General features: G+C 63.7%; 102 protein-coding genes and 2 tRNA genes (2 of these 104 only partly in view). 51 read left to right on the top strand and 53 right to left on the bottom strand.

All coding sequences use genetic code 11. From position 1 onward, the window contains the following. The 3 genes from BX591_RS36350 to BX591_RS05075 all read right to left on the bottom strand — a co-directional run. Positions 1-126 carry the 5' portion of a hypothetical protein gene (locus tag BX591_RS36350; RefSeq protein ID WP_167444500.1) on the bottom strand. 117 nt of this gene lie to the left of the window's left edge, so 126 of the gene's 243 nt are visible here — the first part of the coding sequence; the start codon lies at positions 124-126; its stop codon lies off the left edge, out of view. A 365-nt stretch (positions 127-491) separates the two neighbouring features. Then, positions 492-1,379 carry a DEAD/DEAH box helicase gene (locus BX591_RS05080; protein ID WP_244146845.1) on the bottom strand — a complete coding sequence of 296 codons (888 nt, stop codon included), beginning with the start codon at positions 1,377-1,379 and terminating at the stop codon, positions 492-494. Beyond that, complete coding sequence (locus BX591_RS05075) at positions 1,376-2,326, bottom strand: HamA C-terminal domain-containing protein (RefSeq protein ID WP_111929620.1); 951 nt, start codon at positions 2,324-2,326, stop codon at positions 1,376-1,378. Before BX591_RS05075 ends, BX591_RS05080 begins: the two co-directional genes overlap by 4 nt. Before the next feature lie 506 nt (positions 2,327-2,832). Between BX591_RS05075 and BX591_RS05065 the strand changes: the two genes are divergently transcribed. After that, positions 2,833-2,906, top strand: a tRNA-Gly gene (locus BX591_RS05065). A gap of 439 nt (positions 2,907-3,345) precedes the next feature. Continuing rightward, positions 3,346-4,128 carry a tRNA (guanosine(46)-N7)-methyltransferase TrmB gene (gene trmB, locus BX591_RS05060; protein ID WP_111929618.1) on the top strand — a complete coding sequence of 261 codons (783 nt, stop codon included), beginning with the start codon at positions 3,346-3,348 and terminating at the stop codon, positions 4,126-4,128. A gap of 107 nt (positions 4,129-4,235) precedes the next feature. Here trmB and BX591_RS05055 read toward each other — a convergent pair whose 3' ends face one another. From BX591_RS05055 to BX591_RS05045, 3 genes are all read right to left on the bottom strand, one after another. Beyond that, the gene (locus tag BX591_RS05055; protein WP_111929617.1) at positions 4,236-5,072 is read right to left on the bottom strand and encodes an undecaprenyl-diphosphate phosphatase; all 837 of its coding nucleotides are present in this window, start codon (positions 5,070-5,072) and stop codon (positions 4,236-4,238) included. Between the two features lie 79 nt (positions 5,073-5,151). Next, the gene (locus BX591_RS05050; protein WP_111929616.1) at positions 5,152-5,745 is read right to left on the bottom strand and encodes a DUF1439 domain-containing protein; all 594 of its coding nucleotides are present in this window, start codon (positions 5,743-5,745) and stop codon (positions 5,152-5,154) included. Beyond that, positions 5,742-6,107, bottom strand: a complete 366-nt coding sequence (locus BX591_RS05045) for a YkgJ family cysteine cluster protein (RefSeq protein WP_244146855.1) — start codon at positions 6,105-6,107, stop codon at positions 5,742-5,744. The genes BX591_RS05050 and BX591_RS05045 overlap by 4 nt, the downstream gene beginning before the upstream one ends. Positions 6,108-6,450: 343 nt before the next feature. Here BX591_RS05045 and hemN point away from each other — a divergent pair, with 343 nt between their 5' ends. Together hemN and BX591_RS05035 are read left to right on the top strand one after the other, a co-directional pair. Continuing rightward, a complete protein-coding gene (gene hemN / locus BX591_RS05040; protein WP_111929615.1) occupies positions 6,451-7,836 on the top strand; it encodes an oxygen-independent coproporphyrinogen III oxidase in 1,386 nt (461 codons plus the stop codon). 106 nt (positions 7,837-7,942) lie between these two features. Then, positions 7,943-8,027, top strand: a tRNA-Leu gene (locus BX591_RS05035). Positions 8,028-8,108: 81 nt separating this feature from the next. Here the strand turns inward: BX591_RS05035 and BX591_RS05030 are convergent. Both BX591_RS05030 and BX591_RS05025 read right to left on the bottom strand, forming a co-directional pair. After that, positions 8,109-8,522 (bottom strand): ACT domain-containing protein, encoded by a 414-nt coding sequence (locus BX591_RS05030; RefSeq protein ID WP_111929614.1) that lies wholly within the window; start codon positions 8,520-8,522, stop codon positions 8,109-8,111. Positions 8,523-8,533: 11 nt separating this feature from the next. After that, on the bottom strand, positions 8,534-9,919 hold the full coding sequence (locus tag BX591_RS05025) for an amino acid permease (protein WP_111929903.1): 1,386 nt from the start codon (positions 9,917-9,919) through the stop codon (positions 8,534-8,536). 214 nt (positions 9,920-10,133) lie between these two features. Between BX591_RS05025 and BX591_RS05020 the strand changes: the two genes are divergently transcribed. Next, positions 10,134-11,114 (top strand): alpha/beta fold hydrolase, encoded by a 981-nt coding sequence (locus BX591_RS05020; RefSeq protein WP_111929613.1) that lies wholly within the window; start codon positions 10,134-10,136, stop codon positions 11,112-11,114. A gap of 113 nt (positions 11,115-11,227) precedes the next feature. Here the strand turns inward: BX591_RS05020 and poxB are convergent, their stop codons facing one another. The 10 genes from poxB to BX591_RS04970 all read right to left on the bottom strand — a co-directional run bounded on the left by poxB (position 11,228) and on the right by BX591_RS04970 (position 24,165). After that, the gene (gene poxB / locus BX591_RS05015; protein WP_111929612.1) at positions 11,228-12,952 is read right to left on the bottom strand and encodes a ubiquinone-dependent pyruvate dehydrogenase; all 1,725 of its coding nucleotides are present in this window, start codon (positions 12,950-12,952) and stop codon (positions 11,228-11,230) included. Between the two features lie 169 nt (positions 12,953-13,121). Beyond that, positions 13,122-13,955, bottom strand: a complete 834-nt coding sequence (locus tag BX591_RS05010) for a M55 family metallopeptidase (protein ID WP_111929611.1) — start codon at positions 13,953-13,955, stop codon at positions 13,122-13,124. Continuing rightward, positions 13,955-15,052 carry a DmpA family aminopeptidase gene (locus BX591_RS05005; protein ID WP_111929610.1) on the bottom strand — a complete coding sequence of 366 codons (1,098 nt, stop codon included), beginning with the start codon at positions 15,050-15,052 and terminating at the stop codon, positions 13,955-13,957. The genes BX591_RS05010 and BX591_RS05005 overlap by 1 nt, the downstream gene beginning before the upstream one ends. Continuing rightward, positions 15,049-15,954, bottom strand: coding sequence for a glutathione ABC transporter permease GsiD (gene gsiD, locus BX591_RS05000; protein WP_167444499.1), 906 nt, complete (start codon positions 15,952-15,954; stop codon positions 15,049-15,051). Before gsiD ends, BX591_RS05005 begins: the two co-directional genes overlap by 4 nt. 7 nt (positions 15,955-15,961) lie before the next feature. Then, entirely contained in the window at positions 15,962-16,882 is a 921-nt protein-coding gene (gene gsiC / locus BX591_RS04995; protein WP_111929609.1) for a glutathione ABC transporter permease GsiC, read from the bottom strand. Positions 16,883-16,995: 113 nt separating this feature from the next. Continuing rightward, complete coding sequence (gene gsiB, locus BX591_RS04990) at positions 16,996-18,558, bottom strand: glutathione ABC transporter substrate-binding protein GsiB (RefSeq protein ID WP_111929608.1); 1,563 nt, start codon at positions 18,556-18,558, stop codon at positions 16,996-16,998. A gap of 98 nt (positions 18,559-18,656) precedes the next feature. Beyond that, positions 18,657-20,579: a dipeptide ABC transporter ATP-binding protein gene (locus BX591_RS04985; RefSeq protein WP_111929607.1), complete on the bottom strand. Its 1,923-nt coding sequence runs from the start codon at positions 20,577-20,579 to the stop codon at positions 18,657-18,659. A gap of 95 nt (positions 20,580-20,674) precedes the next feature. Next, complete coding sequence (locus tag BX591_RS04980) at positions 20,675-21,682, bottom strand: isoaspartyl peptidase/L-asparaginase family protein (RefSeq protein ID WP_111929606.1); 1,008 nt, start codon at positions 21,680-21,682, stop codon at positions 20,675-20,677. After that, the gene (locus BX591_RS04975; protein WP_111929605.1) at positions 21,679-22,725 is read right to left on the bottom strand and encodes a MurR/RpiR family transcriptional regulator; all 1,047 of its coding nucleotides are present in this window, start codon (positions 22,723-22,725) and stop codon (positions 21,679-21,681) included. The genes BX591_RS04980 and BX591_RS04975 overlap by 4 nt, the downstream gene beginning before the upstream one ends. 180 nt (positions 22,726-22,905) lie before the next feature. Further along, a complete protein-coding gene (locus BX591_RS04970) occupies positions 22,906-24,165 on the bottom strand; it encodes an MFS transporter (protein ID WP_111929604.1) in 1,260 nt (419 codons plus the stop codon). 95 nt (positions 24,166-24,260) lie between these two features. Here BX591_RS04970 and BX591_RS04965 point away from each other — a divergent pair, with 95 nt between their 5' ends. Together BX591_RS04965 and BX591_RS04960 are read left to right on the top strand one after the other, a co-directional pair. Next, positions 24,261-24,971, top strand: coding sequence for a pseudouridine synthase (locus BX591_RS04965; protein ID WP_111929603.1), 711 nt, complete (start codon positions 24,261-24,263; stop codon positions 24,969-24,971). 168 nt (positions 24,972-25,139) lie between these two features. Then, entirely contained in the window at positions 25,140-25,328 is a 189-nt protein-coding gene (locus tag BX591_RS04960; RefSeq protein ID WP_111929602.1) for a hypothetical protein, read from the top strand. Positions 25,329-25,391: 63 nt separating this feature from the next. On the opposite strand, the gene BX591_RS04955 is transcribed toward BX591_RS04960, so the two are convergent. Next, positions 25,392-26,450, bottom strand: coding sequence for an NAD-dependent epimerase/dehydratase family protein (locus BX591_RS04955; protein ID WP_111929901.1), 1,059 nt, complete (start codon positions 26,448-26,450; stop codon positions 25,392-25,394). A 79-nt stretch (positions 26,451-26,529) separates the two neighbouring features. Here BX591_RS04955 and BX591_RS04950 point away from each other — a divergent pair, with 79 nt between their 5' ends. The 3 genes from BX591_RS04950 to BX591_RS04940 all read left to right on the top strand — a co-directional run bounded on the left by BX591_RS04950 (position 26,530) and on the right by BX591_RS04940 (position 29,640). Then, positions 26,530-27,561, top strand: coding sequence for a CDP-6-deoxy-delta-3,4-glucoseen reductase (locus BX591_RS04950; RefSeq protein WP_111929601.1), 1,032 nt, complete (start codon positions 26,530-26,532; stop codon positions 27,559-27,561). 403 nt (positions 27,562-27,964) lie between these two features. Next, positions 27,965-29,149: an acetylornithine transaminase gene (locus BX591_RS04945; RefSeq protein WP_111929600.1), complete on the top strand. Its 1,185-nt coding sequence runs from the start codon at positions 27,965-27,967 to the stop codon at positions 29,147-29,149. Between the two features lie 17 nt (positions 29,150-29,166). Further along, positions 29,167-29,640 (top strand): GNAT family acetyltransferase, encoded by a 474-nt coding sequence (locus BX591_RS04940; RefSeq protein WP_111929599.1) that lies wholly within the window; start codon positions 29,167-29,169, stop codon positions 29,638-29,640. Between the two features lie 82 nt (positions 29,641-29,722). On the opposite strand, the gene BX591_RS04935 is transcribed toward BX591_RS04940, so the two are convergent. The 7 genes from BX591_RS04935 to BX591_RS04905 all read right to left on the bottom strand — a co-directional run bounded on the left by BX591_RS04935 (position 29,723) and on the right by BX591_RS04905 (position 36,760). Beyond that, on the bottom strand, positions 29,723-30,427 hold the full coding sequence (locus BX591_RS04935) for an ABC transporter ATP-binding protein (RefSeq protein ID WP_105508128.1): 705 nt from the start codon (positions 30,425-30,427) through the stop codon (positions 29,723-29,725). Positions 30,428-30,444: 17 nt separating this feature from the next. Beyond that, positions 30,445-31,218 (bottom strand): ABC transporter ATP-binding protein, encoded by a 774-nt coding sequence (locus BX591_RS04930; RefSeq protein WP_105508078.1) that lies wholly within the window; start codon positions 31,216-31,218, stop codon positions 30,445-30,447. 17 nt (positions 31,219-31,235) lie between these two features. Then, positions 31,236-32,405 carry an ABC transporter permease subunit gene (locus tag BX591_RS04925; RefSeq protein WP_111929598.1) on the bottom strand — a complete coding sequence of 390 codons (1,170 nt, stop codon included), beginning with the start codon at positions 32,403-32,405 and terminating at the stop codon, positions 31,236-31,238. An 18-nt stretch (positions 32,406-32,423) separates the two neighbouring features. After that, complete coding sequence (locus BX591_RS04920; RefSeq protein ID WP_111929597.1) at positions 32,424-33,374, bottom strand: branched-chain amino acid ABC transporter permease; 951 nt, start codon at positions 33,372-33,374, stop codon at positions 32,424-32,426. Between the two features lie 229 nt (positions 33,375-33,603). Next, complete coding sequence (locus BX591_RS04915; protein WP_111929596.1) at positions 33,604-34,803, bottom strand: branched-chain amino acid ABC transporter substrate-binding protein; 1,200 nt, start codon at positions 34,801-34,803, stop codon at positions 33,604-33,606. 539 nt (positions 34,804-35,342) lie between these two features. After that, positions 35,343-36,302, bottom strand: coding sequence for a 4-hydroxy-3-methylbut-2-enyl diphosphate reductase (ispH, locus tag BX591_RS04910; protein WP_111929595.1), 960 nt, complete (start codon positions 36,300-36,302; stop codon positions 35,343-35,345). Between the two features lie 2 nt (positions 36,303-36,304). Next, positions 36,305-36,760: an FKBP-type peptidyl-prolyl cis-trans isomerase gene (locus tag BX591_RS04905; protein WP_111929594.1), complete on the bottom strand. Its 456-nt coding sequence runs from the start codon at positions 36,758-36,760 to the stop codon at positions 36,305-36,307. Between the two features lie 200 nt (positions 36,761-36,960). Between BX591_RS04905 and radC the strand changes: the two genes are divergently transcribed. From radC to nadB, 4 genes are all read left to right on the top strand, one after another. Beyond that, positions 36,961-37,725, top strand: coding sequence for a RadC family protein (gene radC, locus BX591_RS04900; protein ID WP_111929593.1), 765 nt, complete (start codon positions 36,961-36,963; stop codon positions 37,723-37,725). A 261-nt stretch (positions 37,726-37,986) separates the two neighbouring features. Next, positions 37,987-38,220, top strand: coding sequence for a 50S ribosomal protein L28 (gene rpmB / locus BX591_RS04895; protein ID WP_035548063.1), 234 nt, complete (start codon positions 37,987-37,989; stop codon positions 38,218-38,220). A gap of 10 nt (positions 38,221-38,230) precedes the next feature. Continuing rightward, entirely contained in the window at positions 38,231-38,398 is a 168-nt protein-coding gene (rpmG, locus tag BX591_RS04890) for a 50S ribosomal protein L33 (RefSeq protein ID WP_006050116.1), read from the top strand. Positions 38,399-38,656: 258 nt separating this feature from the next. Next, on the top strand, positions 38,657-40,255 hold the full coding sequence (gene nadB / locus BX591_RS04885; protein ID WP_111929592.1) for an L-aspartate oxidase: 1,599 nt from the start codon (positions 38,657-38,659) through the stop codon (positions 40,253-40,255). 98 nt (positions 40,256-40,353) lie between these two features. Here the strand turns inward: nadB and nadC are convergent, their stop codons facing one another. The 6 genes from nadC to purN form a co-directional block, all read right to left on the bottom strand. Next, positions 40,354-41,265, bottom strand: a complete 912-nt coding sequence (gene nadC, locus BX591_RS04880; protein ID WP_111929591.1) for a carboxylating nicotinate-nucleotide diphosphorylase — start codon at positions 41,263-41,265, stop codon at positions 40,354-40,356. After that, positions 41,265-42,404, bottom strand: a complete 1,140-nt coding sequence (nadA, locus tag BX591_RS04875; RefSeq protein ID WP_111929590.1) for a quinolinate synthase NadA — start codon at positions 42,402-42,404, stop codon at positions 41,265-41,267. The genes nadC and nadA overlap by 1 nt, the downstream gene beginning before the upstream one ends. 130 nt (positions 42,405-42,534) lie before the next feature. Then, positions 42,535-43,731, bottom strand: a complete 1,197-nt coding sequence (locus BX591_RS04870; RefSeq protein ID WP_111929589.1) for a DesA family fatty acid desaturase — start codon at positions 43,729-43,731, stop codon at positions 42,535-42,537. Positions 43,732-43,932: 201 nt separating this feature from the next. After that, entirely contained in the window at positions 43,933-45,288 is a 1,356-nt protein-coding gene (locus BX591_RS04865; RefSeq protein WP_111929900.1) for a mechanosensitive ion channel family protein, read from the bottom strand. 79 nt (positions 45,289-45,367) lie between these two features. Continuing rightward, on the bottom strand, positions 45,368-46,627 hold the full coding sequence (locus BX591_RS04860) for an RsmB/NOP family class I SAM-dependent RNA methyltransferase (RefSeq protein ID WP_111929588.1): 1,260 nt from the start codon (positions 46,625-46,627) through the stop codon (positions 45,368-45,370). After that, a complete protein-coding gene (gene purN, locus BX591_RS04855; RefSeq protein ID WP_111929587.1) occupies positions 46,624-47,277 on the bottom strand; it encodes a phosphoribosylglycinamide formyltransferase in 654 nt (217 codons plus the stop codon). Before purN ends, BX591_RS04860 begins: the two co-directional genes overlap by 4 nt. Positions 47,278-47,394: 117 nt before the next feature. On the opposite strand from purN, the gene BX591_RS04850 reads away from it, so the two are divergent. The 6 genes from BX591_RS04850 (at position 47,395) to dut (ending at position 54,825) form a co-directional block, all read left to right on the top strand. After that, positions 47,395-48,390: a bifunctional riboflavin kinase/FAD synthetase gene (locus BX591_RS04850; RefSeq protein ID WP_111929899.1), complete on the top strand. Its 996-nt coding sequence runs from the start codon at positions 47,395-47,397 to the stop codon at positions 48,388-48,390. A 168-nt stretch (positions 48,391-48,558) separates the two neighbouring features. Further along, the gene (gene ileS, locus BX591_RS04845) at positions 48,559-51,396 is read left to right on the top strand and encodes an isoleucine--tRNA ligase (RefSeq protein ID WP_111929586.1); all 2,838 of its coding nucleotides are present in this window, start codon (positions 48,559-48,561) and stop codon (positions 51,394-51,396) included. After that, entirely contained in the window at positions 51,396-51,905 is a 510-nt protein-coding gene (gene lspA, locus BX591_RS04840; protein ID WP_105512084.1) for a signal peptidase II, read from the top strand. Before ileS ends, lspA begins: the two co-directional genes overlap by 1 nt. A gap of 125 nt (positions 51,906-52,030) precedes the next feature. Continuing rightward, a complete protein-coding gene (coaBC, locus tag BX591_RS04835) occupies positions 52,031-53,245 on the top strand; it encodes a bifunctional phosphopantothenoylcysteine decarboxylase/phosphopantothenate--cysteine ligase CoaBC (RefSeq protein WP_111929585.1) in 1,215 nt (404 codons plus the stop codon). A gap of 84 nt (positions 53,246-53,329) precedes the next feature. Next, positions 53,330-54,334, top strand: coding sequence for an LLM class flavin-dependent oxidoreductase (locus tag BX591_RS04830; RefSeq protein ID WP_111929584.1), 1,005 nt, complete (start codon positions 53,330-53,332; stop codon positions 54,332-54,334). A gap of 44 nt (positions 54,335-54,378) precedes the next feature. Continuing rightward, positions 54,379-54,825, top strand: coding sequence for a dUTP diphosphatase (gene dut, locus BX591_RS04825; protein ID WP_035548097.1), 447 nt, complete (start codon positions 54,379-54,381; stop codon positions 54,823-54,825). A gap of 145 nt (positions 54,826-54,970) precedes the next feature. Here the strand turns inward: dut and clpA are convergent, their stop codons facing one another. Together clpA and clpS are read right to left on the bottom strand one after the other, a co-directional pair. Further along, positions 54,971-57,268 carry an ATP-dependent Clp protease ATP-binding subunit ClpA gene (gene clpA, locus BX591_RS04820; protein ID WP_035548100.1) on the bottom strand — a complete coding sequence of 766 codons (2,298 nt, stop codon included), beginning with the start codon at positions 57,266-57,268 and terminating at the stop codon, positions 54,971-54,973. After that, positions 57,265-57,579 (bottom strand): ATP-dependent Clp protease adapter ClpS, encoded by a 315-nt coding sequence (gene clpS / locus BX591_RS04815; RefSeq protein ID WP_012434130.1) that lies wholly within the window; start codon positions 57,577-57,579, stop codon positions 57,265-57,267. Before clpS ends, clpA begins: the two co-directional genes overlap by 4 nt. 547 nt (positions 57,580-58,126) lie before the next feature. On the opposite strand from clpS, the gene BX591_RS04810 reads away from it, so the two are divergent. Continuing rightward, on the top strand, positions 58,127-58,333 hold the full coding sequence (locus tag BX591_RS04810; RefSeq protein ID WP_007180614.1) for a cold-shock protein: 207 nt from the start codon (positions 58,127-58,129) through the stop codon (positions 58,331-58,333). Positions 58,334-58,570: 237 nt separating this feature from the next. Here BX591_RS04810 and icd read toward each other — a convergent pair whose 3' ends face one another. Then, a complete protein-coding gene (gene icd / locus BX591_RS04805; RefSeq protein ID WP_111929583.1) occupies positions 58,571-59,827 on the bottom strand; it encodes an NADP-dependent isocitrate dehydrogenase in 1,257 nt (418 codons plus the stop codon). A gap of 370 nt (positions 59,828-60,197) precedes the next feature. Between icd and BX591_RS04800 the strand changes: the two genes are divergently transcribed. The 11 genes from BX591_RS04800 (at position 60,198) to BX591_RS04745 (ending at position 73,511) form a co-directional block, all read left to right on the top strand. Then, the gene (locus tag BX591_RS04800) at positions 60,198-60,767 is read left to right on the top strand and encodes a pseudouridine synthase (protein ID WP_111929582.1); all 570 of its coding nucleotides are present in this window, start codon (positions 60,198-60,200) and stop codon (positions 60,765-60,767) included. Between the two features lie 459 nt (positions 60,768-61,226). After that, complete coding sequence (locus tag BX591_RS04795; protein ID WP_081935744.1) at positions 61,227-61,421, top strand: hypothetical protein; 195 nt, start codon at positions 61,227-61,229, stop codon at positions 61,419-61,421. A gap of 143 nt (positions 61,422-61,564) precedes the next feature. Continuing rightward, positions 61,565-62,071, top strand: coding sequence for a DUF192 domain-containing protein (locus tag BX591_RS04790; RefSeq protein WP_111929581.1), 507 nt, complete (start codon positions 61,565-61,567; stop codon positions 62,069-62,071). Positions 62,072-62,394: 323 nt separating this feature from the next. Next, on the top strand, positions 62,395-64,500 hold the full coding sequence (gene fusA, locus BX591_RS04785) for an elongation factor G (protein ID WP_111929580.1): 2,106 nt from the start codon (positions 62,395-62,397) through the stop codon (positions 64,498-64,500). A 231-nt stretch (positions 64,501-64,731) separates the two neighbouring features. After that, positions 64,732-65,247, top strand: a complete 516-nt coding sequence (locus BX591_RS04780) for a cupin domain-containing protein (RefSeq protein ID WP_111929579.1) — start codon at positions 64,732-64,734, stop codon at positions 65,245-65,247. A gap of 263 nt (positions 65,248-65,510) precedes the next feature. Then, positions 65,511-67,175 carry an ABC transporter substrate-binding protein gene (locus tag BX591_RS04775; protein ID WP_111929578.1) on the top strand — a complete coding sequence of 555 codons (1,665 nt, stop codon included), beginning with the start codon at positions 65,511-65,513 and terminating at the stop codon, positions 67,173-67,175. A 30-nt stretch (positions 67,176-67,205) separates the two neighbouring features. Continuing rightward, a complete protein-coding gene (locus tag BX591_RS04770; protein WP_111929577.1) occupies positions 67,206-68,243 on the top strand; it encodes an ABC transporter permease in 1,038 nt (345 codons plus the stop codon). Beyond that, entirely contained in the window at positions 68,240-69,115 is an 876-nt protein-coding gene (locus BX591_RS04765) for an ABC transporter permease (RefSeq protein ID WP_111929576.1), read from the top strand. The genes BX591_RS04770 and BX591_RS04765 overlap by 4 nt, the downstream gene beginning before the upstream one ends. Beyond that, positions 69,112-71,340 carry an ABC transporter ATP-binding protein gene (locus BX591_RS04760; RefSeq protein ID WP_111929575.1) on the top strand — a complete coding sequence of 743 codons (2,229 nt, stop codon included), beginning with the start codon at positions 69,112-69,114 and terminating at the stop codon, positions 71,338-71,340. The genes BX591_RS04765 and BX591_RS04760 overlap by 4 nt, the downstream gene beginning before the upstream one ends. A gap of 436 nt (positions 71,341-71,776) precedes the next feature. Continuing rightward, entirely contained in the window at positions 71,777-72,712 is a 936-nt protein-coding gene (locus BX591_RS36345; RefSeq protein WP_167444497.1) for a hypothetical protein, read from the top strand. Positions 72,713-73,031: 319 nt separating this feature from the next. Further along, positions 73,032-73,511, top strand: coding sequence for a Rap1a/Tai family immunity protein (locus tag BX591_RS04745; protein ID WP_111929573.1), 480 nt, complete (start codon positions 73,032-73,034; stop codon positions 73,509-73,511). 12 nt (positions 73,512-73,523) lie between these two features. Here BX591_RS04745 and BX591_RS04740 read toward each other — a convergent pair whose 3' ends face one another. After that, positions 73,524-74,369 (bottom strand): aldo/keto reductase, encoded by an 846-nt coding sequence (locus BX591_RS04740; RefSeq protein ID WP_111929572.1) that lies wholly within the window; start codon positions 74,367-74,369, stop codon positions 73,524-73,526. Positions 74,370-74,519: 150 nt separating this feature from the next. On the opposite strand from BX591_RS04740, the gene BX591_RS04735 reads away from it, so the two are divergent. Next, a complete protein-coding gene (locus BX591_RS04735) occupies positions 74,520-75,266 on the top strand; it encodes a GntR family transcriptional regulator (protein WP_111929571.1) in 747 nt (248 codons plus the stop codon). A 30-nt stretch (positions 75,267-75,296) separates the two neighbouring features. Here the strand turns inward: BX591_RS04735 and BX591_RS04730 are convergent, their stop codons facing one another. After that, on the bottom strand, positions 75,297-76,685 hold the full coding sequence (locus BX591_RS04730; protein ID WP_111929570.1) for a CoA transferase: 1,389 nt from the start codon (positions 76,683-76,685) through the stop codon (positions 75,297-75,299). Positions 76,686-76,825: 140 nt separating this feature from the next. Here BX591_RS04730 and BX591_RS04725 point away from each other — a divergent pair, with 140 nt between their 5' ends. Then, on the top strand, positions 76,826-78,049 hold the full coding sequence (locus BX591_RS04725; RefSeq protein ID WP_176343019.1) for a citrate/2-methylcitrate synthase: 1,224 nt from the start codon (positions 76,826-76,828) through the stop codon (positions 78,047-78,049). A 34-nt stretch (positions 78,050-78,083) separates the two neighbouring features. Here the strand turns inward: BX591_RS04725 and BX591_RS04720 are convergent, their stop codons facing one another. Continuing rightward, positions 78,084-78,389, bottom strand: coding sequence for a DUF2917 domain-containing protein (locus BX591_RS04720; RefSeq protein ID WP_111929568.1), 306 nt, complete (start codon positions 78,387-78,389; stop codon positions 78,084-78,086). A gap of 165 nt (positions 78,390-78,554) precedes the next feature. Here BX591_RS04720 and BX591_RS04715 point away from each other — a divergent pair, with 165 nt between their 5' ends. The 3 genes from BX591_RS04715 (at position 78,555) to BX591_RS04705 (ending at position 83,041) form a co-directional block, all read left to right on the top strand. After that, positions 78,555-79,973: an aminotransferase-like domain-containing protein gene (locus tag BX591_RS04715; protein WP_111929567.1), complete on the top strand. Its 1,419-nt coding sequence runs from the start codon at positions 78,555-78,557 to the stop codon at positions 79,971-79,973. 95 nt (positions 79,974-80,068) lie between these two features. Next, positions 80,069-81,529, top strand: a complete 1,461-nt coding sequence (gene mdtD / locus BX591_RS04710; RefSeq protein WP_111929566.1) for a multidrug transporter subunit MdtD — start codon at positions 80,069-80,071, stop codon at positions 81,527-81,529. Positions 81,530-81,766: 237 nt separating this feature from the next. Continuing rightward, the gene (locus BX591_RS04705) at positions 81,767-83,041 is read left to right on the top strand and encodes an EAL domain-containing protein (protein ID WP_111929565.1); all 1,275 of its coding nucleotides are present in this window, start codon (positions 81,767-81,769) and stop codon (positions 83,039-83,041) included. On the opposite strand, the gene BX591_RS04700 is transcribed toward BX591_RS04705, so the two are convergent. Then, a complete protein-coding gene (locus BX591_RS04700) occupies positions 82,997-84,190 on the bottom strand; it encodes a sigma-70 family RNA polymerase sigma factor (RefSeq protein ID WP_111929564.1) in 1,194 nt (397 codons plus the stop codon). The genes BX591_RS04705 and BX591_RS04700 overlap by 45 nt on opposite strands. 270 nt (positions 84,191-84,460) lie before the next feature. Between BX591_RS04700 and clpP the strand changes: the two genes are divergently transcribed. Next, complete coding sequence (gene clpP / locus BX591_RS04695) at positions 84,461-85,108, top strand: ATP-dependent Clp endopeptidase proteolytic subunit ClpP (protein ID WP_111929563.1); 648 nt, start codon at positions 84,461-84,463, stop codon at positions 85,106-85,108. A gap of 254 nt (positions 85,109-85,362) precedes the next feature. Next, the gene (locus tag BX591_RS04690; protein ID WP_111929562.1) at positions 85,363-86,862 is read left to right on the top strand and encodes an NYN domain-containing protein; all 1,500 of its coding nucleotides are present in this window, start codon (positions 85,363-85,365) and stop codon (positions 86,860-86,862) included. Between the two features lie 254 nt (positions 86,863-87,116). Here BX591_RS04690 and BX591_RS04685 read toward each other — a convergent pair whose 3' ends face one another. Further along, on the bottom strand, positions 87,117-88,874 hold the full coding sequence (locus tag BX591_RS04685) for a PQQ-binding-like beta-propeller repeat protein (protein WP_111929561.1): 1,758 nt from the start codon (positions 88,872-88,874) through the stop codon (positions 87,117-87,119). Between the two features lie 301 nt (positions 88,875-89,175). Next, positions 89,176-89,745, bottom strand: coding sequence for a glycine zipper family protein (locus BX591_RS04680; protein ID WP_111929560.1), 570 nt, complete (start codon positions 89,743-89,745; stop codon positions 89,176-89,178). A 390-nt stretch (positions 89,746-90,135) separates the two neighbouring features. Between BX591_RS04680 and BX591_RS04675 the strand changes: the two genes are divergently transcribed. Next, positions 90,136-90,420 (top strand): hypothetical protein, encoded by a 285-nt coding sequence (locus BX591_RS04675; protein ID WP_146749725.1) that lies wholly within the window; start codon positions 90,136-90,138, stop codon positions 90,418-90,420. Positions 90,421-90,721: 301 nt separating this feature from the next. Here the strand turns inward: BX591_RS04675 and BX591_RS04670 are convergent, their stop codons facing one another. The 3 genes from BX591_RS04670 to xseA all read right to left on the bottom strand — a co-directional run bounded on the left by BX591_RS04670 (position 90,722) and on the right by xseA (position 95,951). Next, entirely contained in the window at positions 90,722-93,181 is a 2,460-nt protein-coding gene (locus BX591_RS04670) for a tetratricopeptide repeat protein (RefSeq protein WP_111929558.1), read from the bottom strand. Positions 93,182-93,773: 592 nt separating this feature from the next. Then, the gene (gene sodB / locus BX591_RS04665; protein WP_111929557.1) at positions 93,774-94,352 is read right to left on the bottom strand and encodes a superoxide dismutase [Fe]; all 579 of its coding nucleotides are present in this window, start codon (positions 94,350-94,352) and stop codon (positions 93,774-93,776) included. 219 nt (positions 94,353-94,571) lie between these two features. Beyond that, positions 94,572-95,951, bottom strand: coding sequence for an exodeoxyribonuclease VII large subunit (gene xseA / locus BX591_RS04660; protein ID WP_111929556.1), 1,380 nt, complete (start codon positions 95,949-95,951; stop codon positions 94,572-94,574). Positions 95,952-96,576: 625 nt separating this feature from the next. Between xseA and lpxK the strand changes: the two genes are divergently transcribed. From lpxK to BX591_RS04635, 5 genes are all read left to right on the top strand, one after another. Continuing rightward, positions 96,577-97,593 carry a tetraacyldisaccharide 4'-kinase gene (lpxK, locus tag BX591_RS04655; RefSeq protein ID WP_111929555.1) on the top strand — a complete coding sequence of 339 codons (1,017 nt, stop codon included), beginning with the start codon at positions 96,577-96,579 and terminating at the stop codon, positions 97,591-97,593. Next, positions 97,574-97,777, top strand: coding sequence for a Trm112 family protein (locus tag BX591_RS04650; RefSeq protein ID WP_007180583.1), 204 nt, complete (start codon positions 97,574-97,576; stop codon positions 97,775-97,777). The genes lpxK and BX591_RS04650 overlap by 20 nt, the downstream gene beginning before the upstream one ends. A 24-nt stretch (positions 97,778-97,801) precedes the next feature. Next, on the top strand, positions 97,802-98,602 hold the full coding sequence (gene kdsB, locus BX591_RS04645) for a 3-deoxy-manno-octulosonate cytidylyltransferase (RefSeq protein ID WP_111929554.1): 801 nt from the start codon (positions 97,802-97,804) through the stop codon (positions 98,600-98,602). Positions 98,603-98,815: 213 nt separating this feature from the next. Then, positions 98,816-99,481, top strand: a complete 666-nt coding sequence (gene adk / locus BX591_RS04640; RefSeq protein ID WP_105512055.1) for an adenylate kinase — start codon at positions 98,816-98,818, stop codon at positions 99,479-99,481. Positions 99,482-99,745: 264 nt separating this feature from the next. Next, complete coding sequence (locus BX591_RS04635; protein WP_111929553.1) at positions 99,746-100,504, top strand: 3-hydroxyacyl-CoA dehydrogenase; 759 nt, start codon at positions 99,746-99,748, stop codon at positions 100,502-100,504. A gap of 126 nt (positions 100,505-100,630) precedes the next feature. On the opposite strand, the gene BX591_RS04630 is transcribed toward BX591_RS04635, so the two are convergent. Both BX591_RS04630 and murJ read right to left on the bottom strand, forming a co-directional pair. Then, entirely contained in the window at positions 100,631-101,473 is an 843-nt protein-coding gene (locus BX591_RS04630) for a SirB1 family protein (RefSeq protein WP_035549461.1), read from the bottom strand. Positions 101,474-101,478: 5 nt separating this feature from the next. After that, positions 101,479-103,029, bottom strand: a complete 1,551-nt coding sequence (gene murJ / locus BX591_RS04625) for a murein biosynthesis integral membrane protein MurJ (RefSeq protein WP_111929552.1) — start codon at positions 103,027-103,029, stop codon at positions 101,479-101,481. Between the two features lie 442 nt (positions 103,030-103,471). On the opposite strand from murJ, the gene rpsT reads away from it, so the two are divergent. After that, on the top strand, positions 103,472-103,750 hold the full coding sequence (gene rpsT / locus BX591_RS04620) for a 30S ribosomal protein S20 (protein WP_105512052.1): 279 nt from the start codon (positions 103,472-103,474) through the stop codon (positions 103,748-103,750). A 259-nt stretch (positions 103,751-104,009) separates the two neighbouring features. Here the strand turns inward: rpsT and BX591_RS04615 are convergent, their stop codons facing one another. After that, positions 104,010-104,354 (bottom strand): DUF3579 domain-containing protein, encoded by a 345-nt coding sequence (locus BX591_RS04615; protein ID WP_111929551.1) that lies wholly within the window; start codon positions 104,352-104,354, stop codon positions 104,010-104,012. Positions 104,355-104,780: 426 nt separating this feature from the next. On the opposite strand from BX591_RS04615, the gene argF reads away from it, so the two are divergent. Further along, positions 104,781-105,710 (top strand): ornithine carbamoyltransferase, encoded by a 930-nt coding sequence (gene argF / locus BX591_RS04610; protein ID WP_111929550.1) that lies wholly within the window; start codon positions 104,781-104,783, stop codon positions 105,708-105,710. A gap of 250 nt (positions 105,711-105,960) precedes the next feature. After that, positions 105,961-107,187, top strand: a complete 1,227-nt coding sequence (locus tag BX591_RS04605; protein ID WP_111929549.1) for an argininosuccinate synthase — start codon at positions 105,961-105,963, stop codon at positions 107,185-107,187. A 152-nt stretch (positions 107,188-107,339) separates the two neighbouring features. On the opposite strand, the gene murB is transcribed toward BX591_RS04605, so the two are convergent. After that, positions 107,340-108,380, bottom strand: coding sequence for a UDP-N-acetylmuramate dehydrogenase (gene murB / locus BX591_RS04600; protein ID WP_111929897.1), 1,041 nt, complete (start codon positions 108,378-108,380; stop codon positions 107,340-107,342). A 207-nt stretch (positions 108,381-108,587) separates the two neighbouring features. On the opposite strand from murB, the gene BX591_RS04595 reads away from it, so the two are divergent. Beyond that, positions 108,588-109,073 (top strand): YajQ family cyclic di-GMP-binding protein, encoded by a 486-nt coding sequence (locus BX591_RS04595; protein ID WP_111929548.1) that lies wholly within the window; start codon positions 108,588-108,590, stop codon positions 109,071-109,073. Between the two features lie 205 nt (positions 109,074-109,278). On the opposite strand, the gene plsY is transcribed toward BX591_RS04595, so the two are convergent. Beyond that, positions 109,279-109,920 carry a glycerol-3-phosphate 1-O-acyltransferase PlsY gene (gene plsY, locus BX591_RS04590; protein ID WP_111929547.1) on the bottom strand — a complete coding sequence of 214 codons (642 nt, stop codon included), beginning with the start codon at positions 109,918-109,920 and terminating at the stop codon, positions 109,279-109,281. A 180-nt stretch (positions 109,921-110,100) separates the two neighbouring features. Continuing rightward, complete coding sequence (gene ybaK, locus BX591_RS04585; protein ID WP_111929546.1) at positions 110,101-110,592, bottom strand: Cys-tRNA(Pro) deacylase; 492 nt, start codon at positions 110,590-110,592, stop codon at positions 110,101-110,103. Between the two features lie 155 nt (positions 110,593-110,747). Between ybaK and BX591_RS04580 the strand changes: the two genes are divergently transcribed. Next, positions 110,748-112,310, top strand: a complete 1,563-nt coding sequence (locus BX591_RS04580) for a class I adenylate-forming enzyme family protein (RefSeq protein WP_111929545.1) — start codon at positions 110,748-110,750, stop codon at positions 112,308-112,310. Positions 112,311-112,348: 38 nt separating this feature from the next. On the opposite strand, the gene xerD is transcribed toward BX591_RS04580, so the two are convergent. From xerD to queG, 3 genes are read right to left on the bottom strand one after another with little or no spacing between them, the layout of a single operon-like run. After that, positions 112,349-113,284: a site-specific tyrosine recombinase XerD gene (xerD, locus tag BX591_RS04575; protein ID WP_111929544.1), complete on the bottom strand. Its 936-nt coding sequence runs from the start codon at positions 113,282-113,284 to the stop codon at positions 112,349-112,351. Next, on the bottom strand, positions 113,281-113,751 hold the full coding sequence (locus BX591_RS04570) for a methylated-DNA--[protein]-cysteine S-methyltransferase (protein WP_111929543.1): 471 nt from the start codon (positions 113,749-113,751) through the stop codon (positions 113,281-113,283). Before BX591_RS04570 ends, xerD begins: the two co-directional genes overlap by 4 nt. A gap of 38 nt (positions 113,752-113,789) precedes the next feature. Continuing rightward, positions 113,790-115,055: a tRNA epoxyqueuosine(34) reductase QueG gene (queG, locus tag BX591_RS04565; RefSeq protein WP_111929542.1), complete on the bottom strand. Its 1,266-nt coding sequence runs from the start codon at positions 115,053-115,055 to the stop codon at positions 113,790-113,792. A gap of 17 nt (positions 115,056-115,072) precedes the next feature. Here queG and tsaE point away from each other — a divergent pair, with 17 nt between their 5' ends. Further along, on the top strand, positions 115,073-115,343 hold the start of the coding sequence (gene tsaE, locus BX591_RS04560; RefSeq protein WP_111929541.1) for a tRNA (adenosine(37)-N6)-threonylcarbamoyltransferase complex ATPase subunit type 1 TsaE. 314 nt of this gene lie beyond the right edge of the window; 271 of the gene's 585 nt are visible here — the first part of the coding sequence; it begins with the start codon at positions 115,073-115,075; its stop codon lies off the right edge, out of view.

Raw genomic sequence — 115,343 nt, 5'->3', positions numbered from 1 at the left:
CTGCTGTTTCAGCAATCCGACGACATCATCGAGTTCTGCCAGTACACCAGCATCGAGTTGGCTGTGATAGGTTTCGCGCAGCTTTTGCAGCGTCGCGATTGCTACTGTTAAAGCATCTTTCTGCATTTGCAGCTCCTTGAACGCGGCACGTCGCCGAAGTCCCTCAACAAGGCGATGCCAAACGTCCCCACTTAGCAAATGATCGAAAGGAGCCAACCCGATGCGCAAGCCCAACCCAGTCCCTTCGGCTGAGAGGAAGTCCCTCGGTACGCCCAACGACGTAACCGACCGGCTTCCTCGACGCGGCCGTACCCGACCCGCGCACCGATACCTCTCTAACCCTGGACGCTAGAGCTGTCCGTTCCTTGAAACGGACTAATGCACAACTGATCCTTTGCCGTGGTAGGAAAATGCCATTGCTCACCTAGGCGATACGCCTAGCCTGCGAGAAGCAGTAGACCATGAAAAATCAACGGACGCAAGGCAAATATTCACTTAGAGTGAATATTTCTACAGATTTCGCTATCTGCCCTCTTCGTCAGAACGAAAAAAAAGCTCCCGAAGGAGCCTTTCGTTCGCAGGTCGATTGACAACACGTCACCGAGCACGTTAGCGAGAAGATGCAATCGTTCCTGTGTGAATACGAGAATCACTCGCGCACCGCCAGCGCGAGCAGCTTTGTACTTACCGGGTAGCGGAAGGGATGACACCTCGATCAACTCGGCACTGCCTATGAGACCCTTGAGATTGGTTTCTATCTCGGAAACCAGCGCACGGGTCGGGGCAAGGTAGACCGCCACCCGGATTTCACCCGCAATCATCTGGTCGATCAGCCACTGCAGTACCAGAAATGTCTTACCAGAGGCGGTAGGCGCGGATGCCGAGAGCCAGCGCTTTCCAGCCGCATTGATCCAGAAGCGTTGCTGAAAATCGTTTACTTGTAACCAGGCCCCGCTCGACTGCACCAAGATAGAACGGTCCATTTCACGACGCTGCGCTTCGAGGCGCAACGCGACGCCAAGCCGCCCGCCGAGATCAGCTGCCAGCAGCCCTCGATTGATGGCTAACTCGATGGCCCGAAAGTTGGAAAGCTTACTTAAGAGAACAGCGCCCGCGTCTTTTAGCGCTTGATCGTCCGTCAGAGAAATTGCAGCGGTTGCGATTCGGAGCGCGGCTTCCTGGTCATCCCGTTGATCGGATCGCGCCAGAATGCTGCCGGCGAGCAACAGTCTTGGCCAGTCAATCGCAGTAGCAGGCAGCGCAGAGGGCTCAGGGCCCAGATTATCGAGTTCGCTGCGGACTGTGAGGCGAGTGATCGCATCGAGACCATCCCGAACGCCTTCATGAAGAAGCCACGATTGGAGATCGGCGAGGCTCATTGCTCCTGGATCCCCATCGCCTTGAGGAATGCGGCGCGGAAACCTTCCGCCGACGGCAGGGGCACGCAGAACATCTCAATTTCCATCTGATCGAGCTTCTCCATTTTGAGCCGCTCTCCGATACTATTGCGCCACCCAGTAAGTGCCGTGCGGGATGCCTTGACGATCTCCTCTGCGACTGCCTTCACTTCGTCTTTCGGGTAAAACGGTGCGTCGAAACCTACAAGGGCCGCGCCACAGTATTGGACACGCTTAGACATGACCGACGACTTGTCGAAATACCTTTTGAGCGCATCGGTGATTTCCGGGTTGCTAAGGTCAGCCTTGTCGCTCAGGAGTATCAGGTCGCGCTCCCGCTCCGCCTCATCGTGTTCGGGTTCAATCAGAAAGGGGGCGAGGGAATTGAGACAGGCGCGAATAGCAGCACTCGCGTCCCCGTAGATTTTTGATTCACCCCAGTAGAGCTTCAAGATGCCTTTCTGTGTTACGCCTGCATACACTCCATCCGCGCCGTGATAGTGCATACGTGTGTCTGTCTTGAGATCCATCTTGCAAAGAATCTGTGGCAGCTTAAGGAAGCGCTCCGCCAGCAGAAACAGCAACATCTCTCCGCCCTCTCCCGTGTTCCCCAAATCGGTAAACGAGCGCTTGGCGCGCTCTACGAGTTCGGCGACTGCCTCGGTGCTGTTGAACTTATTGTCGCGCGCCTTCGCGTCGGCGAGCTTCGAGCGCGGAATCGCATAGTCAACGACGGCGTTCCGCATGAACTCCGCGAGCCGATGTGGTTGGACACGGCCATTCCCATCTACCGAAAGGCAGTGACAGTGAATCTTGACTAAATGCCCGTCAATGAGCACGTCTCGCTCTACGAGCGTAAGGTGAACCTCAAGTGCTTCTGGGTTCCCGGTTAGAGCAGACTCAAGATCGGTGGCGGTGATAGTCGACAAACTGGACGCAAACTCTTTTGTGGTTCACTTTTTCCGGCTGGTCTGCCGTTGCGATAATGCAGACCCAGCTGCACTTTTTGACGCGGCACTTGTCCGCCCATCGCGGAGCACCTTCGACGCACTCGACGCAGCGCCTGACGAAGTAACTCTTTTGGGCGCGGCCACTTGGGAGAGTGCGCTCCCAGCAGCAGTCTTTGAATTTTTGCCAGTCGAACCGTTCGCCAAAACCTGCGACGCATTGTGGGCCGCTTTCGGCCCCGTAACTTTACTCTTCATGGTTTATCCCCCGAGTGGATCACCTATTGAGCACGACCTGTACGGCAAGTATTGCACAATCGTCTAACCAAATCCCGAAATTTCGACCGATTATTCCGGGGGGGCGTTGCGCGGTGGCAAACGCATAGGGTGATGCCAGCAAAAAATTCCGAAGTGCATACACTTTTCACCCCACTTCACACAATTCGAACTCCCCAAAGCGCCGAAACCGCTGTAAAATTGCGGGCTCTGCGGGCGTCGTATAATGGTAATACCCTAGCTTCCCAAGCTAGAGCCGTGGGTTCGATTCCCATCGCCCGCTCCATCGCTTCCATTCGTGGAGCGTGCAAAGGTGGTCATCTACCTCGCCTTTCAGACCATGCTGCACCTCGTCGACCCTCTCCAGAATGATTGCAAAGCCGCTCCCGTCAGGTAATCCATCGTCTGGCGGCAATCTCATGCGCAAAGCGAGTCGCCATCCGTCTGGACGCACCCTTTTCGGTTGTGCTACCTTACGCGCACTTGCAACGCCCGCTCCACCTTACTGCTGCACCTCGGCAGAAGCCGGCACGAGCCGCCTCCACGAAGGCGGCTTTTTTGTAGTGATGGCGGCCCGGCGGCGCGATTCGCCACGCACGGCGCTGACCAGCAGCGCAGTGCGAACCACACCGGCCCCTGTCACGCGCACTACCCCGCGAGCGCGGAGCGCGGCGTCAATACGCCGCCCAAGCCGCGCAGCCCTGACCCTTGTAGCCGCATCGACCATGATCCACGAACCCAACGACGCCGGCCTGCCGGACGACCTCCCTACGCCGTCCAGCGCAGCAGACAACCTTCGCGCCGCCGACGAAGGCGCCGCGCCGCAGGGCGAAGCCCTGCATCTGCGCCGCATCCGCAGCTTCGTGACGCGCGCCGGTCGCGTCTCGACCGGCCAGCGCCGCGCAATGGACGAACTCGGTCCGCGCTTCGTGGTGCCGTACACGCCGCAACAACCCGACTGGAACAGCGTGTTCGGCCGCGCCGCGCCGCGCGTGCTGGAAATTGGCTTCGGCATGGGCGCGACCACGGCGGAAATCGCCTCGCACCGTCCCGACGACGACTTCCTCGGCGTCGAAGTACATGAGCCTGGCGTCGGCGCGCTGCTGAAACTGATGGGCGAGCAGAACGTGTCGAACATCCGCATCATTCAGCACGACGCGGTGGAAGTGCTCGAACAGATGATCGCGCCGGACAGCCTCGACGGCGTCCACATCTTCTTTCCGGATCCGTGGCACAAGGCGCGTCATCACAAACGCCGGCTGATCCAGCCGAAATTCGTCGCGTTGCTCGTGTCGCGGCTGAAACCGGGCGCGTATCTGCACTGCGCGACCGACTGGCAGAACTACGCCGAGCAGATGCTCGACGTGCTCGGCGCCGAACCCGCGCTGGCCAATACCGTCGACGGTTATGCACCACGCCCCGATTACCGCCCGGTGACGAAGTTCGAGCGCCGCGGACTGCGGCTCGGGCACGGCGTTTGGGATCTCGTATTCCGCAAACGCGGCTGACGGCAACGTCTCACGCGGTCTGCTGAAAAAGCGCCGTCGCAAAGCAAAAGGTCCGCAAACGCGGACCTTTTTTCATGGTTCAAGCTAAAAACGCGGCGGGAAGAAACTCAATCCGCCCAACTCAGCGCCCCGCTGTAGCCCACCAGCAGGATCAACAGGCCGAAGCCGATCCGATACCACGCGAACACCGTGAAGTCGTGCGCGGCGATATAACGCAGCAACCAGCGCACGCAGGCAAACGCGCTGATAAAAGCCGCCACGAAGCCGAGCGCGAAGCTGCCGAGCGCGTCGACGGAAAGCAGGTGCCAGTCTTTATAGAGCTCGTAAGCGGTCGCGCCGAAAATGATCGGGATCGCGAGGAAGAACGAAAACTCAGTGGCGACGCGGCGCTCGAGACCGAACAGCATCCCGCCGATAATCGTCGAGCCCGAGCGCGACATACCCGGAATGAGCGCCAGACATTGCGCGAGGCCGACTTTCAGCGCGTCGAGCGGGCTCAGTTCGTCGACCTGTTGCACGCGCGCCGGCGCATTGCCGCGCGTGCGCTGACGTGCCTCCGCCCACAGGATCACCACGCCGCCCGCCACCAGCGCGAACGCGACCGGCACCGGCGAGAACAACGCCGCCTTGATCGACTTTTCGAACAGCAAGCCGAGCACGATTGCCGGAATGGTCGCAATGATCACGTTCAGCGTGAAGCGGCGCGCGTCGGGACGGCCCGGCAAGCCGGCCACCACACTGCCGATGCGCCGCCGAAACTCCCAGCACACAGCGAGAATCGCACCGAGCTGGATCACGACGTCGAAGGTTTTCGCGTGCGCGTCGGTGTAATTCAGCAGACTGCCCGCGACGATCAGATGCCCGGTGCTCGACACCGGCAAAAATTCCGTCAACCCTTCGACGACGCCCAGAATCAGCGCCTTGCAAGCCATTAGCCAGTCCATCCGTGACCCTCATCGCGGTAAATAGTCGAAACGACAGGGTCGGCACGATTGGGCGCGGCCCTGACGGCCGCGCGCCCCGTCATTTTTCGACGATCTGCACGCGTATGCCGTTTGTAAGGATCGTGATTGTACCGGGTTCGTAATTCACGCCGGCAAATTGCAACTGTTCGGGCTTGAAGGTGTAAATCGGATAGTTGGCCAGCAATTGAGTGGCAAGCACCGCCGCCGCGGCGCTGATCTGTTGCGTATAGGCCTGCGCCTGACCGCTCACGCTGACGTTGTCGACGTTCGGCGACTTCAACACGACCGATTTGCTGGCGGCGTCGTAGGCGAGTTCGCTCGATAGCGTGAAGACGCCGTCGACCGGCTGCGGCATGAATGGACTCGCGAAACGTGCGTCGAGCTTCACCGAGATGCGGTTCGCGTCCGGCAGGAAACCGACCACCGGGTTGGACAGCGCGACGTCGAACACTTGTGAAACCGTGCGCTGGTAGGGAAATTTGCGCTGCACCGCGTCCTGCACCTGCTGCTGCGAGAACGTGTAGTGCGAGGGGATGAACGGAAAAGTCGGCGTCGCGCAAGCCGCCAGCGAGACGGTGATGCCCAGCGCGCTACAGCCTGTCAGCGCGGCGAGCAGAAAGCGGCGCCGGGCCGGCGCGGTGGGTTCGATCATGCGGAATCTCCTGAAGAAGAAATTGTGGATACGGTTGGGGTCGAGGCGATTAGTGTCCATGACGGCTGGGTTTGCACTTCGAGCTGCGTCAGCCAGGTGAGCGCTTCGTCGCGCTCCGTGCCGCACATGTCCATCTGCGGTTGCAGACCGGAACAGCACGCCGGCCGTTCCGGCTGACCGAAGATCGCGCAGCGCAGATCGTCGCCGAGTTGCACGCAGCGCACGCCTGCGGGCTTGCCGTCAGGCATGCCGGGAATCGGACTCGAAATCGACGGCGCGATGCAGCACGCGCCGCAATCGGGCCGGCACGCGTGATCCGCGACGCGAAATGGCGACGCGCGTTTCCCCGCGCTGTCCGCCACGGCGTTTTGCGCCGGGTTCCGCACGTCGATTCGTCCTTCGATTTGCCCTTCGTTTTGCACCTGATCTTTCACTTCGCTCACCACGTCATTCATCGCTTCATCGACATATCACTCACGCCATTTTCTCAAAGCCGCCAACCGCCGACACCCTGTCGCCCCGCATTGTGCCATCGCATTCCATGCGACCTTTTTACGCAATCCAGCAAACAGTCGCTCACGTAAACTCGAAGGATCACAAAGGCCACGCTCAAGAGACACCGACTGGCGGTGTCCCATCCCGATCCACTCAGACACAGCGCGCCTGAGCGCCTCTTCGAGGGTGGCCAACCAACCCGAGCCCCTCATGACCACCGCCGAGACGCTGTTCCGCCCCGACCTGCTCGCCAGATACAGCGCGAACGGTCCACGGTATACGTCCTATCCGACCGCGCTGCAGTTCCACGACGCGTTCGATCCCGCCGACTACCTGCGCGCCGCCGCCGACCCGGGCGCCGCCACGACGGACCTGTCGCTGTACTTCCACATCCCGTTCTGCGACACCGTCTGCTTCTACTGCGGCTGCAACAAGGTCGCGACGAAAAACCGCGCCCACGCGCGGCCCTATCTGGACCAGTTGAAGCGCGAGATGGCGTTGCAGGCGGCCTGTTTCGACACGCGGCGTCCGGTATCGCAGCTGCATTTAGGCGGCGGCACGCCAACCTTCCTGTCGCACGATGAAATGGCGGAACTGATGGCCGCCGCGCGCGAACACTTCGCGTTGCTGCCCGAAGCCGAAGGCGAGTATTCGATCGAAGTCGACCCGCGTGAAGCCTCGCCCGACACCATCGCGCATTTGCGCAAGCTCGGCTTCAACCGGCTCAGCCTCGGCGTGCAGGATTTCGATCCGGTCGTGCAGCAGGCCATCAACCGCATTCAGCCGCTCGAGATGACCGCGTCGGTCATGCAAGCCGCGCGCGAGACCGGCTTTCATTCGATCGGCGTCGATCTGATCTACGGGCTGCCGCATCAAACGGTCGAGAGCTTCAGCCGCACGCTCGACACGATGCTCGAACTCGCGCCGGATCGTCTCTCGGTGTTCGCTTACGCGCATATGCCGCAGCTCTTCAAGATGCAACGGCAGATGGACCCGGCCACGCTGCCTTCGCCGACGGCGCGGCTCGCGCTCCTGCAACGGGTGGTCGAGCGCCTGACGAGCGCAGGCTACGTGTACATCGGCATGGATCACTTCGCCCTGCCCACCGACGAACTCGCGCGTGCCCAGGCGCAGCGCACCTTGCATCGCAATTTTCAGGGCTATAGCACGCGCGCGGAATGCGATCTGATCGGCTTCGGCGCCTCGTCCATCGGCAAGGTCGGCGATGTCTACGCGCAGAACATCAAGGATCTGCCCGGCTACGCCGCGGCGATCGACGCGGGCCGGCTCGCTATCGCACGCGGCGTGCGCCTCACCGCCGACGACCGTCTGCGCCGCGACGTGATCACGCAACTGATGTGCAACCTGGAGCTGCGCTTCGACGAATTCGAAGCAGCCTACGGCATTCGCTTCGCCGACACGTTCGAGCCCGAGCTGGAGCGTCTGCGCGGTTTCGAGAACGACGGGCTGGTCGCGCTCAGCGCCGGCAAGCTCGAAGTGCAAACGGCCGGACGCATGCTGGTACGCAACATCGCGATGGTGTTCGACCGTTACCTCGGCCAGCAGACACTCGAGCGATTTTCGCGGACGGTTTGACGGCATCGCAGCCGAATCGAGCAACCGGCTTGCCCGTCGTCCGATTTTTTGCCATAATCTGCGTCTTCGCCGCGCGCCATGTTCCAACGCGTGTGCTGGAAGACCTGCCCAGGTGGTGAAATTGGTAGACGCAGGGGACTCAAAATCCCCCGCCGCAAGGCGTGCCGGTTCGATTCCGGCCCTGGGCACCAAATCGAATTCAAGTTTGACCAGCTCGTTTGAAAAAACCCGCGAGAGCATAAAGCTTCGCGGGTTTTTTTATGCGTGCGAGGTTATGCGTCGGCCGCGCCCGACGGCGCCGACAAAGCACGCAAGATAGTCATCGCGTCATCGACGCGCTCGGCCGGCACGAACAGATGGTCGTGATAAAAAGCCGACACCACGTTGCACGCGATTCGCGCTTGCGCCAGCTTGGTCGAGATCACGGCCAGAAAACCCACTGCGGCCAGATCCGAATGCACCGTCAACGTGATCATGCGTGCAGTGAAGTCGTAGGCGATGCCGAGGCGGTCGGCATCCGCCTGATCGAGAATCGCGGTCAGGCCTTCGGCCTCGTTGAACAGACAGACCGCGTCGACGCCCGCCGGCAGGCGGCGATCGGCAAAGCTACAGAAAACATAAGCCGGCGCAGCCACGACCGGCGTCATGTCGCGTAGCAACTGCTCGAGATCGCGACTCGCTTCCATGGCTCTGCTCCTTATCGCCCGGCCACTCGCGCGCCGCCGTGCAGCGCCGCGCGCCGGCGCTTGAACACATAACCGACCCACATCACCACCAGCCATGCCGGCACGAGCCACACCGAGACCGACAACCCCGGCGTCATGGCCAGAATCACGAGCACCAGCGCCATGAACGCGAGGCAGAGGTAGTTGCTGAGCGGGAACCAGATCGACTTGAACACCAGCGTCTCGCCCGCCGCGACCATCGCCTTGCGCGACTTCAGATGCGTGAGGCTGATCAGCGCCCAGTTCAGCACCAGGGCGGCCACGACCAGCGCCATCAGCAGACCGAGCGCTTCGGCGGGAATCAGGTAGTTGACGATCACGCAGGTGAACGTGGCGAGCGCGGATAAACCGATCGCCATATACGGTACGCCGCGACGATCGACTTTCATCAGCGCGCGCGGCGCGTTGCCCTGCTCCGCGAGACCGTAGAGCATGCGGCTATTCGCATACACGCCGCTGTTGTACACCGACAGCGCCGCCGTCAGCACCACCACGTTGAGCACGTTCGCGGTCAGCGTCGAACCGATCTGCGAGAAGATCATCACGAACGGACTGCCGCCGGCCGCCACTTCGTTCCACGGGTACAGCGAGAGCAATACCGTCAGCGAGCAGATGTAGAAAATCAGAATCCGGTAGATCACCTGATTCACCGCTTTCGGAATGCTCTTTTGCGGCTGATCGGCCTCGGCTGCCGTGATACCGATCAACTCCAGCCCGCCGAACGAGAACATGATGACCGCGAGCATCATGAAGAGCCCGTGAAAGCCGTGCGGGAAGAAACCGCCATGGCTCCACAGATTGGTGATCGACGCTTGCGGGCCGCCGTGACCGCTGAACAGTAGATAACCGCCGAACACGATCATGCCGATCACCGCGACCACCTTGACGATCGCGAACCAGAATTCGGTTTCGCCATACGCCTTGACGTTGGCGAGATTGATCGCGTTGATGGCGACGAAGCACACCAGCGCCGATATCCACGACGGCACACCGGGCCACCAGTAATGCACGTAGGTGCCGACCGCGGTGAGCTCGGCCATGCTCACGAGCACGTACAGCACCCAGTAATTCCAGCCCGACAGGAAGCCGGGAAAGTCGCCCCAATACTTGTACGCGAAGTGGCTGAACGAGCCGGCCACCGGTTCCTGCGCAACCATTTCGCCGAGCTGCCGCATGATCATGAAGGCGATGATGCCGCCGATCGCGTAGCCGAGAATCATCGACGGGCCGGCTGCCTGCAGCACGCTGGCGGAGCCGAGAAACAAGCCGGTGCCGATCGCGCCGCCCAGCGCGATCAACTGGATGTGGCGGTTCTTCAGCCCGCGCTTCAGGCCCTCTTGCTGCTGTGCACTATTCAACATTGCGCCCCAGTGTATGGATATCGATCGCCCGACCGGACTTATGGTCCCTGCCGGGCAGAACCCAAAATTTTACCGTGGCCGATATAAGTCAAATACTGGGACCAACCCGCGCTTGGTTCAGCGCCGCACTTAACGGCGCGGTTAGGGATTGTCACTAGCCTGGGGCTTCTGTATGGTCGCCTTTCGAGGTTCCCGCCTTCGGAGATTCAACATGTTGCCCAAACGCCTGCTTTGCGCCGCTGCTGTGTGTCTCTGTTTCATGGGCACGGGCGTCCTTGCCCAAACCGCGGCGCCAGCCGAGGCGCCCATGGCGACACCCAACATGGCGCCCTCTCCCGAACCGGCCGACGAACCCGGCATGGAAGCCAGCGCGCCCGAAGCGCCCGCCTTGCCCGCCGCCCAGCCCTCCATGACGCCGCCCACACCCGCGGCACAAGCCCCAGCGCCTACACCCACCGCCGCTGCATCCACCCCGCCCGCCGCGCCGATGACCGGCCCGGTGCGCAACATCGTGCTGGTGCACGGCGCGTTCGTCGACGGGTCGAGCTGGAACGGCGTGGTCGCCAGATTGCAGCAGAAGGGCTATCACGTGAGTTCGGTGCAAAACCCGCTGACCTCACTCGCCGACGATGTCGCCGCGACCCGCCGCGTGCTCGCGCGTCAGGACGGACCGACCATGCTGGTGGGCCATTCGTGGGGCGGCGTCGTGATCACCGAGGCCGGCGCGAACGCGCCGAATGTAGCGGGTCTCGTGTACATCGCGGCGATCGCGCCGGACCTTAACGAATCGACCCAGGATCTGATGAAACGCGCCGCGCCGATGCCGGCGGGCCAGTCCATCATCCCGGACGCGAGCGGTTTTCTGTGGCTCGATCGCACCAGATATCATGCGGACTTTGCTGCTGACGTGCCCGAGAATCTCACGCGCGTACTCGCCACCGCGCAGGTGCCGATCGCCGCGAAGGCCTTCGGCGAAACGGTCAGTCAAGTCGCGTGGCGAGAAAAGCCGTCGTGGTATGTGTTGACGACGAAAGACCGCGCGGTGTCGCCGGATGTCGAAAAATTCATGGCCGACCGGATGGGCGCGAAGATCGTGCCGATGGCGTCGAGCCACCTCGCGCCGGTGTCGCATGCGGGTGCGGTCGCCGACGTGATCGATCGCGCGGCGCGGGAATTGAGCCGGCAGCAATAGCGGCTAACGCGCGGTGCGTGCGTATGCGCGGCAGTGTGGCCGCGCATACGCCAACTTCTTTCGCAATCCGACCGGGCATTCGCAGTCGCAAAGCACTTCAGCAACGCAACACGTCACCGCAGATTCGTCGTCGCCAGTTCGACGATCTCGTCACCGCGTCCGTTCAGCACCGCCTTCAGCATATAAAGACTGAAGCCCTTCGCTTGCGCCCATTGAATCTTCGGCGGCATCGCGAGTTCATGCTTCGCGGTCGTCACGTCGATCACCGCCGGGCCCGGATGCGCGAACGCCTCGCGCAGCGCCGGCTCGATGTTCTCCGACAGTTCGATACGAACACCGTAGATGCCCGCGCCACGCGCAATCGCCGCGAAATCGGTGGTCGCGAGATCGGTGCCGGCTTCCAGATAGCCGCCGGCCTTCATCTCCATGGCGACGAAACCGAGCACGCTGTTGTTGAACACCACGACCTTGATGGGCAGATCGAGTTGACGCGCGGTGAGCAGATCGCCGAGCAGCATCGAGAGCCCGCCGTCGCCGGATAGCGAGATCACCTGCCGGCCGGGGTCGGCCGCTTGCGCACCGAGCGCCTGCGGCATCGCGTTCGCCATGGAACCGTGATTGAACGAGCCGTGCAGACTGCGCTTGCCGTTCATGGTCAGATAGCGCGCGGCCCAGAGCGTCGGCGTGCCGACGTCGGCGGTCAGCACGGCGTCTTCGTTCGCGACTTTATCGATGATGCTGGCGAGGTACTGCGGATGAATCGCGCGCCCCGGGGCGGACGGACGCGCCAGATCGTCGAGGCCCTTGCGTGCATCCGTGTAGTGCTTGCGGGCGTTCTCGAGGAAGCCCCGGTCGGTCTTACGCTTGAGCTTCGGCAGCAACGCCTGCAAGGTCGCCTTGACGTCGCCGACCAGCCCCAGCTTCAATGGCGTGCGCTTGCCGAGCGCGCCGCCGTTGCGGTCGATCTGCACCACGTTGCCGTGCGACGGATAGAAGTTGCGATACGGAAAGTCAGTGCCGAGCATCACGAGCGTGTCGCACGACATCATCGCGTGATAGCCGGAGCTGAAGCCGATCAAGCCCGTCATGCCGACGTCGAACGGGTTGTCCCACTCCACGTACTGTTTGCCGCGCAATGCATGCACGGTCGGCGCGCCGAGCTGATCGGCGAACGCCACCACTTCGTCGTGTGCGCCCGCGCAGCCGCTGCCGCACAGCAGCGTCACCGCGCCGGCCTGATTCAGCAACTCGGCGAGACGGTCGAGATCGGGTTCGGACGGCGTCACTGTCGAGCGTTCCAGCGTGCCGGACCATGCCGGCGTTTCGTCGGGCGCATCGCTCAGCGCAACGTCGCCCGGCAGCACGATCACCGCGACGCCTTGCTGTTCGATCGCGGTGCGCATGGCGCGCGCCAGCACGCGCGGAAACTGCGACGGATTCGTCACGAGTTCCACATAGTGGCTGCACTCCTTGAACAACTCTTGCGGATGCGTTTCCTGGAAGTAGCCGAGGCCGATTTCCGACGAGGGAATGTGCGCGGCAATCGCCAGCACCGGTTGATGATTGCGGTGACAGTCGTAGAGACCGTTGATCAGATGCAGGTTGCCGGGACCGCAACTACCCGCGCAGACGGCGAGCTTGCCGGTCGCCGCGGCATCGGCGCCGGCGGCGAAGGCCGCGACCTCTTCATGGCGCGTGTGCATCCAGCGAATCGAACCGACCCGCTGCAAGCTGTCCGACAGGCCGTTCAGGCTGTCGCCCGTCACCCCCCAGATACGTTCGACGTCCGCCGCCGCCAGGGTTTTGGCCAGATAATCCGCGATAGTCTGCTTACCCATGCTGTACTCCGCTCAGTGAAAAAGACCGTACTTTCTGGAAAACAGAGAGTACCGCTTCCTCACCGAACGTGTTCTCTGCGTGTCCTTTTTTTAGCGGGCAGCAATCCGTAAGCGAGTTGAAATGGCCACGTGTGATTTGCGCGCAACCGTAGCGCGGGCGCATGCCCGGCTAACGCAGCATGAACGACATGGCGGAAAGGCAGTTCAACGTACGCACCATGTGCTCCGCCGAGGCCGCGTCGAACCTCAACGTGACCGCGTCGACGCGCGTGAGCGTCGGCCATTGGCAGAACAGATCGGCAAGCGCGCTGGTCTGCACGCGCACTTCGCATGCAACCGGCTGCGCCACCGCGCGCGTGGCCTGCGCTGCGCGGCCGCCGTCGAGATGTTGCCGGACCACTTCTCGCGCCGCCGTTTCGATCGCCTCGCGCGCATTCGCCGGCGACTGCGTGACACCGCTCGACTGGCCCGTCGCGCGCTTGGTGACGACAAAACGCGCACCCGGAAAACGCGGCGCGGTTTCCTCGGCGAAGACATCGTCGCCGGATAAAAGCGCTACCTGTGCGCCATATTCTTCCGCCAGCGCGCCGTAAATCCCCGCCTCGCCCACTTCAACGCCGTTCAACGACACGCGAGCGAACGCAAAGCTGTTGATCGTATGCGCAAGGATGCCGCGCGTTTGCGACATGGCGTGATAGCCGATCATGAAGACCAGCGCCGCGCCGTATTCGAGCCCGGTCATCATGCCGAGCGTGCGCGGTTTGCCGAGCACCACCAGCGCGCGCGGATCGAGCAGATCGGGCAGCAGATTGCGGAAGCCGCCGTGCGAATCGTTAACCCACACCTGGGTCGCCCCGCCAGCGAACGCGCCTTCGATCGCGGCGTTGGCTTCGAGCGTCATCCAGCGACGCGCGGCCTCGTATTCGCCGTTGCCCGCGCGCGTCTGTTCGGGATGAAACACACCGGCCACACCTTCGATGTCGGTGGAAATAAGGACTTTCATCAGCGAGCGGAGTTGAGTAGTTGGGAGAGATCGGGCGCGCAGTCGTTAAGCGACAGGCGTCGATGGCCGTCGCGTCCGGTCACGGACACAGCGGTCCACAACGCGTCGACGATGGCCTGCTCGACGCTGTCCGCGCAGGCGCGAAACAGCGGGTCCAGACGGTCGTCGGCGAGTCGCGGCGGCAGCGTGACGAATTGCGCTTCGTGCGGCACGGTGTACGCGGTTGAAAACGCCAGCGCGATATCGCCGCTGCCATGGCCATACACCGAACCGGTGCGCGCGAGACCGGCTGCCGCGCGCAGCGAGAGACGCTTGAGTTGACGTGCGTCCAGCGGGGCATCGGTGGCGACGATCATGATGATCGAGCCTTGCTCGGGCTTCGTGGTGGTCGAAGCGTGGGTGGTCAAAGCGTGCGTGGTCGCAGCGCCCGCGCGTTCGCTCAGCACGCGGCCGAGCGGCACGCCGTCGAGCGTCAGCATCGGCAGGCGGCCGAAGTTCGCCAGCACCAGCGCGCCGACGGTATAGCGATGTCCCGCCGCCTCCACCACGCGCGACTCGTTGCCAATTCCGCCCTTCAAGTCGAAACACGACATACCGCGTCCGGCCCCCACCGAACCGCTGGCAACCTCGGCGCTCGCGGCCGCGTAGGCGTCGTCGAAATGTTGCGGGCCAACCGCCATTGCCTGGATATCGTTCAGATAGCCGTCGTTGCATTCGAACACCAGCGGATTCACCGTCGACCACTCGCGCCCGATACGCGGATTCGCACGAATCGCGGCGCGAATCTGCGCCTGCGCAACGGCGGCGACACCGAACGTATTGGTCAATGCGATCGGCGTTTCCAGCGTGCCGAGCTCCTCGACCTGCACGAGCCCGATGCTTTTGCCGAAACCGTTGATCACCGAGACCGCGGCGGGCGTCTTGTCGCGAAACGGATCGCCGCCATGCGGACGAATCACGGTCACGCCGGTTTGCACCGCGCCTTGGTCGAGCGTGCAATGACCGACGCTCACGCCCGGCACGTCGGCAATCGTGCCGAGCGGACCGCGCGGCAAAGCGCCGATATGCGGTGCGTTGTCAGCAAGGCACGCGCTCATGCGCGGTCGAGCTTCGGATCGAGCGCGTCGCGCAGACCGTCGCCGAGCAGGTTGAAGGCGAGCACGGTCACGAAAATCGCGAGACTCGGAAACAGCGCGATATGCGGCGCGGTGACCATGTCCGCGCGCGCTTCGTTGAGCATCGCGCCCCACTCGGGGGTAGGCGGCTGCGCGCCGAGCCCGAGGAACGACAAGCTCGCGGCGGTGATGATCGAGGTGCCGATGCGCATCGTGAAGTACACCACCACCGACGAAATCGTCCCCGGCAAAATATGGCGCACGATGATGGTCCAGTCCGACGCGCCGATACTGCGCGCCGCTTCGATATACGTGAGCTGCTTGAGCATCAGCGTATTGCCGCGCACGAGCCGCGCGAACGCCGGAATGCTGAAGATCGCCACCGCGCAGATCACGTTGATCATGCCGTTGCCGAGAATCGCCACCACGCCGATGGCGAGCAGAATGCCGGGGAACGCGAACAGCACGTCCGCCACCCGCATCACGACACGATCCCACCAGCCTTCGTAATAGCCGGCCAGCAAACCGAAGAACGTGCCGATCAGCGCGCCGATCGCGACCGACAGAAACCCGGCTTCCAGCGAAATGCGCGAGCCCGCCAGAATGCGGCTGAAAATGTCGCGGCCCAGCGAATCGACGCCGAACCAGTGCGCCGCCGAAGGGCCTGCGTTCAACGCGTCGTAGTCGAAGAAATTCTCCGGGTCGTACGGCACCAGATGCGGCGCGGCGATCGCGACCACGATCAGCAGCAGCACGAAAATGCCGGCGCCGAGCGCCACGTGCTGCTTGCGGAATTTGCGCCAGAATTCGCTCCACGGCGTGCGAATCGCTGATTCGACAACAGCGGCCCTGGCCGCATTCGCCTCGGTTGCGGAGATGCTCATGCGGGCCTCACTTGAAACGGATGGTCGGATTGATCACGGCGTACAACACGTCCACGATCAGATTGATGATGATGAATTCAAGCGAGAACAACAGCACTTCCGCCTGAATCACCGGATAGTCGCGCATCGAAACAGCGTCCACCAGCAGGCGTCCGAGACCCGGCCAGTTGAACACGACCTCGACCACGATCGAGCCGCCCAGCAGAAAACCGAACTGCAGTCCCATCATCGTGATGACGGGAATCAACGCGTTGCGCAGGCAGTGTTTGACGATCACGAGACGCTCGGGCACACCCTTGGCGCGCGCGGTCCGTACAAAATCCTCGTTCAGCACTTCGACGAACGAGGCCCGCGTGAAACGCGCCATCACCGCCGCGACCGCCGCGCCGAGCGTCAGCGACGGCAGCACGTAGCTCTGCCACGAACCGTCGCCGACCACCGGCAGCCAGCCGAGCTTCACCGAGAAAATTTCCATCAGCACCATGCCGAGCGCGAAGGCCGGAAACGAAATGCCCGACACCGCGAGCGTCATGCCGAGCCGGTCGGGCCAGCGGTTGCGCCACACTGCCGAGACGATGCCGATACCCATGCCCAGCGCGACCGCCCACACCATGCTGGCAAGCGTCAGCAGCAACGTCGGCATGAAGCGCTCGCCGATTTCCTCGCTGACCGGCCGCTTGCTGCGCGTCGAGATACCGAAATCGCCGTGCGCGATCTTCACGAAAAAGTTGACGAACTGCCGCGGCATCGGCTTGTCGAGACCGAGATCGGCGCGCACCAGCGCGACGGTCGCCTCGTCCGCTTCGGGACCGGCGGCGAGCCGCGCCGGATCGCCCGGTAACAGATGCACGAACAGGAACACCAGCACGGCGACGATAAAGAGCGTCGGCAGCAGGCCAAAGAGACGTTTGACGAGGAAGTTCAGCATGAAACCCAATCCGGCAATGATGCGGGTAACGAACGATCCGATGCGTCGGACCGGCGGCGACCGTTGCGGCTGCCGCGCGCTCGTGGAACGCGCGGCAGCACGCGGTCAGCCGATCACTTGATCGCGATCTCGTCGAAGTTGAACGAGCCGTCCGGCGCCACGTACGCACCCGACAGACGTTTGCTGCGCGCGTACACGACCTTCTCCTTGACGAGGAAGATCCACGGCGCGTCGGCCCAGATGCGTTTCTGCGCGTCGGTGTAAAGCGCGGCCTTCTGCGTGCGGTCGGTGGTTTCGAGCGCCTGCTTCAGGTCGTTGTCGACCGCGTCGTTCCTGTAGTACGCGGTATTGACCATCTTCGGCGGGAACGACACGGAGCCGAGCAGCGGCGTGATCGCCCAGTCGGCTTCACCGGTCGACGACGACCAGCCCGCGTAGTACATGCGCACCGGCGCGGTGGCGGCGTCCTGCGCGCTTTCCACCTTGGCGACGCGTTGACCCGCTTCGAGCGCTTCGACCTGCGCCTTGATGCCCACTTGCGCGAGTTGCTGCTGCACGAACTGGATCACCTTCTGCGCGGTCGAGTAGTTATACGCGGACCACAGCGTCGTTTCGAAACCGTTCGGATAACCCGCTTCCTTCAGCAACGCGCGCGCCTTCGCCGGATCGTACGGCCACGGTCCGAGCTTCACCGCGTAATCGACGCCTTGCGGCACCACGCCGTCGGCGGGCGTCGCGTAACCGGCGAACGCGACCTTGGTGAGCGCGTCCTTGTTGACCGCGTAGTTGAGCGCTTCACGCACCTTCGGATTGTCGAACGGCTTCTGGTTCATGTTCAGGCTGATATAGCGCTGAATGATCGACGGCGACGCGATCAGATCGACCTTCGGGCTCGCCTGCAATTGCGCGGCCTGCTCGAACGGCACCTGGAACGCGAAATCCGCTTCGCCGGTGCGCATCAGCGCGGCGCGTGTGTTGTTGTCGACTACCGGTTTCCAGTCGATCGCGTCGACCTTCGGATAGCCCTTCTTCCAGTAACCCGCGAACTTCTTCACCGTCAGGTCGCCGGCCGGATCCCACTTGACCAGTTCGAACGGCCCCGTGCCCACCGGATGAAACGCGATGTCCTTGCCGTACTTCTTCAGCGCGTCCGGCGAAATCATCACCGCCGACGGATGCGCCAATACGTTGACGAAGGCCGAGAACGGCGCCTTCAGCGTGATCTTCACCGTGTACGGATCGACCACTTCGGTCTTCTCGATCCGGCTGAACATGTTGTAGCGCTTGAGCTTGTTGGCCGGATCGGTCACCCGGTCGAAGTTCGTTTTCACCGCCGCGGCGTTGAAGTCGGTGCCGTCCTGGAACTTCACACCGTGGCGCAGCTTGAACGTATAAACCTTCGCATCCGGACTGGCTTCATAGCTGTCGGCCAGCACGTTGACCAGCTTCATGTCCTTGTCGAAACCGAACAGCCCTTGATAGAACGACTTCGCGACGGCTTGCGACAGCGTGTCGTTCGCGTCGTACGGATCGAGCGTCGTGAAGGTCGAGGCGACGGCCATCACAGCCGTGGTCTCGGCATGCGCCACATTGCCCGCGAGCATCGCGAACACCACCGCGCCGCCGCTGACCAGCGCGCGCAAACGAAACGGAGAAGACGGGACCAGCAGGTTCATGAGGTTGGCTCCAGGCTGCGAAATGAACGGAATGAAAACGGCTTGAGGGGCTGCGAGAGGAAACGTTTTTGTGCGTGGGATTGTCTGTTTTGTAAGCGCTAGTACGCGCCGCCAATGCGATGCCGCGCGACGAAATGGTCCGGTCCCACCGCCACCAGCGGCGCCACCGCCGGCTCGTCGTTCAGCGCGCGGATCGGGCTGGGAATTTCATCGGCGGCAAGCATGCGTTTGGCGTGACGGCGCGCGGGATCGGCCACCGGCACCGCGCCCATCAACTTCTTCGTGTACGGATGCTGCGGCGCTTCGAACACCGCGCGGCGCGGACCGATTTCGACGATCTGGCCGAGATACATCACCGCGACGCGATGGCTGACGCGCTCGACCACGGCCATGTCGTGCGAAATGAACAGATAGGCCACGCCGAGTTCGCGCTGCAGGTCGAGCATCAGATTGACGATTTGCGCCTGCACCGACACGTCGAGCGCGGAGACGGATTCGTCGGCGATCACCACTTTGGGGTTCAACGCCAGCGCGCGGGCAATCGCGATCCGCTGCCGCTGACCGCCGGAGAATTCATGCGGATAACGGCGCGCGGCTTCGCGCGGCAAACCGACCTTATCGAGCAGCCACGCGACGCGCGCCTGCGCTTCGGCGCCCTGCGCGACACCGTGTACCAGCAGCGGCTCCATGATCGAAAAGCCGACCGTCAAACGCGGATTCAACGACGCGAACGGGTCCTGGAAAATGAACTGGATATCGCGGCGCAGCGCCTGCAACGCGGGCCCGGTCAGCGAACTGATTTCCTTGCCGGCGAACTCGATCGAGCCGCTCTGACTTTCAACCAGACGCAGCAGCGAGCGGCCCGTGGTCGATTTGCCGCAGCCCGACTCACCGACCAGCGCGAGCGTTTCGCCCGGCCGCAAGTCGAAGCTGACTTTTTCGACGGCATGCACACGGCCCGTGAGCCGGCCGAACACGCCGGTCTTGACCGGGAAACGCGTGACCAGATCGCGCACGCGCAGAATCGGCGGCGTGCTCTCCTGCACCGGCGGCTGCGCTTCGTCGGCGACGGCGGCCGCGGCGCGCACGGCTTGTTCGGCACCGCTCAGGCTCGCCTGCTCGATGGTCAGGATCGGAAACCTGGCGGGCCGATCGGTACCCTGCATCGCGCCCAGACGCGGCACGGCGGCGAGCAACGCCTTCGTATAAGGATGCGACGGCGCGGCGAAGATCGTGTCCGACTCGCCCTCTTCCACCTTCTCGCCGCGATACATCACCAGCACGCGGTCGGCCACTTCGGCGACCACACCCATGTCGTGCGTGATGAAGATCACGCCCATGTTCATCTCGTCCTGCAAGCCGCGAATCAGTTGCAGGATCTGCGCCTGGATCGTCACGTCGAGCGCGGTGGTCGGTTCGTCGGCAATCAGCAGCGCGGGCTTGCACGACAGCGCCATCGCGATCATCACGCGCTGGCGCATGCCGCCCGACAATTGATGCGGATAACGCGCGGCCACCCGCCGCGCTTCCGGAATCCGCACGAGATCGAGCAGACGCAGCGTTTCGGCGTGCGCGGCGGAACGGCTCTTGCCCTGATGCAAGGCGATCGCTTCGCCGATCTGATCGCCCACGGTGAAGACCGGATTGAGCGAGGTCATCGGCTCCTGAAAGATCATCGCGATGTCGGCGCCGCGAATCGAGCGCATCGTGCCGGACGACGCTGTCGCGAGGTCGAGCACGCTGCCGTCGCGGCGCCGGAATGCGATGCTGCCGCCGGCAAGGCGCCCACCGCCATGCTCGATCAGCCGCATCAACGCGAGCGAGGTCACCGATTTACCCGAACCCGATTCGCCGACGATCGCGAGCGTTTCGCCGCGCTCGACGGTCAGCGACAGGTTGCGCACCGCGTTGAAGGCCAGTTCGCCGCGGCGAAACGCGACCGACAGATCGTCGACCGCGAGCACGCGTTGCGGCGGCAGGGTTTCGATAAGCGGACGGGCAGTGTGCAATGAAGTCGGCACGGTGGTTCCTTTGAATTCGAACGCGACTAGCCGGAACGCAAGCGCGCGCAGGCGCGAGCGTTCGACCCATGATTCAGTAGATCCGGCGAGGCCTGCTAGCGATAGATCGCCGTCACCGGCGTTTCGCCGAGACGCGCGAAGCCGCGATACATGCCTTCGGTGTTGAACGGCAGCGTGACGTTGCCGCGCGCGTCGACGGCGATCAGACCGCCACGGCCGTCGATCTTCGGCAAACGGTTCATCACCACGTCGTCGGCCGCTTCCTGCAGCGACACCTGGCGATAAGCCATTTGCGCGGCGACGTCGTAGGCCGCGACCATGCGCATGAACATCTCGCCGGAGCCGGTCGTGGAGACCGCGCAGGTGGCGTCGTCCGCATAGCAGCCCGCGCCGATCAGCGGCGTGTCGCCGACCCGGCCGACCTGTTTGTTGGTGACGCCACCCGTCGAGGTCGCCGCGGCCACGTGGCCATGCCGATCGAGTGCGACCGCGCCGACGGTGCCGAACTTGCGGTTCGGGTCGATCGGTTCGTGCGGCGTGGGGTCGTCGTTGCCGCTGGCCCCGGACTCCGCCGACGGCGTGGCGGCAAGCGACGCGCCGTCGTGATCCAGCATCGCGCGGTGCTGATCGCGCGCGAGCAGCCACTGACGATGACGCGCGTCGGTATGGAAATAGTCGGGTTCGGCGAATTCGAGTCCCTGCGCGGCCGCGAACGCTTCGGCACCTTCGCCGGTGAACAGCACGTGCTCGCTGCGTTCCAGTACCTTGCGCGCCGCCAGGATCGGATTGCGCACGCGTTTCACGCAGCAGATCGCGCCGGCTTCGAGCGTGCTGCCGTCCATGATGGCGGCGTCCATTTCATGCGTGCCGGCCGCCGTGTACACCGCGCCGCGGCCCGCATTGAACAGCGGGCAGTCTTCGAGCAGACGCACCGCTTCGCTCACCGCGTCGAGCGCGCTGCCGCCGTCGGCCAGCACGCGCTGGCCGGCGCTCAGCACCGCATGCAAGGCAGCGTGATAGTCGGCTTCGGCGCTGGCCGACATCGACGCGCGCAGGATCGTCCCGGCGCCGCCATGAATGGCAATGACTGCGTTGGAGTTCATCGTTTAGCCTGGGTCTTGCTGGAAGTTCGGGTGGATCGGGGCGTGGCCGTAGCGGCCGGCTCACCGGGCTTGCCGGGCTTGCCTGGTTTGCCGGCAGCGCTCGCGGCACGGCTCACGACGCGCGCGGGCCGCTCGTTCGGGCCGGCGTTCTCGGCGTGCGGATCGACCAGCCACGGCAGCACGAATTCGCTGACTTCGGCGGCGGCCTTGACCGAGCGCTTCGCCCGATAGGCAACCGCGTCGCATAGTGCCTCGATCACGGCCAGCACGGCCGAATCGGCATTGGCCGCGAGCCGCCGGTCGGCGCGAATGTAGAGCGAGAGATCGGCGAATTGCGCGAGCGGTGAACGCGGACTGTCGGTCAGCGCGAGCACGCGAGCACCCCGGCTTGCGGCGCGGCGCGCGAGTTCGATCGTGTCTTCGACGTAACGCGGAAACGCGAGGCCGATCACGAGATCGTCCTCGTTGGAGGCGAACAGACGCCGCGCGGCATGCGACGGGCCGCCCATCAGCGCGAGCGACTGCACGTTGTCGTGATACGGCATCAGGCCGTGCTCCATCAGCCCGGCGAGAAACGCGCTGGCGCCGTAGCCGAGCACGAACACACGACGCGCCGCGATGATCGCTTCGACGGCGGCTTCAGCCGCGTTCCGGTCGATCGCCGTGCGGGTGGCGTGCAGATTATTGGCGGCTTGTTCCAGCGACGCGTCGAGTACGTCGTCGCCGGCCGCGAGCGATTCCTGGGCGCTGCGCAAGCGCTCGACCGGCGCGAGCGTCGCCTCGAAACCGCGCACCAGCGCCTCGCGAAACTGCGGATAACCGTCGAAGCCGAGCGCACGAGCGAAGCGATTCGCCGTCGCCACCGACGCGCCCACCACGCTCGCCAGCTCGTCGATCCGCATGGTGGCCGCGCGGAACAGATTGGCCAGCACGTAGTCGCCCATACGCCGGTGGATCGGCGTGAGCGTCGGCATCGCGGCGGCGATGCGCGCCGCGATAGCCTGCTCGGCGGAATTGGGCGCAACGGACGGTTGATGAATCATGCGAGCGGGTTGGCCGGGCCAGTGCCGTAATGAAAATGAATGAAAGTATATTTACATAGAAAACTCGCAGAAAAAAATTCATTTTCATTTCCGAGGGTTTCTCCGGATGATGCGTGTTGGCTCAGGCGGCCCATCCACGCATCGCCGCACGGCACGCAGCGGCCGGATGAAAATTTGTTTTCAGCAGGCGGCGGCGCTTTGTTCGGGAATGCGCTCGAGCCGTGCCGCCGGCGACATGAAGATAATCAGCGCCTGCACGACGAAAGCGGCAGCCGCCGCGACGAGGCACGCGTCCATGCCCCAGCGTGCGCTGATCGCCGCGCCGAGCAACGCACCCAGCGGCCGCGCGCCGTAAGTGGCGGTGCTGTTGAGCGCCGACACGCGGCCCATCATCCGTTCGGGAGTAATCGCCTGGCGCAGCGTGGTCGAGCCGACCACCCACAGAATGGGACCCGCGCCGACCAGGAAGAAGCTCAACATCGCCAGCCAGAAGGACGGCGCGACGAGCGTCGCCACCATCACGAGCGACGCAAGCAGGCCGCACGACGGCCCGATGATCAGCACGCGCCCGAAGGCGAGACGCCGCGCGATCGCGGGCGCAGCCAGCGCGCCGCACACCATGCCGACGCCATAGGCGCCGAGCGTCACACCGACCATCGACGCGCTCAGCCCCAACCGATGCACCGCGTAGGGCACGTACACCGCTTGCAGGATGAAGAAGCCGAGGTTGAAGAACACGGCGGTCGCGAGCATGGGACGCAGCAGCGCATCGCGCAGCACGAAGCGCGTGCCGTCGCGCAACTCCAGCAGGAAGTGGCGCTGCGGCACAGCCGCGCGCGGCGGTTCGCGCAGTCCGGCCAGCAACGCAACGGCCAGCGCCGATAGTCCCGCAGCGCAGCCATACGCCCATCCCGCGCCGATCCAGCCGACCAGCAAACCGCCCAGCGCCGGCCCCGCCGAATACGCGACGCTGCGCGCCAATTCGAGCCGGCCGTTGGCGCTGGCGAACGCCTCGCGCGGCACCAGCGCGGGCACCAGCGACGGCGCCGCGACGTTGTAGGCCACCGTGCCGGTCGCCGCCACGAAGCCGAGCGCGGCGAGCAGCGGTAGGCTCAACGCATGCGTCGACACCAGCAGCAGGACGCACAGCATCGCGATCACGCGCACGCTTTCGGCGAGCGTCATCAGCAACCGGCGCGAGCGACGATCGGCCCAGACGCCGAGCGGGATAGACAGCAACAGGAACGGCAGCGTCTGCGCGGTTTGCAGCAGGCCCGTGTCGCGCGCGTCGGCGCCGAGCATGAACACCGCGACGAGCGGCGCGGCGGCGAGGCTGATCTGTTCGGCCGACTGCGCGACCAGGTTCGACCAGGCGAGCCGCTGGAACGCGGCCGGCAAGCGGGATCGGATGGTGGCAGATGAAGAGGAAGCGGCGGGCATCGAAGCACTCCTTGGGCTGGGTGATGAGGAGCCCATCGTCGTCCGACTCGCGCCGTGAGGCGCTCCGCTTCTTGCGGTGTTATTCTTCGCTCGCCATGAATCTCGAAAGCATTCTCTTTACTCAAGGTTTCGGCTCGCGCCGCCAATGCCGCGCGTTGATCGGCGACGCGCGCGTGAGCATCGACGGCGCCGTGCGCACCGATGCCGACGCCGATTTCCCCGTCACCGGCAACGCCTTCCACTTCAGCGTGGACGGCGTCGTCTGGCCGTATCGCGAGCACGCCTATCTGCTGCTGAACAAGCCGGCCGGCTACGAATGTTCGCGCGACCCGCAGCATCATCCGAGCGTATTCAGCCTGTTGCCGCCGCAATTCGCGGAGCGCGGCGTGCAATGCGTGGGGCGGCTCGACCAGGACACCACCGGCCTGCTGCTGCTCTCCGACGACGGCAAGTTCGTGCATCTGTTCACGTCGCCGAAACGCAAGGTGCCGAAGTTGTATGTCGCGACCACGCGCCATCCGCTCGACGATACGCAACTGGGCGCGTTGCGCGAAGGCGTGTTGTTGCACGGCGAACCGAGACCGATCGCCGCGGTCGACGCGGTAGCGCGCGGCGAGCACGCGCTCGCGCTCACGGTCATGGAAGGCAAATACCACCAGGTCAAGCGGATGATCGCCGCCGCCGGCAACCGTTGCGAGGCGCTGCATCGCGAGCGGATCGGCGGACTTACGCTGCCCGCGACGCTTGCGCCGGGCGCATGGCAATGGCTCGACGAAACCGACCTCGGATCTTTACGGAGCGGGTAAACCGGTAGCCGCGCATCAAGGCCTTGAAGCGGCAGGAAAAAGCCTGTGCGCGGCCGCACACAGGCGCTCACGGACGGCGTTCATGCGCTGCGCCGCAGCATGCTCTTCCTTACAGCTCGCCCTATACTCCTTTAAACAAAGACAACAAAGGGTTCAAGGAGGCGCGCCATGATGATCCACGACACTATCCGGATCTCGCCCGTGATGATTGCTTTTATGTGTCTCGGGCTGGTTCTGATCGGCGGACTGCTGATCGCGATGCGGCTGCGGCATTCCTATCATCCGAATCTGATCGGCGCGTTGATCGGCGCGATGCTGTGTTTCCTGCTGCTGGAGGCATTGCCGGCGCTGACTTGAGGCTTCGGGGCAACGAGACGCTCGCGGCTGGGTGCGGCGTCGCGCCTTCACGCTCGACGCGTTTTACCCCTTCGTCAGGGCCTCGCGGAGAAAATCCTGCACGCTCGGGTAGCGCAATCGCACGCGTAACTCCCTCTTGAGGCGCCGGTTCATCAGCCGCCGCGATTCACGCATGAACGACAGCATGGTCGGCTCGATCGCCTGCTCGGCCTGGGCACGCGTGATACGCGGCGCACGCTCGACACCGAAGGCATCGGCAACCGCGTCGAAGTACTCCCCCATTTTCAACGACGAGTCGTCCGACGCGTGAATCACGCGCGCCGGCCGGCCGTGTGTCGCGAGCCGCACGAGGATCGCGGCGAGATCGTCGGCGTGGATATGGTTGGTGTAGACATCGTCGGCATCGATCAGAGCCGGCGTGCGTTTTTCGAGCCGCGCGAGCGGCAGACGGTTACCCGCATAGATGCCGGGAATCCGCGCGATGCTGGCGCGGACCGCGCCGCGAGCGGTTGCCCGCCGCATTTGCCGCTCGGCCGACACGCGGCGTTTGGCACGCGCATTGGTGGCCTGCGTCACGCGCGTCTCGTCGATCCAGGCGCCGCCGCAATCGCCGTAGACGCCCGTCGTGCTGGCGTACACGAGGCGGATCGGCGCGCGCGAAGCGGCGGCACGGCCGACCCCGTCGGGTACAATATCGGCTGTCCCGGATCCGCCTTGCAAGGCAAACCCGGCCACACCGGCACGCGCAACCTGTTCGCGGCGCAGCCGTCCAACCGGCGCCACGGCAGGCGTCGCCGCGGCGCGCAGCGCGCGGGCGCCACGAGCGCCGAGCGTCGCGAGCAACGCGCGGGTACGCAGATCGTCGTCGCCATTTTTTTGCGGCGGAGCAAGGTGCAGCACCGTCGGCGCGAGTCTCGCGACCCGTTTCAGGCTGCGGCGCTGATCCAGATCGCCGACCAGCGGCGTGACGCCTGCGGCGCGCAGTTCGGCGCAACGCCCGGCGTGGCTGGTCAGTGCGAAGACGTGTGCACGGGGTTGCAGCAAGGGCACGCAGCGCATGCCGACATCGCCGCACCCTACGATCAACACGCGCGGCCGGCGGAAGTTTCGTGTCGCTTTCATGGTGGACGCATTGTAGCCGTCGGCCGCGAACGCGGCGGGTCCGATAACGATTACCGACTTTTCGATTTCCCCACACTTTATGGCATTCAACGTCACGCTCCGGCAAAGCGGCCGGCAGTTTCAGGTAGAACAGGACGAACCGGTGCTGAGCGCCGCGTTGCGCCAGGGCATCGGCCTGCCGTACGGCTGCAAGAACGGCGCATGCGGCTCGTGCAAGGGCGCTGTACTCAGCGGCCAGGTCGAACAGCGCGCGCATTCGTCGTCGGCGTTGTCGAACGACGAAAAGACTCGCGGCATGGCGCTGTTGTGCTGCGCGACCGCCTGCTCCGATCTCGAAGTGGACATTCGCGAAGTGGCCGGGGTCGGCGACGTGCAGGTCAAAAAGCTGCCGTGCCGCGTCAACGCGATCGAACGCAAGGCCGACGACGTCGTCGTGCTGAAGCTGCAACTGCCCGCCAACGAACGTCTGCAATATCTGGCCGGTCAGTACCTCGAATTCATCCTGAAGGACGGCAAGCGCCGCAGCTATTCGATGGCGAGCGCGCCGCACACCGAAGGCCCGATCGAGCTGCATCTGCGCCACATGCCCGGCGGCGCATTCACGGATCACGTGTTCAACACGCTGAAAGAGCGCGACATCCTGCGCTTCGAAGCGCCGCTCGGCACGTTCTTCCTGCGTGAAGATTCCGACCGGCCAATCGTGCTGCTGGCTTCGGGCACGGGCTTCGCGCCGCTGAAGGCGATCGTCGAGCATGCGGTGTTCAAGAACCTGAATCGTCCCATGACGCTTTACTGGGGCGCACGCCGCAAGAAAGACCTGTATCTGCTCGAACTCGCCGAGCAATGGGCGCGCGAGATTCCGAACTTCAAGTTCGTGCCGGTGCTGTCGGAGCCGGACGCGCAAGACGCGTGGACGGGCCGCGTCGGCTTCGTGCATCGCGCGGTGATCGAAGACTTGCCGGATCTGTCGGCGTACCAGGTGTATGCCTGCGGCGCACCGGTCATGGTCGAATCGGCCCAGCGCGATTTCACCCAGCATCACGGGCTGCCGCAAGATGAGTTCTATGCGGACTCGTTCACGAGCGCCGCGGATCTGGCGAACGCGGTTTGAACCACGCGATTTAACGCTACACGCCAGGCCCCGAACGGCGCGACTGGTTAGCCATCGCGCCGTTCATCAAATGGAAACATGCCCGCTGGCAGACTCATCCAGAATCCATTTCGCAGGCCCTCGTACAAATTCATGGTTTACACCAGCGCTTTCCTTGTCGTATTCTTTCGCGCATGAACCGCATCCAATCCGAACTCCGACGTCGCCGCTCGCCGCTCCCTTAGGGACGCCGCTGGCTTCGTCACGGATTCGCGCCACACCCAGGCGCACGCAGTTCGAATCATGAAAGCCACGGCATGCCGTGGCTTTTTTGTTTTTGCCGTTCCGTTCCATCCCCGGCCGCTCTGTTGCGTATCCGGTCAACTTTCATTCACCCTTCATCCGTTGTCTGGAGCCTGCCGTCATGAATTTCACTGAGTACCCGATCGAGTCGCTGATGTACATCACGAACCGGCCCGAAATCGTTTTCACGCACGGCAAGGGCTCGTGGCTCTACGACAATACCGGCAAGCGATATCTGGACTTCATCCAGGGCTGGGCGGTGAACAGCCTCGGACATTGCAACGAAGGCATGATCGAAGCGCTGAACAAACAGGCCAGGCTGCTGTTCAATCCGTCGCCGGCTTTCTACAACGAGCCGATGGCGCAACTCGCCGGCCTGCTCACGCAACACAGCTGCTTCGACAAGGTGTTCTTCACCAACAGTGGCGCCGAAGCCAACGAAGGCGCGATCAAGCTCGCGCGCAAGTGGGGCAAGAAGTTCAAGGACGGCGCGTTCGAGATCATCACGTTCGACCACAGCTTCCACGGCCGTACGCTGGCCACCATGTCGGCCAGCGGCAAGCCGGGCTGGGACACGATCTACGCACCGCAAGTGCCGGGCTTCCCGAAAGCGGACCTGAACGACATCGCGTCGGTGGAAAAGCTCATCAACGCGAAGACCGTTGCCGTGATGCTCGAACCGATTCAGGGCGAAGGTGGCGTGATTCCGGCTACCCCCGAATTCATGAAGCAATTGCGCGCGCTGACCCAACAGCACAACCTGCTGCTGATCGTCGACGAAGTGCAAAGCGGTTGCGGCCGCGCCGGCACGCTGTTCGCCTACGAACTGTCGGGTATCGAGCCGGACATCATGACGCTCGGCAAGGGCATCGGCGGCGGCGTGCCGCTCGCGGCGCTGCTGTCGAAGGCGAATGTCGCCGTGTTCGAAGCCGGCGACCAGGGCGGCACCTACAACGGCAATCCGCTGATGACCGCGGTCGGCTATTCGGTGATCTCGCAACTGGTGGCGCCGGGTTTCCTCGAGGGCGTGCGCGAGCGCGGCGAGTATCTGCGCGCGAAGCTGCTGGAGTTGTCGGCGGAGCGCGGCTTCGAAGGCGAGCGCGGTGAAGGTCTGCTGCGCGCCCTGCTGCTCGGCAAGGACATCGGCAACCAGATCGTCGAGAAGGCCCGTGTGATGCAGCCCGACGGTCTGCTGCTCAACGCGGCGCGCCCGAACCTGCTGCGCTTCATGCCGGCACTGAACGTGACGAACGAGGAAATCGACCAGATGATGGCCATGCTGCGTTCGATTCTCGACACGCTGTAACGACCAGGAACGCACTTATGACGACGACCTCCACGCTATCGATCCGCCGCTTCGACGCGCGCGACACCGATGTCGTGGTCGCGCTGTGGCAAGAAGCCTTCCCCGAGTACCGGGACGTGACAAGGCCGCAGCGCAACCCGCATCTGTCGATCGCCAACAAGCTGGCGACACAACCGGAACTGTTCTTCGTCGCGACGCTCGACGAGCGCATCGTCGGCACGGTGATGGGCGGCTACGACGGTCACCGGGGCTGGCTCTATTCGCTCGCCGTCGACGAGTCGGTGCGACGTCACGGGATCGGTACGCGGCTGGTCGCGCACGTCGAACAGGTGTTGACCGGGCTGGGTTGCCCGAAGCTGAATCTGCAGGTGTTGTCCGCGAAGACCGAGATCCGCGAGTTTTACGAAGCGCTCGGGTATCGCGCCGACGCGGTGATCAGTTTGGGCAAACGCCTCGGCGAGCTCGCGGAACCCGTGGCGGCGGCAAGCTGAAGCGTCGCGCGTCGGAATAAAAAAAGCTGCATGCGTTTTGCGCATGCAGCCTTTCTTATCGGTCTCGTCCGGCTAAGCCAGGTTATTCACCCAGATAAGCCGCCCGCACCTTCGGATCGTCCAGCATCTGTTTCGCGTCGCCGGACATCGTGACCAGACCCGAGTCCATCACATAGCCGCGGTTCGCCGCCTGCAGCGCGAGACGCGCGTTCTGCTCGACCAGCAGCACGGTCATGCCTTCCGCCGAGATCGCTCGCACCACTTCGAAGATCTTCTCGACCATGATCGGCGACAGACCCATCGACGGTTCATCCAGCAACAACAGCTTCGGCTTGCTGATGATCGCGCGCGCCATGGCCAGCATTTGCTGTTCGCCGCCGGAGAGCGTGCCTGCGTACTGCGTGGCCCGTTCCTTCAGACGCGGGAAGAAGCCGAACATGCGATCGACGTCTGCCTTGATGCCGTCGGTGTCGGTCCGCAGATAAGCGCCCATCTGCATGTTCTCGACGATCGACATGCGCGCGAAGATACCGCGCCCTTCCGGCACCATCGCCAGACCGCGCTTGAGCAGCAGATGCGGCGGCACGCCCTTGATCGATTCGCCCATGTACTCGATGTCGCCGATCGTGTACGGCTTCAGACCCGTGATCGCCTTCATCGTCGTGGTCTTGCCTGCACCGTTCGCGCCGATCAGCGTGACCAGTTCGCCCTGCTGGACTTCGAGGTCGATGCCCTTGACTGCCTGGATGCCGCCGTAATTGACCTGCAGGCCCTTGATTTTCAACATTGCTTGCGTTGTGGACATCAGTGGACTCCCGCACCCAGATAAGCTTCGATCACCTTCGGATCCTTCTGCACGTCTGACGGCAGACCTTGCGCAATCACCTTGCCGTAGTCGAGCACCGTCATCTGGTTGCACAGACCCATCACGAGTTTCACGTCGTGCTCGATCAGCAGGATCGTCTTGCCGTCGCTGCGGATCTTGTCGAGCAGCTTGGTCAGCTCGACCTTTTCCGTCGCATTCATGCCGGCCGCCGGTTCGTCCAGTGCGAGCAGCTTCGGATCGGTCGCCAATGCGCGGGCAATTTCCAGACGGCGCTGGTGGCCGTACGACAGGTTGCGCGACGTGTAGTCCGCGTACTGCGCAATGCCGACGTACTCGAGCAGTTCGATCGCGCGTTCCTTGATCTCGCGCTCTTCCTTGCGTTCGGCCGGGGTCTGGAACACCGCGCCGAGCAGGCCGTGTTTGGTACGCACGTGACGGCCGACCATCACGTTTTCCAGCGCGGTCATGCCGCCGAACAGACGGATGTTCTGGAACGTACGCGCGATACCGGCTTTCGCCACCTGATACACCGCGGTCGGCGTGTAGTTCTCGCCGTCGAGCTTGAACTCGCCCGAATCCGGTGTGTACAGGCCCGTGATCACGTTGAAGAAGGTCGTCTTGCCGGCGCCGTTCGGGCCGATCAAACCGTAAATCTGGCCGGACTTGATTTCAAGCCCGACGTCGGACAGCGCCTGCAAGCCGCCGAAGCGCTTGTTGACGCCTTTCACCGACAGTCGAATGTTGTCGCTCATTATTTTCTCTCCCCGGCTTAGGCGCGAACGGGCTTCTTGCCGCCACGCTTCGTCAGTTTCGCAATCTTGTCTTCATGCTTGGGCGACGGCCACAAGCCTTCCGAGCGATACAGCATGATCAGCACCATGGCGAGTGCGTAGACCAGCTGACGGATCACTTCCGTGTCGACGATTTCGTGACCGAAGACCATGTTCTGCAGCGGACCCATCGTGGAGCGCAGGAATTCCGGCAGCACCGCGAGCAGCACCGCGCCGAGAATCACGCCCGGGATATGGCCCATACCGCCCAGCACCACGCACGCCAGCACCACGATCGATTCCGGCAGCGTGAACGATTCCGGCGACACGAAGCCCTGGAACGAGCCGAACATCGCGCCCGACAGGCCGCCGAACGACGCGCCCATCGCGAACGCCAGCAACTTCACGTTGCGGGTGTTGATGCCCATCGCCTTGGCGGCGATTTCGTCTTCGCGGATCGCGGCCCATGCGCGGCCGATACGCGAGTGCTGCAAGCGCGTACACACCCAGATCACGGCCAACGCTGCGACCACGAACAGGTAGTAGTACGAGTACACCGTGGGGAACTGGAAGCCGAACAGCGAGTGCGTCTGCGCGAGGCTGAAGTCGCCGAAGTGAACCGGGTCGATCGCCGTGATGCCCTTCGGGCCGTTGGTGATGTTCACCGGACGGTCGAGGTTGTTCAGGAAGATCCGCACGATTTCTCCGAAGCCCAACGTCACGATGGCGAGGTAGTCGCCACGCAGACGCAGCGTCGGTGCGCCGAGCAGCACGCCGAACAGCGCGGCCACCGCCATCGCGCACGGCACGATGATCAGGAACGGCACATGCAGCCCGTTCGGCGCGAGGTGCGCGATCCATTCGAATTGCGACGCCAGATGCGGCGAACTCAGCAGCGCGGACGTGTAGGCGCCGACCGCGTAGAACGCGATGTAGCCCAAGTCCAGCAGGCCGGCGAAGCCGACCACCACGTTGAGGCCGAGCGCGAGCATCACGTACAGCATCGCGAAGTCGAGCACGCGGACCCAGTAGTTGCCGCCGGCCGTGCCGATGATCATCGGCGCGGCGATCACGAAGATCGCGGTGATGATGCCGACCGTCAGCGTCTTGGTGCGGTTCTTTTCAGGGATGAGCGTCGTGGACGGCTCGATCGGTTGAATTGAGGTCATGTTTATTTACTCCCAGAATCAGGCGCGATCCGCAACGCGTTCGCCGAGCAGACCCGACGGACGGAACACCAGCACAACGATCAGCACGATGAAAGCGAACACGTCCTGATAATTACTGCCGAACACACCACCGGTGAGGTTGCCGATATAGCCGGCGCCCAACTGCTCGATCAGGCCAAGGATCACCCCGCCCACCATCGCGCCGCCGAGATTGCCGATACCGCCCAGTACCGCTGCCGTAAAGGCCTTCAGACCGGGGATGAAGCCCATGTAGAAGTGCGCGTTGCCGTATTCGGACGCGATCATCACGCCGGCCAGAGCGGCGAGCGCCGAGCCGATCATGAAGGTCGCCGAAATCACGAAGTTCGGGTTCACGCCCATCAGGCTGGCATTGCCCGGGTTCTCGGCGATCGCACGCATCGCGCGGCCGAGCTTGGTTTTGTGCACCAGCAGCAGCAGGCCGGCCATCACGAGGAAGGCCACCACGATGATCACGATTTCAGTCATCGAGATCACGGCGCCCGGCGTCGTGTCGGTGGCCTTGATCACGTTGATCGGGTCGGTGGGCAACAGTTGCGGGAACGGCAACGGGTTGCGCGACCAGATCATCATGGCCAGCGTCTGCAGCAGGATCGACACGCCGATCGCGGTGATCAGCGGAGCGAGACGCGGTGCTTTACGCAACGGCCGGTAGGCCACCCGCTCGATCGTATAGCCGACGGCCGCGCACACAATAGCGGCGATGATCAGCGCGATGACGAGCGTCGGCACATTGCCGAGGCCGGGGAAGTGGTTCTGAAGCACGCCTATGGCTGAGAGCGCAACCATCGCGCCCACCATCAACACGTCGCCGTGAGCGAAGTTGATGATGCCCAAGATGCCGTAAACCATCGTATAGCCCAGTGCGATGATGGCGTAAACGCTGCCAAGCACCAGCCCGTTGAGGACCTGCTGGATGAAGATATCCATTTAATGCTCCTTAGCCCGTGCGACTGGATTCGCGCTCTTCATCAGCCGGTGGGCGGTGATGCGTCACGGAATCTCAACGGCACTGCGGGTACTGATGTAAAAGACCGGTAAGGGTTATCCGCCGCCGGTTTGCCATGACGACCGGGATGCGGTTGCAGGCTCGCCTTGAGCGGATGCAAAAACGGCACCGTTGGGTGGTTTCGGTGCCGTCAGGCTGAACGTCCCGTCATCACATCTTCACGACGTCGAGAACCGCTTTCTTGCCGTCCTTGAAGTCGTAAAGCGTAATGGCGCCCTCTTTCAAATCACCCTTGTCGTCGAACGCGATGTGGCCGATTACACCGTTGTAATCGGTGGACGGCATCGCAGCCAGCACCTTGGGCGCCTCGATCGAATTAGCGCGCTTCATTGCATCGACAATCACGTACACAGCGTCATACGTGAACGGTGCGTAAATCTGCACCGGTGTGTGGAAGCGGTCCACGTACTTCTTTTCGAAGTCCGCTCCCTTGTCCATCTTCGAAAGCGCGAGTCCCGCCTCCGAGCAGACCAGGTTTTGCACGGCGGATCCCGCCAGCTCCCCCACCTTGTCGGTACACACACCGTCGCCGCCAAGGATTTTTGCCCTGATACCGAGCGCCGCCGCCTGTTTGGTAAACGGCCCGCCCGTCGCGTCCATGCCGCCGAACATAATCACGTCCGGCTGAACACTCTTGATCTTTGTGAGGATGGCCCGGAAATCCGTGGCCCGGTCGTTCGTCGCTTCCCGCGCGACGATCTTCGCTCCGCTCGCCTGTACGGTCTTCGCGAATTCGTCCGCGAGCCCCTTACCGTAGGCGGTTGCATCGTCCACTACCGCGATGCGTTTGGCGCCCAACGCCTTCGTGGCGTAATCGGCGAGCGCCGGACCTTGTTGCGCGTCCGTGGCGACGACCCGATAGGTCGTCTTGAAACCCTGCTGCGTGTAGGCCGGATTGGTCGACGACGGCGAGATCTGCACGATGCTCGCATCGCTATAGATCTTCGAAGCCGGAATCGACACCCCGGAATTCAGATGCCCCACCACCGCGACCACGTGATCGTCGACCAGCTTCTGCGCGACGGCGGTGCCCGTTTTCGGGTCCGCTGCATCGTCCTGCGCGTCGAGCTCCAACTGGATCTTGTGGCCGTCGATCGTTAAACCCTGTGTGTTGATTTCCTCGACCGCCAGACGCGCGCCGTTCTCATTGTCTTTGCCAAGGTGCGCAATGCCACCCGTCAATGGGGCCGCATGACCGATTTTCACGACCGTCGCTTCGCTCGCCGGTGCCGCCGCCGTTACGGCCGCCGATGCACCTGCTCCCGCCTCGCCATCCTGTTTCTTGCCGCACGCGGTCAGCATCGCAACCGCGGCCGCGATGGACACGGCGTAAGCAAATTTGACTCGCATTAAGTAGGTCTCCTGCGCCTTGCAAAATCTCGTGTTCGGGACCCGGAGGCCTTGAGAACGCGCGCATTGTAACTCCAATTTTGCGACGGGCAATATTGTTGAACCGGCAGGGTTTTCCTGCATTGCAACCTTATTTTGAGAGCAAAATTCACTAAAAGGCGCAACCCGGTTGCGACTATTTTTCGTGCATCAGTTGCACCAGCGTCGCACCCCGTGGCATCAAGTGTTGCGGCGAATTGGCTCAAGCCCCGATTGCAGCGCGTTTCGCGTTAGGTATTACGTTTCTCTTGATATCCCTGATCACGCACTATTTTAGTGCGTCAAAAATCCGCGCAAGCGCTTTTGCTGATAATAAACGGGGCCATATCGACAAAGATGAGTTTAAAAACCAGATTGGTTTTCAAAAGAATTTGTGCGCAAGGCCACTAAAACGAGCTGTAACTCATGATCTGGCACTTTATTCATTCTGAGATCGTCTGATCGATAGGCGTAAAAAAAGCGCACCCTCGGGTGCGCTTCCTTTCATGGTCAGCTAATTGTCAGGCAGGCAGACCTAGCCCGCGCGGCAGCGGAAACGCGATGTTTTCCTCGATGCCCTCGAGCGCGCGCACGTTGCGCACGCCCAGTTCGCGCAAGCGGGCGATCACCGCCTGAGCCAGCACTTCCGGCGCCGAGGCGCCCGCGGTCACGCCGATGCGGCGCTTGCCTTCTACCCAGATCGGGTCGATCTGATCGGGCGAATCCACCATATAGGCGGGTACGCCGAGCTTTTCGGCCAGCTCGCGCAAGCGGTTGGAGTTCGAACTGTTCGGGCTGCCGACCACGATCACAACGTCGCACTGCGGCGCCATGAATTTCACCGCGTCCTGGCGGTTTTGCGTGGCGTAGCAGATGTCCTGCTTCTTCGGCTCACGGATAGACGGATATTTGGTCTTCAGCGCACGGATGATCTCGGCGGCGTCGTCGACCGACAGCGTGGTTTGCGTGACAAACGCAATCCGTTCGGGGTCGTCGAGCTGCAAGGCTTGCACGTCCTCGATGTCTTCGACCAGGTGCATGCCCTCGCCGGCCTGGCCCATGGTGCCCTCGACCTCAGGATGCCCCTTGTGGCCGATCATGACGATGTCGAAACCGTCCTGGCGCATCTTCGCCACTTCGATATGCACCTTGGTCACGAGCGGACACGTGGCGTCGTACACCCGCAGCCCGCGCGACTCGGCCTCGGAACGCACGGCTTTAGATACGCCGTGCGCGCTGAAGATCACCGTGTTGCCGGCCGGCACCTCTTCCAGCCGCTCGATGAAAATCGCGCCCTTCTTGCGCAGATCTTCGACGACATAGGCGTTGTGGACGATTTCGTGACGCACGTAGATCGGCGAGCCGTGCAGCTTGATGGCCCGCTCGACGATCTCGATCGCCCGGTCGACGCCGGCACAGAACCCGCGCGGCTGCGCCAGCAGGATCTCGGTTTCGGCAAGAGTCGTATCCGTGATGCTCATGTTTACAAAATCCCGATGATTTTCACTTCGAACGCCAGCGCCTGGCCGGCAAGCGGGTGGTTGAAATCGAACAGGGCCGAGGTTTCGCCGACCTCCTTCAGAACGCCAGCGTACCGGCCGCCACCCGGCGCGTTGAATTCGACCAGATCACCGGGCGAAAAATCCTCACCGATCATGCTGTTTTCTCGCAGCGTGGCCAGCGACACGCGCTGGATCAATTCCGGATTGCGAGGACCGAAGGCCTGACCGGGCATTAGCTGAAAGGTCGAATGGTGGCCCACCTTCAAACCCAGCAAAATAGCTTCCAGCGGCGGCGCCAGTTGACCGGCGCCGAGCAGCAGCGTGGCCGGCTTCTCGGTAAACGTGTTGATGACTTCGGCGCCATCGGCAAGGGAAAGCCGGTAGTGAAGCGTGACGTGTGAACCGGGTTTCACTTCGGAAATGTCGATGATGCTCATGCAATGCTCGCTCAGTCGAAGCGCGCTGCACGCGTGCGCCGCGGGTGCAGTCGACGCAGCAGTACGCGTGTGGCAAACCGTCGGAGGTGCCGTGCGCAAAGCGCTTATTGTAAGCCACATAGCCTGCGCTGGCTTGGCTGCGTCGCAGAGCGGCGCGGCATGGGCGCCGCCCTCAAACCGAACCGGAGGACTCTCTATATATGGCCGATTACGCCAGCCTGATTGACGAAACCCCGTTGCGAGCCGTGCTCCCGGCGCCGGCGGCACGCGGCAAACGGCCACGCCCGCGGCTTATCGGCGGCAAGTGGCCGAAGCAGGACATGCCGCGCGAACGCCTGATCGACCACGGGCCAGAGGTGTTGTCGGACACCGAGATGATCGTGCTGGTGCTGGGTTCGGGCTTGCCCGGACACGATGTGTTCAGCGTCGCGCGCGCATTGCTGGAGCGCTTCGGCTCGTTACGCGCGATGCTCGACGCAACCTACCCGGACTTCGAGGGCATCCGCGGCATCGGACCGGCGAAAATCGCCCAGTTGCTGGCCATCATGGAAATGGCGCGCCGCTCGCTGGTTGCCCGCATGCGCGAACGCTCGCTGATGAACTCGCCTGAAGCCGTGGAGAATTTCCTGCGCCTGCGGATCGGCTCGCTTCAACAGGAAGTGTTCATGTCGCTCTATCTCGATGCCCGTCATCGGTTGATCAAATGCGAAAAAAGTGCGCAAGGCACGCTCACACGGATGGCGGTGTATCCGCGCGAAATCGCCCGTCGCGCGTTAAGTTTGAATGCAGCCAGCCTGATCGTCGCGCATAATCACCCCTCCGGCGTCGTCGAGCCAAGCGCGAGCGATTACCGCCTGACGCGCGCACTGCGTGACACCCTCTCGCTGATCGACGTGCAACTGATCGATCATCTGGTGATCGGCACCGACCAGGTTTACTCGTTCGCCCGCGCCGGCTGGCCGTGACAGGGCTTGACTCCCGGCCGAATCCAGCCGGAACCTGGACCGCACGGGCGTTGCGCGGAGTCGGGCATCGCAAATAAGGTTTGATTTTGCGGCTTTTTTTCCGCTATAATTCCGGTTTGCCTATTTCCAACCCCCTGTTCCGAAGCCACCGAGGCGTTCCGGAAAGGACCAAGCGCCTCTAGTTTCATAACTTAAGCGTGGCTCTTTTCGGGAAACTTTCACGGCGTTCGAACTCAGAATTAGCGTATTAGGAGTGCTCTCATGGCACGCGTATGCCAAGTAACTGGGAAAGCGCCGATGAGCGGCAACAACGTTTCCCACGCGAACAACAAAACCAAGCGCCGGTTCCTGCCGAACCTGCAAAACCGCCGTATTTGGGTGGAAAGCGAAAACCGTTGGGTGCGTCTGCGCGTTTCGAACGCCGGCCTGCGCCTGATCGACAAAAACGGTATTGACGCTGTGCTCGCAGATCTGCGCGCACGCGGCCAAGCCTAAGGAGTAAGTCATGGCGAAAGGCGCACGCGACAAGATCAAGCTGGAATCGACCGCAGGCACGGGTCACTTCTACACGACCACGAAGAACAAACGCAACATGCCGGAAAAGATGCTGATCAAGAAATTTGATCCGGTCGTCCGTAAGCACGTTGACTACAAGGAAACCAAGATTAAATAAATCTTGGTTTCCGCCTGACGAAGGCAAAGACAGGCGCAAAAAGCCTCGCATTCATGCGAGGCTTTTTTGTTTTCTACGGGCCTGTTTTCCACTGCTCCAATCTCAGCGACCACGCCACCGCATTCCATTCGCGCACTGAGATAGTCCTAACCCGTTCGGCTAGCTTTCCCTACTCCATCGCGACGCGTATCCTTTCTCGTTTTAGCGGCGAACGAATGTTTCGCCGTCATGGCAAAACGACAGTAGGAGATGCGGGCAATGGAATTCGATGTGGCGATTGTCGGTAGCGGTCTGGCTGGTTTGAGCGTCGCGCTCAATCTCGCCGAGACGCGGCGGGTTGCGGTGGTCGCCAAGCGATCGATGACCGAAGGCGCGAGCGATTGGGCGCAAGGCGGCATCGCCGCCGTGCTGGACTCGGCAGACAGCATCGAAAACCACGTGCGCGATACGCTGATTGCCGGCGGCGGCTTGTGCGACGAAGCGGCGACACGCTTTATCGTCGAACACGGGCGTGCCGCGATCGAATGGCTGATCGAGCAAGGTGTCCCGTTCACCAAAGACGACGCCGCGGAACTCGGCTTTCATTTGACGCGCGAAGGCGGCCATAGCCATCGGCGCATCATTCACGCCGCGGACGCAACCGGTCACGCCGTGGTCGCCACGCTCAGCGAGCGCGTGCGCCATCACCCGAACATCACGCTGCTCGAAGATCACTACGCGATCGATCTGATCACCTCCGACCGCCTCGGCTTGCCGGGTCGTCGGTGTCACGGCCTGTACGCGCTCGATCTGCAGAGCGGACGCACCGTCACGATCGAAGCGCCGCACACCGTGCTCGCCACCGGCGGCGCCGGCAAGGTCTACCTGTACACGACGAACCCCGATACCGCGACGGGCGACGGCATCGCGATGGCGTGGCGCGCGGGCTGCCGCGTGTCGAATATGGAATTCATCCAGTTCCATCCGACCTGTCTGTTCCATCCCTACGCGAAGTCGTTCCTGATCTCGGAGGCCGTGCGCGGCGAAGGCGGCATTCTGAAGCTGCCGGACGGCACCCGCTTCATGCCGAACCACGACGAGCGCGCCGAACTCGCGCCACGCGATATCGTCGCGCGTGCGATCGACTTCGAAATCAAGAAGCGCGGCATCGATTGTGTGTATCTCGACATCAGCCATCAATCGCCTGAATTTCTGCGCGAGCATTTCCCGACGATCCTGGCGCGCTGCCTGGAATTCGGCATCGATATCACCAAAGAAGGAATTCCGGTCGTGCCGGCCGCGCACTACACATGCGGCGGCGTCGTGACGGATCTGGCGGGCCGCACCGATCTCGAGGGCCTGTATGCGGTCGGCGAAACGTCCTGCACGGGGCTGCACGGAGCGAACCGGCTGGCCAGCAATTCGCTGCTCGAGTGCCTCGTGATCGGGCGCTCCGCCGCGCAGGCTATCGAGGCCGAGGGCTTCAGCGCCGCCGTCCATGCGCCGCTGCCCGACTGGGACGAGAGCCGCGTCTCCGATCCGGATGAGGAAGTGGTGGTCGCACACAACTGGGACGAACTACGCCGGCTGATGTGGAATTACGTCGGGATTGTGCGCACCGACAAGCGCCTGATGCGCGCCAAACATCGGCTCGCGCTGCTTCGCGACGAAATCCACGAGTACTACGCGAACTTCAAGGTCAGCCGCGACCTGCTCGAGCTGCGCAACCTGGTGGATGTGGGCTCGCTTATCGTGGAAGGCGCGCGGTCGCGGCGCGAGAGTCGCGGCCTGCATTTCAGCCGCGACTGGCCCGCCACATTGCCGAAGGCGTTGCCGTCAGTTCTATCGCCGGAGCACGTGCGCAACCGCAACGTGTGATTGAACGAGAGTCGAAACGAAAAGGCCATCGCCGGTGAGCACACTGGCGATGGCCTTTTCTCTGGCACAGCAGACGCTTCAACGCGTAAGCACTTGTCTCAAACAATCCGCATCGAGTAGTCGGTTGCGCGGACGTCTTTAGTCAGCGCGCCGATCGACACCCGGTCGACACCCGTCTCCGCAATCGTCTGTACCGTGTCGAAGTTCACGCCGCCCGACACTTCCAGCACCGCTCGTCCAGCCGTCACGCGAACCGCCTCGCGCATTGCGTCGAACGAGAAGTTGTCCAGCAGAACGGATTGTGCGCGATGCGCCAATGCCGCTTCCAGCTGCTCGAGGGTCTCGACCTCGATCTGGATGGAGATGCCCGCGTTCAACGCAAGCGCCGCGTCCATTGCCGCGCCCACGCCGCCGGCTGCGGCAATGTGGTTTTCCTTGATCAGAATGCCGTCGTACAGTGCGAGCCGCTGATTCGCGCCGCCACCCACACGCACCGCGTATTTCTGCGCGAGCCGCAAGCCGGGCAGCGTCTTGCGGGTGTCCAGAATGCGCGTTCGCGTGTGCGCGATTGCGTCGACATAACGGCGCGTTGCGCTCGCCACGCCAGACAGCAATTGCAAAAAGTTCAGCGCGTTGCGTTCGGCCGTCAACAACGCGCGCACCGGTCCGCGCAGTTCGCAAACCGGCGTGTCGGCTTTCATACGGTCACCCTCGCGGTAGAACCATCGCACTTCGATGCGGGCATCCACCGCGTGCATCACCGCGTTGAACCATGGCACGCCGCACAGCACGGCATCTTCGCGCACGATAATGCGCGCGTTGCGGATCTCGTCCGCGGGCACCAGGCGTCCAGTCTGATCGCCTGTGCCGACGTCTTCCGCCAGCGCATCGGCAACGTTGCGTGCGAGCGCCGCGTCGAACGCCGCGCCGTATTGCTCGTGAATTTCAGCAAACAGCGGCGACACCGCCTCACCCGGATCGCGCTCGATCATGCCCTCAACCGCCCCCATCACGCTGCTCCCACATTCGAATACAGTTGCGCGTCGCGCGCGAGATCGCCACTTGCCTGCACGCGCTTTTTCTGACGCGCGGCGAAGTCCAGCATCCGGTCGATCGGCAGACGCGCCCGCTCGCCGATCGCACGGTCGACGAAAATCTCGTTATGCCCGCGCTCCAGCACGTCGGCCAGATTCGCGAGGCCATTCATTGCCATCCACGGGCAATGCGCGCAACTCTTGCAGGTCGCGCTGTTGCCGGCCGTGGGCGCGGCAATCAGGGTCTTGCCGGGCGCGGCGAGTTGCATCTTGTGCAAAATGCCGAGATCGGTCGCGACGATGAAATGCGTGGCATCGAGTTTTTGCGCGGCGTCGATCAATTGCGTGGTCGACCCCACCACGTCTGCTTGCGCGACCACGTTAGCCGGCGACTCCGGATGCACCAGCACTTTCGCGCCCGGATACTCCGCGCGCAGCAGGTCGAGTTCGATGCCTTTGAATTCGTCGTGCACGAGACACGAGCCTTGCCACAGCAACATGTCCGCGCCGGTCTTGCTCTGGATGTAGCTGCCGAGGTGCCGGTCCGGCGCCCAGATGATCTTTTCGCCGCGCGCATGCAGATCGGCGACGATCTCCAGACCGATCGACGACGTCACCATCCAGTCCGCGCGCGCCTTCACCGCCGCGCTGGTATTCGCGTACACGACGACCGTGCGGTCAGGATGCGCGTCGCAGAACGCCGAAAAATCGTCCACCGGGCACCCCAGATCGAGCGAGCAGGTCGCGTCGAGATCGGGCATCAGGATGCGCTTGTCGGGGCTCAGAATTTTGGCCGTCTCGCCCATGAAGCGCACCCCCGCCACCACCAGCGTCTGCGCATCATGATCGCGGCCGAAACGCGCCATTTCCAGCGAATCGGCCACGCAGCCGCCGGTCTCATCGGCGAGTTCCTGCAACTCCGCGTCGACGTAGTAATGTGCGACGAGCACCGCTTTCTCGCGCTCAAGCAACGCGCGAATGCTTGTCTTCAACGCCGCTTTTTCCTGCGCTGAGGGCGTGTCGGGCACCTTCGCCCAAGCCTGCCCGATTCCGCAGGTCATGCCCTGCGCTTGCGGCCGATCGTATTCGACGGTCCTGATCGCCTGCTGATCCATGATCTCCTCTGCCCTCGCTCTGCCGCCGCGGACGGTCAACGACGTGTCGTTGCAGTTTCCGCGGCCCAAAAAGCAAAACCCCGCCAACGCGGGGTTTTGTGACGTAACAAGATTTTAATGGATTTCGGAATCAGGCATAACGACGCAGTCGCAAGGCAAATTCCTGCAGCGCCTTGATGCCACTCTGCTCAGCACGATGGCACCAGTCCTGCAACTGAACCAGCAACTGGTCGCGCGACGCATTGGAGCGCTCCCACATAGCCGCGAGTTCATTGCGCATGTCGATGTAGGTCTTCAGCTTCTGACTGTTCGCGAAGATTTGCGGCAATTGACGCTTCTGCGGCTCGTTCAGACCGGCTTCTTCCTTGTGGAACCAGCTGCGGGCACCGCGCATGACCTGATACTTCTCGCGCGCGCCGACCTCTTTCAGATGAGCCAATTCCTGGCGATAGGCGCGCTTGAGCGCCTTGCCGTAACGCGCCATGACTTCGTATCGGTTCGCCAACACAGCCTGCAGCGTGTCCTGATCGAGCACCAGCTTGCCGGTGGTCAAGCGCGGCGTCGGCGCGACCTTCTTCACCTTGGCAAGACGGAACGCCGACATGATGCGGATGTACATCCAGCCGATATCGAACTCGTACCACTTGTTCGACAGCTTGGCCGACGTCGCATACGTGTGGTGATTGTTATGCAGCTCTTCGCCGCCGATGATGATGCCCCACGGGAAGATGTTGGTGCTCGCATCCGACGAATTGAAGTTGCGATAGCCCCAGAAGTGCGCAAGGCCATTGACCACGCCGGCAGCCCAGAACGGAATCCACACCATCTGCACAGCCCAGATGGTCAGGCCGGCCACGCCGAACAGCGCGATGTTCAGCACCATCATCAGGCTGACGCCGAGGATCGGGTACTTCGTGTAGACGTTGCGTTCCATCCAGTCGTTCGGCGTGCCGTGACTGAACTTGCGCATGGTTTCTTCGTTCTTTGCCTCGGTGCGGTACAACTCCGCGCCTTCGAGCAACACCTTCCAGATGCCACGCGTTTGCGGGCTGTGCGGATCTTCTTCGGTCTCGCACTTGGCGTGGTGCTTACGGTGAATCGCGGCCCATTGGCCGGTCAACATGCCCGTGGTCATCCACAGCCAGAAACGGAAAAAATGACTGACGACCGGATGCAGCTCCAGCGCGCGGTGCGCCTGGCAGCGATGCAGATAGACCGTCACGCCGATAATCGTGATGTGCGTCGCGATCAGCGTGTACAGCACGAGTTGCCACCACGAGAAGTGCAGCAGACCGTGGGCAAGGAAATCGAGCAAGGAATTCAACAAGGCAATTTACCTGTGGAACGAGAGACACGAGACACACGCAACATGCGCATGTCAAGAAAGTGAAAGCATACAACTGGATTGGACGTCATTCTACTTGAACCGTTCCAAGTGTTTGTAACAAATGGGGATTTTTTGTGGGATATCAATGGGATGGAAAACGCCGACAGGGTTTTTACCGCTGTCGGCGGGTTCTAAACACCGTCAGAGGGCGGCGTCCGCCTGATTGGCCGCTGGAGCAGTCATTGTTACCGGTTGCGGCATGGCCGCACTGACATTGCCCACGATTCGCACTTCGCGTTGCGCGAACGGAATCGAGATGTCGTGCTCCGAGAACAGACGCCAGATATTGCGGTTCACGGCTGAGCGCACGCTTGCCGTGCCGGTCGCCGCGTCTTCGATCCAGAAGCCCAGTTCGAGATTGATACCGTCGGTGCCGAAGCTCGCCAGATACGGCGTGGGCGCAGGCTCCTTCAATACGCGCGGCACACCTTCGGCCGCTTGCACGAGCAGGCCCATGGCCTGCTCGACGTCAGACGTATACGCGACCTGCACAGCCACCTTCGCATACCCGCGCGTCAGGAAAGACGACTGATTCTGCACCACGTCCGTGATCAGTTTTTCGTTCGGAATCAGCGTTTCGATGCCGTCGAGCCCACGCACCACGGTGTAGCGCGTGCGGATCTGCGTGACCATGCCCTGCAGGCCGCTCACGTTGATCGTGTCGCCGATCCGCAGCGAGCGGTCGATCAGGATGATGAAGCCCGACACGTAGTTGCTGGCGATCTTCTGCAGCCCGAACCCCAGCCCGACGCCCAACGCGCCACCGAACACGCCGAGCACGGTAATGTCGATGCCGACCAGCGACAGGCTGATCAGAATCGCCGCCAGCATCAACGCGGCCCGGCCGACACGCGCCACCACCACCTTCAGATTCGCGTCGAGCGTGGTCGAGCGGATCAGGCGATCCTCGAACGTGGAGCCGAGCCACATCGCGACGATCATCGTCACGCAGACCCACAGCAGGCCCGTGGTGAGCGACAGCAGCGTCATGTGCGCATTGGCGACACGGAAATGGACGCTGCCCATCCACGCGATCACGTCGTCCTGAATGCCCATCACGGTCAGCACCATGGCGAGCCAGACCACCAGCGAAACCAGTTTTTCGACCAGGAACAGCCACGGATGCGTCACGCCGTCGTGACTGAAAACCCGCCGCGCGATGAAAAACACAATGTAGATCAGTCCGATGCCGAACAGCGGCACCAACGCCAGATCGAGCAGTGCCGTATGCATGAACGGCCCGGCGAGCGTGCGCGCGAGCCACACGAGTGCCGCGCCGATCAGCGGGAAAAACGCGCGGTTCAGGCTTTCCGCGCCGAAACGCAGCGTCTGGTAACGCGTTTGCCGGCGCAGATCGAGCGTGCGCCGCAACAGGCGCGCGAGCAGCCACGCGAGCGCGAGCGTGCCCAGCAGAACGCCGACCTGCCAGAGCATGACGGGCTGGCCGAAGTCGCGCGCGAGGTCGCCGAACATATGAGAAAAAATACGGTTTTGCATGATGTCGCCGAAATCGCCGGCGTGCCGCGGGTCCACTACTTAACCCACGGTACGCCGGCAAAAAAGCCTGTCGCGTTGCTTAGCTCTGGCGTTCCAGCACGGCGGCGAAGAAGCCGTCGGTTGCGTGGCGGTGCGGCCACAGCGACAGGTAGTCGCCCATTTCCAGCTCGATACGCTGCTCGGCCAGCACGTCGCGCGCGGGCACCAGCGCGAAGTCCGGATGGTCGGCGAGGAACTGCTGCACCACCGCTTCGTTTTCCGCTTCCAGAATCGAGCAGGTCGCGTAGACGAGGCGGCCGCCCTTCTTCACCAGACGCGAAGCGCTCGCCAGAATCGACAACTGCTTCGGCGCCAGCTCGGCCACCGATTCCGGCGACTGACGCCACTTCAAGTCAGGGTTACGGCGCAGCGTGCCCAGCCCGCTGCACGGCGCGTCGACCAGCACGCGGTCGATCTTGCCGGCCAGACGCTTGATCTTGGCGTCGTGTTCGCTATCGATCAGCACCGGATTCACGTTCGACAGCCCGCTGCGCGCAAGGCGCGGCTTGAGCTTGGCGAGACGCCGTTCGGAGATGTCGAACGCGTACAAACGGCCGGTGGAGCGCATCGCCGCGCCGAGCGCCAGCGTCTTGCCGCCCGCGCCCGCGCAGAAGTCGACGATCATCTCGCCGCGCTTGGGCGCGACCAGCGAACACAGCAACTGGCTGCCTTCGTCCTGCACTTCGACCCAGCCGTGCTGGAACGCGTCGAGCTTGGTGAGCGGCGGTTTGCCGACCACCCGCACGCCGAACGGCGCGAACGGTGTTTCGCCGGCCTCGATGCCCGCCTTCGACAGCGCGTTCAGCACGTCTTCGCGGCTCGCCTTGATCGGATTCGCGCGCAGGTCCAGCGGTGCCGGATAGTTCAGCGCGGCGGCCAGTTGCGCCAGTTCGGCGGCCTCGAAACGCTTGGCCAGTGCCTGATAGATCCAGTCGGGCAGGTTCAGGCGAATCCGCAACGGCAGGCTTTCCGGGTCGATCTTCGAGACGTGTTCGAGCCAGCTCAATTCCTGTTCCGTCACGAACGGCTTGAGGGCATTACGCCCCGCCGTCTGCATCAGGCCGAGCAAAGCCATCCGGCGGGCCGGGCTGCCGGCGCCGCTTTCCGCCAGATGGGCGAATTCCATCCGGCGACGCAGCACCGCGAACACCGCTTCCGCGATCACGCCGCGCTCGCCGTGCCCGAGCTTCGGATGGGCGCGGAAAAAGCGGCTGGTGGTGGCATCGGCCGGGCCGGTGAGTTTCAAGACTTCAGCCAGCAAAGTCTCGGTTTGTCCAATCAAAAAACCATGTAATCTCATGCGCCCTCTCCGGCGGTGTGACCGGCAAAGAGCCATTGCGGCTCTGACGGCGTTAGCGTGACACGCAGGCCGTCCAGAGCGAGACGCCCTTCGACGAACCAGCGCACCGCGCGTGGATAAATGATGTGTTCGATCGCCAGCACGCGTTCGGCGAGCATGGCGGGGGTGTCGCCGTTTTCCACGGGAACCGCCGCCTGCGCGACGATGGGCCCGTGATCCAGTTGCGACGTGACAAAGTGCACCGACGCGCCGTGCAGCCGTACGCCCGCGTCCAGTGCCTGTTGATGGGTTTTCAGGCCGGGAAAGCTCGGCAGCAGCGACGGGTGCACGTTCAGCATGCGCCCGGCGTAACGGTCGACGAAACCCGCCGTGAGCACGCGCATGAAACCGGCCAGCACGACGAGATCCGGCGCGAAGCCGTCGATCTGCCGGGCCAGCGCCGCGTCGAAACTATCGCGGTCCGGATACTGGCGGTGGTCGACCACCGCCGTGGCAATACCGTGCGACGCCGCGAACGCAAGGCCCGCGGCGTCAGGACGGTTGGCAATCACGGCGGCGACTTGCGCGGCCCAAGCCTCGTCGGAGCAGGCTCGAACGATGGCTTCCATGTTGCTTCCCCGCCCCGAAATCAGGATGACGAGTTTTTTCATCCGCGGATTTTATCATTTGGGGAACCCTGAAACCGCGACGCGCCGCCGTCTCGCGCGCCGAGCGTTTATAATCGTTTGTTTTGCGGCACCCCGCCCGCCCTATTCCAACGCGCTATCGTGAGAGTCTTCCGCGGTCTTCCCAATGCTGAAAGCCGTGCGCCCTGCGCACTGACCATCGGCAACTTCGACGGTGTCCACCGCGGCCATCAGGCTCTGCTCGCGCACGTGCGCGCAGCGGCCGACGCGCGCGGCCTGCCCGTCTGCGTGATGACCTTCGAGCCGCACCCGCGCGAGTTCTTCAACCCCGCCGGCGCGCCGCCGCGTATCGCCATGCTGCGCGACAAGCTCGAGGCGCTGCGTACCCACGGCGTCGATCGCGTGGTGGTCGAGCATTTCAACCACACGTTCGCGAGCCAGTCGCCGGATACGTTCGTCGAACGGATCATCGTCAATGGCCTGCACGCGCGTTGGGTGATGATCGGCGACGACTTCCGCTACGGCGCCAAACGCGCGGGCGATTTCGCATCGCTCAAGGCCGCGGGCCAGCAGTACGGTTTCGAAGTCGAGCAGATGGCCACCGTCGCCGATCCGTCCGGCGCGCGCATTTCCAGCTCGGGCGTACGCGCCGCGCTGGTGGCGGGCGACCTCGATTCGGCACGGGCCGCGCTGGGCCGCGATTATCTGATCAGCGGCCACGTCGTGCACGGCATGAAGCTCGGCCGCGATCTCGGTTTCCCCACGTTGAATCTGCCGATCGCTCACAAGCGGCCGGCGCTCGCGGGCATTTTCGTGGTGCGCGTGCACGGCGTGGCGGACGAGCCGCTGCCGGGCGTCGCGAGCCTCGGACTGCGCCCCACCGTCGACGATTCCGGCCGCGTGCTGCTCGAAGTGCATCTGCTCGACTGGCACGGCGACGCGTATGGCAAACTCGTGCGCGTCGAATTCCTGAAGAAGCTGCGTGACGAGGAAAAGTACGTCGACCTCGAAACGCTGACCGCCGCGATCGCGCGCGACGTCGCCAACGCCCGCGCCTGGTTCGCGGCTGTCGGCGCCGGCACGCCGGGCAGCGGGTCCACCGGCTTCGCCACCTCGGCCACCGACCGAATTAGATAGCCGCCGCGGTCCATGCGCGCGTGTTGAACGCCGCCTGGGCCCTCGCCGCGCGCATCGAAGGGCGTCCGTGGATCACGCGACATGCCTGCCGGGCGCGCCCCACGCCCACGCACAACGTGCGCATTCCGCGCCCCGCTGTGCACAGAACGAATTCACCGCGACCACATCATGAGCAACAAGAAAGCCGATTCGAAACCGCAATCACGCTATCCCGTGAACCTGCTCGACACGCCGTTCCCGATGCGCGGCGACCTGCCCAAGCGCGAGCCGCAATGGGTCAAGGAATGGCAGGAAGGCAAGATCTACGAAAAGATCCGCGCCGCCAGCAAGGGCCGCAAGAAGTTCATCCTGCACGACGGGCCGCCATATGCGAACGGCGACATCCACCTCGGCCACGCGGTGAACAAGATCCTCAAGGACATGATCGTCAAGGCGCGCAATCTGGCGGGCTTCGACGCGGTCTACGTGCCGGGCTGGGACTGCCACGGCATGCCGATCGAAATCCAGATCGAAAAGCAGTTCGGCAAATCGCTGCCGGCCGCTGAAGTGATGCAGAAGGCGCGTGCCTACGCGACCGAACAGATCGAGAAGCAGAAGGTCGGCTTCCGTCGTCTGGGGGTGCTCGGCGACTGGGACAATCCGTACAAGACCATGAACTTCACGAACGAAGCCGGCGAAATCCGCGCGCTCGCGAAGATCCTGGAAAAGGGCTACGTGTTCCGCGGCCTGAAGCCGGTCAACTGGTGTTTCGACTGCGGCTCGGCGCTGGCTGAAGCGGAAGTCGAATACGCGGACAAGAACGATCCGACCATCGACGTGCTGTTCAGCTTCGCCGAACCGGAAAAGACCGCGCACGCCTTCGGCCTGAACGCACTGCCGCGCGAAGAAGGCGGCATCGTGATCTGGACCACCACGCCGTGGACCATCCCCGCCAACCAGGCGCTGAACCTGCATCCGGAAATCGTCTACGCGCTGGTGGATACGCCGCGCGGTCTGCTGATCCTCGCGGAAGAGCGGGTCGAAGCGTGCCTGAAGCAATACGGTCTGGAAGGCACGATCGTCGCCAAGGCGCCGGGCGCGAAGCTCGTCAACCTGCGCTTCAATCACCCGCTGGCGGCCGCGCATCCGGCTTACAAGCGCACCGCGCCGGTCTATCTCGGCGACTACGTGACGACCGAAACCGGTACGGGTGTCGTGCACTCCTCGCCGGCCTATGGCGTGGAAGACTTCGTGTCGTGCAAGGCGCACGGCATGGCCGATTCCGACATCATCAGCCCAGTGATGGGCGACGGCCGCTATATCGAGTCGCTCGCGCTGTTCGGCGGCCTGTCGATCTGGGCGGCCAATCCGCAGATCGTCGAGGCGCTGCAAAACGCCGGCTCGCTGATGCGCACCGAACGGTACACGCACAGCTACATGCACTGCTGGCGCCACAAGACGCCGATCATCTACCGCGCGACCTCGCAATGGTTCGCCGGCATGGACGTGAAGCCGAACGACAGCGACAAGACCCTGCGTGAAACCGCGCTCGAAGGTATCGAAAACACCGCGTTCTATCCGGCGTGGGGCAAGCAACGTCTGTTCAGCATGATCGCCAACCGCCCGGACTGGACGCTGTCGCGTCAACGCCAATGGGGCGTGCCGATGGCGTTCTTCGTCCACAAGGAAACCGGCGAACTGCATCCGCGCACCGTGGAATTGCTCGAACAGGTCGCGCAACGCGTCGAGCAGGCCGGTATCGAAGCGTGGCAAACACTCGACCCGCGCGAACTGCTCGGCGACGAAGCCAACCTGTACGAAAAGAACCGCGACACGCTGGATGTCTGGTTCGATTCCGGCACCACGCACTGGCATGTGCTGCGCGGCTCGCATAAAGACGAACTCCAATTCCCGGCCGACCTGTATCTGGAAGGCTCGGATCAACACCGCGGCTGGTTCCACTCGTCGCTGCTGACCGCCTCGATGCTCGACGGCCGCCCGCCCTACAACGCGCTGCTAACTCATGGCTTCACGGTCGACGGCGAAGGCCGCAAGATGAGCAAGTCGCTCGGCAACGGGATCGACCCGCATGAAGTGGCGAACCGTCTGGGCGCGGAAATCATCCGCTTGTGGATCGCGTCGACCGACTACTCGGGCGAACTGGCGATCTCGGAAGAAATCCTGAAGCGCGTCACGGAAAGCTATCGCCGGATCCGCAACACGCTGCGCTTCCTGCTCGCGAACCTGTCCGACTTCGACTTCGCGCAGCACGCGCGTCCGGTCGAAGACTGGCTCGAGATCGATCGCTACGCGGTCGCGCTGTCGGCGAACCTGCAGAACGACATCCTCGCGCACTACGACAAGTACGAGTTCCATCCGGTGGTCGCCAAGCTGCAGACGTTCTGCTCGGAAGACCTCGGCGGTTTCTACCTCGACGTGCTGAAGGATCGCCTGTACACCACGGCGGCGGATTCGGTCGCGCGCCGTTCGGCGCAGACCGCGCTGTATCACATCGCGCATGGTCTGCTGCGTCTGATGGCGCCGTTCATGTCGTTCACGGCCGAAGAAGCCTGGAAGGTGTTCCAGCCGAACAGCGAAACCATCTTCACCGAGACGTATCACGCATTCCCGGCCGTGCCGCAAGCGGGCGAACTGCTCGACAAGTGGACACTGCTGCGCGCGGCGCGCGGCGACGTGACCAAGGCGCTGGAAGAAGCGCGCGGCGCGAATCTGATCGGTTCGTCGCTGCAGGCGGAAGTCGAGATCCGCGCGAGCGGCGCGCGTTACGATGCGCTCGCGAGCCTCGGCGAAGACCTGAAGTTCGTGCTGATCACCTCGGCGGCGAATGTCGTGAAGGTCGCGAGCGAAGCGGAAGAAGGCGTCGAAGTGATCGCGTCGAAGTATCTGAAATGCGAACGCTGCTGGCACTACCGCGAGGACGTCGGCGCACACGCCGATCACCCCACCCTGTGCGGCCGCTGCTTCAGCAATCTGTTCGGCAACGGCGAAACCCGGAGCGCGGCATAATGGCACGAACCCTGTCCAAAGCATCGAGCGGCAATAGTTCGCTGGCGCCCTGGCTGGGCGTCGCACTGATCGTGATCCTGTTCGATCAGTTGACCAAGATCGCGATCCAGAAGGTGTTCGCGTACGGTGTCCCGCATGAGATCACGCCGTTTTTCAACCTGATTCTCGTGTACAACCGCGGTGCGGCGTTCAGCTTCCTCGCCATGGCCGGCGGCTGGCAGCGCTGGGCGTTCACGGCGCTCGGCGTGATCGCGGCACTCGTGATCTGCTATCTGCTCAAGCGCCACGGCGGGCAGAAAATGTTCTGCACAGCGCTTTCGCTGATTCTCGGCGGCGCGCTCGGCAATGTGATCGACCGGCTCGCCTACGGCCACGTGATCGACTTCCTCGATTTTCACGTGCGCACGTGGCACTGGCCGGCGTTCAATCTCGCCGACAGCGCGATTACCGTCGGCGCGATCCTGCTGGTGCTCGACGAGTTGCGGCGCGTCCGCGGCGCGTCACGCTAACGCCGCAGACGCCGGCGCCCGGGTTCGTCTGGATTCGCGCGCCGGGGTCCAGTTCGAAAGACGCGGCGGCCCGGGGCGCAATGCCCCACCGCGCCGCCCGCCACCACGCTTTGTCGGAGGCTTCGTTGGCAACCGCAGAACTCGCAGGAAAACACCTCGTCCTCGGCATGACGGGCGGCATTGCCTGCTACAAGATCGCCGAACTCACGCGTCTGCTGACCAAGGCCGGCGCAACCGTGCAGGTCGTCATGACCGAAGCGGCCACGCAGTTCATCACTCCCGTCACCATGCAGGCGCTCTCGGGCCGTCCGGTCTACACGAGCCAATGGGACGCGCGCATGGCGAACAACATGGCGCACATCGATCTGTCGCGTGAAGCGGATGCGATCGTGATCGCGCCCGCCTCCACCGACTTCCTCGCCAAGCTCGCGCACGGCATGGCCGACGATCTGCTGTCCACGCTGTGCGTGGCGCGCGATTGTCCGCTGCTGGTCGTGCCGGCGATGAACCGGCAGATGTGGCAAAACCCGGCCACGCAGCGCAACGTCACGCAACTGCGCGAAGACGGCGTGCAGGTGCTCGGCCCCGACTCCGGCCCGCAGGCGTGCGGCGAAATCGGCGACGGGCGCATGCTCGAAGCGGCCGCCACGTATGAAGCGATCGCGTCGTTTTTCTCGCCCAAGATTCTGGCCGGCCGGCGCGTGTTGCTGACCGCCGGCCCCACCTTCGAACCACTCGATCCGGTGCGCGGCATCACCAACCGATCGAGCGGCAAGATGGGTTTCGCGCTCGCGCGCGCCGCGCAGCAGGCCGGCGCCGAAGTGCATCTGGTGGCCGGCCCGGTCGCACTGGAAACGCCGTGGGGCGTGTTCCGCGAAGACGTGCAGACCGCGCAGCAAATGCACGACGCGGTAATGCGCTCGGTCGCGGATGCCGACATCTTTATCGGCGTGGCCGCCGTGGCCGACTGGCGCGCCGATCACGCGAGCGAGCACAAGATCAAGAAGACCGCCGAGCGCACGCTGCCCACCTTCACGTTCGTCGAGAATCCGGACATTCTGGCCACCGTCGCGAAACTGCCGCATCCGCCGTTCGCGGTCGGCTTCGCGGCGGAAAGCGGCGATCTCGAAGTGCATGGCGAAGAAAAGCGCGCGCGCAAGAAGGTGCCGCTGCTGATCGGCAATCTCGGCCCGCTGACTTTCGGCCTCGACGACAACGAAGTGATCCTGTTCGCAGCCGGCGGCGCCACGAAGCTGCCGCGCGCCGACAAGCAGACGCTCGCGCGCACGCTGATCGCGGAGATCGCGAAGCGCTTGCCCGATTCAAGTCTGATTCGCTGAACGCTGCTCGCGTTTGACCTCACGGCAAGTTTGCCATCACGAGGTCAACGCGCAGCGACGTGACTCATCTGGAGCCGTGCCGACATGACGCTACTATCCATGCTCGATCAAACGCCCGTGATCGCCGGGCACTCGGTGGCGGACGCGATCGCCGCCACCGTCGAACTCGCGCAACTCGCCGACGACCTCGGCTACACGCGCTACTGGTGCGCCGAACATCATGGCTTGCGCGGCGTATCGAATCCTTGCCCGGAAGTGCTGCTGGCGCGCCTCGGCAGTGTGACCAGGCGGATTCGCCTCGGCTCCGGCGGCGTGATGCTGCCGTACTACAGCCCGTTCAAAGTCGCCGAGCAATTCATGATGCTCGAGGCGCTGTTTCCGAACCGGATCGACCTCGGCGTAGGGCGCGCGCCGGGCGGCGACATGCGCACCGCGCAAGCGGTCGCGGCGGGCGACTACAACCGCGGCGATATTTTCCCGCAGCAGGTCGCGGATCTGGTCGGGTTGATGCACGGCACGCTGCCCGACGATCACGTCGCGCATGGCGTGCTGCTGCAACCGCAGATCGCGACGCGTCCGCAACTGTGGATGCTCGGCTCGAGCGAATTCGGCGGCTTGCTCGCTGCGCAACTCGGCATTCGCTTCGCGTTCGCGCATTTCATCAACGCGCATTTCGGGCATCAGGTGGCGCAGGCTTATCGCGAGCGTTTCAAGGCCAGTCAGGAAGCGCAACAGGCGTATCTTGCCGCCGCGGTTTTCGTGATCTGCGCGGATACCGAACAGGAAGCGGCCGATCTGGAAAAGGCCGTCGATCTGCGCCGTGTGCAAATGGCGTACGGCCTGAACGAACCCATTCCGACGATCGAACAAGGCATCGCGCAGGAGTATGGCGAGCGCGAGCAACTGGTGATCGCGCGGGAACGGCCGCGTAGCATTGTCGGTACGCCGGAGACCGTCACTGAACGCCTGCATGCGCTGCAGGAACAGTTCCAGGCCGACGAGCTGATCGTGCTGACCGTGGCGGGCAGTTATCGCGCCCGCCTGCGCTCTTATGAATTACTGGCCGATGCGTTCCAATTGGCGCATTGAGTGCACACCTCTACTTTCCACACTCTCCAACCTTTCCGACCTGCATGAAACTCGACCTCAAGATTCTCGATGCGCGCATGCGCGATCAACTCCCGGCCTACGCCACCACCGGCAGCGCCGGCCTCGATCTGCGCGCGTGCCTCGACGAACCGCTGACGCTCGAACCCGGCCAGACAGCACTGGTGCCGACCGGGCTGGCGATCCACGTCGGCGATCCGGGTTATGCGGCGTTGATTCTGCCGCGTTCGGGATTGGGACATAAGCACGGTATCGTGCTGGGCAATCTGGTCGGCCTGATCGATTCGGATTACCAGGGTCAGCTGATGATCTCGACGTGGAATCGCGGCGAGACCACGTTCGTGCTGAATCCAATGGAACGCCTCGCGCAACTGGTCATCGTGCCGGTCGTGCAAGCCGAGTTCAATATCGTCGACGACTTCGAGACGAGCGATCGGGGTGCGGGCGGGTTTGGCAGCACGGGCAAGCATTGAGCTTGAGCGCGGAGTTGGCTGCGGGGCGCGGCGTGCCGCACCGAGCCGAACCTAGCCAGACGGAACGCACATAAAAAAACGGCGCGGGTTAAAAACCCGCGCCGTTTCTTTGCCTGGCTAAGCCTTGGCGTGCACCGCCTGAACCTTACTCGACTTCGACCGCTTCCGGATTCGGATTGCGCGGCGCCGGATGCTCGTCGAAGGTCAACTGCACCTTGTCCTCCGCATCGACGTCGACCGATACGCGGCCGCCGTTCATCAGCTTGCCGAACAGCAGTTCGTCGGCCAGCGCACGACGGATCGTGTCCTGGATCAGACGCTGCATCGGCCTTGCGCCCATCAACGGATCGAAACCGTGCTTGGCGAGATGCGCGCGCAACGCGTCGGTGAAGAGCGCGTCGACCTTCTTCTCGTGCAACTGATCTTCCAGTTGCATCAGGAACTTGTCGACCACACGCATGATGATTTCTTCATCGAGCGAACGGAAGCTAATGGTTGCGTCCAGACGGTTACGGAACTCCGGCGTGAACATGCGCTTGATGTCGACCATTTCGTCGCCGGTTTCCCGACGATTCGTGAAGCCGATCACCGACTTGCCCATTGCCTCGGCGCCCGCGTTGGTCGTCATGATGATGATGACGTTGCGGAAATCCGCCTTGCGGCCGTTGTTGTCCGTCAGCGTGCCGTGGTCCATGACCTGCAGCAGCACGTTGTAGATGTCCGGATGCGCCTTCTCGATTTCGTCGAGCAGCAGCACGCAATGCGGCTTCTTCGTGACGGCTTCGGTCAACAGACCGCCCTGATCGAAACCGACATAGCCCGGCGGCGCGCCGATCAACCGGCTGACCGCATGACGCTCCATGTATTCCGACATGTCGAAGCGAATCAGTTCGATACCCAGCGTGAACGCCAGCTGCTTCGCCACTTCCGTCTTGCCGACGCCCGTGGGGCCGGAGAACAGGAACGCGCCGATCGGCTTGTCCAGCTTGCCGAGGCCCGCACGCGCCATCTTGATCGCGGCCGACAGCGCGTCGATAGCCGGGTCCTGCCCGAATACCACGCTCTTCAGATCGCGATCTAGCGTTTGCAGCTTGCTGCGATCGTCTTGCGACACGCTTTGCGGCGGGACGCGAGCGATCTTCGAAATGATCTCTTCGATCTCGTTCTTGCCGATGGTCTTCTTCTGCTTCGACTTCGGCAGGATGCGTTGCGCGGCGCCGGCTTCGTCGATCACGTCGATTGCCTTGTCCGGCAAGTGACGATCCGTAATGAAGCGTGCCGACAACTCAGCCGCCGCCGACAGCGCACCCGACGAATACTTCACGCCGTGGTGCTCTTCGAAACGCGACTTCAGGCCACGCAGAATCGCCACCGTCTGCTCGACGGTCGGCTCGGTCACGTCGACCTTCTGGAAACGACGCGACAGTGCCGCGTCTTTTTCGAAGATGCCGCGATATTCCGTGAACGTGGTCGCGCCGATGCACTTTAGCGTGCCCGACGACAACGCCGGCTTCAGCAGATTCGACGCGTCCAGCGTGCCGCCCGATGCGGCGCCCGCGCCGATCAGCGTATGAATTTCGTCGATGAACAGGATTGCATGCGGACGTTCCTTCAATTCCTTGAGGACCGTCTTCAGACGCTGTTCGAAGTCGCCACGATATTTGGTACCGGCCAGCAGCGCGCCCATGTCGAGCGAGTACACCTGCGCATCCGCGAGAATGTCGGGCACTTCGCCGCGCGTAATGCGCCACGCCAAGCCTTCGGCGATCGCGGTCTTGCCGACCCCGGCCTCGCCGACCAGCAGCGGATTATTCTTGCGCCGGCGGCACAGCACCTGCACCACACGCTCGACTTCCGACTCGCGCCCGATCAGCGGATCGATGCGGCCGTCTTTCGCCATCTGGTTCAGGTTCTGCGTGAACTGCGCGAGCGGCGTTTCCTTCTGCGCGGCGGCTTCGTCGGACTCGGCATTCGCGTCGCTCGCTTTCGCGGCGTCCGTGCTGCTCGTCTTGGCGATGCCGTGCGAGATGAAATTGACCACGTCCAGACGCGTCACGCCCTGCTGTTGCAGGTAGTACACCGCGTGCGAATCCTTCTCGCCGAAGATCGCAACCAGCACGTTCGCGCCGGTCACTTCCTTCTTGCCATTCGAGGTGGACTGCACATGCATGATCGCGCGCTGAATCACACGCTGGAAACCCAGCGTGGGCTGCGTGTCGACGTCGTCCGTGCCAGGCACGGTCGGCGTGTTGTCATGTATGAAGTTGCGCAGGTTCTGGCGCAGATCCTCGATATTGGCCGCGCATGCACGCAACACCTCCGCCGCTGTCGGATTGTCCAACAGTGCCAGCAAAAGATGTTCGACCGTTATGAACTCGTGCCGCGCCTGGCGTGCTTCCATGAACGCCATGTGCAGGCTGACTTCCAGTTCCTGGGCAATCATGCTTCCTCCATCACACACTGCAGCGGATGCCCGGCCTGCCGTGCGTGGGTAACGACTTGCTCGACTTTGGTCGACGCGATGTCCCGCGTATAGACCCCACAAACTCCCCTGCCCTCGCGATGCACCTTCAACATTACCTGTGTTGCGGTTTCACGATCTTTATTGAAGTATTCCTGCACGACCATCACGACAAATTCCATTGGCGTGAAGTCGTCATTCAGCAGCACCACTTTGTACATGGACGGCGGCTTGAGTTTCTTCTCCTGCCGCTCCAGTACGGTGCCGTCCTGCTTGTCCGGGATAATCGCCATACACCCATTCTAAACAACTAGGACAGGCCCGCAATCCTGTCAAAACCCGGCCGACCGGCCGGTGAGCCCGTTCGCTACCGCCTGATGAGTAACTACCCGCCATGCGTGCGCCATTCGACGAGCCGTTTGCGGAGCCGGCCCCTATCCTGATGCTTCGCGGCCTTGCTGCACCGCAGTCGGATCGAGTATCGCACAACCTGCCGGAGCTGGCTGGAAGGCTCGCCCCGTGCCTATCGGCGGCGGGCGACCCGCAGAACAGCATGTGAGTCGATTATGCGACTTTTCAAGACAGCCCGCTTGCGCAACCGCACATAACGAAAGCGGGAAAAACCCTGGAAAGCGCCTGTTTGCAACGCGTCGACTAGCGTCTCAAAATTTTCTTGACACCCGAATAAAGAGCCTCAACAATCAAGCTGGCACTTTTTTCACTGAGCCATAAATCGAAAAAATGCCGATGGTGAGCTTGTGAGGAGGGAGCGGCTGCTCGCGTGGTCGCCGAGCTTTTCGAGGGCTCGTGGTAGTGACATGAGTTACAGGGGAAGTTGGAATGGCAACTGGTACGGTCAAATGGTTCAATGACGCAAAAGGTTTCGGATTCATCACGCCTGATGAAGGTGGTGAGGATCTGTTTGCACACTTCTCGGCCATCCAGATGAATGGGTTTAAAACCCTCAAGGAAGGCCAAAAGGTGACGTTCGAGGTCGTGCAAGGCCCGAAAGGCAAACAGGCATCGAACATCCAGGCACCTGCCTGATACGGTTCGTTACCCGTCCTTTGAAACCCGGCTTCGTGCCGGGTTTCTTTTTTGGGGCTTACGCGTGAGTCGCAGGCGTCCCAACTATCGGACGACTGATCGTTTTGATGCGAAGTGCATCTTTAGAGTTTCCCTTCTCGCCGCGCCGCTCCCTGAAAAACAAAAACCCCGACGGCACATCGTGCCCATCGGGGTTCGCCGGACCGCCGCGGAACGCGCGAGGCGCTCCCACCGCGCTTACATATTCTCGATCAACACCTGACCGAAACCCGAGCACGACACCTGCGTCGCGCCTTCCATCAAGCGCGCGAAGTCGTACGTGACGCGTTTTTGCAGAATGGATTTTTCCATCGACTTGATGATCAGTTCCGCCGCCTCGAACCAGCCGAGGTGACGCAGCATCATTTCCGCCGAGAGAATTTCCGAACCCGGATTCACGTAGTCCTTGCCCGCGTACTTCGGCGCGGTGCCGTGCGTGGCTTCGAACATCGCGACCGAATCCGACATATTCGCGCCCGGCGCGATACCGATTCCGCCGACTTGCGCGGCCAACGCATCCGACACGTAGTCGCCGTTCAGATTCAGCGTGGCGATCACGTCGTATTCGGCCGGACGCAACAGAATCTGCTGCAGGAACGCATCTGCAATCACGTCTTTAACGACGATATCGCTACCGGTCTTCGGATTCTTGATCTTCATCCACGGACCACCGTCGATCAGTTCCGCAGCGAACTCTTTCTGCGCCAGTCCATAACCGTAGTCGCGGAACGCGCCTTCGGTGAACTTCATGATGTTGCCCTTGTGCACCAGCGTGACCGAGCGGCGATCGTTGTCGATCGCGTACTGGATCGCCTTGCGCACCAGACGCTCGGTGCCTTCACGCGACACCGGCTTGATACCGATCCCCGACGTATCCGGGAAGCGGATCTTCTTCACGCCCATCTCTTCCTGCAGGAACTTGATGACCTTTTTCGCCTGCTCCGACTCAGCGGGCCACTCGATACCGGCGTAGATGTCTTCCGAGTTCTCGCGGAAGATCACCATGTTGGTTTTTTCAGGCTCGCGCACCGGCGAAGGCACGCCCTTGAAATACTGCACCGGCCGCAGGCACACATACAGATCCAGTTCCTGGCGCAACGCGACGTTCAGCGAACGGATACCGCCGCCGACCGGCGTGGTGAGCGGCCCCTTGATCGACACGACGTATTCCTTGAGCACCTGCAGCGTTTCTTCCGGCAGCCACACGTCCGGACCGTACACCTTGGTCGACTTCTCGCCGGCATAGATTTCCATCCAGTGGATTTTCTTCTTGCCTGCGTACGCTTTTTCTACCGCGGCATCCACCACCTTGATCATCACCGGCGTGATGTCGAGACCCGTGCCGTCGCCTTCGATAAACGGAATGATCGGCTGGTCGGAAACGTTGAGCGAGAAATCGGCGTTGACGGTGATTTTGTCACCGTCGGTGGGGACCTTGATGTGCTGATACGGCATGATCGGACTCCAGTGAAGGCTAGGCTGAAAGCTGATGGGAGACTGCGAAAATGGGCGCTTCCTCGCTACGCGCAATGCCGGACGCCTGCAAGCGGCCTGGCCGTTATTCTAGCCCACGCGGCCGGCGCAACACGGCCGCCGCAGCTCGGGGTTTTCCAACATGACGGCACGTCGGCCGCGCGTTCGCGACATGCTAATCCGCGACCCACAAGTCTTATATCTTATATAAGACAAGAGGCTTATCGGCGCGCATTATGCATTATCATCCCGCCATTGACTATCCGGCCCAACGCCCTGCCGGCGCCAAGCGGCACGGCCTGCCGTTCACCCGCGCCGCGCGACTCCGCACCACTTTCACCCAGCCCTCTCCATGCGTCTGCTCGCTCTGAACAAACCGTTCGGCACCATCTGCCAGTTTTCCCCTCACGAGACGCGCGCGTCGCTGGCCGACTGGGTCAAGGTGCCGGGCGTCTATCCGGCGGGCCGGCTCGATTCCGATAGCGAAGGCCTGCTGCTCCTGACCGACGACGGCGCCTTGCAAGCGCGTATCGCCGAACCACGCCACAAGCTCGTCAAACGTTATTGGGCGCAGGTGGAAGGCGCGGTGGATAGTGTCGCGTTGAAGCAACTCGCGCGCGGTGTCGACCTCGGCGATTACGTGACGCAGCCCTGCCGCGCCGACTACGTGGAACCGACCGACACGCTGTGGACCCGCACGCCACCGATTCGCCATCGCGCCGCGATCCCCACCACGTGGATCGAGTTGTCGATCACCGAAGGCAAGAACCGCCAGGTGCGCCGCATGACGGCCGCGGTCGGCTTCCCGACACTGCGTCTCGTGCGCGTGGGCATCGGCGCGCTCGACATTCTTTCACTCGGACTCCAACCGGGGCAAAGCGTCGAATTGCCGCTGAAGGCGCCATGGGAAGGTGTCGCCTGACGCATCGAACGCGGAGATCGAATCCGCGCATCGAAGCCGCTGCACCGGGCCTGACTCGAACGCTGTGGATAAGCCGACTAACCCGTTGTATTCGCAAACAAATAATTGCGTGAAACCGCCAATAAAAAAGCGTGAAACAAGTGGGCACGCGACACCCTCGCACTATTCCATTTGCTTTAGCTCGACGGCCTATAAATTTTTCAGAAAAATTACGTCAACCGCGTTGCGAGCTCACGCGTTATTCGACGCAGATGCCGCCCGAAGCTATCCGGCATTCAGCCTTAAGGGCCTTTGCACAAGCCGCTCACGCGGTCGACGCGGGGAGTCTGAGCGCTAAACAGACGCGTCGAAAAATTTGTTCGATGCGCTGTCAACCGAAAGGTGGATGGCACGTTTACCGACATGACTCTTACATAACCGGGTCATTTGGTTAATTAACTAAAGCTGAGGATTCTCAAAATGAACAAACTGATCGCCGCTCTGGTCGCTGGCCTCTTCGCAACGGCAGCATTCGCACAAGCATCGGCACCGGTCGCAGCAGCGTCGGCACCGGCAGCAGCTTCGTCGGCAAAGAAGACCACGAAGAAGGCAGCACACAAGAAGTCGCACAAGAAGGCAGCTGCAGCAGCAGCAGCTTCGGGCGCTTCGGAATAAGTTTGTAAAAACGCAGTCAAGAACTAGCTTCATTGCCGTTCTTTACGGCGTTGAAAGGCAGATCACCGCAAGGCGATCTGCCTTTTTGTTTTTGACGCGCTCGCGTAACATTCGCGGGTTAATTTCCAGCAAGGAGTCATGCCGTGCGATTTCCCATGCGCTCGTTGATTGCGCGCTTCGCCGTTGCCGTTGCACTGCCGCTCGCCGCGCTCTCGTTCGCCGCCAGCACCGCCGCCCCTGCTCATGCGCAGGACATGCCGCCCGGTGCGAAGCAGCCCAGTGAATTTCCGCGCGCCAAGCTGACCGCCGGCATGTTCGTGATCGACGCGGCAGTCGCCTCGAACGACGCGGACCGCGAACAAGGTTTGATGTATCGCACGACCCTCGCGCCGAACGAAGGCATGCTGTTCGTCTTCAACGAACGGGCGGTGCATTGCTTCTGGATGAAGAACACGTTGATCCCGCTGTCGATCGCGTTCATGCGCGCCGACGGCACGGTCACCGACATCGACGAAATGCAGGCCGAGACCACCGACAATCACTGCCCGAAAAACAACGGCATGTACGCGTTGGAAATGAGCAAAGGCTGGTTCACGTCGAAGGGCATCAAACCGGGGATGAAGATCCAGGGTTTGCCGGCCGCGCAATAAGCCGCGAGTCGATCCATCTCGATCGCGGCGGCCAGCGCCGCCCGCCGATCCCACCGCTTCATCCCGCCGCTTTCGAAAAGCCGGTGCCTGCCAAACAGGCGCCGGCTTTTTTATCGGCTACATGTCCCCATATCGTAGCCAGCGCGCGGACGGCAACCGCCGGAACCCCGCCGGCAGGCCACTGACCTGCCTGGCAAGATTCCTGCAAAAGCCGGGCCGACGCGCTATCCTAGTAATCTTAGTAAAGCAGCACCCAGCTCCCCGGGTAGCACAAGACTGCCGCCCGGCAAGCGTTTCTGGCGCGCCATTCCAAGGAGGTTCACGTGCCCCGCAAGACTCCCATCGAGCGCTACCGGAATATCGGCATCAGCGCTCACATCGACGCCGGCAAAACCACCACCACTGAACGCATCCTGTTCTACACAGGCGTGACCCACAAGATCGGCGAGGTTCACGACGGTGCGGCAACGATGGACTGGATGGAACAGGAGCAGGAGCGCGGCATCACCATCACGTCGGCGGCGACCACTGCTTTCTGGAAAGGCATGGCCGGCAACTACCCCGAACATCGGATCAACATCATCGACACGCCGGGACACGTCGACTTCACGATTGAAGTCGAGCGTTCCATGCGCGTGCTCGACGGCGCCTGCATGGTGTACGACTCGGTCGGCGGCGTGCAGCCGCAGTCCGAAACCGTCTGGCGTCAGGCGAACAAGTACAAGGTGCCGCGCATTGCGTTCGTCAACAAGATGGACCGCGTCGGCGCGGACTTCTTTCGCGTGCAGCGGCAGATCGGCGATCGTCTGAAGGGCGTCGCGGTGCCGCTCCAGATTCCGGTCGGCGCGGAAGAGCACTTCCAGGGCGTGGTCGATCTCGTCAAGATGAAGGCGATCTACTGGGAAGAAGAGAACCAGGGCATCAAGTTCGAGTACCGCGATATTCCGGCGGAGCTCGCGGACACCGCGAAGGAATGGCACGACAAGATGGTCGAAGCTGCGGCGGAAGCCAGCGAGGAACTGCTCGAGAAGTACCTCGGCGGCGAGACGCTGACCGAAGAGGAAATCAAGTTCGGGATTCGCACCCGCTGTATCGCCAATGAAATCGTGCCGATGCTGTGCGGCAGCGCGTTCAAGAACAAGGGCGTGCAGGCCATGCTCGACGCGGTGATCGACTATCTGCCGTCGCCGGTCGACGTGCCCGCCATCAAGGGCCACGACGAGTACGACAAGGAAATCGAGCGTCATCCGACCGATACCGATCCGTTCTCGGCACTCGCCTTCAAGATCATGACCGACCCGTTCGTCGGCCAGCTGATTTTCTTCCGCGTCTATTCCGGCGTGGTGAATTCGGGCGACACGGTCTACAACGCGATCAAGGAAAAGAAGGAACGCCTTGGCCGGATCCTGCAGATGCACGCCAACGAGCGCAAGGAAATCAAAGAGGTGTACGCGGGCGACATCGCCGCGGCCGTCGGCCTGAAAGAAGCGACCACGGGCGACACGCTGTGCGATCCGAACAACGTGATCATCCTTGAAAAGATGATTTTCCCGGAACCGGTGATCTCGCAGGCCGTCGAGCCGAAGACCAAGGTCGACCAGGAAAAGATGGGCATTGCGCTGAACCGTCTGGCCCAGGAAGACCCGTCGTTCCGCGTGCAGACCGACGAGGAATCCGGCCAGACGATCATCTCCGGGATGGGTGAGCTGCACCTGGAAATTCTGGTCGACCGGATGAAGCGCGAGTTCGGCGTGGAAGCCACGGTCGGCAAGCCGCAGGTCGCGTATCGCGAAACGGTGCGCAACAAGGTCGAAGACGTCGAAGGCAAGTTCGTCAAGCAGTCGGGCGGTCGCGGTCAGTACGGCCATGCGGTGGTGACGCTCGAACCGGCGGCGCAGGGCAAGGGCTACGAATTCGTCGACGCGATCAAGGGCGGCGTGATTCCGCGCGAGTACATTCCGGCGGTGGACAAGGGCATTCAGGAAACGCTGAAGGCCGGTGTGCTGGCGGGCTATCCGGTGGTCGACGTGAAGGTGACGCTGACCTTCGGTTCGTACCACGACGTCGACTCGAACGAAAACGCATTCCGTATGGCCGGTTCCATGGCCTTCAAGGAAGCCATGCGTAAAGCCAAACCGGTGTTGCTCGAACCGATGATGGCCGTCGAAGTGGAAACGCCGGAAGACTTCATGGGCAACGTGATGGGCGACCTGTCGAGCCGTCGCGGCCTGGTGCAAGGCATGGAAGACATCGCCGGTGGTGGCGGCAAGCTGGTGCGCGCCGAAGTGCCGCTCGCGGAGATGTTCGGTTACTCCACGTCGCTGCGTTCGGCCACCCAGGGCCGCGCCACCTACACGATGGAGTTCAAGCACTACGCCGAAACGCCGAACAACGTCGCCGAAGCCGTGATCAACGCGAAGCAGAAGTAAGCGCTGCGGTAGCAGGCACGCGTCGTGCGCCATGAGTTCCGTCTCGCGTAAGCGGGCAGCTCACAGGCGCACGACTCGAACGAGCCCGTCCCCTGTGGACGGGCTTTTTTCATTCACGGTTCATTCACGGCAGCACGTTCACCCACCCGTTTCCCAACGTTGGCGAACGTGCAAAAATGCAGGACGGCGCCATGCCGATCGGCGGGATCGACGCCCACGAGGAGACACATCATGAGCCAGGATCACGAACATCCGCATTACAAGGCCGAGCAACCGGCGGCGCCGGTCGATTGGCGCGAGCACGGCGTGAAGGTCATCAAGGGCGATCAGCTCGACAGCAACACCGCGCAGACGCCGGGCATGAATCGCGCGGCCGCGATCAACGCCGCGCGGGTCGGCGCGCAAAAAATCTGGGCCGGCACGGTGACGATTCATCCGAATGCGAAGACCGGTGCGCATCATCACGGCGCGCTCGAAAGCGTGATCTACGTGGTGCGCGGCCAGGCGCGCATGCGCTGGGGCGAACATCTCGAGTTCACCGCCGAAGCCGGTCCCGGCGACTTCATCTTCGTGCCGCCGTACGTGCCGCATCAGGAGATCAACGCGAGCACCGACGACCCGCTCGAATGCGTGCTGGTGCGCAGCGACAACGAGGCGGTGGTGGTCAATCTGAACATCGACGCGGTAGAGGCGCCGGAGACCGTGTTCTGGGTCGATCCGATTCACAAGCATCCGCACGATCATTGACTTGCGGCCGCCGTCGCGAGGCGGCTTCGCAGAACGTTGTGATGGCGATACACACCCGCCCTTTTATCCGCCAATCGACAACCCGGCAGCGCGGCAAGCGCGCCGGATCGCAGGGCAATCGCTTACACTGAAGCCGTCTCACGCAGCTTTTCGCTACCCCGCGTACGCCGCTGCGCTTTTTTCACCGCTCAAACGTCGCCGCTCGCGCGCGTCACGTGCGGTCCTTCAGAACCGGCAGCAGAAACGGACTGGACACTCCATCGATGAAGACTCCCACGGACCGATTCCCCGACCTCGACGCAGCCCGCCTCAGCGCCGACGCGTACGGCCACCACGCTCTCGACGAATTCGCCGCCGGCCGCCTCACGCGCCGCGAACTGCTGCGCTATGCGAGCGTGATCGGTTTGTCGCTGGTGGGTGGCGGCGTGCTGAACGCACCGCGTGCCCGTGCCCAAGGCAATGCCGCCGCGTCTGATCAGACGATCCGTGTGGCCCACCTGACGCCCGCGGGCGCGGTCGATCCGCTCACCGTCACGGACGCCGCGAGCCTCGCGCTGCTGAACCAGACCGGCGAATTCCTGATCGACGACGACGGCGAAAAACTCGTGCTGAAGCCGGCGCTCGCGTTGTCGTGGAAGCCGAACGACAAGGGCGACGTGTGGACCTTCAAGCTGCGCCCGAACGTCAAGTTCCACGACGGCCAGGTGTTCGGCGCCAAAGACGTGGTCGCCACCTTCGACCGCCTCGCCGATCCGGCGAGCGGCTCGGCGGCGCTCTCGGTGTTGAAGGGCGTGCTGTCGAAGGGCGGCGCGAAAGTGGTCGACGATCACACGGTCGCGTTTCATCTCGATGCGCCGAACGGCAACTTCCCGTACTACGTATCCTCGGACAATTACAACGCCGTGATCCTGCCCGCCAACTACGCGGGCGGTTACGAAAAAAGCTTTATCGGCACCGGTCCATTCAAGCTCGAAAAGTATCAGGCCAAGGTCGGCGCGTCGTTCGTGCGCAACCCGGACTACTGGGGCGATAAAGCGTTACCGCAACGCGTACAGTTTTCTTTCTACGCCGACGAACAGGCGCAGTTGCTCGCCCTGCAAGGCCACCAGGCGGACGTGATGGGCACCTTCACCGTGCAGGGCGGCGCCAGCATTCTGAACAATCCGGCGTACAAGGCCGTCGGCGTGAAGTCGAGCGCGCACCGCCAGATTCACATGCGCAACGACAGTCCGCTGTTCAAGGACAAGCGCGTGCGCCAGGCGCTGGCGTTGTCGCTCGATCGCGACGTACTGGTGCGCGGGCTCTTCAAGGGTCGCGCGCAACTCGGCAACGACAGTCCGTTCGCGCCGGTTTTTCCGTCGTCGGATGCGGGCGTTCCACAACGCAGGCTCGACGTCGCGAAGGCGAAGCAACTGCTCGCGCAGGCCGGCGTGCCGAACGGCTTCGACGTGACGCTGACCACCGAAAAGTACATGGAGATTCCCGATCTCGCGGTGGTCGTGCAGAACGCGGCGAAAGCGATCGGCGTGCGCATCAACCTGAAGGTCGAGAGCCAGTCGCTGTATTACGGCGCCGGCACGCCGGGCAAATCGGACTGGCTCGACTCGCCGCTCGGCATCACCGACTATGGTCATCGCGGCGTGCCAAACGTGTTCCTGAATGCGCCGCTCACCAGCACCGGCACATGGAACGCCGCCCACTTCAAGAACCCGCAATACGATCAGCTGGTCGCGCAATTCGTCGCCGCGGTCGATCTCGGCACGCAGAAGAAAATCTCCGGTCAGATCCAGACGCTGCTGCTCGACGAGACGCCCGTCGTCATTCCGTTCTTCTACGATCAACTGATCGCGATGCGTAAGGGCGTGAACGGTGTGCGCTTCACCGCGCTCGCGCAACTGTATTTCGACCGCACGGTGTTGAGCGCGTAAGCGCCGGCGCGTCTTCGGCAGGAACTCACGATGTCGACCACGGTGACCCCGCCCAGCTCGCCCACCCCGGCCACCCCGCCCACGCGTTCGGCCTCCAGCGGCAACGCGGCGCGCGTGGTGCGGTTTCTCGCGACGCGCGTGGGTTTGTCGCTGATCACGCTGTGGTTGCTGTCGGTGATCGTGTTCGCGGGCGGCCAGTTGCTGCCCGGCGATATCGGCCGCGCGGTGCTCGGGCCGCTCGCCGATGCGCGCGCGGTTGCCGCGCTCAATCATCAGCTCGGCGCGGACCGGCCGCTGCTCACGCAATACGTCGAGTGGATTTCGCATTTCGTGCGCGGCGACATGGGGCTGTCGTACGCGTATCGTGAACCGGTCGGGCCGTTTATCGCCGACGCGCTCGCGCATTCGGCCAGGCTCGGTCTGCTCGCCTTTATCGTGGTCGTGCCGCTCGGTATCGCGGGAGGTGTGTGGTCCGCCATGCACGCGGGGCGTTGGCTCGATCGCACGATCAGCATTGCCGGTTTGTCGGCCACCGTGGTGCCGGAGTTCGTTTCGTCGATCGTGCTGATTCTGGTGTTCGGCATCTGGCTGCAATGGTTGCCGATCGAAGCGTCGTATCCGCCCGATGCGAGCGTGCTCGAACAACTGCGCCATCTGATTCTGCCGGTGCTGCCGCTGGTACTGGTGTTCTTCGGCTACATCGCGCGCATGGCGCGGGCGGGCACCGTCGAGGCGCTCGACGCCGACTACACCCGCACCGCGATTCTCAAGGGCTTGCCGCGCCGTGTCGTGATCTGGCGGCACGTGTTGCGCAACGCGCTGCTGCCCACCATTACCGTGGCCGCGACGCAGCTCGGCTACATGATCGGCGGGCTGGTGGTGGTGGAGACGCTGTTCCACTACCAGGGCATCGGCTCGCTGATCTACAACGCCGCCAAGGCCAAGGACTTTCCGATGCTCGAAGCGGGTGTGCTGACCATCGGCGTGGTGTACACGGTGGCCAATCTCGTCGCCGATGCGCTGCACGTGCTGCTCAATCCGCGCTTGCGCGTGAGGAGCGCCGAATGAGCACCCTCGTCCCACCGTCACCGTCTACCCCACGCGCGCTCGCCGAGCCGCGCTTCGATCAATTGCGCGTGCTGCTGCGCTCGCCGACCTTCGTGGTGGGCGTGGTGATCGTCGCGTGGTGGATCGTCTGTGCGCTCGCCGGGCAATGGATCGTGCGGATCGATCCGTATGCGTCCGATCCGCTCAATTCGCTGATGCCGCCCGATCGCACCCACTGGTTCGGCACCGACCAGCTCGGCCGCGACGTGTTCTCGCGCGTGATCGTCGGCGCGCGCGACATTCTGACCATCGCGCCGCTGGCCACGCTGCTCGGCACCGTGGCGGGCACCACCCTGGGCCTGATCGTCGGCTATTTCGAAGGCTGGGTCGACAACGTGGTGGGCCGCGCGATCGACGCCGTGCTCGCGCTGCCGCTCGTGATCGTCGCGCTGCTCGCGCTGGCCGCGGTCGGCGCGTCGAACTTCACGGTGATCCTCGTGATCGGCATCACCTTCACGCCGATCACCGCGCGCACCGTGCGCGCCGCCGTATTCGCCGAACGCCATCTCGACTACGTGGCCGCCGCGCAACTGCGTGGCGAGCGCGCGCCGTACATCATGTTCGCGGAGATTCTGCCGAACGTGCTGCCGCCGATCATCGTCGAGGCCACCGTGCGGCTCGGCTACGCGATCTTCGCGGTTGCCACGCTGTCGTTTCTCGGCTTCGGCATTCAGCCGCCTTCCGCCGACTGGGGCCTCGCGCTCTCCGAGTCGTACACGCTGATGGCCGGCGGCGCCTGGTGGACCGTGGTGTTTGCGGCGGGTGCGATCGCCTCGCTGGTGGTCGGCGTGAATCTGATCGCCGACAGCGTGCAAGGCGTGCTCGACCGATGAACGGACCGCCGCCCTCCTCGTTCCCCGCCTTCGACGTGTCGAAGAGCGACCGCACCGACGCGCTGACCGTCGTCGGCCTGACCGTGACGTACCGGATGCGCGGACGCGATCGCGAAGTGCTGCAGGACGTATCGTTTCGCGTGCGGCGCGGCGAAGCGTATGGGCTCGTCGGCGAATCGGGCTGCGGCAAGTCGACGGTGGCGATGGCCACGCTGCGCTATCTGCCGCGCAACGGCAAGGTCAAGGCGGGCAAGATCGTGATTGCCGGCGAAGACGTGCAGAAGCTCGACGCCGACGCGCTGCGCCATCTGCGTGCGAACGCGATTTCGATCGTCTATCAGGACCCGGGGCGCGCGCTGAATCCGTCGCTGACGATCGCGCGGCAAGTCTCCGAAGCGTTCGAGGCGGCCGGCGTCGCGCGCGACGAAGCGCTGCAGCGCACGCGCGAGATGCTGCAGCGCGTGCGCATCGCGGCGCCCGAGCGGGTGATGGAGAGCTATCCGCATCAGCTGTCGGGCGGCATGCAACAGCGCGTGGTGATCGCCATGGCGCTCGCCTCGAACCCCGCGCTGCTGATTCTCGACGAACCGACCACCGGGCTCGACGCCACGGTCGAAGCCGAAGTGCTCGACCTCGTCGCGCAGTTGCGCGAGGAACTCGGCACCGCCGTGCTGTTCATCAGCCACAACCTCGCGGTGATCGGGCGGATGTGCGAGCGCGTCGGCGTGCTGTACGCCGGCAAGCTGGTCGAGGAAGGCGCCACGCAGGACGTCTTCACGCGGCCACGCCATCCTTACACTGTCGGGCTATTGCGTTGCTTGCCCACCGCCGGGCGCAGCAAGGACAGCGAGCGGCTCGACACGATCGCGGGCAGCCTGCCGCTGCCGGGCTCGGTCACGCAGGGCTGCATCTACGCGGAGCGCTGCCGTCTCGCCGACGACCGCTGCCGCCGCGAAGCGCCGCCGCCGTACCGGGTGAGCGCCGCGCATGGCGATCAGATGTCGCGCTGCCACTACCACGAACGCGCGCTTGAATTGCCGCGCGCTGTCGCTGAGGTCGCCGAGGCCGACGAGGCCACGTTGCAGGAACGCCGTCTCGAATCGCGCGAAGGCGACGCGCGTCCGCTCGTGCTGCGCACCGACAAACTCTCGAAAACGTTTCATGTAGGCGGCGCCCCGTTGCGCGCGGTCGACGACGTTTCAATCGACCTCGCGAGCGGCGAGACGCTCGGCCTCGTCGGCGAATCGGGCAGCGGCAAGACGACGCTCGCCAAGCTGATGCTCGGCCTGCTCACGCCGGACGCCGGCAGCGTGCTCGAACTCGACGGCGCGCCGCTCGCCGCGCGCGTGACGCGGCGCAACGACGAACAGGTCAAGTCGCTACAGATCGTGTTTCAGAACCCGGACTCGGCGCTCAATCGCGCGCATTCGGTCAAGCGTTTGATCGGCCGCGCGCTGTCGCGGCTCACGCCGTTGCGCGGGCCCGCCATCGACGAACGGCTCGCCACGCTGACGGCCGCCGTGCGTTTGCCGGAGCGCTATCTCGGCTCGCGCACGCGCCAACTGTCCGGCGGACTCAAACAACGCGTGGCGATTGCCCGCGCGTTTGCCGGCGAACCGCGCGTGGTGGTCTGCGACGAACCGACCTCCGCGCTCGACGTCTCCGTGCAGGCCGCGATCCTCAACCTGCTCGCCGATCTGCAGCGCGAGCGCGGCGTGAGTTACGTTTTTATCTCACACGATCTGCACGTGGTGCGCTATCTGGCGGATCGCATCGCCGTGCTGTATCTCGGCCGGCTGCTGGAAATCGGACCGGCGGCCGCGGTGTTCGGCGGGCCGCATCATCCTTATACCGAGGCGTTGCTGTCTTCCGTGCCGACGCTCGACACCACCCATGACGGTGGGGCCGACGGCGGCGGCCGCCCCGCTCGCGCGCGTATCCGCCTGTCCGGCGATCTGCCGGGCGCGGCTTCGCCGCCGTCCGGCTGTGTGTTCCACACACGCTGCCCGCGCAAGCTCGGCGCGATCTGCGAACAGCAGGACCCGCCGTTCGCCGATGCCGGCGGCTTCGATGCGAACGGTGGGCAAGCGGCCGCGCATCGCATCCGCTGCCATATCCCTATCGATCAACTACGCACCCTGCAAGCCGCCTCGCGCGACGACGCAGGCACGCTCCCGGACATCGGCGCCGACAGCGCGCCCGAAAGCGCCGGACGCAGCGAATAACGCGGCATCGCGCAGTGCCCCTGAAGATCGGGGCCGCGCGTTTCATCGCCGAAACGTTTTCCGGTGTTTTTTCGACGCCGGCATCGCACACCCCGATTCGACGCCTGTCGCCGCAAGGCTTTGCGGTCAGTGGCATGGATATCGCTAAGTAGTGTCCAGACATTGGAACGCAAGCGCCCCGGCGACGAGGCGCGGCAACCGGTGGGCATTCAGATGAAAAGACCGGCGAGCGCATCTCGGCGTAATGACTGCGCTCGCGCGGTTCAAACAACAACAACAACAACAACAACAACAACAACAACAACGAGCGATCGACGAGTATCGGCAAAACAGACTCGGGGGCGCGGCGCAGCCCGCAACAGACAGGTCCGCCGCCGCGGAATCAGCATGAGAGATGGCGGCAGCGAGGCGCCGGCGTTCCCTCGGGAGAGATGTGATGAAGACCATCAGATATAACCGGTATTACTTCGGGATCCTGCGGAGCGCGGCGATCGTCGCAGGCGTCACCGCGTTGGCTACTCAACTCGCTTATCCGGCATCGACCGATGTGATCCCGAAGTGGATCGTACTCGCCGATGCGCCGCTGCCGGCCAGCGACACGCACGGCACGACGCGCTCGCTCGCGCAAGCGGACGGCGCGATGGCGGGTGAAGCGACGGCGGGTGTGACGGCGGGCGAATCGGCAACGGGCGCCGCGCCCGGCGACACGACCGCCGCCGACGATGCGGCCGCGATCTTCCAGCCGCAAGGCTGCGAGAACGCCAATATTGCCGGCTGCGGCCATCACGGCGGTGGCAGCGGCAGCAACGGCGCGGCGAGCGGCGGCAACAGCGGCGCGGGTGCGAATGGTAGTGGCGCCGCGGGCGGTGCAGCGGGCGGCGCCGCTGGAGCGGGCAGCGGCGGCGGAAGTTCTTCGGGTACGGGTGGTAAAGGCAATAGCGGCGGAAGCAGCGGTGGTGGTGGTAGCAGCGGCGGCGGTAGCAGCGGTGGCGGAAGTAGTGGCGGTGGAAGTAGCGGCGGTGGAAGTAGCGGCGGCGGAAGTAGCGGCGGCGGAAGCAGCGGCGGCGGAAGCAGCGGCGGTGGAAGCAGCGGCGGTGGAAGTAGTGGCGGCGGAAGCAGCGGCGGTGGAAGCAGTGGCGGTGGAAGCAGCAGCGGTGGCGGCAGCAGCGGCAGCAGCGGGAGCGCAGGCTGTGGTTGCGGCGGCTCCAGCGGCGGCCCAAGCGGTGGCAAAGGCGGTGGTTTCGGTGGTGGCTTTGGCGGTGGCTTCGGTGGCGGTTTCGGCGGAGGCTTTGGCGGAGGCTTCGGCGGCGGTCACGGAGGCAAGGGTGGCAGCGGTAACGGCGGTGGCAACGGCGGAGGAAGCGGGCACTAGCAATCGCCCGTTTCATGGGTAGGGGGCCCCCGCGCCCTACCCTCGCCGACGACACAGCCGGCTACCGTGCGCTGTCCGCTGGCATCGGCGGTGATGTCTCGATCCCCCGGTCGAGCGTCACCGCACGAGGCCGGTTCGATCAGACGGCATAGTCATGCATGCCAACCGGCCGGCAATCCGCTACGGCACGCCCAGCACGGCACGTCGACAGGCGCGCCGGCAAGGTCGACCCGAACCGGTGATCTCGGTATCCGCCCGGAACCAAACCGCATCGATCGCCTCATATCAGATTCAACGTTCGATATGAGGGCACCACAACATGCAACGAAACGTCCCCCCCTTCGCAACACGCGTGGCGACCGGCCTGCTGGTAACCGCCGCGCTGGGCCTCGCATCGCTCGCTCATGCGCAAACACCGGCGCAAACCCCGGCGCAACCCGCGCCGCTATCACCCACGCTGTCACAAGCCGCGCCGCCGGTCGACCCCAGTTTTTCCGCCTACTCGCTCGCGCAAACCTGCAAGCAGAAGAACGACAACGTCGCGCAGGGTCAATGTGTCGGCGCGATCCGCGGCATCATCCACGGTTATCAGTACGGCGTGCTGTTCCTCGGTCAACGTTCGGCGTTGCCAGCCAATGAAACGCAGCGCGTGTCGCTATGCCTGCGCAACACGCAGGTGTCGTCGATCGTCGACGATTTCATCGCCGACGCCGCGCAGGTGAGCGACGATTCGCTCAGGCACACGCCCGCGGAAGTCGCGGTGCTGGGCTCCGTGCACCTGCACCACGGTTGCGATTGATAGCGCTCGCGCTCACAGCATTTCGAGCGCGCGCTTGCTACGCGGCGGCTTGAAGTAAGCGTCGATAGCCGCGAGTTCGTCGGTGCCGAGCCGCAGTTGCGACGCGCGATGGTTGTCCCGCACATGCTCGACGCGCCCCGCCTTGGGAATCGCGAACACGCCCGGCTCGCGCAACACCCACGCGAGCGCCACCTGAAACACCGAGACGCCGCGCGCGTCGGCGATATCGTCGAGCGGCGAGCGTTTGGGCAAGCGCGCGTGATCGACCGGGCTGTACGCCATCGCCGGCATCTTGTGCGCGGCGAGCCACGGCAACAGGTCGAACGCCGGCCCGCGACGCGCCACGTTATACAGAATCTGGTTGGTCGCGCAGGCGTCGCCGCCGGGTGTCGCGATGAGTTCTTCCATATCGTCGGTGTCGAAATTGCTGACGCCCCAATGGCGAATCTTGCCCGCCCGGCGCAACGCCTCGAAGCCTTCAACGGTTTCGGCAAGCGGCACCGAGCCGCGCCAATGCAGCAGATACAGGTCGAGCCGATCGGTCTTCAGTCGCTTGAGGCTCTGTTCGCAGGCCGCGATCACGCCGCGCCGGCTGGCGTTATGCGGATACACCTTGCTGACCAGAAACACCTGATCGCGCAAGCCCGCGAGCGCCTCGCCGAGCAGCTGTTCGGTCGCGCCGTCGCCGTACATTTCCGCGGTATCGATCAGCGTCATGCCGAGTTCGATCCCGCAGCGCAGTGCGGCGATTTCGGCGGCGCGCCGGGTCGGCGCTTCGCCCATCTCCCATGTGCCCTGCCCCAGTTGTGGAATGCGTTCGCCGTCCGGCAGGCTCACGCTTGCGATATCGCTCGTCATGCTGACTCCTCGAAGTGGCTCAATGGTGCGTGACGCACGCGACGAGTTTAGCGGCTGAACGGGCATTCGATCGGGCACCAGGCAAAAGCCCGCTATAACGCAGCGCGCCGATGTCATAGAATTGCCGCTTGCCCTTCTTGCGTGAGCCCCATGACCTCTGCCTCGGAAGACCGCTGGCGCGATCTGCGCCCGGACCCGGAAAACGACACGCCGCTGTATCTGCAGCTCGCCCGCAAGCTCGGCACCGCGATTCACGAAAACCGCTGGAACGCCGGTGAAGCACTACCCTCGGAACGGGTGCTCTCCGAGGCACTCGGCGTATCGCGCATCACGTCGCGCAAGGCGATCGCGTTGCTGGTCGAGCAGGGCCTGATCCGGCGCACGCAGGGCGCGGGCAGCTTCATCACACCGCGCTATGAAGATCCGCTGTCGCGTCTGTCGAGCTTTAGCGAAATGTTGCGGCGGCGCGGTTTCACGCCGAGTTCGAAGTGGCTGTCGCGCGAAATCCTGCCGGCCAATCGCGACGAAGTGATTCAACTCGGTTTGTCGCCGGCTGCAGCGGTCACGCGTTTGCGGCGTTTGCGGCTGGCCGACGGCATCGTGATGGCGGTGGAAAACTCCACCTTTCCTTCCGCGGTGATTCCCGATCCGCAGGCGATCGGCGATTCGTTGTACACGTACCTGGAACAGCGCGGGCTGACGATCGTGCGTGCGCTGCAGCACTTCCGCGCAGTGAATGCGAGCGACGAAATCGCGCAGCAGATGAGCATCGCGCCGAACGACGCGCTGCTGCTGATCACCCGCGTGGGCTACACCGCCGACCAGCGGGCCATCGAGTTGACCGACACGTATTGCCGCAACGATTACTACGACTTCGTCGCGGAGTTGCGGAAGTAGGCAGCGCGACACGAACGCCGGTCGAGACCGCTACCAGCTGGCGTCGTGCGCGCCCAGGCGGGCCGGCGGCAACGCGAAAAACACCGGCGTTTCGTCCAGCTCTTCGGCGGGCAACACGCCCAGCACACGGCCGAAGTCCGAAGCCACCGTCGCCAGACAATCCGACACCTCGTCGATCGACACATCAGGCGCTTTCCAGCCGTCGGCAATCTGCCCGATCGACTGCAACCAACGTCCCGTTTGCGCCAGGGAGACCCGCACGTGCCAGCTTCCGCCCTCGGTCGCGCGCCGCGCCAATGCGACCATCGCACCGAACGCGGCGAGGTAGCCGGTCGCGTGATCCAGCGCCTGACACGGCAGATGTTTCGGCTCGGCCCAACCCGCCGCCCGCTGCTCGGTCCAGGCAATGCCGCTCGCCGACTGCACCAGGCTATCGAAGCCGCGTCGTTGCGACCACGGGCCTGCGTGCCCGTACGCGGACACCGACACGTACACGATGCCCGGCCGGATCCGCGCCAACTCGTCGGGACCGAAGCCGCGCGCCGCCAGCGCACCGGGTCGATACGCTTGCAGAAACACGTCGGCGCCGCCGGCAAGGCCGCGTAAGGTCTCGCGGCCGGCCGCCTCGCGCAGATCGACCAGCGCCGAGCGCTTGCCGCGTCCGTTGTCGATCACCAGCGGCGCGATGTTGGGCAGATGCGGGCCGTTGATCATCAGCACGTCCGCGCCGTGCTGCGCGAGCGCGCGCCCCGCCACCGGACCCGCGATGATGCGCGACAAATCCAGCACCCGCACGCGCGCCAACGCCCGCTTCGCGTCGCCGGGGCGCGGCGATTCGACCGGCGCGTCGCCAATGCGCTCGATCTCGAACAGCGGCAAGCCGGCGATCGCCTGCGCCTGGTCGAGCGTGGCCCACTCCTCGGGCGTGCGAATCAGCGCGGCGCAGAGGCCCGCATCCGCGAGCGTCTGGTCGAGCGTTGCGCCGTCCCACTTGCGGATCGCGGCAGCCACAGCCGCTGGACTGTTCTCGCAGCCGAGCACCGTCAACACGCCTTGCAGGTGATGCGGGAAATTCGTGTGCAGTTGAATCCAGCGGCCGTCTCGCGTCTCGTAGAAACCCATCACCGGATCGCGCAACGCGGGCGGCGGCCCATCGTCGATACGCAAATACCGTTCGCTGCGAAACGACGCGAGCGCGCGCCGCATCTGCACCGCGACCCGCTGCCGGTGGCCCGTGCGCAAGCGGTGATAGTCGGCTGCCGCCAGGCCGGTCGCGGCGATGGTCGCCGACGCCAGACTGCCGACCCGGAAGACCGACGGCAAGCCCGGATCGGCGCCGCTCAGCGTGACGGCGTGCAGCGCGGTCGGGTCGCAGCCCGCTAGCGTCCAGATCTGTTTGAGAGCGAGTTCAGGCGTCATGTCGTTCGTACCGAAGCGAAAGAAAGTGAAACCGAGTCTAGAATCCCCACCCTTCGCAATCAACCTTGATTATGATAATCAATATATATTGATTTCTTCGGTTCTTCTCGGCTTTCATGCTCACCCCGATGCCCGCCCCCATGCCCGACTCGAATTTTCTGACCGCACCGGAAGCCGCCGCCGCGCTCGGCATCAGCCTGCCCACGCTATACGCGTACGTGAGCCGCGGCATGCTTCAATCCACGCCGGATGCGCAAAGCAGGCACCGCCTCTACGACGCCGCCGAAGTGCGGCGCCTCGCCAAACGCAAGGAAGACGGCAAGCGCGCCGGCAAGGTCGCGCAGAAGGTGCTGGACTGGGGCGTGCCGGTGCTCGAATCGTCGATCACGCTGGTGGCCGACGGCCGCTTGCTGTATCGCGGGCGCGATGCGATGGAACTGGCGGGCAGCGCCTCGCTCGAGGACATCGCCGCCTTGCTATGGGAATGCAGCGAGCGCCGCATTGCTCAGGCGCCGTCGGTGCCGTTCGCCGCCGCACAGTGGAATGCGTGGCTAAAGTTGTGGAGCGACAGCACGCCGCTCGACCGCGCGCTCGTGCTGCTGCCAGCCGCCGCGGCGCAGATGCCGCGGGTGTGGGCGCTCGGCCGCGACGCGCAACTCGATACCGCGTGCGCCGTGATGCGGCTACTGGGCGCCGCGATGATCTCGGCGGCGCCGTCGAACGAGCCGCTGCACCGGCAACTGGCGGCAGCATGGCAAGTGCGCAACCGTCAGCAGGCCGGGTTATTGAGGGCGGCTCTCGTGGCCTGCGCGGATCATGAACTGAATGCGTCGACGTTCACGGTGCGCTGTATCACGTCGACCGGAACGCATTTGTTCGGCGCGGTGGCGGGCGGACTCGCCGCGCTATCCGGGCCGCGACATGGCGGCGAGACCGTGCGGATCGCCGCGTTGCTCGACGAGGCCTCGCGCGCGCCCGATCTCGACCGTTTTCTGGCGAACCGTTTCGCGCGCCTCGAACACGGCGCGCACGGGCCGACGCTGTCGGGCTTCGGGCACCCGCTTTATCCGGATGGCGATCCGCGCGGCCGCCTCCTGCTGAACCTGCTCGCCGATTGCGCGCCGGCCCGCTCGCCGCTCGGCGACGTGCTCGCGCTGGCGCGCACGGTGCACGACACGACCGGCGCGCAACCGAACGTGGACTATGCGCTGGTTGCGATCGAACGCGTGCTCGGCTTGCCGGCCGGCGCGGCATTCACGTTATTTGCGGTGGGCCGGGTGGTCGGCTGGATCGCGCACGCCATGGAACAGGCGCGCGACGGCCGCTTGATCCGGCCACGCGCGCGCTACGTTGGAGACTATTAGGCTGGATCAGGCTGTATTGGGCTGGCTCAGGCTATCAAGCCGCGCTCAACCAGCGCGGCAGCCAGCCAAACATCGACAAGCCCGGAATCAGCTTGGCCGCCACGTGTTCCGAGCCGCTCGCCACCGCGAAACGCGCCCCGGCCTGTCCGGCGCTGATCCACGCCACCGCATGCCGCGGCAACTCGACCGACTCGCCGGTGGCAAGCCAATGATCCATGGTTTCGCCTTCGACGGTCAGCCAGATCTCGCCCGAGATCACCTTGAAGATCGACGGCCGCGCGACACGCCAGGCCGCCACGGGTTCGCCCTGTTCCAATTCAAAAATCCGGACTTCACGCATCGCCGTTCTCCTTCAAAGAACTTTTCTGTTGTACCGATTATTGACGTAGGATCATCGGATACCCATGCACAGTTCCGAACACTTTCGGCGGAACTGTTCAGTCAAAAAACCGTACAGTTGTCAGGGCAAGCGCTCGGCTCGCCCCACGGTGAAGGAGAGAACCGCATGAAACTCGACATTCAACTCGACCGGGATAACGGCGTGCCGCTGACCGAGCAGATCTTCACCGGCGTTACCGGCTGGATCCGGGCGCGCACCGCGCATCCCGGCTCGAAGCTGCCGTCGATCCGCCAGTTCGCCGCCGATTACGGCGTGAGCCGCTTTCCCGTGATCGAGGCGTATGACCGGCTGGTGTCGCTCGGCTATGTCGACTCGCGCCACGGCTCGGGCTTCTATGTCGCCGACCGGCAACCGGTGGGCATGCCTTGCCAGGGCACCTCGGATCCACGCCGCGCCGAAGAAGAATCGGACCACCTGCTGCAGCAGTTCAACCACCCCGGCGAAACGCTCAAGCTCGGCAGCGGTTTCATTCCGGAAGCGTGGCGCGACACGGACAGCATTGCGCAGGCGATCCGCCACGTCTCGCGCACCGACCCCGCGAGCATGGTCGACTACGCCACCCCGTTCGGCAACATGGCCTTGCGCGAGCATCTGCAGGCGCGCATCGGCCAGTTGGGGATTCAGGCGGACACGTCGCAGATCGTCATCACCAACGGCGCGAGCCAGGCGTTCGATCTGCTGATGCGCTATATGCTCAAGGCCGGCGACACGATCTTTGTCGAAGACCCCGGTTACTACAATCTCTACGGTCTGTTGAAGCTGCACGGCGTGAAACTGATCGGCATTCCGCGCACCCGCAACGGGCCCGACCTCGACGTCATGCAGGTGCAGTTGAAGCTGCACCGGCCCAAGCTGCTGTTCATCAACACCGTGTTCCACAACCCGACCGGCACCACGGTCGCGCCGCCGGTCGCCTTCCGGCTGCTGCAACTCGCGCGCGAACACGGCTTCTCGATTATCGAAGACGATATCTACGCCGATCTGCAGACCGATATCACCGACCGGCTCGCCACGCTCGACCAGCTCGAACATGTGATCTACGTGGGCGGTTTGTCGAAGACGCTGTCGTCGTCGTTGCGGATCGGCTGCGTGGTGGCGAGCCCGGCGATCATCAAGGACCTGGTCGACATCAAGATGCTGACGAGCATCGGCGGCTCGCGCTTTGCCGAAGCGGTCGCGGCCACGCTGCTGGAACGCGGCGCCTACCGCAAGTACCTGGAGCGGCTGCGCCGGCGCATGCGCGAAGCGCTCGGCTCGACCATCCAGACGCTCGAAAGCGCCGGCTGGGAGTTGTTCGATAAGCCCGTGGGCGGCAAGTTCGTCTGGGCCAGGGTGCCACATGTCGGCAATGCGCAGCGGCTGGTGGAGTGCGGCGCGACGATGGGCGTGACGGTCGCACCGGGCCACTATTTCCGCCCGGGCATGGAAGTGAGTCCGTGGACGCGAATCCATATCGCGTTCGGCAACGACCCGCTCGCGCAGGCGTTTTTTCGCGCGGCGGCGGCGTTACCGGCGTCGGAGTGAGGCGGTGGGCGGTGGGCGGTGGAGTTGGCTTGCGTTTTTCCCTAAACTAGCGACTCCCTGCCCATTCCGGGTCTCCGCGTTCCCAGCCGCTCTCCATGACCACGCCGCCGACCCTGCCCACCTCTGCCTCCAACGCAGCCCCGTCGCCCTCGCCGCGCTCGCTCACCGTGATGCTGTGGCTGGTGGCCACCGGCTTCTTCATGCAGACGCTGGACTCGACCATCGTCAACACCGCGCTGCCCGCCATGGCGACGAGTCTCGGCGAATTGCCGCTGCGCATGCAGTCGGTGGTGATTGCCTATTCGCTGACGATGGCAGTGATGATCCCGGTGTCCGGCTGGCTCGCGGACAAGCTCGGCACGCGGCGCGTGTTCTTCAGCGCGATCCTCGTGTTCGCGATCGGCTCGCTGCTGTGCGCGAACGCGCATACGCTGAACCAGTTGGTGATCTTCCGGATCGTGCAAGGCGTGGGCGGCGCGATGCTGCTGCCGGTCGGACGGCTCGCGGTGCTGCGCACCTTTCCGGCGGAACGCTATCTAGCGGCGTTGTCGTTCGTGGCGATTCCTGGTTTGATCGGACCGCTAATCGGCCCGACGCTCGGCGGCTGGCTCGTGAAAATCGCCTCATGGCACTGGATCTTTCTGATCAACGTGCCGGTGGGGATAGTCGGCTGCATCACCACGTTCATCTTCATGCCGGACAGCCGCAACGAACACGTCGGCAAGTTCGACATGAAAGGGTACCTGCTACTGGTGGTGGGCATGGTCGCCATCTCGTTCGCGCTCGACGGCCGCACCGAGTTCGGCATTCAGCACGCCACGGTGCTGGTGTTGCTGATTCTGAGTCTCGCCGCATTCGTCGCCTACGGCCTGCATGCCGTGCGCGAACCCACGCCGATCTTCTCGCTCGACCTCTTCAGAATTCACACGTTCAGCGTCGGCCTGCTCGGCAATCTGTTCGCGCGGATCGGCAGCGGCGCGATGCCTTATCTGATTCCGCTGCTGCTGCAGGTGAGTCTCGGCTATAGCGCGTTCGAAGCCGGCATGATGATGCTGCCGGTGGCGGCTGCGGGCATGGCATCCAAACGGCTCGTCACGAAGCTGATCGTGAAATACAGCTATCGCAGCGTCCTGATCGTCAACACCGTGCTGGTCGGCCTGACCATGGCGAGCTTCGCGCTCACTAGCGCGGACCAGCCGCTCTGGCTGCGGCTCGTGCAACTGGCGTTCTTCGGCGGCGTCAACTCGATGCAGTTCACCGCGATGAACACGTTGACGCTCAAAGACCTCGGCACCGGCGGCGCGAGCAGCGGCAACAGCTTGTTTTCGCTGGTCCAGATGCTGTCGATGAGCCTCGGCGTGACGGTGGCCGGCGCCCTGCTCGCAACTTTCACCGGCCTGTTGCCGCGCGTGACGGCGGCCAATTCGCTGCCCGCGTTTCACGCGACCTTTCTGTGCGTGGGGATCATTACGGCGGGCTCGTCGTGGATTTTCGCGCAACTGGCGCCGGACATCCGCACGCCGGCGAAAAAGACGGATCCTTCGGAACGGACTTGAAGGAGTGGCCCGCTACCGACCCGCAACAGGGCGCGGGCCGCACCAGCGGAGTGCGAAACGTGGCCTTCGCGCCCGCGCTGGCGCACAATCGCCGGTGGAGACCGTGGTCTGCGAGCACGCGCAATGTGTTTCCGCGCGCGCATAGTTCTTGCTCGCCTATCCTGTAAACTCCCGTTTAGCGCGTGCGGACTCGTGTTGATCATGCAGGCGCACCGCCACCTCCACACGACTGACAAGATGAGCATGATCGAACTCGATCCTCCCGGCTTCCAGCCCCCTCGCCCGATGGCCGGCGACGAAGGCTCCCGGCGCACCGTTCTGTACGGCGGCTACACCGTCTTCAGCGTGTTTCAGCCCGTTTTCTCGGTGTCGCACCGGCGCGCTATCGGCTACCACGCTTCGCTGCGCGCGCACGACGAGCACGCGAAGCAAGTGCCCTCGCACGAAGTCTTTACGCAGGCCGCGCGGCGCGGTGACCTGCTGGAGCTCGGGCGGCTCGCCGAATCGCTGCATCTGGGCAACTTCAATGCATTCGACAGTCACGACGAATGGCTCTTTCTGAGCCTGCACCCGGCCGCGCTGATGGACACCAGTTACGGCGACGCACTGCTCGCCGGCCTCAAGGCGCTCGGGCTGCCGCCGCAACGCGTCGTGCTGGAAGTCTCGGAGCAGGCGGGCGGCGAAACCACGCGCTTTGCCGAAATCGTCGACTCGCTGCGCAAATCCGGCTTCCTGATCGCGCTGGACGGCTTCGGCGCCAAGCACTCCAACATTGACCGCGTGTGGAATCTGCGGCCGGACATCGTCACGCTCGACCGCTGCATCCTCGCGCAAGCCAGCGAACACTCGCACATTGAGCGGGTGCTGCCGGGCCTCGTCTCGCTGCTGCATGAATCCGGGCAATTGGTACTGATGGGCGGCCTCAGCACCGAACGCGACGCGCTGATCGCGCTCGAATGCAACGTGGACTTCGTGCAAGGCGCGTTCTTCGCGGGCGCGAGCGTCGACCCGGTCAAACCGCAGGCTGCGGCCGGCCTGATGGACTCGCTCTCCGCTGCGCTGCGCGAACGCGTCGCGGCACGCGAGCGCGCCCAGTCGGCACGACTCGCTCCTTATGTCACGGCGCTGGAAACCGCAGCCGCGCAACTGGTTGCCGGCGAGTCGGTTGCGCAGGCCACGGCCCCGCTGCTCACGCTCGGCGAGACGGCACGTTGTTTCGTGCTGGACGGCTCAGGCAGGCAGATCGGCGACAACGTGCTGCCGCCGGGTCGCGCGTCGCAACGCGCGAAACGATTCCGGCCGCTGCTGCATTCGGAAGGCGCGAGCTGGGAGCGCCGGCCTTACTTCATCCAGGCGATGCGCGCACCCGGCCGCGTGCATCTGACTCCGCCCTACCTGTCGATCAACGAAGCCCACCTCTGCGTGACCGCCTCGATCGCCGCGCACACGCCGAACGGCACGCAGGTGCTATGCGTGGACATCAACTGGGAAGTCGCGGCGCACCGCAACTGACACCACCGCTTCCCGCTGGATTCGCGCGAGCAGTTGAATGATCGCCGCGCGGCCCAGGGCGCGGTTGGCCGATTGCAAACGCGCGGCGCCGGTCACCGCGCGCAATGCGACGATCTTCGGGGAATCGCTCGGCAGACCGCCCGTGGAGACGTCGATCACGCCGACGACCTCGCCCTCGCAGATCAGCGCAATGCAGGTGGCACCGCCCACCGACACGATCTCCGCATGGCGTGCGTGCCGCGCCAGCGACGTGACTTTCTCGATCCAACCCGCCGCTGCGGGTTCGTGCGTTGCGAATACCGGAGTTGCGATGGGTGTGGGCAGGGCTTGGGGTGCGGAGGCGGATGCCTGTGCTTGCACCCGCGCCTGTGCTGATTGCAACGCCGACGCCTGCGCCGACGCTGATATCAGTGCCTGTGCCTTTGCCCGTGCGGACACTGACGCCTGTGCGGACGCCGACGCCGATACCAATACCTGTGCTTGCGCCAACGCTTGGGTCGGTTCGAATGCACTCCGTGCCACGTCGCTGACCACTTCCGGCGCTTCGCTGAAGAGCCGCAGCAGGCCGGCGCGATCTTGCGCCTCCAGCGCGCAACGCAGCCGCTCGACGATCCGCGCGTGGGCGGCCGGGTCGGCTCGCTCAAGCGGCGCGCCGGCACGCCGCAGACGCTCCTTCGCCCGATGCACGATCTGCCGGCAGGCCCCTGGCGTGCGCTCGAGAATCTTCGCGATCTCCGCGTAATCGCAGTCGAACGCCTCGTGCAATACGAAGGCCGCGCGCTCGTCGGGTTTTAGCCGTTCGAGCAGCAACATCACGCCATACGACATCTCCCCGGCACGCAAGGCCAGTTCCTCCGCCGACGGCGCCACGTCGTCGAGCCAGGGCTCCGGCAACCAGCCGGCAGCTTGCGACGCCCGCTCGCGCTGCACGTGCCGCAACCGGTCGATCGCCGTGCGCGTGGTGAGCGTGGTGAGCCAGGCCGCCGGCGTCTGCACTTCTTGCGTGGCGGCGAGATGCCACTTGAGCCAGACGTCCTGGACCACGTCTTCCGCTTCCGCACGGCTGCCGAGCATTCGGTACGCCAGCGCGAACAGGCGGGCGCGGGCGGCCTGAAAGCTGGATGCCTTGTCGATTACTTGTTCCGTCATGCGTGGACCTCCGGATCGTGTTTGGTGATGAGCGCGCGGCGCCTGTGTGGCTGCCTGCGGGATTTCAGACGCGCGCTGCAAATCGGCATCCTTTTCAGCTTGACGTCCCAGCTAACCCCTGTGTGACAGCGGCACGTAAAAATATTCCTGTCACGCTGCCGGCCGCGCCGTCGTCATATGAGCAGAAACCGGCGCATTGGGCGCGCGGTTCGACGAATCAGTCGCCGCGCTACCGGACCAGGGTGCCGCGCCGCTTATCACGAGGCACTTATGCAACCCAGCTACCCGTCCATCACCGGTCTCGGCCTTGTGCCCACCGTCATCGAACAGTCCGGGCGCGGCGAGCGCGCGTACGACATCTACTCCCGTCTGCTGCGCGAGCGAATTGTGTTTCTGGTCGGGCCGGTAAACGAGCAGTCGGCCAGCCTGATCGTCGCCCAGCTGCTTTTTCTGGAATCCGAGAATCCCGACAAGGATATTTCTTTTTACATCAATTCGCCGGGCGGCTCGGTGTACGACGGCATGGCGATATACGACACCATGCAATTCATCAAGCCGGAGGTCTCAACGTTGTGCACAGGCTTTGCCGCGAGCATGGGCACCTTTTTGCTAACTGCGGGGCAACGTGGCAAGCGCTACGCCCTGCCGAACGCGCGCATCATGATCCACCAGCCGTCCGGCGGCAGCCAGGGCACGGCGGCGGACGTCGAGATTCAGGCCCGGGAGGTGCTCTATCAGCGCGGTCGCCTGAATGCCATGATGGCCGAACGCACCGGGCGCAGCGTGGAGGAAATCGAACACGACACCGACCGTGACAACTTCATGTCGGCACACGACGCGAAGGCATATGGGCTCGTCGACGAAGTGCTGGAAACGCGTGCGGCGCTCGGTAGTCCGACCCGGCATCAGGACATGTAGCCCGGCACCTGATACGGCTCGCACGGTCGTCATGCGCAGCGTGGCGCCCGGCATGTCACTGTGGCCCGGCACGCCGCCGCACCTCCGCGCAGCGCGAAGCGACGCTGGGCACACCGCCGAAAATCCCGATTCGCCCGCGCATTTTCCCGCTCCGGATCGGTGCGCCACGAACACAAAAGCTGATCACCTCCGCTGGAATCGCTATCATGGTCGCGATTCGTCGAATTCGACGAATCGCTTCAATGGAGATATACATGGCGTCATCCAACGAAACCGTCAGCATGGCGCTATTCTGCGACTTCGAAAATGTCGCGCTCGGCGTGCGCGACGCGAAGTACGACAAGTTCGATATCAAGCTGGTGCTCGAGCGTCTGCTGCTCAAGGGCAGCATTGTCGTGAAGAAGGCCTATTGCGACTGGGATCGCTACAAGAGTTTCAAAGGCGCAATGCATGAAGCCAATTTCGAATTGATCGAAATTCCGCACGTGCGCCAATCGGGCAAGAATTCCGCCGACATCCGGCTCGTGGTCGACGCGCTCGACCTCTGCTACACCAAATCGCACGTCAACACGTTCGTGATCATCAGCGGCGATTCGGATTTCTCGCCGCTGGTATCCAAGCTGCGCGAGAACGCGAAGCAGGTGATCGGTGTCGGTGTGCAGCAGTCCACGTCCGACCTGCTGATCGCGAACTGCGACGAGTTTTTCTTTTACGACGACCTCGTGCGCGAGAGTCAGCGCACGGTCGCCAAACGCGAATCGTCGCGCCCCCAGCAGGCTGCGCAGCCGGCAGCCAAACGCGCGCCCGACGAGGAGAAATCCCGTAACAAGGACGACCTCGAAAAACGCCGCACGAAAGCGGTCGAAATCGCGGTGCAAACGTTCGACGCGCTCGCTTCCGAACGCGGCGACAGCGGCAAGATCTGGGCGTCGGTGTTGAAGAATGCGATCAAGCGTCGCAAGCCGGATTTCAACGAGACTTACTACGGTTTTCGCGCCTTCGGCAACCTGCTGGAAGAAGCCCATGCGCGCGGTCTGCTCGAATTCGGCCGCGACGAGAAGTCCGGCGCGTATGTGTATCGGAGCACGGGTGCGAACGCGGCCGGCGACAACGCACAGGAATCGGCTGAGATCGTCGAATCCGTCGAGCAGGTGGATGAAACCCAGGTCGCCGAAACGGCACCGGCCGAGTCGGGTGTAAAACACGAATCGCGTCGTCGAGGCCGCGGCAATCGCAAGCAAGGCCGGGGTCAGCAGGAAGGCAGCCACGAAGAGCGCGCGAACGTCGAAGCCCCCGTCGCCGTGCAAACTCAAACGGACAATGCGGACAGCGCAGACGACTACGCTCTCTCCGCAGGCGAGCCCGCCTCCTTCGAGCAGCCGGTATTCCCGTGGCCCGGCCCGCAGAATTTTGAGCCTGCCCCGATCGCCATAGACGACGAAGAGCAAGAAGCAGAGGAAAACGGCAAGGAACCAGCCGGCAAGCCGACCGAGCGTCGCAAGGGTCGCGCGCCGCGCAAGACTGCCGCGAAGAAAGCGAAGAAGAGCATGCCGCGAACGATCGACGACGTACCGGCGATCGCCGCGCCTGCTGAAGCATCGGCGGCGCCCGTTGAACGCGTCGAGCCCGTTGAAGCGGACGAAGCGTCTGAAGCCACGAAACAGGCGGCCAAACCCGCCGCGAAGAAAGCCGCGCGCAAAGCGGCACCGCGTAGCCGTCGTCCACGCAAAGCTGCCGCGAGCGACGCCGAGTAAACGCATCGTGTCAGGGTCCGCGCATGAAATCCCAATGCGCTACCCACCGTAACCGGAGCGCGCAATAGCGGCGCTACGGCAACAGCGGCAACAGCGGCAACAGCGACAACAGCGACAAAAAACCCTGCTCACGCAATGAACATGCAATGAGCAGGGGTTTTTCTATTCCGGGTCACCCCACGAAGCCAACCACGAACCATCGTTCATTCGCGCCGAAGCCACCACCCAAAAAACCACTACCCAAAACCACCCTTTCACAACAACCCAAACACCGCCACTCCATTCGTCGCCCCGACATAAACCTTCCCACGCGCGATCATCGGCGTGATGAACTTGTTTCCAGCGCCCCATTGATCGCGCGTCCCCGCCTGATTGCTGTTGTACAACTCGTTTGCAAGATTACTGGCGCTGTAGGCATGCAACGCGCCAACGGTCCCGTTCTCCGCCGCCCACACGATCGCATTGCTCGACCCGTTGGCCGACACTGCCGGCGTCGCGCCAGGATAAGCGAACGTAGTCGCACTCTTCGAGGCCGCCGTCGTCGCGAGATACGCGCCCGTGATCGGCAACGCCTTCAGGCTATCGTTCCATCCGCCGTAGTACACCACGCCGCCGTAATAAGCCGGTGACCCCCAGATTCCACCCGCCAGCGTCCCGACCAACTCCTGCCAGATATTGTTCGCGGTCGGACTGAATCGGCCCATCGAATCGCGATCGAGAATATAGATGTTGTTGTCCTTGCCCGCCGTCACCGCGAGGTGCTTCACGACGCCGGCCGTCGTGGTCTGATCCGGCAACAGCATCACGCCGCCCGAGCCGTAATCGTTGTCCGCGTTCGACTCGGCGACGACGTTGTCCATCGCGAAGTAGTCGGTAATCTGCAGCGTGCCCAAGGTCATCTTGATCGCCGAGTCGCCATAGTCGCCGTCCACCGGAAAGCCCTGCGCGTTCAGCGTGGTGCCGAACGTACCGTTGGCGCCCACGGCGTATAGCGACGTGCCGTCCGACGACATCCCCGAACCCGCCATCCAGAACGAGCCCTGACTGCCGTTAGGTGTCACGTCGAGCGAGGCGGTTTGCTGCAGCGTGTCGGCGTTATAGGCCATGATCCAGCCGGTATAAGCACCCGACATGCAGTGCGAAGTCCAGCCCATATAGATGTTGCCGCCCACCAGCGTGAGCGCCGCGCGCTCCGTGTACATCGACGCGCTAAAGGTGATGACGCCGTTGACACTGCCCGCGCCGTTGCCCGGGAAACTCGCCGCGATCTCCGTCGGGCCGCCGAACAATTCCGCGCCGGTCGCCAGATCGATTGCATGCAGACGATGGTGATAGTTGCCGCTTGCGTCTTTCGTCATCGCCACTGCATACAGCACGCCGTTCGGCCCACGGTTGCGGTCGATGACCGGCGTCGAGGTGATGCCGATTTCCGGCGTGAAGTCCTGGCAACTGAAATTGTCGCTGGCGGTTTCGCCCTTGCCGGTCAGCGAGACCTGCCACAGTAGCGCGAAGGTATTGGCGTCGTACGCGTAGAGACTGTCGTGCTCGGACGCAACGTAGACCACGTCGTGCGACGTGCCGCCGATCGACAGGCTGGTGACGAAGAGCGGCTGCGCGTCGACTTTGCCGTCGGCGGCAAGAAACGCGACCTTGCCGAAGCTCGTGGAGTTGACGTTGGCAGGCGTGAGCGCGGTTTCGGCGAGCATCTGACCGGTGCGGCCGAGGTCGTTGTGATGCATCAGCACGTCGGTTGCGAAGGCAATCGTGGTGGTCGTCGCGGGGGTGGGCGTGCTGCTCGGGCCGCTTCCCGTGCCGGTGCTGCCCGACCCCGACCCGGTACCGCCTGTCGTGCCGCTACCACTGCCGCTCGCCGAGCCCGACGCCACCGTCGACGAGCCGCCCGAACCGCCGCCGCACGAAACGAAGCAGGCCGTGACAAACGCCATGGCCAGCCACGCGCGCACGCGCGACCACGCACTCGGATTGACCCGCCCGGTTTGCAGTCGCCGCATATTCGCCTCGTTCGCGCGAAATCCGGCTCTCTCCGCACCGACGGTAACGAAGTCAACAAGCTGATGGGCCGGCCAGAAAGGACTGAGGGTGCTGACTATGCGGAACCGTCAGACCACCGGCGGCCGCGAAAGCTCCTTTCAAACCTAGGCGTTCCGGCGGCCGCCTTGCGGCCATCCTTTCGCGCCTTTCCGCCAGATCGGCCAAATTTCCGGCAGCAATAAACCGGCCCGCTTTTCCGCGCGGACTACGCGATTGGGCAGGGCCGGCATCCCGACCCAGTCGTTCGCAGCGCCCGGCCGCTCAGTAATACGGATACGGCGCGTACATCACCGGCGGCGGTGCGTAATACCGTGGCGGCGGCGCGTAGTAGTACGGCTGCGGCTGCACATAAACCGGCTGATAGGCCGGCTGCGGCTGAGAAATCGTATTGCCCTTCGACGTCATGCACTGGGCGTAGGCGGCGTCGTAGCGTGCCTGCAAGCCCGCTGCGGAATATTGCGCGCTGTTCGCGCCATTCGCGCCGCCGAGCAGCAGACCGCTGCCCGCCCCGATCGCCGCGCCCGCGCCCGCATTGCCAGCCGCCGCACCGATCAGTGCGCCGACTGCGGCGCCGCCAAGCGTACCGATCGCCGCGCTGTTCACGCTATTCGTCGTGGCGGCCTGCGAGGCCGAGCCATTGGGGTCCGTGGACCGGTTCGCGTAGTCGCGGCAGGCGTAGTCGTCCTGCTGGAACTGGCCGAGCGGTTCACCGCTGCGCGGCATCGCGACCACGCTCGGGCCGCTCGGCGGCATCACCGCGCATCCGCCGAGCGCGAGCGCAACGATGGCGACCGGGATCGCGATGCCAATCGATTTAGTGCTGGAGATCATCTTGGGGTGCTTCAGAAGCCATGGGAATTTAAACGTTAGGCCAATAGCCGGAACGCTTGGTTACGGGATCGTTACAGATCGTTTTTCCGCTTACAAACTGGCGACGTCCCGCACCGGCCGGGCGTCGCGGCACGGCGCGGTTCGTTACACGTGTGCAGCGCGGACATATCGGGTAACGCTTGTAAGCGCATCCGCAACCTGTTCGCGGCGCGAGCGGCCTACACTGGCCTCCGCCGTGGCGCGCAATGGCGTGGCCACGGCAGCCCGGCATGACGCGTTCGGAATAGCGTCCGGGCAGCGTCATGCGGAGTGTGGGTGCGTCGCGCGCAGCGGTGTGCACACGACTCGGGCTCGGCGAAAACCCGTCAACGACACCTCGGGAACGACACGATGAAGCGGCTTGTTTTCCTACTGGGTATGGCTTGCGCGGCCTTTATTCCGTCTGCTTTCGCGCAGTCGAATCCGGCATTGCAGAACTCGGTGTTCGCACAACCGGCAACGACCACGACGTTCCCCAGCGCCTCGGTCGCACAGAACTTCCAGTACATCAATCATCCGCCGGCGCCCGCGCCGGCTAGCGCGGTTGCACCGAGCGGCGGCGGTCGCGGCGGCCATCGGCGCCGGCAAACGTCGACGGATGCCAGCACCGACAGCAGCGGATCGACGCAGCCGTAACTCGCGGCGCGCGTGCGTATGTGTCGGATTTTAGGAGGCTCACACGCGCTCGCGCAGCCGTCCAAGCGTCGCGCCGCAGTTACCAACTGTGACAAAGCTTGCATCTCAAAACGGTCCGGCACACGCGAACCGGGAGATTTCGCGAACGAGCAAGGGAGCAACGGAACAAGCGGGCAAATCAGCCAGTTCAATGACTGACATGCCGTCAGCGCCCAGTACGACGACGCCCGTTTCACCACGCGCAGCGGCCAGCATCGCGCGCGCCTCAAGCCTCGCGCTAAACACGGACGCCGCCCGCCCCTCAATACGGACGGTTAATCCCGACGCCCGGCAGCGACCACGCCTCACCACCGGCCTCGACGCCGCCCACCCGCTCCCGCCTGCTTCGCGCGAGACGGCGCGACTGATCGCACCAATCCCGCCAGACTTTGACGTACACCGCTTCGACGTGCGCCGCGAAACGCGCGCCGTCCATCAACGGCGACGCCGCAAGACGCGCCCGCAAATCCGCGCGAATACCGCCCAAACGCGGCAGATCGCGAGCCAGTTGGGCAGCGACATCGACGAATTGCGCGTCGGTGTCCGCCACCAGTTCGCGCAGTCCTAGGTTAGTCGACTGGCTCAGGCCCGCACGCCCCACGGCCGTGTCGCCGACCCGCGTGACGACCGGCACGCCCATCCAGTACGAATCGAGACTCGTCGTGTGGCCGTTATACGGAAACGTGTCGAGGCCGACGTCGATCTGGTGATACGTGCGCAGGTAGTCCGCGCGTGGCCGGAACGGCGTGAAGGCGATCCGTTCCGCGGCGACGTCCTGCCGCCCGAGCCGCTCGATCAGACTCGCGCGCGCCGCCCCCTCCGGCGCCATCAGCAGCAAACGGGCGTCGGCCACTTCGCGCATCACGCTGCCCCACATCGCGAAAGTCGTGTCGCTTAGTTTGCACGGATTGTTCAGGCAGCCGAACGTCGGATAACCGTTCGACAGCGCGGGCAGCGCGTTGACATCCGGCGTATCCGTCAACGGGTCGTAGCACCAGAACGAGTCGGGCAGACGGATCGAACGTTCGCTGTACATCGTGTCGGCGCCGGCCGGATCGAGCCACGGATCGGTCAGGCGGTAGTCGATTGCGCCGATGCCGGTCGTCCCCGGATAAGCGAGCCACGCGATCTGCACCGGCGCGGGTTTGCGTGCGAACAGCAGCGGCCGGCCATCCGCCATATGCATGGTCAGGTCGATCAGAATGTCGATGCGGTCGTCGCGGATGGTCTGCGCGAGCTGTTCGTCGTCGAGACTGCGGACGTCGCGCCAGACATCGGCGTGAGCCGCCACGCGTTGCGTCAGCGCGTCGGGCCGCGCAACGCTCGCGTAACAGAAAATCTCGAAGCGTTCGTGATCGTGATGGGACAGCAGCGGCAACGTGAACAGCGTCTGGCAATGATCGCGAAAGTCCGGCGAGACGTAGCCGATCCGCAAGCGGCGCGACGCTGTCGGATCGTTCGGATGCGGCCGATGCGCGCCGCGAAACGGCGCTTCATGACGCGCCGACCAGCGACGGCATTCGTGCAGCAGCGGCGGCGCGTGTTCCGCCTGAAACGTGAGCGCGTAGGCCAGATTGCTGTGCGCGACGACATTGCAGGGATCGCAGGTCAACGCGCGGCGATAGCTGTCGATGCCATCGGCGAGACGCCCCTGGTCCTTCAGCACATTGCCGAGATTGTTATGGGTGACCGAATGATGCGGCTCGACCGCCAGCGCCTCGCGCAGATGGGCTTCGGCATCGGCGAAACGGCCGAGCGTGCGCATCAGCGTCGCGGCGTTATTGAGCGCGGCCACGAAGCCCGGGCGCAGGCGAATCGCGGTAAGGAACGCGTTCGCGGCTTCGGCGCGCGACCCGGCTTCCTGATAGACGATGCCCAGGTTGTTGTACGCGTCCGCATGCGCGGGCGCTTGCGCGATGGCGCGTTGATAGTGGATCACCGCTTCGCGCTTCTTGCCGAGCGCGTGCAGCGCATTGGCGAGGTTATACGACGCTTCCGGGAACACCGGGTCGATCTCGATCGCGCTCGTCAGCAAAGCCACCGCGCGCGTGAAGTCGCCGCGCCGATGCAGCGCGACGCCGAGATTCACGAGTCCGTGTAGCGACGTCGGTGCGGCCTGCACCGCCGCTTCGAGCAGCACGAGCGCTTCGTCGAGACGGCCGAGCGCTTCGAGCAGCGTGCCGAGATTGGTGAGCGCGTTGGCGTCGCCGGGCTGCACGTCGATAGCGCGCCGGTAAGCGGCTTCCGCGTGCTCCGCGTCGCCGCGTTGACGGTGACAGTTGCCGAGGTTGTTGAGCGCGTCGGCGTGCGTGGGTTCGAGGGCAAGTACGGATGCGTATGTGTCGATCGCCGCAGGGTAATCGGCGGTAGCTTGCTGGGCGCCCGCCAGCGCGAACAGTACGTCGGCGGAAGCGGTTGGTTCGAGCGCCAGCGCTTGACGGTAGGCCGAAATCGCAGCCCCGAACTGCTGCGCGCCGGCGAGCACCTGAGCGCGCACGAAGTGGTAACGCGGGTTGTCTGGCGCCAGGCTTAACGCCTTATCGAGCCAGCCAAGCGCCGCGTCATAAGCCGCGCATTGCATGTCGAGCACGCCGAGCCGGACCATCCAGTTCGCGTTGCCGGGCTCGATGGCGAGCCCGCTTTCGTATAACTGGCGCGCGGGACCGAACTCACCCGCGACGTGGTGTGCTGTCGCGAGTTCCAGAATCTGCTTGCTGTCCATCGTGCCCCCGGGCGTAACGCTTTTTCATCGATTTCGCGTCGACCCGGACGGTTATCCGGATGGCCTCCCCGTCATGCCGCCGGAGAGATACACCGATGACGACGCGACGGGGGACGAACGCTCGGGAACGATAGCGAGCCGGCTCTTACCGATGTTTACCGGTTCGCACTGGCGGGAACATCGTGAAACAGGTTGGCGGTGCGGGAAGACGGCAGGCGCAGGCGCGCGGCAGTCGGGCCCGATCGGAGATCGCGGGCAATTGCAAGCAAGCCACGGCAGGCGCTGCGGACATAGCCAGCACGGCGCAAGCCTCGCTCAACCGATGGAGTAGGAAGCAACAAATCTTTCGATGCTGCAACGCGGGGCTTTCGGCAAGAGACGCCCCATGATGCGATCGCCTGACGAAGCTTGCCCTTTGGAAGAAATACCCGGTAACCCGTAAGTAATAGTGCGCGGCGATAGTGCGGGCGAAGCGTTGAAACTGAGGCGGGAATACGACGGGGAAGCTGCAAAAACAAAAAAGCCCTCACTGCGGAGGGCTTTCTTTCTTGCGAGCGTGACCAACTAGTTACTCACGCCACAACCGGCAATCTCACGCGAAGTTCTTCGACGCGAATTCCCAGTTGGCGATGTTCCAGAATGCTTCGACGAACTTCGGACGCGCATTGCGGTAGTCGATGTAGTACGCGTGTTCCCACACGTCGATCGTCAGCAGTGCCTTCGCGTCGGTGGTGAGCGGCGTGGCGGCGTTGCTGGTCGACACGAGGTCGAGCGAACCGTCGGCCTTCTTCACGAGCCATGCCCAACCCGAGCCGAACGTGCCGACTGCGGTCTTGGCGAACTCTTCCTTGAACTTGTCGAACGAACCCCACTTGGCATTGATTGCGTCGGCCAGTGCGCCGCTCGGAGCACCGCCACCTTGCGGCGACAGGCTGTTCCAGAAGAACGTGTGGTTCCACACTTGAGCGGCGTTGTTGAACAGGCCACCCGATGCCTTCTTGACGATCTCTTCAAGCGACAGGTTCTCGAACTCCGTGCCCTTGATCAGATTGTTCAGGTTGGTGACATAGGTCTGGTGATGCTTGCCGTAGTGGAACTCCAGCGTCTCTTCCGACATATGCGGGACGAGAGCGTTTTTCGCGAACGGCAGCGGCGGGAGCGTATGTTCCATGGTGCTTTCCTTTGTCTGTATCTGTTGTGGGGGAGTCTGCGGGCTACACTTTTGAGCACTCGATTGTAGGCGAGTTGGAATAACCCCGCAAACCAACGGACTTTATGCCCGGCATCGGCAAAGATGCTGCACATATGGCGTAATTAGTGCTGTCGCATGCGATGTGCCCGCCCTTCGAGGCAGTCAAAAATGCAGCGTTCGGGGACGTTCGGCGACGGCTCAGAAACCGTCGGTGAGCCGGGCTTGCACGTCGGCCAGCGCGATATCCGCGGACCCTTCCGCGAGATGCACGGTGAGGCGCCGCCCCGGCTTCAACGACGACGGCGCGCGCACCGCGCGACCGTTCTGCGCGTCGAGCACCGCCGCATAGCCGCGCTCCAGCGTGCGCTGCGGACTCAGCACTTCGAGCCGCGCGGCAAGCGTGCCGATCTTCGCGCTTTGACGTTCATGCTGACGTAACAATGCCGCGTCCAGACGTTGCGTGAGATTGCCGAGCTTCGCCCGATGCGCGGCGAGATCGGGACGCCAGCGCTGCCAGCGCATCTGCAACAGCGAAAACCGCGCTCGTGCGTCACGCACGGGGCGCGCTCCCGCCGACGCGAGCCGCACGCTCAATTGCTGCAAATGCGTGCGTTGCCGCGCCAGACGCTCGGCCGGCGACACGAGCCGGCGCGCCAGCCAGTCGAGTTGCTGCGCGCGCCGCTCCATCATGCGGCCGAAGCCGCGCGCGAGCGTGGCATGCCGCTGATCCAGGTCGCGCAGCAACAGCACGCGTTGCGGACTGACGAGTTCGGCGGCGCCGGTCGGGGTCGGCGCGCGCACGTCGGCGGCGAAATCGGCGATCGTGAAATCGGTTTCGTGACCGACACCGCTCACCACCGGTATCGCGCTTTCGGCAATCGCGCGCGCCAGCACTTCTTCGTTGAACGCCCAGAGATCTTCGATCGAGCCGCCGCCGCGGCAGACGATCAGCACGTCGACTTCGCGACGCGCATTGGCGGCGTCGACCATCGCCGCGAGTTTGGCGCTGACGCCCACGCCCTGCACCGGCGCCGGATAAACGATCACCGGAATATGCGGCGCGCGGCGCGACAGCGTGGTCAGCACGTCGCGCAGCGCCGCGGCCTGCAACGACGTGACGATGCCGATCGCCCGCGGATGCGACGGCAGCGCGCGCTTGCGTTCGGCGGCAAAGAGCCCTTCCGCTTCGAGCTGCGCCTTGAGCCGCAGGAACGCTTCGTAAAGCCGCCCTTGTCCGGTGCGGCGCACCGCTTCGACATTCAGTTGCAACTCGCCGCGCGGTTCGTACATCGTCACGAGCGCGCGCACTTCGATGCGGTCGCCTTCGCGCGGCGTGAACTCGGCGTATTGCGCGCGGCCGCGGAACATCACGCAGCGCATCTGCGCTTGCGCGTCCTTGATCGAGAAATACCAGTGGCCGCTTGCGGCGCGCGTGAAGTTCGACACTTCGCCCGCCACCCAGACGAGCGGAAACGAGCGTTCGAGCATCGTGCCGATCGCGCGATTGAGCGCGGAAACGGGAACGACGACCTCACCGCCGGGCGCAGCGGACGAAGAAAAAGGGCTTTCGGGATTCATGCGAGGAATGTCTGTGACTGGCCGGACAGACGATAGACCGAGCGGCCATCCGCGTCCAGCGCGGCGGCTGAATTGTTAAAAGTGTCCACATGGCGGGAAACGCCTGACGAATCCCGCCATAGTGCCCGCCAGAGCGCGAAAATTCGAAGCATCCCGTTGATTTATATGGCTTTTATATCTCGTTAAAGAGAATCATTGCCGATGCGGAGCGCTCCGAACGGCCTTCTCCGCCGGTTGGACGGCAGGTTCTCCACAAAGTTATCCACAGGCTGAGAAGCGCGCCGGAACGGCCGAATTCGCTGCTTTGTCAAGGCGCGCGACTTGCCGGGCTGGACGCTCGCGCGCTAGAGTGGCGGGTTCTGACGGCAAACCGTAAGTCCGGCGAAGCGCGATGCGCTAGCGTTGACAAGCAGGGCTCAGCCGCTCGCCGTCTCCGTTGTGACCTGGTTACCGCGACTGCTGCGGGATCGTTTCCGCCTCACTTTTTGACTGTCCGGAGAACCGCGTTGATGCTGACCCCGCGTAGTATGTCCGGCCCGGCGTCCCGTCTTGCGGCCAACGCCGTCATGCCGTCGCGCCGGCCCGCCTCGGCCGACCGCGCGTCGTTCGCCCACACCACTTGCCCATGAGCGATTTCAACCACCGTCTCGAAGCACGCCTCGCGCGCGAATGGCAGCAACGCGGCCCGTTCGCGTGGGCGCTGACGCCCTTCGCCTGCGTGTTCGGCGCCATTGCCGCCGCGCGCCGCGCCGCGTTTTCCCTCGGCTGGCTCAAATCCGTGCGCATCGGCGTGCCGGTCGTGGTGGTCGGCAATGTGACCGTCGGCGGCACCGGCAAGACGCCGACCGTGATCGCGCTGGTGGAAGCGTTACGCGCTGCGGGCTTCACGCCCGGCGTGGTGTCGCGCGGTTACGGCGCGCGCGTGAAAGCGCCGACGCAAGTCACGCCGGCTTCGGCGGCGAGCGTGGGCGGCGACGAACCGTTGCTGATCGCACGCCGCACCGGTGCGCCGGTGTGGGTCTGTCCGGACCGCGTGGCCGCCGCGCAGGCGCTGTGCGCCGCGCATCGCGAAGTCGATGTGATCGTCAGCGACGACGGCTTGCAGCATTACCGCCTGAAGCGCGACGCCGAACTGGTGGTGTTCGACCACCGCCTCGGCGGCAACGGCTTTCTGCTGCCGGCCGGTCCGTTGCGCGAGCCGTTGTCGCGCCGCCGCGATGCGACGCTCGTCAACGATCCGTATGCGCGCACCTTGCCCGCGTGGCCGAACACCTTCGCGCTGCCCCTCGCCCCCGCCGACGCCTGGCATCTCGACAATCCGGCGCTGCGCCGTCCGCTTGCGCAATTCAGCGGCGAGCGCGTGCTGGCCGCGGCCGGCATCGGCGCGCCCGAACGCTTTTTCGCGACCTTGCGCGCCGCCGGCCTCACGCCGGCGACCCGCGCACTGCCCGATCACTACGCGTTCGAGCGCAATCCCTTTACCGACGTCGACGCCGACACGATCCTGATAACCGAAAAGGATGCGGTAAAATTGGGGTCCTGGCACGATGCGCGCATCTGGGTTGTCCCGGTCGAAGCCGCGCTCGATCATCGCCTCATTGCATTAGTTGTGGAGAAAGTCCGTGGACGCTCGCCTGCTTGAAATTCTCGTCTGCCCGATCTGCAAGGGCCCGCTCAGCTACGACCGCGCCGCGCAGGAACTGATCTGCAACGCGGACAAGCTGGCCTATCCGATCCGCGACGGCATTCCCGTCATGCTGGTCGACGAAGCGCGCCAGACCGTGGAAGGCACGCCGGTCGATCTGAATCCGGGCTCGGTGGCGTAACCCATCCCACACGTCGCTCTCCCGATGACTCAAGCCAACGTCACCACTCCCCCGTTCATCGCCGTCGTGCCGGCCCGGCTCGCTTCGACGCGTCTGCCCAACAAGCCGCTTGCCGACATCGGCGGTAAGCCGATGGTGGTGCGAGTCGCCGAACGCGCTCGCGAATCGGGCGCCCAGCAGGTGCTGGTCGCGTCCGACGCGCAAGCGGTGCTCGACGCGGCTCGCGAACACGGTTTCGAGGCCGTGCTCACGCGCGCCGATCATCCGTCGGGCACGGACCGGCTGGCGGAAGTCGCCGCGCAGTTCGGCTGGAGCGACGACACGATCGTGGTCAACGTGCAGGGCGACGAACCGCTGATCGACCCGGCGCTGGTGTGCGGCGTTGCGTCGCACCTCGCGGCGAGTCAAGGCTGCGCGATCGCCACCGCGGCCCATCCGATCACCGAGGCCGCCGAAATTTTCAACCCGAACGTCGTCAAGGTCGTTCTCGACGCGCGCGGCGTGGCGCTGTACTTCTCGCGCGCGCCGATTCCCTGGTCGCGCGACGCCTACCAGCCGCATTGGCCGGACGTCGCGTCGATGCCCACACCGCCGGCCCCCGCAGTCGTCTACCGGCATATCGGGCTGTATGCGTACCGTGCGCAATTCCTGCGCACCTATCCCACGCTCGCGATCTCGCCGATCGAGCAGGTCGAAGCGCTCGAACAATTGCGCGCCATGTGGCATGGCGAGCGCATTGCGGTGCGCGTCACCGACAACGCGCCGCTGCCCGGCGTCGACACACCGGCGGATCTCGCACGCGTGCAGGCTTTATTCGGGTCTTGAGCAGAAAAACCCATGGCATAATCGGACGGTTGTGCGCGCCTCCCGTTACAAGCGAGAGTCAGGGATTTGCACGGTCGCGCCATGGTCGTCTTTGCAGCGCCGTCGTCTGGACGCGCAGCGCAAGATGCATCACGGTAGTCGACGCGGCCCCCTCGATCCCTCGTGGGATGACTGCAGCGCCCCCAAGAATTCACATAGATCTGGAGATATCACATGCGTTTGATCCTTTTGGGTGCGCCCGGTGCGGGTAAGGGCACTCAGGCCACCTTCATCAAGGAAAAATTCGGCATTCCGCAGATTTCCACCGGCGACATGCTGCGCGCCGCCGTCAAGGCCGGCACGCCGCTCGGCATCGAAGCCAAGCGTTTCATGGACGCAGGCGAGCTGGTCACAGACGAACTGATCATCAATCTGGTGAAGGAACGTCTGCAGCAGGCAGACTGCGCGAACGGCTATCTGTTCGACGGTTTTCCGCGCACCATTCCGCAAGCGGAGGCCATGAAGCAGGCCGGCGTCGCGATCGACTACGTGCTGGAGATCGACGTGCCGTTCGACGAGATCATCGTGCGCATGAGCGGCCGTCGCTCGCACGCCGCGTCGGGTCGTACATACCACGTCAAGTTCAATCCGCCGAAGGTCGAAGGCGTGGACGACGTGACCGGCGAACCGCTGATCCAGCGCGACGACGACAAGGAAGAAACAGTCAAGAAGCGCCTGGAAGTTTATGAAGCGCAAACCAAGCCGCTGATCGAGTACTACACCACGTGGGCCAATAACGGCGACGCGTCGACCTCTCTGAAGGCGCCGCAATACCGCCGCATTTCGGGCCTCGGCAGCGTCGACGAAATTCGTGGCCGCGCGTTCGAAGCGCTGAAGTAAGCGCGCCTCGCACCGAGTTTGTCCGATGAAAAACCCGCCCTTGCCGGCGGGTTTTTTCGTTATGCGGTGTGACGTTTAGCAAATGCCCTCTGGGCTGTCGGGATGAGGATTAATTAGCCATCCGTAGTGGTTTCCGATGCAACGGCAACCGACCTGCCGACGCAGCCGCTGCGCTTTCCGCAATGCAGCATAGCCGTTACAATCGATTATCGAAAAGATATTCGATCCAGACACAACTGAACAAACCGTAGCAAAGGAGAAGACATGGAGATTCGTGACAACGTATTCCTGATCACCGGCGGTGCATCGGGTCTCGGCGCCGCAACCGCGCGCCTGTTCGTCGAAAACGGCGGCAAGGTGGTGCTCGCCGACCTGAACGAGGCGGCCGGTCAGACGCTCGCGCAGGAACTCGGCGGCGTGTTCGTCAAATGCGACGTGAGCCGCGAAGACGACGCAACGCAAGCTGTCGAAGCCGCCACGAAGCTCGGCACGCTGCGCGGCCTGATCAATTGCGCGGGTGTCGCGCCGGCCGTCAAGACGGTGGGCAAAGACGGCCCGCATCCGCTCGAGTCGTTCTCGCGCACCATCTCGATCAACCTGATCGGCACCTTCAACATGGTCCGGCTCGCGGCCGCGGCCATGTCGAAGAACGAGCCGAACGCGAATGGCGAGCGTGGCGTGATCGTCAACACGGCGTCGGTGGCGGCATTCGACGGCCAGATCGGTCAGGCGGCTTATGCGGCGTCGAAGGCCGGCGTGGCCGGCATGACGCTGCCGATCGCCCGCGACCTGTCGCGCAACGCGATCCGTGTAATGACGATCGCACCGGGCATCTTCGAAACGCCCATGCTGCTCGGCATGCCGCAAGAAGTGCAGGACGCGCTCGGCGCGATGGTGCCGTTCCCGCCGCGCCTCGGCAAGCCGATCGAATACGCCATGCTGGCCAAGCAGATCTTCGACAATCCGATGCTCAATGGCGAAGTCATTCGTCTGGACGGCGCGATCCGCATGCAACCGAAGTAACTTGCTTCCACCGCCGTGCGCCGCCCCGTTCGTGCGGGCAGCGCGCGCGACCACATGCAAAAAGCCTGTGCATGAATATGAATCATGCACAGGCTTTTTTATAGCGTTGGGCGTGGATCGGCGAGGCTAATCGCCGTCGTTGTGCTGCGTGCGTTGCCGCAACTCATGCAACTGCGATTCCACGACGGTCGCGTCTTCGGCATCCGGACAATCGCCGAGATAGCGTTCGAGGTCTTCGAGCGCGGGGCGCAAATAATCGAGCCGCGCATAGGCAAAGCCGCGATCCCGCACCTCTTCGATACTGTTCGGCAACAGGATCACCAGACGCTGCTGCACCGCCAGCAGACGCTGCCAACGTTCAGTCTGAAGATACGTGGACTTCAGGTTGCGCAGCATACGCGCGATGATCTCGCGCCGCGTGGCCGGTTGCAGCAGCATGCGCAGCGCCCGGCTCACCGAGTCGCTGGCCGATGCCACATACGGCTCCAGCATCTCCACCATCTGCGACTCGGACAGCGAATGTCCGTTGGTCGGATCGAGCATCACGTCGCCGTCGGGCGTGGTAACGCGCAGCAGGAAGTGCCCCGGAAACGACACGCCGCGCGCCGGAATGCCGATCTGCTCGGCCATTTCCAGATACAGCACCGCGAGCGAGATCGGAATGCCGCGGCGACGCTTGAGCACGGCGTTCAGATGACTGTTGTCGGGGTCTTCGTAATCGTTGAGGTTTCGGGCGAAACCCAACTCGCGGAAGAAAAAGCGATTCAGAATGCCGACCTTCTGGCGAATGTCGGCGTCGTCCGGCATGCGGCGCTGCAGGCGCACCACCAACTCGTCGATCTCGGCGAGCGTGCCTTGCAGATCGAGGTCCGGATACGCGTCCTGCGCGAGCGAGAGCGCCGCCTCGGTGAGTGGCAGGCTATCGTCTTCGGCAACGAGCGTGCTGAAATAGTCGAGAACTCGCGTCATCGTGATCACTTCACTCGTCTTTTGAAATACGCGTACTTGAAGCCCATCAGCCAAAGCATACCGAAATATAGCGCGGCGAACAGAACGAGACACGCCGCCAGCAACGCAATCCGGTCGACCGGCTGGTTATGCATGCCGATCCAGTCGAAACTGATGGCCAGCCAGTGCATCACGCCCGCCAGCACCAGACAGGCGCCGAGCAATTGGACGAAAAATTTGAGCCAGCCGCTCGACGGCATATAAATGCCACGCTTGCGCAGACCCAGAAACAGCAGCAACGCATTGCCGCAAGCACCGAGCCCGACGCTCAACGTGAGGCCGGCATGCGCGAAAATCGGCACGAACACATAGTTGCTGAGCTGCGTCAGTACCAGCACGACCACACCGATCTTCACCGGCGTCTTGATGTCCTGCTTGGCGTAAAAACCCGGCGCAAGGATCTTGATCAGGATCAGCCCGATCAGGCCGACGCCGTACGCGGCGAGCGCGCGGCTCACCATCACGACCGAATTGCCGTCGAACTTGCCATAGTGGAACAGCACGGCAGTCAGCGGTTCGGCGAAGAAAAACAGCGCGATCGCGCTCGGCGCGGCCAGCAGGAACGTCACGCGCAGGCCCCAGTCGAGCAGCGACGAATACTCGTGCGGATCGGCGTCGACGTGCGCCTTCGACAGGCTCGGCAGCAAAATCGTCCCGAGCGCGACGCCCAGCAGCGCGGTCGGAAACTCCATCAGCCGATCGGCGTAATTGATCCACGAGACGGCGCCCGGGCCGATACGCGACGCGATGTTCGTGTTGATGATCAGACTGATCTGCGCGACCGAGACGGCGAACATGGCGGGCACCATCTTCGCCAGCACACGCTTCACGCCGCGATGCGCGAGCGCTTTCAGCGGATTCAGGCCGATGCGCGGGATCATGTCGATCTTTTTCAGACCCGGCAGTTGCACGACGAACTGCAACACCCCGCCGACGATCACCGCCCACGCGAGCGCGTAGACCGGCGTTTGCATACGCGGCGCGACGAACACAGCCGCGCCGATGAACGCGACGTTCAGCAGCACCGGCGCGAACGCGGGCAGCGAGAAGTTCTTGTACGTATTCAGCACGCCCGACGCCAGCGACGTCAGCGAGATGAAGATGATGTACGGGAACATGATGCGGGTCATGGTGACCGCGAGCGTGTAGGCGTGGCCTTCGTGCGCCAGACCCGACGCCACGACGAACACCACGCCGGACGCGAACACTACGCCGAGAATCGACATGACCGCCAACGCCCACGCCAGCACGGTCGACGTGGCGTCGACCAGCGCCTTGGTGGCGTCGTGCCCCTGGCTGTTTTTGAACTCGGCGAGGATCGGCACGAAGGCTTGCGAAAACGCGCCTTCGGCCGAAATACGCCGCAACAGGTTCGGAATGCGGAAGGCGACGTAGAACGCGTCAGTGTATTGACTGGCACCGAACGCGCGTGCGATCAGCGTTTCGCGGGCCAGACCGGTCACGCGCGACAGCAGCGTGAAGCCGCTGACCGTCAGCAGGGCTCGGAATAGATTCATGGGGCGCTTATTATACGGGTGCCGCAGGAGCGGACGACGAGCCGGAACGCGAATTGGATCCGAATTGGACCGATTGGATCGCGCAGACCGCAAATCGGACAGATTTGTCGCGCGGACGTTCGATCCGATCTCGATCTAATCGGCATTCCGAGCGGCCTGCCCGAACGCGACGGCACATTCCCCGTTGCCACGTGCCTGATTTTGTTGCTATAATCGCCGGTTTCGAAGCTCGCTCAACTTTCGGACGGGGTTCAGGTCGGCACCACGCCACCTGCTCAAAGCCTCACATCCTCCGAAACACGGCCCGCCTTCGCGTCGTACGATCGAATTTTTTCGACACTTTTGCGCTCTTGGGCAATCGCTTCCAGGAGTTCGGATTAAAAGCAGCACCTCACCACTTGAAGGTCGGGTACTGGAAACAGGAACAGGATAAGGAACCGTCATGGCTAATACCGCACAAGCACGTAAGCGCGCCCGCCAGGCCGCCAAGGCAAACTCGCACAATTCGGCACTGCGCTCGAAGTTCCGCACGGCCATCAAGGCTGTCCGCAAGGCGATCGACGCCGGCGACAAGGCTAAGGCCGCAGAAATCTTCCAGGCATCGTCGAAGACCATCGACATCATCGCCGACAAGAAAATCGTTCACAAGAACAAGGCTGCTCGCCATAAGAGCCGTCTCGCTGCAGCCATCAAGGGTCTGCAAGCGTCCGCAGCGCAGTAATTCCGGTCGACCCGCTTCGGCGGGCTACCTCCTGTTTCCGCTGCACAAAAAAGCTCGCTCCGGCGGGCTTTTTTGCTTGGGGCTTGGCATTTAGCAGTTTTGCGCTGAGGTTGGCGCACCGGGATCGGCCGCGCATTTTGCGCGCTTTCCCGACTGACCATTCGCGCAACCACCCGCCCGCTTGCCAAGGCCGCTGCTTCAGACACAAAAAAACCCGCTACTGGCGGGTTTTTGTTTTTGCCGATCCGGCTGACTCGCGCTAAATCACGTGTCTTTTTTCTTGCGGCGTAGCGTGCTCGAGTTGCAATTCACACGCCTCGGTCACGAGAAGGTCATTGTCTTTCGCGAAGTTGAGCACGAAATCGAAGGCCATGGGTTCGATATCCCGCAAGCGCGAATCGAGAATCACGCACTTGAGGTCGCCGATCATGGTCGGCCGGACGTAGGGCGAATACTGCATGTAGGCGTTCGGCCCTTTTTTCGCCCCGGGGCCGAAGCATGCCATCACGCCCGCAAGCCGCTCCGACCAGTCGCTCGGTCGGAACCGCTTTCCCTTCGACGTGATGCCCTGAATGAAAAATTCGGTTGGAGCTTCTTCGGCCATGTAGGAATACCTGTGTAACTGCCCAGCGGAATGACAGCAAAGCGGACGGCACGGCGACATGCACTGCGTGAGTTCGTCATGCCGACGAGTCGCGCCACCAGAAACCGCCAGGGGCCGCTGAACTGCCTCGGCGCTGGTCATGCCGGCGCACCGCGTGAGGGCTTTCTGAGCCGCGAGAGCCGTGTCCCGCAAGCGAAATATGGGCTCGCTGGGCTTTGGGATAACCGCAAGATTATAGCGCAGCGGACCTTTTTCCGCAGCGCACACAAGACTTGTCTGACACTTGCGAGCGGCTTTCAGACAGCTTGCCCGGCCTTTTAGCCGACTCGTCAAACGGGGCGAAATCCTTTATGCTGCATTGAGTTACCACAAACGACGGCGGCGCCGTCCGGCAATCCTGCCGGGTGAGACCGCCGTATTTGTTTCATGACCGCCAAGAAAATTCGCCACTATCTGCAGTTCAAGGATTTCTCGCTGGACGACTACGAGTACGTGCTCGAACGCGCACGCATTCTGAAGCGCAAATTCAAGAGCTACGAGACTTACCACCCGCTGCACGATCGCACGCTGGCCATGATCTTCGAAAAGAATTCGACTCGCACGCGCCTGTCGTTCGAAGCCGGCATTTTCCAGCTCGGCGGCCACGCGGTCTTCATGAGCACGCGCGACACCCAACTCGGCCGCGGCGAACCGATCGAAGACGCCGCGCAAGTCATTTCGCGCATGGTCGACATCATCATGATCCGCACGTTCGGCCAGGACATTCTCAAGCGCTTCGCCGAGAATTCGCGCGTGCCGGTGATCAACGGGCTGACCAACGAATATCACCCGTGCCAGGTGCTGGCGGACATTTTCACGTACTTCGAGCACCGTGGCCCGATTCGCGGCAAAACGGTTGCCTGGATCGGCGACGCTAACAACATGCTGTACACATGGATTGAAGCCGCGCAGATTCTCGGCTTCAAACTGCGCCTGTCCACGCCGCCGGGCTACAAGCTCGACCACACCATGGTCGCCGCGGAAAGCGCGCCGTTTTACGAAGAATTCGACGACCCGAACGAGGCCTGCGCGGGCGCCGATCTCGTCACGACCGACGTCTGGACCAGCATGGGCTTCGAAGCCGAAAACGAAGCGCGTAAGAAAGCCTTCGCCGACTGGTGCGTCGACGCCGACATGATGGCGCGCGCCAACGCCGACGCGTTGTTCATGCACTGCCTGCCGGCCCACCGCGGCGAGGAAGTCAGCGCCGAAGTGATCGACGGCCCGCAAAGCGTCGTGTGGGACGAAGCGGAAAACCGTCTGCACGTGCAAAAAGCGTTGATGGAATACCTGCTGCTCGGCAAGCTGAATCACTAAGCGAGCCGCTGCCCAGCACGTTGAGCAGCAACTGCGTGAAGCGCGACGGGGCCTTGAATACGAGGCAAGGCATCCACGTCGGCGCCACGCATCCGGCCAAAATTCTGGGCTTCATGAGAGCCCGGCCGAACCGCCGCGCAGCCCCAAAACCGCGGGCGCCTGGCGGTTTAGTGTCAAAATAGTGCTTTTTCCGCGCTCCGGAACCGCCGGCGCGCCTTGTTTTCCCGCTTTTTCCAGCTACGAGTTCACCATGAGCGATATCAAGAAAGTCGTGCTCGCCTATTCGGGCGGCCTCGACACCTCCGTCATCCTGAAGTGGTTGCAGGACAATTACGACGCCGAAGTCGTCACGTTCACGGCCGACATCGGCCAGGGCGAAGAGCTGGAACCGGCGCGCAAGAAAGCCCTGCAACTCGGCATCAAGCAGGACAACATCTTCATCGAAGACCTGCGCGAAGAATTCGTGCGCGACTACGTGTTCCCGATGTTCCGCGCCAACACGATCTATGAAGGCGAGTACCTGCTGGGCACGTCGATCGCACGTCCGCTGATCGCCAAGCGTCAGATCGAGATCGCGCGTGCCACCGGCGCGCAAGCGGTGTCGCACGGCGCAACCGGCAAGGGCAACGACCAGGTTCGCTTCGAACTCGGCTACTACGCGCTCGAACCGGGCATCAAGGTGATCGCACCGTGGCGTGAATGGGATCTGCTGTCGCGCGAAAAGCTGCTCGCTTACGCGGAAAAGGCCGGCATTCCGATCGAAATGAAGCACAAACAAGGCGGCGCGCCGTATTCGATGGACGCGAACCTGCTGCACATCTCGTTCGAAGGCCGTCACCTGGAAGATCCGAAAGCGGAAGCCGAAGCCGATATGTGGCGTTGGACCGTGTCGCCGGAACAAGCGCCGGAACAGGCTGAATTCCTCGATATCGAATACGAACACGGCGACCCGGTCGCGATCAACGGCAAGCGTCTGTCGGCAGCGGAAATGCTGACCGAGCTGAACCGCCTGGGCGGCAAGCACGGCATCGGCCGTCTGGATCTGGTGGAAAACCGTTACGTCGGCATGAAGTCGCGCGGCTGCTATGAAACGCCGGGCGGCACGATCATGCTGAAGGCACACCGCGGCATCGAGTCGATCACGCTCGACCGTGAAGTCGCGCACCTGAAAGACGATCTGATGGCCCGTTACGCGTCGCTGATTTATAACGGCTACTGGTGGAGCCCGGAGCGCCACGCGATCCAGGTGCTGATCGACCATACGCAAGAAAAGGTCAACGGCTGGGTACGCGTGAAGCTGTACAAGGGCAGCGTGTCGGTCGTCGCGCGCGATTCGAAGGAAACGCTGTTCGACAAGACCATCGCCACGTTCGACGACGACGGCGGCGCATACAACCAGGCAGACGCCGGCGGCTTCATCAAGCTGAACGCGCTGCGTATGCGGATCGCGGAAAATGCACGCCGTCAGCGTGACTGAGGGTGAGCATGCCGGCGCAGGCTAACTTCGCGTCGGCGAGGTTACGCGCCGGGAGGCAAACGCAAAAAAAAGCGCCGGGAGCGATATCCCGGCGCTTTTTTATTTTCAGCCGCCGCTCCGAACCGGCGACAACCTTATAGTCGCCCATCCAATCACAAACAAACCGGCTCCGCCTCCAGTTCCACACCGAATCTCACGAGCACATCGCGCTGCACCGCCTTCGCGAGCGCCAGCACCTCTGCCCCGGTCGCGCCGCCGCGATTCACCAGCACCAGCGCCTGCCTTTCATGCACCGCCGCGGCGCCCATCACGCGCCCTTTCCAGCCGCATTGATCGATCAACCAGCCGGCCGCGAGCTTCACCCGCCCATCCGCCTGGGGATAGGACACAAGCTCCGGCGCCTTGAGCTTCAACGCCTCGAATTGCTGCGCTTCCACCACCGGATTCTTGAAGAAACTGCCGGCGTTGCCGAGTTCGAGCGGATCCGGCAGCTTCGCACGGCGCACCGCGACCACCGCATCGAAAATAGCCTGCGCGGTGGGCGACACGTCGGCGTGACCGTTCGCAGCCAACGCCCGTGCCAGGTCGGCATAAGCGGCGCGCGGCTGCCAGGCTTTCGGCAGACGGAACGTGACCGACGTGATCACGAAGCGGTCGCGCCCTTCCCGCTTGAAAAAACTGTCGCGGTAACCGAACCGGCAAGCCTCGGCGTCGAGTTCGACCGCCTCGCCCGTGGCCAGCTCCACGGCGCGCAGCGACGCGAAACGCTCGCACATCTCCAGGCCATAGGCGCCGATGTTCTGAATCGGCGCCGCCCCAACCGTGCCGGGAATAAGCGCGAGGTTTTCAAGTCCGGGCAGCCCTTGTGACAAGGTCCACGCGACGAACTCGTGCCACGGCTCGCCGCCGGCCGCTTCGACATACCACGCCGCGTCGTCCTCACGCACGACACGGCGGCCGCGCAGCGCCACCAGCAACACCAGTCCGCCGAAATCCCCGCTCAGCACCACATTGCTGCCGCCGCCCAGCACCAGCCGTGGCAAGCCGGCCGCGCGCAGGTCGCGCACCGCCGGCATCAGTTGCGCCTCGCGCTCGATCCGGCACGCAAACTGCGCGCGAACGTCGAAGCCGAAGGTGTTGTGCGCCTTCAGCGAGTAGCCGGCCATGAACTCGGGGGATTCGGATTGGGACATCGGAATGAACAGTGTGAAACGACGCACGAAACGCTGAATGAGCGTCGAATGAAACGACTTCGGGCCCGGTACGCGCGACAATGCACGGCAGCCTTGGGGAAAAGGGACCGGCATCGGTAAAATGACGATCGGTCCGTGATTATAGCGAGTGCCCCGTGAGCAGCCGACCGGCCGCCTCACGCACCGCAGCACTATTGGGAGAATGCAATGCCATCGTTTGACGTCGTCTGTGAAGCAGACATGATCGAAGTGAAGAACGCGATCGAGCAGTCCAACAAGGAAATCTCAACCCGCTTTGACTTCAAGGGATCGGACGCGCGCGTCGAACAGAAGGAAAGCGAAATCACCGCCTACGCGGACGACGACTTCAAGCTCGGCCAGGTGACCGACGTGCTGCTGTCCAAAATGGCCAAGCGCAACGTGGACGTGCGCTTCCTCGACTACGGCAAGACCGAGAAGATCGGCGGCGACAAGGTCAAGCAGGTCATCAAGATCAAGAAGGGCGTGTCCGGCGACCTGTCGAAGAAAATCGTGCGCCTCGTCAAGGACAGCAAGATCAAGGTCCAGGCGAGCATCCAGGGCGACGCGGTGCGCATTACCGGCGGCAAGCGCGACGATCTGCAAAGCGTGATCGCGCTGCTGCGCAAGGACGTGACCGATACGCCGCTCGACTTCAACAACTTCCGCGACTGAGCTTCAGTTGCAAGGATAGGCGGCCGGGCGGCCGGGCGCCTGCATGACGCTGAGGGCGCGCTTGTGCAGGCGCCGCGCGACCCTGCGCGGCAGTGTCTCAAGCGCGAACCCACCGCCAACGCATCACCCCAAGCCCCGGAGGAGAACGCGGAGAGTGCAAACCACTCAACCCACCCGCCACGCCTCCCGGTCTGCGCCGCGAAGATCATTCATTCCCCGCCGCCGGACTCGCGCCCGCTTCCGCCTTCTTCTTATCGCCGATCCGGCTTTCCTGACCGCGCATCAGCTTGGCGATATTGCCGCGATGGCGCCACACCAGCAGCGTGCTCATCACCACGATCGCCAGCGCGATAATGTGCGGCCCGAACAGAAAACCGTCGAACAGCGGCGCGAACACCGCCGCCGCCAACGCAGCCAGCGACGAATAGCGCGTAAAGAACGCCACGATCAGCCACGTGAGCAGCGTGGCGATGCCGAGAATCGGATTGATCGCGAGCAGCACGCCCGCCGCGGTGGCCACGCCCTTGCCGCCCTTGAAGCGGAAGAAAACCGGATACAGGTGGCCGAGAAACACCGCGATCGACGCGATCGCCACCGACGTGTCGTCGAGTCCGAAACGCGCACCGAAGTGCACGACGACCCACACCGGCAGCCAGCCCTTGAAGGCGTCGCCGATCAGCGTGAGAATCGCGGCCTTCTTGCTGCCGCTGCGCAGCACGTTGGTGGCGCCCGGATTGCCCGAGCCGTACGAGCGCGGGTCGTCGAGGCCCATCGCTTTGCTCACGATCACGGCAAACGACAGCGAACCGATCAGGTAGGCAACGACAGCAACGATCAGGTTTTGCATCAAGGGACTCTTATAAGGATCGGCGGTCTGAAACTCGATACCCCAACCGCAACAGGGCATGCAACGAGGCGCACACCAGCGCACCCACCTGCAAACGCACATACAGACGCACATGCCGCGGACGACAAAGCGGCGCACATTCTACCCAACCCGCCCGCCCGAAAAACATTCAGGCAAACGTCAATCGACGCTTGCGCACTGAACCGCCTTCGCGGCCAGCAGATCGGTCAGCACCTTCGGCTCGATACTGACCAGAAATCCGCGCCGGCCGCCGTTCAGCCAGATCGTGTCCATCTCGAGAATGCTCGACTCGACGTACACGGGCATCGCCTTGCGCGTCCCGAACGGCGAGGTGCCGCCGATCAGGTAGCCGGAGTGCCGGTTCGCCACCTCGGGCTTGCACGGCTCGACGCGCTTCGCGCCGATCTGCCGTGCGAGGTTCTTGGTGCTGACGGTACGGTCGCCGTGCATCAGCACGATCAGCGGCTTGGCGTGCTCGTCTTCCATGACCAGCGTCTTCACGACATGATGTTCGTCCACGCCGAGCTGGCGCGCCGATTCGCCGGTGCCGCCGTGCTCGACATAATCGTAAGGATGTTCGCCGAACGCGACGCCATGGCGGCGCAGAAACTGCGTGGCCGGCGTTTCGGAAACGTGTCTGGATTTGCTCATCGGCGCATTGTAATGGCGAGTTTGCACAACGGCTATTTGCCGAACGGCCAATTGTGCGGGTCCGGCGATTGTGGCACGATCGTTCGCAAATGGTCCGACGCACCGCACGTCGAGCACCGAATCGCTAACCGCAACCATGTTGCACGGAGACAGCGTTGAGCCTCGAGTCCTCCCCCCGTTCCACGATCGACATCCCCGCCTTGCTCGCCGCCCTGCCCGCGCGCATCGCCGAAATTCCGGCGCTTGCCGCGGCCCGCGATCCGCAGCACGTCGCACTGATCGAAGATGCGCGCCGTCTCACCAGCGCACAATTGCTGGCGGCCGTCGAAGCCGCCGCCGCGCTGCTGCGCGAATGGGGCGTGCGCGGCGGCGATCGCGTGATGATCGTCGCGGAAAACAGCATCGCGCAGATCGTGCTGCTGTTCGCCACGGCGAAACTTGACGCGTGGGCACTGGTGTCGAACGCACGCCTGTCCGCCGCGGAACTCGACGCGATCCGCGCGCACGCGCAACCCCGCGTGGTCGCGTATGCGGTGGAAAGTTCGGCGGATGCCCAGCAGCATGCCCTGCGTCATCAGGCGCTCGCAGCGCCGGCATTCACGCCGGACATCGGCGTGTGGTCGTATACGGTGGACGCCGACGTGCAAGCGGAACCCGTGGAGGCTGCCAACGAGCGCCAATGCGCCGCGCTGATCTACACCACCGGCACCACCGGCGCGCCGAAGGGCGTGATGCTGTCGCATCGCAATTTACTGTTCATCGCGGCCGTGTCGAGCCGTCTGCGCAACGTCGGCCCCGACGACGTGGTCTACGCCGTGTTGCCCATCTCGCACGTGTACGGTTTCGCGTCGGTGTGTCTCGGCAGCCTGCACGCCGGCGCGACCTTGCGGCTCGTGCCGCGCTTCGCGCCGGAGGCGGTGCGCCGCGCGCTCGCCGAGGAACGCGTATCGATCTTTCAGGGCGTGCCGGCCATGCACGCCAAACTGCTCGAACATCTGCGGACGCACGGCCATGCCTGGTCCGCGCCACATCTGCGCTTCGCCTACTCGGGCGGCTCGCCGCTCGACGCCGCGCTGAAGTCGCAGGTCGAAGCCGTTTACGGCTTGCCGCTGCACAACGGCTACGGCATGACCGAAAGCAGCCCGACCGTCTCGCACACCATGCTCGAGCGGCCGCGTAGCGACTGCTCGGTCGGCGAAGTCATTCCGGGCGTCGACGTGCGGTTCGTCGGACTCGACGGTGTCGAGGCCGCCCCCGGCGAGATCGGCGAATTGTGGGTGCGTGGCCCGAACGTGATGCTCGGCTATTACCGCAATCCGGAGCAAACGCGCGTCGCCGTGACCGAAGACGGCTGGCTCAGGACCGGCGATCTCGCGCGCCAGGACGCGGACGGCGCCTTGCATATCGTCGGGCGTAGCAAGGAGTTGATCATCCGCTCGGGCTTCAACGTGTATCCGGCCGAGGTCGAGCATGTGTTGAACGCCCATCCGCAGGTCGTGCAGTCGGCGGTGATCGGACGCGCGGTCGAGGGTAACGAGGAAGTGGTCGCGTTCGTCGAATTGACTGCAGGTGCGAAGGTGACGGCGGCCGAACTGATCGCGTGGTGCGGCGAGCGGCTCGCGCCGTATAAGCGCCCTGCCGAAGTGAAAGTGCTTGCGGCGTTACCGGCCGCTTCGACCGGCAAGATTCTCAAGCACCGGTTGCGCGAATCTCTCTGAAGCGAAAGCCGCCGTGCCACTGCGAGCACCGCACCGCCTCACCCGCGCGGATGGTGCTCCGCGTGCAGCGACTTCAACCGCTCACGCGCCACGTGCGTGTAAATCTGCGTGGTCGAGATGTCGGTATGCCCGAGCAGCAATTGCACCACGCGCAGATCGGCGCCATGGTTAAGCAGGTGCGTCGCGAACGCATGCCGCAGCGTATGCGGCGACAACGGCGCATGCACGTTCGCCGCCACCGCATGCCGCTTGATGATGTTCCAGAACTGTTGACGCGTCATGCCCTCCGCGCGGCTCGTCACGAACAGCGCGTCCGTGGCGCGCGCGCCGAGCAGCGCCGGCCGCGCCTCGCGCAGATAGCGTTCAATCCACCCGTGCGCCTCCTGGCCGAACGGGATCAGCCGCTCCTTCGAGCCCTTGCCCATCACGCGGACCACGCCTTCGTTCAGGCCGACTTCAACCGTCTTTAGCGTGACGAGTTCAGTGACGCGCAAGCCGCTCGCGTACATCAGTTCCAGCATGGTGCGGTCGCGCAGACCTAACGGCGTGGCGACATCGGGCGCGCCTAGCAGCGCTTCGACCTGGGCTTCGCTCAACGTCGACGGAAAACGCGGCGGCTGTTTCGCCGACCGGATGCGCAGTGTCGGATCGACCTTCGCGCGATGTTCACGCACCGCCCACGCGTAATAACGCCGAAACACCGACAGCCGGCGGTTCGCCGACGTCGATTTGTCCTTCTGACGCGCGGCGCTATACGCATTGAGATCGGCTTCGCCGGCAATATCGAGCGACGTGTTGCGGGTCTGCGCGAGCCACTCGCAGAACAGGCGCAGATCGCGGCGATACGCGTCGAGCGTGTTGCGCGACAGGCCGTGTTCGAGCCACAGCGCGTCGCAGAATGCATCGATCGAGGCGGAACTCGCCACGAATAGAGGCGACGCGAGGATCGCGTCGTCAGCCAGGGTATCGCTCATGCGTAGGGAATGCCTTCATGCTTGAGAAGCCAGCGTTTGACGTTGCGAAAGAAACCGTCGCCGGCATGATGCGCGAAGCCGCCGATGTCGCCCGCGCCGACCACCCGATGACACGGAATCACGATCGGAAAATAATTCGACCCGCAGGCCTGCCCGACCGCGCGCGGCACGCTGCCGACCTGCTTCGCCAGTTGCCCGTAGGTCAGCACGACGCCCGGCGCAATCGCGCTGATCGCCTGCCAGACGCGCTGCTGGAACGCGGTGCCGACCGGCGCGAGCGGCAAGTCGAAAGTGGCGGACGCCTGCTCGAAATACCGTTCGATCTGCCCGGCCGCCTGGCGCGCCAACGGCGTGTCCGGCACGACGTTTTCGATCGACGCCGGCAGATAGACGATCTCGCGCACGGCGTCGCCTTCGAGGCGAATACCGACCTTGCCGAACGGCGCATCGATCACTGCGTTGAACATGATTGCCTGCTCCCTGACTGGCGCGCGATGCCGCTACTTTACGCCGCTTCCAACGCCCACTCCACATGCTCGCGCACCACTGCGGATGGGTCGTCGGCACGCAGCCGCAACGATTCGACAATGCGCTCGCGCGCCTCTTCGCTCAAGCTGTCCGGCGACGCCGCGCGCAACGCATTGCCCATTCCCACCGCGAGATTGCGCAGCCAGCTTTCGTAACCGATGCGGCGAATCGCGCTGCCTTGCATGCGCGTGTCGAAGTCGTCCGCGCTCCACGCAAACAGCTCGACGAGCGACGCGCGATCCAACCCATGCCGCACGTCGAAATCGGCGACCGGCGCCGCCTGCGCGAACTTGTTCCACGGACACACGAGCTGGCAATCGTCGCAGCCATACACGCGGTTGCCGATCAGCGGCCGCATCTCCACCGGAATACTGCCTTTCAATTCGATCGTGAGATAGGAGATGCACAGCCGCGCGTCGACCTTATACGGCGCCACGATCGCGCCGGTCGGACAGGCGCCGATGCAGCGCGTGCAACTGCCGCAATGCGCACCGGGCGTTTGCGGCGCGAGCTCGGGCGCGATTTCGGCGTCGGTCGGCAACGGCACGTCGACATAAATTTCGCCGAGGAAAAACAGCGAGCCAGCGTCGCGTTGCAGCAGCAGCGTGTGCTTGCCGCGCCAGCCGATACCGGCCTTCTGCGCAAGTTCTACCTCGAGCACGGGCGCCGAATCGGTAAATACGCGGTAACCGAACGCGCCGATCCCGGCTTCGATTTTTTCGGCAAGTTGTTGCAGACGGTTACGCATGACCTTGTGATAATCGCGGCCGCGCGCATAGATCGACACCACCGCCGCAGCGGGATCCGCAAGCCGCGCCGTCTCGGCCGCGCGCCAGTCCTGCGTAAGTGGCGTCATAAGCGGCGCATTGAGTGGCGCGTCCTGCAAAGCGCTTTCTTGCGCCTTTCCGGTCAATGTCTGCGCGGGCAAATAGGCGATGCGCGCGGTAATCACACGTCGCGTACCGGCCACAAGCTCGGCGGGGCGCGCGCGTTTCATACCGTGTTTCGCCATATAATCCATCTCGCCGTGACAACCCGCTTCCAGCCAGGCTGCCAGCGGCGCTTCGGCAGCGGAGAGGTCGGTGTCGCTAATACCGATCGCCCCGAAACCCAGTTCACGGCCCCAACTTTTGATGTCGAGCGCGAGCGCATTCAGCGCCGCTTCATCGAATGGACGCTCGGCACCCGCGTCGTGACTAGACGCTGGCGTGCTGGAAACAGGGGACTCCGGACTTCGGTTCATCACGCCATTTTACGAGAATGCCTGTCAATCCCGATCACGCGATCCAACCGCCCGCTGCTGTCCTGCTCGAACGCACCTTCGCGCTCGCGGACGAAGCCGCCACGCTCGCCTTTGGCGCGCGCTTCGCGCAAGCGATCGAAAGCCTGCGCGGCACGCCGGGCGAAATACGGCAAGCGGCGCCGGGCGCCAATGGCGACACGGCATTTCATGGGCTGCAAGTGCAACTCGTCGGCGATCTCGGCGCCGGCAAAACCACGCTCGTGCGTTCCACCTTGCGCGGCCTCGGCC

Source organism: Paraburkholderia bryophila, assembly GCF_003269035.1.
GTDB lineage: Bacteria > Pseudomonadota > Gammaproteobacteria > Burkholderiales > Burkholderiaceae > Paraburkholderia > Paraburkholderia bryophila.
Note: the sequence above shows the minus strand (reverse complement) of the source record. Positions and strands in the feature narration are given on the sequence as shown.

What these genes read in the sequence shown, in the direction of transcription:
- BX591_RS05080 (WP_244146845.1), bottom strand. Translation starts at nt 1,379, where the DNA reads ATGAGCCTCGCCGATCTCCAATCGTGGCTTCTTCATGAAGGCGTTCGG.
- trmB (WP_111929618.1), top strand. Translation starts at nt 3,346, where the DNA reads ATGATCCACGAACCCAACGACGCCGGCCTGCCGGACGACCTCCCTACG.
- BX591_RS05055 (WP_111929617.1), bottom strand. Translation starts at nt 5,072, where the DNA reads ATGGACTGGCTAATGGCTTGCAAGGCGCTGATTCTGGGCGTCGTCGAA.
- BX591_RS05050 (WP_111929616.1), bottom strand. Translation starts at nt 5,745, where the DNA reads ATGATCGAACCCACCGCGCCGGCCCGGCGCCGCTTTCTGCTCGCCGCG.
- hemN (WP_111929615.1), top strand. Translation starts at nt 6,451, where the DNA reads ATGACCACCGCCGAGACGCTGTTCCGCCCCGACCTGCTCGCCAGATAC.
- BX591_RS05030 (WP_111929614.1), bottom strand. Translation starts at nt 8,522, where the DNA reads ATGGAAGCGAGTCGCGATCTCGAGCAGTTGCTACGCGACATGACGCCG.
- BX591_RS05020 (WP_111929613.1), top strand. Translation starts at nt 10,134, where the DNA reads ATGTTGCCCAAACGCCTGCTTTGCGCCGCTGCTGTGTGTCTCTGTTTC.
- poxB (WP_111929612.1), bottom strand. Translation starts at nt 12,952, where the DNA reads ATGGGTAAGCAGACTATCGCGGATTATCTGGCCAAAACCCTGGCGGCG.
- BX591_RS05010 (WP_111929611.1), bottom strand. Translation starts at nt 13,955, where the DNA reads ATGAAAGTCCTTATTTCCACCGACATCGAAGGTGTGGCCGGTGTGTTT.
- BX591_RS05005 (WP_111929610.1), bottom strand. Translation starts at nt 15,052, where the DNA reads ATGAGCGCGTGCCTTGCTGACAACGCACCGCATATCGGCGCTTTGCCG.
- gsiD (WP_167444499.1), bottom strand. Translation starts at nt 15,954, where the DNA reads ATGAGCATCTCCGCAACCGAGGCGAATGCGGCCAGGGCCGCTGTTGTC.
- gsiC (WP_111929609.1), bottom strand. Translation starts at nt 16,882, where the DNA reads ATGCTGAACTTCCTCGTCAAACGTCTCTTTGGCCTGCTGCCGACGCTC.
- gsiB (WP_111929608.1), bottom strand. Translation starts at nt 18,558, where the DNA reads ATGAACCTGCTGGTCCCGTCTTCTCCGTTTCGTTTGCGCGCGCTGGTC.
- BX591_RS04980 (WP_111929606.1), bottom strand. Translation starts at nt 21,682, where the DNA reads ATGAACTCCAACGCAGTCATTGCCATTCATGGCGGCGCCGGGACGATC.
- BX591_RS04975 (WP_111929605.1), bottom strand. Translation starts at nt 22,725, where the DNA reads ATGATTCATCAACCGTCCGTTGCGCCCAATTCCGCCGAGCAGGCTATC.
- BX591_RS04970 (WP_111929604.1), bottom strand. Translation starts at nt 24,165, where the DNA reads ATGCCCGCCGCTTCCTCTTCATCTGCCACCATCCGATCCCGCTTGCCG.
- BX591_RS04965 (WP_111929603.1), top strand. Translation starts at nt 24,261, where the DNA reads ATGAATCTCGAAAGCATTCTCTTTACTCAAGGTTTCGGCTCGCGCCGC.
- BX591_RS04960 (WP_111929602.1), top strand. Translation starts at nt 25,140, where the DNA reads ATGATGATCCACGACACTATCCGGATCTCGCCCGTGATGATTGCTTTT.
- BX591_RS04955 (WP_111929901.1), bottom strand. Translation starts at nt 26,450, where the DNA reads ATGAAAGCGACACGAAACTTCCGCCGGCCGCGCGTGTTGATCGTAGGG.
- BX591_RS04950 (WP_111929601.1), top strand. Translation starts at nt 26,530, where the DNA reads ATGGCATTCAACGTCACGCTCCGGCAAAGCGGCCGGCAGTTTCAGGTA.
- BX591_RS04945 (WP_111929600.1), top strand. Translation starts at nt 27,965, where the DNA reads ATGAATTTCACTGAGTACCCGATCGAGTCGCTGATGTACATCACGAAC.
- BX591_RS04940 (WP_111929599.1), top strand. Translation starts at nt 29,167, where the DNA reads ATGACGACGACCTCCACGCTATCGATCCGCCGCTTCGACGCGCGCGAC.
- BX591_RS04935 (WP_105508128.1), bottom strand. Translation starts at nt 30,427, where the DNA reads ATGTTGAAAATCAAGGGCCTGCAGGTCAATTACGGCGGCATCCAGGCA.
- BX591_RS04930 (WP_105508078.1), bottom strand. Translation starts at nt 31,218, where the DNA reads ATGAGCGACAACATTCGACTGTCGGTGAAAGGCGTCAACAAGCGCTTC.
- BX591_RS04925 (WP_111929598.1), bottom strand. Translation starts at nt 32,405, where the DNA reads ATGACCTCAATTCAACCGATCGAGCCGTCCACGACGCTCATCCCTGAA.
- BX591_RS04920 (WP_111929597.1), bottom strand. Translation starts at nt 33,374, where the DNA reads ATGGATATCTTCATCCAGCAGGTCCTCAACGGGCTGGTGCTTGGCAGC.
- BX591_RS04915 (WP_111929596.1), bottom strand. Translation starts at nt 34,803, where the DNA reads ATGCGAGTCAAATTTGCTTACGCCGTGTCCATCGCGGCCGCGGTTGCG.
- ispH (WP_111929595.1), bottom strand. Translation starts at nt 36,302, where the DNA reads ATGAGCATCACGGATACGACTCTTGCCGAAACCGAGATCCTGCTGGCG.
- BX591_RS04905 (WP_111929594.1), bottom strand. Translation starts at nt 36,760, where the DNA reads ATGAGCATCATCGACATTTCCGAAGTGAAACCCGGTTCACACGTCACG.
- radC (WP_111929593.1), top strand. Translation starts at nt 36,961, where the DNA reads ATGGCCGATTACGCCAGCCTGATTGACGAAACCCCGTTGCGAGCCGTG.
- rpmB (WP_035548063.1), top strand. Translation starts at nt 37,987, where the DNA reads ATGGCACGCGTATGCCAAGTAACTGGGAAAGCGCCGATGAGCGGCAAC.
- rpmG (WP_006050116.1), top strand. Translation starts at nt 38,231, where the DNA reads ATGGCGAAAGGCGCACGCGACAAGATCAAGCTGGAATCGACCGCAGGC.
- nadB (WP_111929592.1), top strand. Translation starts at nt 38,657, where the DNA reads ATGGAATTCGATGTGGCGATTGTCGGTAGCGGTCTGGCTGGTTTGAGC.
- nadC (WP_111929591.1), bottom strand. Translation starts at nt 41,265, where the DNA reads ATGGGGGCGGTTGAGGGCATGATCGAGCGCGATCCGGGTGAGGCGGTG.
- nadA (WP_111929590.1), bottom strand. Translation starts at nt 42,404, where the DNA reads ATGGATCAGCAGGCGATCAGGACCGTCGAATACGATCGGCCGCAAGCG.
- BX591_RS04865 (WP_111929900.1), bottom strand. Translation starts at nt 45,288, where the DNA reads ATGCAAAACCGTATTTTTTCTCATATGTTCGGCGACCTCGCGCGCGAC.
- BX591_RS04860 (WP_111929588.1), bottom strand. Translation starts at nt 46,627, where the DNA reads ATGAGATTACATGGTTTTTTGATTGGACAAACCGAGACTTTGCTGGCT.
- purN (WP_111929587.1), bottom strand. Translation starts at nt 47,277, where the DNA reads ATGAAAAAACTCGTCATCCTGATTTCGGGGCGGGGAAGCAACATGGAA.
- ileS (WP_111929586.1), top strand. Translation starts at nt 48,559, where the DNA reads ATGAGCAACAAGAAAGCCGATTCGAAACCGCAATCACGCTATCCCGTG.
- lspA (WP_105512084.1), top strand. Translation starts at nt 51,396, where the DNA reads ATGGCACGAACCCTGTCCAAAGCATCGAGCGGCAATAGTTCGCTGGCG.
- BX591_RS04830 (WP_111929584.1), top strand. Translation starts at nt 53,330, where the DNA reads ATGACGCTACTATCCATGCTCGATCAAACGCCCGTGATCGCCGGGCAC.
- dut (WP_035548097.1), top strand. Translation starts at nt 54,379, where the DNA reads ATGAAACTCGACCTCAAGATTCTCGATGCGCGCATGCGCGATCAACTC.
- clpA (WP_035548100.1), bottom strand. Translation starts at nt 57,268, where the DNA reads ATGATTGCCCAGGAACTGGAAGTCAGCCTGCACATGGCGTTCATGGAA.
- clpS (WP_012434130.1), bottom strand. Translation starts at nt 57,579, where the DNA reads ATGGCGATTATCCCGGACAAGCAGGACGGCACCGTACTGGAGCGGCAG.
- BX591_RS04810 (WP_007180614.1), top strand. Translation starts at nt 58,127, where the DNA reads ATGGCAACTGGTACGGTCAAATGGTTCAATGACGCAAAAGGTTTCGGA.
- icd (WP_111929583.1), bottom strand. Translation starts at nt 59,827, where the DNA reads ATGCCGTATCAGCACATCAAGGTCCCCACCGACGGTGACAAAATCACC.
- BX591_RS04800 (WP_111929582.1), top strand. Translation starts at nt 60,198, where the DNA reads ATGCGTCTGCTCGCTCTGAACAAACCGTTCGGCACCATCTGCCAGTTT.
- BX591_RS04795 (WP_081935744.1), top strand. Translation starts at nt 61,227, where the DNA reads ATGAACAAACTGATCGCCGCTCTGGTCGCTGGCCTCTTCGCAACGGCA.
- BX591_RS04780 (WP_111929579.1), top strand. Translation starts at nt 64,732, where the DNA reads ATGAGCCAGGATCACGAACATCCGCATTACAAGGCCGAGCAACCGGCG.
- BX591_RS04775 (WP_111929578.1), top strand. Translation starts at nt 65,511, where the DNA reads ATGAAGACTCCCACGGACCGATTCCCCGACCTCGACGCAGCCCGCCTC.
- BX591_RS04770 (WP_111929577.1), top strand. Translation starts at nt 67,206, where the DNA reads ATGTCGACCACGGTGACCCCGCCCAGCTCGCCCACCCCGGCCACCCCG.
- BX591_RS04765 (WP_111929576.1), top strand. Translation starts at nt 68,240, where the DNA reads ATGAGCACCCTCGTCCCACCGTCACCGTCTACCCCACGCGCGCTCGCC.
- BX591_RS04760 (WP_111929575.1), top strand. Translation starts at nt 69,112, where the DNA reads ATGAACGGACCGCCGCCCTCCTCGTTCCCCGCCTTCGACGTGTCGAAG.
- BX591_RS36345 (WP_167444497.1), top strand. Translation starts at nt 71,777, where the DNA reads ATGAAGACCATCAGATATAACCGGTATTACTTCGGGATCCTGCGGAGC.
- BX591_RS04745 (WP_111929573.1), top strand. Translation starts at nt 73,032, where the DNA reads ATGCAACGAAACGTCCCCCCCTTCGCAACACGCGTGGCGACCGGCCTG.
- BX591_RS04740 (WP_111929572.1), bottom strand. Translation starts at nt 74,369, where the DNA reads ATGACGAGCGATATCGCAAGCGTGAGCCTGCCGGACGGCGAACGCATT.
- BX591_RS04735 (WP_111929571.1), top strand. Translation starts at nt 74,520, where the DNA reads ATGACCTCTGCCTCGGAAGACCGCTGGCGCGATCTGCGCCCGGACCCG.
- BX591_RS04730 (WP_111929570.1), bottom strand. Translation starts at nt 76,685, where the DNA reads ATGACGCCTGAACTCGCTCTCAAACAGATCTGGACGCTAGCGGGCTGC.
- BX591_RS04725 (WP_176343019.1), top strand. Translation starts at nt 76,826, where the DNA reads ATGCCCGACTCGAATTTTCTGACCGCACCGGAAGCCGCCGCCGCGCTC.
- BX591_RS04720 (WP_111929568.1), bottom strand. Translation starts at nt 78,389, where the DNA reads ATGCGTGAAGTCCGGATTTTTGAATTGGAACAGGGCGAACCCGTGGCG.
- BX591_RS04715 (WP_111929567.1), top strand. Translation starts at nt 78,555, where the DNA reads ATGAAACTCGACATTCAACTCGACCGGGATAACGGCGTGCCGCTGACC.
- mdtD (WP_111929566.1), top strand. Translation starts at nt 80,069, where the DNA reads ATGACCACGCCGCCGACCCTGCCCACCTCTGCCTCCAACGCAGCCCCG.
- BX591_RS04705 (WP_111929565.1), top strand. Translation starts at nt 81,767, where the DNA reads ATGAGCATGATCGAACTCGATCCTCCCGGCTTCCAGCCCCCTCGCCCG.
- BX591_RS04700 (WP_111929564.1), bottom strand. Translation starts at nt 84,190, where the DNA reads ATGACGGAACAAGTAATCGACAAGGCATCCAGCTTTCAGGCCGCCCGC.
- clpP (WP_111929563.1), top strand. Translation starts at nt 84,461, where the DNA reads ATGCAACCCAGCTACCCGTCCATCACCGGTCTCGGCCTTGTGCCCACC.
- BX591_RS04690 (WP_111929562.1), top strand. Translation starts at nt 85,363, where the DNA reads ATGGCGTCATCCAACGAAACCGTCAGCATGGCGCTATTCTGCGACTTC.
- BX591_RS04685 (WP_111929561.1), bottom strand. Translation starts at nt 88,874, where the DNA reads ATGCGGCGACTGCAAACCGGGCGGGTCAATCCGAGTGCGTGGTCGCGC.
- BX591_RS04680 (WP_111929560.1), bottom strand. Translation starts at nt 89,745, where the DNA reads ATGATCTCCAGCACTAAATCGATTGGCATCGCGATCCCGGTCGCCATC.
- BX591_RS04675 (WP_146749725.1), top strand. Translation starts at nt 90,136, where the DNA reads ATGAAGCGGCTTGTTTTCCTACTGGGTATGGCTTGCGCGGCCTTTATT.
- BX591_RS04670 (WP_111929558.1), bottom strand. Translation starts at nt 93,181, where the DNA reads ATGGACAGCAAGCAGATTCTGGAACTCGCGACAGCACACCACGTCGCG.
- sodB (WP_111929557.1), bottom strand. Translation starts at nt 94,352, where the DNA reads ATGGAACATACGCTCCCGCCGCTGCCGTTCGCGAAAAACGCTCTCGTC.
- xseA (WP_111929556.1), bottom strand. Translation starts at nt 95,951, where the DNA reads ATGAATCCCGAAAGCCCTTTTTCTTCGTCCGCTGCGCCCGGCGGTGAG.
- lpxK (WP_111929555.1), top strand. Translation starts at nt 96,577, where the DNA reads ATGAGCGATTTCAACCACCGTCTCGAAGCACGCCTCGCGCGCGAATGG.
- kdsB (WP_111929554.1), top strand. Translation starts at nt 97,802, where the DNA reads ATGACTCAAGCCAACGTCACCACTCCCCCGTTCATCGCCGTCGTGCCG.
- adk (WP_105512055.1), top strand. Translation starts at nt 98,816, where the DNA reads ATGCGTTTGATCCTTTTGGGTGCGCCCGGTGCGGGTAAGGGCACTCAG.
- BX591_RS04635 (WP_111929553.1), top strand. Translation starts at nt 99,746, where the DNA reads ATGGAGATTCGTGACAACGTATTCCTGATCACCGGCGGTGCATCGGGT.
- BX591_RS04630 (WP_035549461.1), bottom strand. Translation starts at nt 101,473, where the DNA reads ATGACGCGAGTTCTCGACTATTTCAGCACGCTCGTTGCCGAAGACGAT.
- murJ (WP_111929552.1), bottom strand. Translation starts at nt 103,029, where the DNA reads ATGAATCTATTCCGAGCCCTGCTGACGGTCAGCGGCTTCACGCTGCTG.
- rpsT (WP_105512052.1), top strand. Translation starts at nt 103,472, where the DNA reads ATGGCTAATACCGCACAAGCACGTAAGCGCGCCCGCCAGGCCGCCAAG.
- BX591_RS04615 (WP_111929551.1), bottom strand. Translation starts at nt 104,354, where the DNA reads ATGGCCGAAGAAGCTCCAACCGAATTTTTCATTCAGGGCATCACGTCG.
- argF (WP_111929550.1), top strand. Translation starts at nt 104,781, where the DNA reads ATGACCGCCAAGAAAATTCGCCACTATCTGCAGTTCAAGGATTTCTCG.
- BX591_RS04605 (WP_111929549.1), top strand. Translation starts at nt 105,961, where the DNA reads ATGAGCGATATCAAGAAAGTCGTGCTCGCCTATTCGGGCGGCCTCGAC.
- murB (WP_111929897.1), bottom strand. Translation starts at nt 108,380, where the DNA reads ATGTCCCAATCCGAATCCCCCGAGTTCATGGCCGGCTACTCGCTGAAG.
- BX591_RS04595 (WP_111929548.1), top strand. Translation starts at nt 108,588, where the DNA reads ATGCCATCGTTTGACGTCGTCTGTGAAGCAGACATGATCGAAGTGAAG.
- plsY (WP_111929547.1), bottom strand. Translation starts at nt 109,920, where the DNA reads ATGCAAAACCTGATCGTTGCTGTCGTTGCCTACCTGATCGGTTCGCTG.
- ybaK (WP_111929546.1), bottom strand. Translation starts at nt 110,592, where the DNA reads ATGAGCAAATCCAGACACGTTTCCGAAACGCCGGCCACGCAGTTTCTG.
- xerD (WP_111929544.1), bottom strand. Translation starts at nt 113,284, where the DNA reads ATGAGCGATACCCTGGCTGACGACGCGATCCTCGCGTCGCCTCTATTC.
- BX591_RS04570 (WP_111929543.1), bottom strand. Translation starts at nt 113,751, where the DNA reads ATGTTCAACGCAGTGATCGATGCGCCGTTCGGCAAGGTCGGTATTCGC.
- queG (WP_111929542.1), bottom strand. Translation starts at nt 115,055, where the DNA reads ATGAACCGAAGTCCGGAGTCCCCTGTTTCCAGCACGCCAGCGTCTAGT.